Below are 86,769 nucleotides of genomic sequence, written 5' to 3'. Positions count from 1 at the left end.
ACCGCAACGACTCACTCGCAGCCCGACCCAACCCGATCTGCTCCCGCTCAAACGGACTCAACCTCGACGCCATAACCACCCCAACGAACATCACGGAAGGGTGTTGCAACCACCAGTTGAGCCCGCCCCGTTGACGGAAACTGTCCGAGATCTATTTGTGCGCCGGACGGCGCTGGGATTGGGTGGGGCTCCAGCCGGCTGCGACGAGGGCCCGCCGGACGGTGTCGGCGACCTCGTCGGGGCGGGCGCGGACCAGCCAGGCCGGAAAGCGCAGGATCCGGTCGCCGCTGGTCCAGACGTCGTTCTGCCGACGCATGTCGTCCGCCCACTGCCGGGCGTCCATGTGGTGCGCGCCGTCGATCTCGACCTGCACCCGCCACTGACGCCAGTACGCGTCCAGCCAGCGGTTGCGGCCCGCCGCGTCGACCCGATGTTCCTGAAGATCAGGGACGGGCAGCCGATGCCGGCGACAGAGGCGCAGGAAGTCGATCTCGGAGAGCGCCTGCGCGCCGCCAGCGATGTCATCGACGGTCTGTTGGATCAGGTGCCGGCGCGGTGCTCGGGGGAGGACGTCGAGCACCGCCTGCAACTCCTCGGGCAGCACCCGCCGCTGCTGACAACCGGCCGCCAGCACTCCCTGCGCCTCGTCCACACGGGCCGCCCATCCCGCCGCGTCGACGAGTGCTCTGGCCGTCGTGGTGCGTGGTGGACGGGCGAGTTGCCGATGCGAGTCCGGCAGCACTGACGTGCGATGCACCAGCACTGCGGGCATGTCGATCGGGAGGCGACGCAGCGAGGTCCGCGCAGCACGGCGGGCGGCCGGCACCAGCACGTGCAGTGGCTCGCGGCGCAGCCCTCGTACCCCGGCTTCGGTGGCGGCCGTCACCCCCGCCAGCATCGCACCCGGTCCAGCTGCCAGCACCGCGACCCAGAGCTGTTGGTCGCGGTTCAGGCGACCGTTACCGGTCAGCAGGACGCCGCGGCAGATCGACCGCCACCGGCCGGAGCGGATTCGCCCGCGCACCGTCCCCTCGCTGAGCAGGCCGGACACCTGCGCGGTGGTCAGCACGCCCGCCTGCTCGAAGGCGAGCCAGTCGAGTGCGTCAGCGTCGTCGGCCGGCAGCATCCGAACAGCTTTCACCGCCGGGAAGCCACCACACCACCAGATCATGGACAGTTTCCGTTACGCGCTAACGGAAAGTGTCCAAGATTTACGCGTCGGCGGGAGCTAGACGATGTCGGGTGGTGGGTCGAGGCACGAACGGCGGCTGGTCGGGCACACGGAACACCAGGTTGACGGCCTTGTGGTCGATAGCGACCATGAAGTCGCTACGCTGCTGACGCGCTGAGAGATGATCAGAAACAGCCGTCGCTGCCGCCGGTCGTCCGACGGCCTGAGCCGGGAGGTCCCTGGTGCCACAGCACGACCCGTCGGCTGGCGATCCGGACGCGACGCCCGATCCCCCGTCGACCGAAACCGCACCGGTCGACACACCACCGCCGGTGCCGGTCCCCGCTCCGGGAATCGACCCGGACGAACCGCCGGCCGTCCCGTCCGGAAAGTTCGGCACTCCGGGGCGCCCGCTGCGCCGCAGCAGCTTCCTGATCGGCTTCACCGGCGCGTTGGGCGTGCTCCTGGCGTACACCCTTTATCTGGGGATTCGCAATGCCGGCGGCATCCTGGTGCTGGTGGTGATCGCGCTCTTCCTGGCAGTCGGTCTCAACCCGGCGGTGGTCCGACTACGCCGCTGGGGCGTGCCGCACGGCCTGGCGGTGGCGGGGGTCGCGTTGACCGTGGTGCTGCTGCTCTGCGGCGGCGTGGTCGCGCTGGTCCCGCCGATCGTCACCCAGTCGGGGCAGTTCATCGACCAGATCCCGAGCCTGCTCGACGAGTTGCGCCGCAATCCGACGGTCAACGACCTGGTGGAGCGGTACGACGTGGTGGAGCGCGTGCAGGGCGCTGCCAACGCGCAGACCATCGGGCGGGCCCTCGGCGGGGTGCTCGGTGGTGCTCAACTGATCTTCGGCACGGCGTTCCGGACGCTGACCGTGCTGGTGTTGACGATCTACTTCCTGGCCTACTTCAACAAGCTGCGCTCGCTGGGCTACTCGCTGGTGCCCCGCACTCGGCGGGAGCGGGTGCAGCTGATCGGCGACGAGATCCTGGCCAAGGTCGGCGCCTACATGGTCGGGGCGCTGAGCATCGCGGTGCTGGCCGGCGCGACCACCTTCGTGTTCGCGTTGATCGTCGGCCTGCCGTACCCGTTCGCGCTGGCCGTGGTGGTCGCGGTGACCGACCTCATCCCGCAGATCGGCGCCACCCTGGGCGCGGTGATCGTGAGCCTGGTCGGCTTCGCGTCCGACCTGCCCACCGGCATCGCCTGTGCGGTCTTCTTCCTCATCTACCAGCAGGTGGAGAACTACCTGATCTACCCGAAGGTGATGCGGCGCTCGGTGGAGGTCAACGAGGTGGCCGCCCTGCTCGCCGCACTGCTCGGGGTGGCGCTGCTGGGCGTGGTGGGCGCGTTGATCGCCATCCCCACGGTGGCCGCGCTGCAACTGATCCTGCGCGAGGTGGTGCTGCCCCGCCAGGAGCGGCGCTGAGCCGTCAGTCGCCCGGCTGCGGCACGGGCGTGTCCGCGAACGAGGCCACCGTCCGGTCGGCGTACGCGCTGACGTCGCCGGCCTCCATCGGGCCGTCCCAGGTCGTCGGGAGCGGCACCTCGACGGCCGGGTTGACCCGCCGGACGATCTCGTCGAGCACCGTCTCCGCGTCGCCCACCCAGAGGTGCTTGGCACCCGGGACGCCCACCACCTCGGCCTGCGGCACGGCAGCGAACCGCTCCCGCGCCTCGGTCGGGCGCAGGTAGTCGTCGAACTCCGGCACCAGCGCCGTCAAGGGTCGACCCGAGGCGGCCCAGGTCGCCAGGTCCTCCGGGGCCGAGAAGCGCAGCGGCGGGGAGAGCAGGATCGCACCGGCGATCGCCGGGTCGCAGCCGTACTTCAACGCCAGGTCGGTGCCGAACGACCAGCCGACGAGCCAGATGTTGGGCAGCTCGGCGAACTCCGCGTACTCGATGGCGGCGGCAACGTCGTACCGCTCCCCCACCGCGCCGTCGAACGCACCCTCGCTGGTGCCGCGCATGCTGCTGGTGCCCCGGGTGTTGAACCGCAGCACGGCCAGGTCGGCCAGCGCGGGCAGCCGCCAGGCCGCCTTGCGGAACACGTGGCTGTCCATCATCCCGCCGTGCGTGGGCAGCGGGTGCAGGCAGACCAGGGTGGCCACCGGCGGCCGGTCGGCCGGTAGTGCCAACTCGCCGACCAGCCGCAGACCATCGGCGGTGTGCAGCTCGATGTCCTCCCGGCGGCCGGGCAGGATCGACGACGCGCGGATCGCTGTGCTCACCGCCCAAGTCTGGCGCGAAGTCGCCGCCACCGCCCGCCCAGGCGGCAACAGGGTGATCCAGGTCGCTCAGCCCTGGCGCCGGGGCGCCCCGGCCGGGTCGCTCAGCCGTGGCGCGAGGCGGCCCAAGGCAGTCGCTCAGTAGCGCGGGGCGCCCCGGCCGCGCTGCACCGCCGGGCCGCGTCGCTCCCTGGCACGCCAGCAACCGCTGTGCCAGTGCCGCCGGTCGGTCAGATCACCCAGACCGTCTGCCGGCCAGGCCACCAGGTGCGCCACCCCGGGTGGGATCTCCTGGTTACAGCCGGGGCAACGGTACGTCTTGACCGACGCGCCCGCCCCGATGCCGCGCACCTGCCAGGCGCCGTCGGTCCACTGCTGCACCGAGGCGACACCCTGCCGGACGCGGTCGGCGTCCAGGTTGGCGTTCTCGTCCCGGCGAGGGCGATTGCGACGGGGGCTCACGGTCACCAAGCGTACGGTCCGTCGGAGCGGACGGCCCGGGGCGGTCACCAGGTCGCGGGTCGGTCCAGGTGCTCGGCGACCCGCACCCCGAGCAGCACTGTCGTCGCGTCCGCCTCGCTGAGACTCAGCTCGTGGTTCAAGGCGGTGAACAGCTGGGCCCGAGGGATGTCCAGGAGTTCCAGCCGGGCGACGGCGGGGTCGTATGCGGTGTCGTGAGCGGGGTCGTAATAGGCGGGTCTACCGTCGATCATCCGGTTAGCCGGCGCCTTGGCCATCAGGGTGGTGCCCGCGTACTGGAACTCGACAGTCACCCCTCTGCCCTGGTCGTCGCTCACGCGCAGCATCACCGCGTACGCCGCCGGGAAGGTGCCCACGACCATCGAGCAGGTGGCGAACTGGACACCGGCCGGCAGGTCGGTCAACCGAACCGGACCGGCGCACCCGTACGCCCGATCGAGCCGCAACGCGGCGGCGGCTTCGTACAGGGGGCTCTCGTCCGGGCCGGACACGCTGGCTGCGGCGTACACGCCGGGAGTCGGCTGCCAGTAGCGTCGCCAGATCGGCACACCGTCCGGCCCGTCTGCGTGTGCCACCGTTCCGTCGTAAGGGTTGCCAGGGAGTCCCTCCACCGGCGGTGGGGTCCAAGCACCGATGGTTCGCAACAACTCGGCCGAGGTCAGCTCTACGGTGACCGTCCGGCCACCCACGTCGATCTTCGCGGTCTCCCTGCCGCCGCCGACGTTCCACTCCAGGAACCGGGAGCCACCCGGGGCGAGGCCGATGTGCAGCAGCGCGGGATCCTTGCCGATCTGGTCAGGCCGGGCCGCCGCACCCGGAGCGCCGGCCACCAGCGGCGGCAGGAAGGCAACAGTGGTCTCGGCCGAGCCGGGAGTGACAGTGGGACCGAGGCCGGGCAGGCCACCCAACGGCCCGGCGACCACGCCGGCACCGAGCAGCGCGATCACGCCCAGGGTGGCACCAGCGGAGACACGCCGCCGACGTACCCGGGTACGCCCCCGGCGCACCGCGCCGACCAGCAGCCGGTCGGTGTCCACGGTGCCCTCGGCACGGTCCCGCAGGGTTTGGACGATCCGCTCGTCGAGGTCGGTCACTGTCGGCTCCCGTTCGTGGCCGGGGCACCGCAGCGCTCCCGGAGGTTGGCGAGCGCCCGCATCGCGTGGGTGCGGACGGTGACCGGCGAGCAGTCCAGGATCTGGGCGATCGTCGCGTCGTCGAGGTCCTCGTAGAAGCGCAGCACCAGCACCGCCCGCTGGCGTTCGGGCAGGCCGAGGATCAGCCGCCACATCTCGTCCCGGTCGGCCGCCTCGCCGCCCAGGTCGCCACGCTGCGCCCGGTCGGCGAAGGTGTCGACGACCAGTTCGCGGCTCGACCGGCGTCGCCACCAGGAGTTGTTGGCGTTGACCAGCATCCGACGGACGTACACGTCGGGCCGGTCGGCCCGCGAGATCTTGCGCCAGTGCACGTACGCCCGGGACAGCACCTCCTGGGTGAGGTCCTCGGCCCGGTGCTCGTCACCGGTCAGCAGCCGCGCCAGCCGGATCAGGGCCGGGCCGCGGCTGCCGACGTACTCCTCGAAGGTCACATCCCTCAGACGCGGCCGGGCCCCTCCGGCGTTGACCCCGTCAGCGGTGCGAGTGGTCGCGGAAGCCGCGGCGGGTCTTGCGGCCCAGGTAGCCGGCGGTGACCAGGTGCTCCAGCAGCGGCGCGGGCGCGAAGCCCGGCTCGCGCAGCTCCAGGTACAGCTCGCGCTGGATCGCCAGCGACACGTCCAGCCCGACCACGTCGAGCAGCTCGAACGGGCCCATCGGGTAGCCGCAGCCCAGCTTCATGGCGTGGTCGATGTCGTCGGCCGTCGAGTAGCTGGCCTCCAGCATCTTCACCGCGTCGTTCAGGTAGGGGAAGAGCAGCGCGTTGACGATGAACCCGGACCGGTCGCCGCAGACCACGCCGGTCTTGCCGAGGGTGGCGCAGACCGCGCGGGCGGTGGCGGTGGCCTCCGGGGAGGTGCGGATGGTGCGGACCACCTCGACCAGCGGCATGACCGGTGCCGGGTTGAAGAAGTGCAGCCCCACGACGTCGGCCGGCCGATGGGTGGCCATCGCCACGTCGATCACTGGCAGCGAGGAGGTGGTGGTGGCCAGCACGACGCCCGGCTTGCAGATCTCGTCGAGGCTCGCGAAGAGGGCCTTCTTGACGCTCAGCTCCTCGACCACCGCCTCGACCACCAGGTCGACGTCGGCGAGGTGGTCGAGCGTGGCCGACCAGCTGATCCGGCCGAGCGCGGCGTCCCGGTCGGCCTCGGCGAGCTTGCCCCGCACCACGCCCTTGTTTAGCGAGGTCTTCACGGCCTCGCAGACCTTCGCGGACTTCTCCATGCCGCGGGTCACCGAGACGACCTCGTAGCCGGCCTTGGCGAAGACCTCGATGATCCCGGTGGCCATCGTCCCGGAGCCCACCACGCCGACCTTCGTGATGGCCCGCGCGCCGTCGGCGACCGCGGCCTCCGTGGCCAGCGGCGTCGCCTCGTCCGGTACGACCACCGGCGAACCGGGCCGCTCGTAGGTGTAGAAGCCCCGACCCGACTTCCGGCCGAGCAGCCCCGCCGTGACCATCTGCTTGAGCAGCGGCACCGGGGCGTGCCGGCGGTCCCGCCCGCCGCGCCGGTACATGGTGTCCAGGATCTCGTACGCGGTGTCCAGGCCGATCAGGTCCATCAGCGCCAGCGGGCCCATCGGCAGGCCGCAGCCGAGCTTCATCGCGGCGTCGATGTCCTCCCGGGTCGCGTAGTGCGCCTCGAACATGCCGACCGCGTGGTTGAGGTAGCCGAACAGCAGCGCGTTGGCGATGAAACCGGCCCGGTCGTTGATGGTGACGTCGACCTTGCCGAGCCGGGCGCACAGCGCCTCGACGTCGGCGACCACCTCGGGCGAGGTGACGACAGTGCGGACCACCTCGACCAGCTTCATCACCGGCGCGGGGTTGAAGAAGTGGATGCCGATCACCTGGTTGGGCCGGCTGGTGGCCACCGAGATCTCGGTGACGCTCAACGAGGAGGTGTTGGTGGCGAGGATCGTCTCCGGCCGGCAGACCCGGTCCAGCTCCGCGAAGATCCGCTGCTTGAGGTCCAGGTGCTCGGGCACCGCCTCGATGACCAGGTCGACGGAGTGCAGCGCGTCCAGCCCGACCGCGAAGTGCACCCGCTCGTGCAGGGCGTCGCGGTCGGCGGCGGCGAGCTTGCCCTTGGCGACGGCACGATCGGTGGAACCGGCGAGGGTGGCCCGGCCGCGCTCCAGCGCCGGCTCGGAGATCTCGACGGCCACCACGTCGATGCCGTTACGGGCGAAGACCTCGACGATGCCGGCACCCATGGTGCCCAGCCCCACCACGCCAACGGTGCTGAAATCGCGCGCCACGACCGGCCTCCCCAGAGACTCCGCACGGCCACTGAACGGCCGCTAAGGTTATGCGCGCGAGTCTGCCACGTGACGCTGGGTTGTCGAGACGCCGTGGGATATTTCACCCACACCGCCGCAGGGTGCAGGGACGCGGCGGACCTGGTGCTCAGACCGCCGTCAGGCGGTGGGCACGGTGGTCAGGGCCAGCAGCTCCGCGACAAACTCCGCCGGGCGCTCCAGGTGCGGGCTGTGACCACAGCCGGGAAGCACCACCTCGTGGTACGCGCCGCCGGCCGCCGCGTACCGCTCCAGCACCGCCCGGGTCTGGCCGACCATCGGCTGCGGTGGGCAGGCGTCCTCGCCCGGCCAGGCGGGCACGAGACCCAGCGAGCCCAGGTACGCCAGGTCGAACAGCGAGGTGTCCGAGACGATGACGTCGGCGTCGCCGCGTACCCAGGTGACCGGGGGCTTCTCGGCGACGGCCACCAGCTCGTCGGCGAGCCGGAAGAAGGTCGGCGCGAGCGCGTTGAGCACGCCTCGCTCCCCCGGTGCGGTGCCCGGCCAGTTCTCCGAGGGCACCGCCGTGCCCGGGTAGTTGTCGTCCCCGGTGGCGGTGGAGAGCACGGTGTCCAGCAGCAGATCCTCGTCCTCGACCAGCGAGGCGGGATCGGCCACGTAGGTGGCTCGCAGCACGGCACGCGGGCTGGCCGGGGCGTCCGCGCTGCGGTCACCGGCCGCGAGCCGGGCGACGAAGTCCGGGTTGGCCGTGCCGGCGCCGGTGCCGGCGAAGTCGGGGGTGGTCGGCGTGCCGGTCAGGTCACGGGTGCCGCCGAAGCCGTACGGGGAGACCGGTGCCGCGAGCAGCAACGCGCCCACCCGGTGCGGATGGTCGACCAGCAGTCGCATCGCCACCCCGCCACCGAGGGAGTGCCCGACCACCACCGGGCGGGCGTCGACACCGAAGAGCGTCGGGTCGTCCAGCAGGGCCGCCACGTCGTCGGCGAAGTCGCGCAGGCCCCGGGTGGCGTCCACCGGTGCCGTCTCGGAGTCGCCGTACCCCCGCAGGTCGGGGGCGACCACCCGCAGCGTCGGCGGCAGCCGCCGCACCAGCGGCTCCCAGAACAGCGCTGACGAGCAGTTGCCGTGGATCAGCAGCACCGGCGTGCCGTCCGGCGGGCCGGCCACCCGTACCGCCTGGGTGATGCCGTTAGCCGTCACGGTCCGCTGCTCGGTCTCCATCCGCGGCATGCTGCCATGCGGGCCCCCGCCGGTCCAGGTGTCCGGCAGACACCCGGGGCGCGCACCGGGTGTGGTCCGCACTCAGCCCCGGCGTGTGCCGAGTGGGAGGAAGGGGCCCTCCCGTCTCAGCGACGCCCGCTCGGCGGCGCGGCCAACGGCAGCGGCAGCGTCGGTCGGACGTCCCGCCGCGACGGCCCGAAGCTGAGCCCCACCGGGTCGGTGAGCGCCACACCGGGATCGAACAGGCGCAGCTCGGTCCGGCCGAGCCGGATCACGTCGCCGTCGGAGAGCAGCTCGACCTCGCTGATCCGTCGGTCGTTGAGCCAGGTGCCGTTGGTGGAGCCCAGGTCCCGCAGGGACGGCCCCTCCGGGGTCAGCCACACCTCGGCGTGCCGACGACTCAGATGCGGGTCGGCGATGACCACGTGGCCGGTCGGTGCCCGACCGATCACCTGCGGCTCGCCCCGCAGTCGAAAGCTCGCACCGCGCATCGGCCCACCCGCGACCGTCAACAGCGGCATCAGTTCCGGATGTTCCTCCATGGAAAGTCAGCCCTCCACCCCACACCGTCACTCCGCGCGTCAGCCTGCCATCAGACGGTAATCGTCAATACCGACCGGCCGGTCAGCCTCTCGTCACCTCCCGGCCACCTGCCGTTCGACGATTCGGGCGGACCGCACCGGCCACCGCTACCCTGACCTGCACTGATCAACGATCGGTCGGGGTGGAGCGACTCCCGTCCCGCCGCCCGGATCGGGGACCTACCAGCGAGTAGTTTTCGGGTCTAGACTTCCGTCATGACGGCTGTGCATGTCCCGGGGACCCCGGTCATCGAGGAGGGCCAGCTGGTTTCGACCAGCCCGGCCACCGGCATCGAGGCCGGTCGCCTCCCGATCGCCACCGACGACGAGGTGCGCCAGGCCGTCGACCGCGCCCGGGCCGCCGGCGAATGGTGGGCCGGGCTCGGCTTCACCGGCCGCCGCGACCGGCTGCTGCGGTGGCGCGCGCTGCTCGCCAAGCGGATCGAGCAGTTGGCCGAGCTGGTGCACGTCGAGGGCGGCAAGCCGGTCGCCGACGCGATCGTCGAGATCGTCACCGCGATCGAGCACATCGACTGGGCCGCCCGCAACGCCGGCCGCGTGCTCGGCCCACGCCGGGTGCGGTCCCGGCTCATCCTCGCCGAGTTCTCCGGTCACCTCGAATACCAGCCGCACGGTGTGGTCGGCGTGATCGGGCCGTGGAACTATCCCGTCTTCACTCCGATCGGCTCCGCCGCGTACGCGCTGGCCGCCGGCAACGCCGTGGTGCTCAAGCCCAGCGAATACACGCCCGCCGTCGGCCAGTGGCTGGTGGACAGCTTCGCCGAGGTGGTGCCCGAGCACCCGGTGTTCACCGCCGTGCACGGGCTGGGCGACGTGGGTGCCGCTCTCTGCCGCTCCGGGGTCAACAAGGTGGCCTTCACCGGCTCCACCGCGACCGCCCGCAAGGTGATGGCCGCGTGCGCCGAGACGCTGACCCCGGTGCTGATCGAGGGCGGCGGCAAGGACGCCATGATCGTCGACAGCGACGCCGACCTGGACGCCGCCGCGGAGGCCTGCGTCTGGGGTGGCATGACCAACGCGGGCCAGACCTGCATCGGCATCGAGCGGGTCTACGCCGTCGACTCGGTCTTCGACGCCTTCGTCGACAAGGTGGTGGCCCGCGCCGGTCAGCTGACCGTCGGGCCGGAGGGCACCGACATCGGCCCGATCACCATGCCCCGGCAGATCGACGTGATCCGCCGGCACATCGACGCCGCGATCGACTCCGGTGGGCGCGCCGTGCTCGGTGGCCCGAGCGCCGTGCAACCGCCGTACGTCCACCCGACCGTGCTCGTGGACGTGCCGGAGGAGTCGGCCGCCGTCCAGGAGGAGACCTTCGGCCCCACGTTGACCATCAGCCGGGTCCGCGACGCCGACGAGGCCGTCACCCGCGCCAACGCCCTGCCGTACGGCCTGGGCGGCTCGGTCTTCGGCCGACGGCGCGCGGTGGCCATCGCCCGGCGGCTGCGCTCCGGAATGGCCTCGGTCAACTCCACCCTGACCTTCGCCGGCATGTCCACCCTGCCGTTCGGCGGGGTGGGCGACTCCGGCTTCGGGCGGATCCACGGGGAGGACGGGCTGCGCGAGTTCGGTCGGGCCAAGGCGATCACCCGGCGTCGTGCCCGGTCACTGCTGCCGTCGATGACCTTCGAACGGACGCCGACCGACGTGGCCCGGCTCGTCAAGGCGATCAAGGTGATGTACGGAAGGTGAGTGTCAGATAGCCGATCTTCAAAGAAGATCGGCGAATCGACATGTGTGTACGGGTGGTTACGGCGGTACATTGCGTTAAATGGGCCCCAATCGATTGCGCTACCGCCTTGTCGACAGTGACCAGTCGTGGAGCGCCCGGCGACGTCGGCACCGTTCGGACTGGCTGGCGCGCACCTTCCCCGACATCGGCGACATGCACGTGGTCGATCTCGGCGGCCGGCTCGGCACCTGGCACCGCGCCACCGTCCGGCCGGCTCGGGTGACAGTCGTCAACCTGGAAAAACCCCCGGCCGTCGTGCCGGAGTGGGCCCACGTCGAGCAGGCTGACGCCTGCGACCTCCCTGCGCGCCTCGCCGGGCGCAGCTTCGACATGGTCTTCTCGAACTCGGTGCTGGAGCACGTGGGCGGGCACGAACGCCGGTTGCGCTTCGCCGCCGCCGTCCGCTCGCTGGCCGACCGGCACTGGGTGCAGACGCCCTACCGCTACTTCCCCATCGAGCCACACTGGATCGCGCCGGGCATGCAGTTCCTACCGGTGCGGCTGCGCACCGCGTTCGCCAGGCGGTGGCCGTTGGGGCACAAGCCGACCCGCAGCCACGACGCCGCCATCCACCAGGTGCTCTGGACCGAGCTGCTGGACCGCTCGCAGATGCGCCACTACTTCCCGGAGTCGGCCATGCTGGTCGAGCGGGTGTTCGGCCTGCCCAAGTCGCTGATCGCGGTGCGTACCGGGAGCTGAGCCGCTCAGACCTGCCGGGAGCTGAGCCGCTCAGAACAGCGTTAGCTCGTCCTTCTCGATGCCCCGCAGCTTGTCGTAGTTCACGACCACACACCGGATGCCCCGGTCGGTGGCGAGCACCCGGGCCTGCGGCTTGATCTCCTGCGCCGCGAAGACCCCGACAACCGGGCTGAGCAGCGGGTCACGGTTCATCAACTCGAGGTACCGGGTCAGCTGCTCCACCCCGTCGATGTCGCCACGACGCTTGACCTCGACGGCGACCGAACCGGAGTTGGCGTCCCGGCACAGCAGGTCGACCGGGCCGATCGCGGTCATGTACTCGCGGCGGACCAGCGTGAACCCCTCACCCAACGCGCTGGGGTTGGCGGCCAGCAACTCCTGGAGGTGCGCCTCCACCCCGTCCTTGCGCAGGCCGGGATCGACACCCAGCTCGTACGAGGTGTCCTGGAAGATCTCCTCCAGGGTGATCCGCAACTCCTCGCCAGCCTTGTTGACCACCCGCCACACACCGGGGGCCTCCTCCAGCCGACATGGCGGGCTCATCCAGTTCAACGGCTTGTACGCCCGGTCGTCGGCATGAATCGACACCGACCCGTCCGCCTTCACCATCAGCAACCGGGTGGCCAGCGGCAGGTGAGCCGAGAGCCGTCCGACGTAGTCCACCGAGCACTTCGCAATGACCAACCGCACCCGACGAGGGTAGCTGAGCACCCACCGGTCGCCAGCGAGCGGCACTGGCGCGTCGATGCGATGCTGAGAACGTGTTCGAAGTTCTCACCGGCACTGGCCTCGCCGCATCGGCGGGCCTGAACGCCTACATACCCCTGCTCATCCTCGGTCTCCTCGGCCGTTACACCGACCTGATCGACCTGCCCAGCGGCTGGACCTGGCTCGGCAACGGCTGGGTCATCCTCATCATGGCGGTGCTGCTCGCCGTCGAGATGGTGGCGGACAAGGTGCCCGTGGTCGACCACATCAACGACATGGTGCAGACCGTGGTCCGGCCCACCGCCGGCGGCCTGGCCTTCGGCGCCGGATCCTCGTCGGAGACCGTGACGGTCAGCGACCCGGGGAGCTTCTTCTCGTCCCACCAGTGGGTGCCGGTCGTCACCGGCGTGCTGCTGGCGTTGGGTGTGCACCTACTCAAGTCCGCGGCACGACCCGTCATCAACGCGACCACCGCCGGGTTCGGCGCCCCGGTCGCGAGCACCGCCGAGGACGCCACCAGCGTGGTGGTCTCCCTGGTGGCGATCATCCTGCCGGTGTTGGTGCTCGTCTTCCTGGTCGGTCTGGTCTTCTTCGTCTTCTGGTTCTTCCGCCGACGCTCCGAACGCCGCCGGGAACGCGACGCGGCCCGCGCCGCCGGCTTCCGCGTCTGACGCCTGATCGACGGGTCAGGGCAGGTCGTTGGCGCGGCGGATGACGGTGACCAGGTCGTCGATGATGCCGGTGAGGGCGAAGTCCTTCGGGGTGAAGACCCGGGCCACCCCGGCGGCCCGGAGCGTGTCCGCGTCGCCGGCGGGAATGATGCCGCCCACCACCACCGGCAGGTCCGCCCGGCCGGCGGCGCGCAGCCCGTCGAGCACCGCCGGCACGGCGGCCAGGTGTGACCCGGAGAGCACGGACAGCCCGACCAGGTCGACGTCCTCCTCGACGGCGGCGGCGACGATCTGCCCCGCCGTCAGCCGGATGCCCTGGTAGACGACCTCGAACCCGGCGTCGCGGGCGCGTACAGCGATCTGCTCGGCGCCGTTGGAGTGCCCGTCCAGGCCGGGTTTGCCGACCAGCAGCCGCAGCCGGCCGCTGCCCAGCTCGCGGGCGGTGGCGGCGACCCGCTCGCGGACGGCGGCCAGGCCGGGGTCGCCGCCGCTGCCGGTGGCGCCGGCCAGGCCGGTCGGTGCGCGGTACTCGCCGAAGACCTGGCGCAGCGCGCCGGACCACTCGCCGGTGGTCACCCCGGCCCGCACGCACTCCAGGGTGGCCGGCATCAGGTTGGTGGTGGTCGCGGCGTCCGCGCGGAGCCGGGCGAGGGCCGCGTCGACGGCGGCCGCGTCCCGGTCGGCCCGCCACCGGCGTACGCCCTCGGTGGCGGCCGCCTCGACCGCGGGGTCGACCTGCTCGACGGCTTCCGCGCCGGCGGCGGTCAGCGGGGAGGATTCGGTTTCGGTGTACCGGTTGACCCCGACCACCACGTCGGCACCGGACTCCATCCGCCTGCGGCGTTCGGCCAGCGACCCGACCAGCGCGCTCTTGAGGTAGCCGGTCTCCACGGCGGCGACCACGCCGCCCAGCTCCAGCACCTTGTCCAGCTCGACCCGCGCGCCGGTGACGACCTCGTCGACCAGCGCGGTCATCACGTGCGAGCCGGCGAAGAGGTCGGGATATTCGAGCAGATCCGACTCGTACGCCAGGACCTGCTGCATCCGCAACGACCACTGCTGGTCCCAGGGGCGGGGCAGGCCCAGCGCCTCGTTCCAGGCGGGCAGCTGCACCGCGCGGGCCCGGGCGTCGCGGGACATCGTCACGCCGAGCATCTCCAGCACGATGCGCTGGATGTTGTTCTCCGGCTGCGCCTCGGTGAGGCCCAGCGAGTTGACCTGCACCCCGTAGCGGAACCGGCGTTGTCTGGCCTCGGTGACGCCGTACCGGTCCCGGGTGATCTCGTCCCAGAGCACGCCGAACGCGCGCATCTTGGCGATCTCCTCGACGAAACGCACCCCGGCGTTGACGAAGAACGAGATCCGCTGGACCACGTCGCCCATCCGCTCGGCCGGCACCTGGCCGGAGTCACGGACCGCGTCGAGGACGGCGACCGCGGTGGCCAGCGCGAAGCCGACCTCCTGCACGGGCGTGGCCCCGGCCTCCTGGAGGTGGTACGAGCAGATGTTGACCGGGTTCCACCGGGGCATCTCCCGCAGCGTGTACGCCACCACGTCGGCGGTGAGCCGCAGGGACGCCGCTGGCGGGAAGATGTACGTGCCCCGGGACAGGTACTCCTTGATGATGTCGTTCTGGGTGGTGCCCGAGCAGCGGGCCAGCTCGGCGGCCTGCTCCGTCGCCACGGTGCCGTAGAGGGCGAGCAGCCACATCGCCGGGGCGTTGATGGTCATCGAGGTGTTCGTGTCGGCGAGCGGGATGCCGTCGAAGAGCGCCCGCATGTCGCCGAGGTGCGCCACCGGCACGCCCACCCGGCCGACCTCGCCGGAGGCCAGCTCGTGGTCCGGGTCGTACCCGGTCTGGGTGGGCAGGTCGAAGGCGACCGAGAGGCCGGTCTGCCCCTTCGCCAGGTTGCGGCGGAAGAGGGCGTTGCTCGCGGTCGCCGACGAGTGGCCGGCGTAGGTACGCATCACCCACGGGCGGTCCCGCTCGGGCAGCCGTCCCGGAAATGCCGTCTCGTCCATGGCCGGAGTTTAAGTTACCGCCCAGTAAAAGGGGCTGTGGAAAACCACACAGGTCCATGTCGGGGACATCCGGGTGCGAAGCACCCGCAGTGGCGCGCACCGCCACACCCCGGGCACCGGGCCAGCAGGGTCAGGACGCACACTGGACGGCATGGATGACGAGCTGGCCATCTCCGTCCGAGGGCTGCGCAAGGCGTACGGCGACAACGTGGCGGTGGCGGGCGTGGACCTCGACGTGCGCCGCGGTGAGGTGTTCGCGTTGCTCGGCCCGAACGGTGCCGGCAAGACCACCACGGTGGAGATCCTGGAGGGCTACCGGCACCGGGATGCCGGCGAGGTCTTCGTGCTCGGCGCGGACCCGGCCCACCCGGACGCCGACTGGCGCTCCCGTGTCGGCATCGTGCTCCAGGGCACCGGCGAGTTCGACGAGCTGACCGTGGCCGAGGTGATCCGGCACTTCTCCGGCTTCTACCCCGCCGCCGACGACCCGGACAAGGTGATCGAGCGGGTTGGGTTGGGCGCCAAGGCGAAGGCCCGTACGCACACCCTCTCCGGCGGGCAGAAGCGCCGCCTGGACGTGGCGCTGGGCATCATCGGTCGCCCCGAGTTGCTCTTCCTCGACGAGCCGACCACCGGCTTCGACCCGGAGGCCCGCCGCGAGTTCTGGGAGCTGATCCGCGACCTCGCCGCAGCCGGCACCACCATCGTGCTGACCACGCACTACCTGGACGAGGCGGAGGCGCTCGCCGACCGGGTCGGTGTGATCGCCGGTGGGCGACTGGTCGAGGTGGCCGCCCCGAACCGGCTGGGCAACCGGCAGGAGGCCCTGGCCACGGTCTCCTGGCGTAACCCCGACGGGTCACCGGGAAGCGCACAGAGCGCCACACCGACGACGCTGGTGGCGGACCTGGCTGCGTGGTTCGGCGGCGAGGTCCCCGGCCTCACGGTGACCCGGCCGACCCTGGAGGACGTCTACCTCACCATGATCGGACATGCGCGATGACCACCACGACAAGGCCGGCGACGCCGGCCACCGCGACCCGCAGCCGTCGGTCCGGTGCCGGCGCGCTCGCGCTGCGCCAGGGCCGGCTGGAGATCACCCAGTTCCTGCGCAGCCGGGAGTCAGTGGTCTTCACCATGGGCTTCCCGATCATCATGATCCTGATCTTCGCGTCGATCTTCAGCGGGGAGATCGGTGGCGGGGTCAAGTACACCCAGTACTTCATCACCGGCATGATCGCGACCGGCCTGATGACGGTGAGCTTCCAAAACCTGGGCATCTGGATCCCGATCGAGCGGGACCGGGGGGTGCTCAAGCGCTACCGGGGCACGCCGATGCCGAAGTGGGTCTGGTTCGCCGGCAAGGTGATCATGGTGGTGGCGATCGGCATCGCCGAGACCGCGCTGCTGCTGGCCGTCGCGGTGGCGCTGTTCGACCTCGACCTGCCCGGCACCGCCGCGAAGTGGCTGACCTTCGGCTGGGTCGCCGGGCTCGGGGTGACCGCCTGCACCCTGTGCGGCATCGCCATCTCGTCGCTGGCCCGCACGGCACGCAGCGGCTCGGCGGTGGTCACCCCGGTCGCCCTGGTGCTCCAGTTCATCTCCGGGGTGTTCTTCGTCTTCACCGACCTGCCCACCTGGATGCAGCAGGTGGCGGCGCTTTTCCCGCTCAAGTGGATGTGCCAGGGGCTGCGGTCGGTCTTCCTGCCCGACGGCTTCGGCGCCCAGGAACCGGGCGGCTCGTTCGAGCTGGGCCGGGTCGCGCTGGTGCTGGCACTGTGGTGCGTCATCGGCGTGGTGCTCTGCATGACCACCTTCCGCTGGACCACCAAGCGCGACGGCTGACGCGGAGAAAGGGGGCGGACGCTGTGCGTCCGCCCCCTTTCCATGTCCCGCTCAGTACGTGTAGAAGCCCTTGCCGGTCTTGCGGCCCAGGTCGCCCGCGGTGACCATGCGCTGGAGCAGCTCCGGCGGGAAGAACTTCTCGTCGGCCGTGTCGGTGTAGATGTTCTTCGAGGCGTGCAGCAGCACGTCCACACCGGTCAGGTCGGTGGTGGCCAGCGGACCCATCGCGTGCCCGAAGCCGAGGCGGCAGGCCGTGTCAAGGTCCTCGGCGGACACCACGCCGGACTCCACCAGCTTGACCGCCTCCATCACCAGGGCGGAGATCAGCCGGGTCGTGACGAAGCCGGCGATGTCCCGGTTGACCACCACCACCGTCTTGCCGATCTCCTCGGCGAAGGCCCGTGCGGTGTCCAGCGCGGCGTCGCTGGTCTTGTAACCGCGTACCAGCTCGCAGAGCTGCATCATCGGCACCGGGGAGAAGAAGTGGGTGCCGACGACCGACTCGGGTCGCTCGGTCACCGCGGCGATCTGGGTGACCGGGATGGCCGAGGTGTTGGTGGCGAGCACAGCGTCGGCCTTGCAGATCTTGTCCAGGGCACGGAACACCTCGTGCTTGATCTCCAGCCGCTCGAAGACCGCCTCGACCACGATGTCCGCGTCCGCCGCCGCCTCCAGGTCGGTGGTCGGGGTGATCCGGGCCAACGTCGCCTCGACCTCGGACGCCTCGATCTTGCCCTTCTCGGCGAACTTTTCCAGCGACTTCCGGATGCCGCCCAGCCCCCGGGTGGTGGCCGCGTCGTCCAGGTCGCGCAACGTCACCTGCCAGCCGGCCTGCGCCGCCACCTGAGCGATGCCGGAGCCCATCAGCCCGGCCCCGACGACCGCGAGTCGACCCGCCATCTACTTCTCCCTCGCTGCGATTGAGTGCCTGCAAACACCCTAGTCGGCGAGCCTGAACGATGGCTAAGGGGCGTCCGGGAGGTGCCTCCCGGCAAGGAGGCGGTCCGGCACCCGCCTCCCGGCATGGCGGCGGCCCGGCGGCACTGCCCGGGCCTGCCGTACGGCCTCCCGGCGGGTCAGATCTCCAGCGACGGTTCCTCCGGTGCGGTGCCCCGCTCGATCGCCACCCCGAGTGCGCGCAGGTCGGCCACGAAGTCCGGGTACCCCCGGTCGACGTGGTGCACGTGGGAGACCTCGGTGACACCCTGCGCGCAGAGCCCGGCGATGATCAGCCCCGCTCCGGCGCGGATGTCGGTGGCCCGCACCGGCGCACCGGACAGCCGACCCCGCCCACGGACGACCGCGTGATGCCCATCGGTCTTGATGTCCGCACCGAGCCGCATCATCTCGTTCGCGAACATGAACCGGCCGTCGAAGATGTTCTCGGTGATCAGAGAGGCGCCGTCGCTGACCGCGGCCAGCCCGATCGCCATCGGCAGCAGGTCGGTGGCGAAGCCGGGGTACGGCAGCGTCACCACGTCCACCGCCCGGGGCCGCTCGTCCATCCGTACGCGGAAGCCGTCCCCCCTGGTCTCCACCAGGCCACCGGCCGCCACCACCTTGTCCAGCGCGACCTCCAGGTACGCGGGGTCCAGCCCCGTCACCGTCACGTCTCCCCGGGTCATCGCCGCGCCGAACGCCCAGGTGCCGGCGACGATCCGGTCCCCCACCGTGGCGTGGCGCACCGGGCGCAGACCGGGGACCCCGGTGATCCGCAACGTGGACGTGCCCGCGCCGACGATCCGCGCGCCCATCTCGTTGAGCATCGTGCAGATGTCGACGATCTCCGGCTCGCGGGCCGCGTTGTCGATCATCGTGGTGCCCTGGGCGAGCACCGCCGCCATCACCAGGTTCTCGGTCGCGCCGACGCTGGGGAAGTCCAACACGATGTCCGCGCCGCGCAGCCCTTGCGGGGCGGAGGCGATGACGAACCCGTGCTCACCGGAGATCTCCGCGCCCATCCGGGTCAGCCCGGAGATGTGCATGTCCAGCCCCCGCGACCCGATGGCGTCGCCGCCGGGGTGGGCCACCCGCACGTACCCCCGGCGGGCCAGCAGCGGGCCGAGCACACAGATCGACGCGCGCAACCGCCGGACCAGGTCGTAGTCGGCCTCGGCACCAGGCTGCTCGGGCACGTCGATGGTCACCGAGCGGGACCGGGCCACCCCACCGCGGGCGACCATCGGGTCGACCGGGTCGTCCGCGTCGAACCGGACGTCGCAACCCAGCCGGCGCAGCACCTCCCCCATGATCGCGATGTCGGTGATCCGCGGGACGTTCGTGATCACGCTGCGGCCCGGCGCGAGCAGCGCGGCGGCCATCAGCTTCAGCGCCGAGTTCTTGGCACCGACCACGTGCACGGTGCCGGCCAGGCGGGCGTCACCGTGGACCCGGATGACGTCGACGTCGTTGACCGCCGTGTCGCCCGCGTCGCCGGGGCCCACCACCACAGGCCAACTGGCGGAGCTGTCCGGCCGCGCCGGGATCGTCAGGTCGGGAATCCGTAGGCTGTGCGTCATGGCCGTCCACCTCACGCGCATCTACACCAAGGCCGGCGATGCCGGCATGACCAGGCTGAGCAACAACGAGCAGGTGCCGAAGACCGATCCACGCATCGCCGCGTACGCGGATGTCGACGAGTGCAACGCGGCGATCGGCGTCGCGATCGCCATGGGCGAGCTCGACGAGGTGCTGCGGGGAGTGCTGGGGTCGGTGCAGAACGACCTGTTCGACGTCGGCGCCGACCTGTCCACCCCGGTCGAGCCGGAGCCGAAGTACCCGCCGCTGCGGGTGACCGAGGAGTACGTCGAGCGCCTGGAAGGCTGGTGCGACGAATACAACGCACGCCTGAGCAAGCTCGACTCCTTCATCCTCCCCGGCGGCACCGCAGGCGCGGCGCTGCTGCATGTGGCGCGAACCATCGCCCGGCGTGCCGAACGGGCGGCGTGGGCGCTGGTGGCCCACGATCCGGACCGAACCAGCACGCTCCCGGCAAAGTATCTCAACCGGCTCTCCGATCTGCTCTTTATCCTGTCAAGAACGGCAAATCCGGCGGGAGACGTGCTATGGGTGCCAGGCGGCAAGCGCTGACCTGAGGGCTCTGCACCACGTCGAGCAGTGACTTCCCGATCTGACCGCCCCCACGCCTACCTGAACCGAGTGGGCGACGTGATCGACTCGGGTTCAAGAAAAAGGGGCATCCAGACCAGCAGGACATCGAGTCGATCACCAGCGACGCAGAAGGCGGAACCCAGCCTCACCGGTAACGGCAGGTGACAAAAACCGCGCCAGAACGACGCAGGGTGCCCAAGAAGGGTTTCCGGGGAGCCCGCCCGGCGCAGGGATCAAGCCTGACCGCCCGGAGCCGGGCGGGCTCCCCGGAAACCCCACGGCGACCAGAGACGGCTCAGGCAGCCGGCCAGTCCTGGGAGGCCAGACGTGGCGAGACCGCCCCCGGAGGGGCGGCCTCGAGCCAGGACAGGAAACCGGTCACTGTCGATCGCGCCATGGCGATCTCCACCGGTGCGTGGTGACTGGTACAGCGGAGGATCACCCAGTCGGCCGGCATGGAGAGCCGTTCCTGACCTTCGGGCAATCGGCGGCGCTCCACCGCCAGCCCTTTGCGCGACAGCACCCGCTTGGGGCGGATCGCGAAGCTGAACATCCGGTACCACCGAAGCTCGTCATCGGCGAACCGACCGAAGCCGGGCGACCAGCCGCGGCCGTCGAGCATGGTGGAGACCCGGACGCTGAGCCGGATGATGCCACCGCTGCGGGTGACCAGAGCTCGCCGGACGAAGAGAATGAAAAGCGCGCCGAGGATGACGACTACGCCGATCCCGAATCCTTCGACGATCTCCATCCCCGGTGTGACTCAGCGGCTCGGCGCGGAAACCGGGGTTGCGCTCTCGGCCAGCACGGTGACACCGTTGGCGCTCACCGAGAGGAAGCCGCCGGCCACCTCGTAGGTGACCTGCTCACCACCGGCGAGCTTGATGCGCACCTGGCCGGGCTCGGCGAGCTGGCCGAGCAGCGGCGCGTGCCCCGGCAGAACACCCAGCTCGCCCTCGGTCGTGCGAGCGACGACCATCTCGGCGTCACCCGACCAGACCTTCTCCTCGACGGCGACGAGCTCGACGTGAAGCTGCTGTGCCACGCTGTCTCCTTGCTGCGGCTACGGATTGCCGAAAGTCTAGCCTGACGCCGGCGCGCGCCCCACGCGGGTGGGGAGAACCACGCCCCGGCTACTTGGTCTTGTTGACGAAATCGGGGTGCTCCAGCAGGAACGGGTCGAGTTGCTCGCTCTTCAGCGCGGCGAAGAAGTCCGGAACCCCCGGCTGGAACTGCTCACCCAGGTATCTCTTGCCGTCGTACACGCCGCCACCGGGCAGTTTGATCATCTGGATCGTATTGGGGCGGATGTCCTTCAGGGCGAGCCCGAAGTCGACGACGCTGTTGCCCCGCCCGTTGAAGATCAGCGACTGCCCGGCGGCGCGGAGCACCTTGTCCAGCTTGATCGGATTGGACACCACGTCGGCGCTGAACGCCTGGCCGACCATGGCCTTGACGAACTGCTGCTGGTGGCGCTGCCGGCCGTAGTCGGAGTCCGGAACGCCGTTCTTCGGGTAACGCTGCCGAACGTAGTCCAGCGCCTGCCACCCACTCAGGTGCTGGTTGCCCTTCTTGTAGACCGCCTGCGGCCCGACGTAGCCCTCGCCGCGAGTGTTGCCCGGCCGGGCCTTGCCGTCCGGCTGCTTGTGCTCGGACTTCACTTCCCGCTCGACGTACATGTTGACGCCACCCATGGCATCGACGATCTTCTGGAAGCCGGTGAAGTTGATGATCGCGCCGGCGTCGAACCGCTTGATGCCCGTCACGTTCTGCACGGTCGTGGCCAGCAGCTCGAAGCCCCGGGCGGCGTCGGGCTTCGCCCCCGGCACCTGGCTGCCGAACGACATGGCGGCGTTGATCTTCGTGGACTCGCCCGCGAAGTTGGCCTTCTTGAACGCCGGGATGTGCACGTAGAGGTCGCGCGGCAGTGAGAAGAGGTAGGCCCGGTCCATCGTCGCCGGCACGTGCAGCACCATGATCGAGTCGGCCAGCGGCGCCGCCGTCGCCGTACGCGGGTCGATGCCGACCAGCAGGATGTTGAGCGGGCCCTTGATCTCGCTCTTCTTCGCCTGGGCACCGGCCGCCTGGTCGCCGAACAGGTCCGCCTTGCCCACCGCACCCTCGTAGCGGGCCATGAGCACCTCAGTGCCGACCAGCACGGCACCGCTGAGCACGGTCAACACGGTGCCGAACACCGTGCAGATCCTGGCCCAGCGCGGCACACCCCGCCAGACCGACGACTTGCGGCCACTCTTGCCGGCCTTACCCACGAGTTCTCCGTTCGTTACGCCCCACGGGAGGAAGACGGGCGCACGTCGCCGAAAGGTTGCAAAGATCAAAGCTCTTTCACATAAGAGCGCGGAACGACCGTATCTCGGGTGGCTCGTCTGTGCCGACAACGAGTAACGGACCGCGACGACGATAGGACGCGAACATGAACAAAAGACTGCCCCGGCATTGCCGGGGCAGTCTCTTTGTTGCAGATCCGATCGAGCTGGTCAGTCCTTCATCAGCTCCGCAGCCTTGGCCTCGAGGTCCTCGAGACCGCCGCACATGAAGAACGCCTGCTCGGGGAAGTGATCGTACTCACCCTCGCTGATCTTGCGGAACGCCTCGATGGTCTCCTTGATCGGGACCGTCGAGCCCGCCACGCCGGTGAACTGCTCCGCGGCGTACGTGTTCTGCGAGAGGAAGCGCTCGATCCGCCGGGCCCGAGCCACGGTGATCTTGTCTTCCTCGGAGAGCTCCTCGATACCGAGGATGGCGATGATGTCCTGCAGGTCGCGGTAGCGCTGCAGGATCCGCTTCACCTCGGTGGCGACCTGGAAGTGCTCCTGGCCGACGAACTCCGGGGCGAGGATCCGGGACGAGGACGCCAGCGGGTCCACGGCCGGGTAGATGCCCTTGTCGGAGATCGACCGCTCCAGGTTGGTGGTCGCGTCCAGGTGGGCGAACGTGGTGGCCGGAGCGGGGTCGGTGTAGTCGTCCGCCGGCACGTAGATCGCCTGCATCGACGTGATGGCCTGGCCCCGGACGGAGGTGATCCGCTCCTGGAGCTCGCCCATCTCGTCGGCCAGGGTCGGCTGGTAACCCACGGCGCTCGGCATACGGCCGAGCAGGGTGGACACCTCCGAACCGGCCTGCGTGAAGCGGAAGATGTTGTCGATGAAGAGCAGCACCTCCTGCTTCTTCACGTCCCGGAAGTACTCCGCCATGGTCAGCGCGGAGAGGGCCACCCGCAGCCGGGTGCCCGGCGGCTCGTCCATCTGGCCGTAGACCAGCGCGGTCTTGTCGATGACGCCGGACTCGGTCATCTCGGCGATGAGGTCGTTGCCCTCACGGGTGCGCTCACCCACGCCGGCGAACACCGAGGTACCACCGAAGTTGCGGGCAACACGGGTGATCATCTCCTGGATGAGCACCGTCTTGCCCACGCCCGCGCCGCCGAACAGACCGATCTTGCCGCCCTTGACGTACGGGGCGAGCAGGTCGATCACCTTGATGCCGGTCTCCAGCATCTCGGTCTTCGGCTCCAGGTCCGCGAAGGCCGGGGCCTTGCGGTGGATGCCCCACCGGTCGTCGGCCTCGAACGTCTCGCCCTCTTTGAGGTTCAGCACCTCGCCGATCGCGTTGAACACCTTGCCCTTGACCGCGTCGCCCACCGGCACGGTGATCGGCTCGCCGCGGTCACGCACCTCAGCGCCGCGAACCAGGCCGTCCGTCGGCTGCATCGAGATGGCACGGATCAGGTTGTCACCCAGGTGCTGGGCGACCTCCAGGGTCAGCGTCTTCTCACCGCCGGACAGCTTCACGTCAACGTTGAGCGCGTTGAACAGGGCCGGCATGGCGTCGCGCGGGAACTCGGCGTCGACGACCGGGCCGATGACCCGGACCACGCGACCCGTGGCCGTCTTGGTCTCTACTGGTGCAGTCATCACACTTCACTTCCCGACGCGGCCAGCGCGTTGGCGCCGCCGACGATCTCGCTGATCTCCTGGGTGATCCCGGCCTGGCGAGCCGAGTTCATCTCGCGCGTGTACTTCTCGATCATCTCTTCGGCGTTGTCGGTGGCGCTCTTCATCGCCCGCCGACGTGCCGCCGACTCACTCGCCGCCGACTCGATCAACGCCGCGTAGATCCGCGTGTTGATGTACCTCGGCAGGAGCGCGTCGAGCAGCGCCTCCGCCTCCGGCTCGAACTCGTACGCCGGCAGCAGCCCCTCGGAGCGCGGCCGGTCCTCCACCTGCATCGGACCGATTACCTTGGTGACCGGGTTCTGCGTCATCAGCGAGTGGAACTCGGTGTAGACGATGTGCAACTCGTCGACGCCGAGCACGCCGTCCGCTCCGGCACCGCCGTCGACGTCGTCCGCACCAGCCGTGAACGCCTTGATCAGCGTCTCACCGACGGTGCGGGCGTCCTCGAACGACGGCTGCTCGCTGAACCCGGTCCAGTTGGCCTCCATCGGCCGTTCGCGGAACCGGTAGAACCCGACGCCCTTACGCCCGATGACGTAGAGCACCGGCTCCTTGCCGTCCGCCTTGAGGCGCGCGATCAGCGACTCCGCCATCCTGATCGCGTTGGAGCTGTAACCGCCGGCCAGGCCACGGTCGCTGGTGACCAACAGGACGCCGGCCCGCCGCACCCGCTCGCGCGGGGTGAGCAGCGGGTGGTCGATCCGCGCGTTGGACGCCAGCGCCGTGAGCACACCGGTGATGGCCTGGGCGTACGGCAGGGACGCCTGCACCCGGGCCTGAGCCTTGGCGATCCGGCTCGTCGCCACGAGCTCCATCGCCTTGGTGATCTTCTTCATCGACTTCGCCGAGCGGATCCGTTGACGAAGAACGCGTACCTGGGCCGCCACGGGATCAGCTCTCGGCCGGGCGGTCGGTCGCGCTGTCGCGGAAGCGGGTCACCGTCTCGCGGTTCTCGTCGCCCTCAAGCGGCGCGGCCGGCGCGTCGTTGACCCGACGCTCGTCCTCCTTGTTGAGGAAGACCTGCTTGAACTCGGCGATCGCGCTGTCCAGGGAGCCGATGATGTCATCGTTCCACTGGTTGTCGGCGATGCCGGCCAGCACACCCTCGTGCTTGTGCCGCAGGTACTGGAGGAACTCCGACTCGAAGCGCCGGACCTCACCCACCGGGATGTCGTCCAGCTTGCCCTCGGTGCCGGCCCAGACCGAGACGACCTGCTCCTGCACCGGGAACGGCGAGTAGTTCGGCTGCTTGAGCAGCTCGACCAGGCGCGAACCGCGGTCCAGCTGGGCGCGGGAGGCCCGGTCCAGGTCGGAGGCGAAGGCGGCGAACGCCTCCAGCTCGCGGTACTGCGCCAGGTTGAGCCGCAGCGAACCGGCGACCTTCTTCATCGGCTTCACCTGCGCGGCGCCACCGACCCGGGAGACCGAGGTGCCGACGTTGATCGCCGGACGAACGCCCTGGTTGAACAGGTCGGTCTCCAGGAAGATCTGGCCGTCGGTGATCGAGATGACGTTGGTCGGGATGAAGGCCGAGATGTCGTTGGCCTTCGTCTCGATGATCGGCAGACCGGTCATCGAGCCGCCACCCAGCTCGTCGGAGAGCTTCGCGCAGCGCTCCAGCAGGCGGGAGTGCAGGTAGAAGACGTCACCCGGGTACGCCTCACGGCCCGGCGGGCGACGCAGCAGCAGCGACACGGCCCGGTACGCCTCGGCCTGCTTGCTCAGGTCGTCGAAGACGATCAGAACGTGCTTGCCGCCGTACATCCAGTGCTGCCCGATGGACGAGCCGGTGTACGGGGCGAGGTACTTGAAGCCGGCCGGGTCGGACGCCGGGGAGGCCACGATCGTCGTGTACTCCATCGCGCCGGCCTCTTCCAGCTGCCCCTTGATCGAGGCGATGGTGGAGGCCTTCTGACCGATGGCGACGTAGATGCAGCGGACCTGCTTCTTCGGGTCGCCGGTGCGCCAGTTGTCCCGCTGGTTGAGGATGGCGTCCAGGGCGACAGTGGTCTTGCCGGTCTTGCGGTCACCGATGATCAGCTGCCGCTGACCCCGACCGATCGGGGTCATCGCGTCGATGGCCTTGATGCCGGTCTGCAGCGGCTCGTCGACGGACTGCCGGGACATCACGTTCGGAGCCTGAAGCTCCAGCTCGCGGAAGCCCTCGTTGGCGATGTCGCCGAGCGCGTCGATCGGATCGCCGAGCGCGTTGACCACGCGGCCGAGGAAGGCGTCGCCGACCGGAACGGAGAGAACCCGCTCGGTGCGCTTGACGCGCTGCCCCTCCTCCAGCTTGGCGGAGTCGCCGAGGACGACGACACCGATCTCCCGGACGTCGAGGTTCAACGCCACGCCGAGCGTGCCGTCCTCGAACTCGAGGAGCTCGTTGGTCATGGTCGAGGGCAGGCCCTCGACGTGGGCGATGCCGTCGCCGGTGTCGGCGACGGTGCCGACCTCCTCGCGGGAGACGTCGGACGAGTAGGAGGAGACGTAGCGCTCCAGGGCGCCGCGGATCTCCTCCGTCGAGATGGTCAGCTCGGCCATCCTCTGCTTCCTTAAAATTCAGGGGCCCGGGATACCTAGTACCAACCGGTCCGAATGGCGTCTGTCAATCCGGGCGCTGGGCGGCGGAGCCGCCGCCCCGATGCTGGGCGGCGAGGCCGCTCAGCCGCTGGACGGCGAGCCGTTCAGCGCTTCGCGAGCGCGTTGCGGGTCTCGTTGAGGCGGCGCAGGATGGTGCCGTCGTACAGGTCGGAGCCGACCCGGACGCTCACGCCACCGAGGACGGCTGGGTCGACCGTCTGCTTGACGGAGACCTCTCGACCGTATATCGCGGTGAGGCTCGCGCCCAGCCGACGCTCGTCCTCGTCACTCAACGGGGCCGCGACGGTCACGTACGCCACCTGCCGGTCACGCCGGTCGGCGGCGAGCTCGACCAGTCGGGTGAGCGCTCCGTTGAAGGAACGTCCCCCGAACCCGCCGAGCGCCGCCTCGACGAGGCGGACGGTGACCGGGCGGGCCTTGTCGGTGAGCAGCTCACGGGCCAGGGTGGCCCGCTGCTCGACCGGGGCGACCGGGTCGGCGAGCGCGTTGCTCAGCGCCGACTGACCGGCCACGACCTGACCGAAGCGGAACAGCTCGTCCTCGACCTCGCCCAGCTCGCCGGCCTTGTCGGCGCTGGCGAGCAGCGCCTCCACGCCCAGTCGCTCGGCGCCGCTGAGCAGCTCCGACGGTGCCGACCAACGGCCGGACACCAGGACCACGAGCAGGTCGAGCGCGTCCGCGCCGATCCGCCCACCCAGCATGTCGCCGAGCAGGGCGCCACGGTCCTCGCCGGACCGGGACGGCTCGGAGAGCGCCCGGCGCAGCCGCGGCTCACGCCGCAGCAGGGTCGCCACGGAGAGGATGGCGTCGGCGGTGGAGGCCACCGCCGACGGCTCCGCGCCGCGGACGTACGCGTCGAGGCGCTCGGCCGCGACCTTGTACGACTCCCGGCTGGCGGCCTGCATCAGCGGGCCCCAGTGCTCTCGAGGCCGCTCAGGAACCGGTCGACGGTGCCCTTGCGTCGCGCCTCGTCGGCCAACGACTCGCCAACGATCTTGCTGGCGAGGTCCACCGCGATCGTGCCGACCTCCGTGCGCAGCTCGCGCACGATGGTGGCCCGCTCGGCGGCGAGCGCGTCCTTGCCGGCCTGGATGACCCGGTCGGACTCCTCCCGCGCCTTGGCGAGGATGTCCTGCCGGATGCCCTCGGCGTCGGCCCGCGCGTCGTCACGGATCTTGGCGGCGTCGGTCCGAGCCTCAGCGAGCTGGGCACGGTATTGCTCGAGCAGCTGGTTCGCCTCGGCCTGGGCGGCCTCGGCGCGCTTGATGCCGCCCTCGATCGCGTCGACCCGAGCCTGGAACGTCTGCTCCATGCGGGGGAAGACGAACTTCATCAGCACGAAGCAGAGAACGATGAAGGCGATCCCACCGACCACGATCTCTTGCCAGATCGGAATGATCGGGTTGTGGGATTCACCACCCTCAGCGGCGAGGAAGTACATAGGTGACCTCCCGGTCGACGAGCGGGATTAGAGCTGGCCCTGCCAGATGAAGCCGAAGGCGATACCCAGCAGCGCGAGCGCCTCGATGACGGCGAAGCCGATCCAGACGTACGGCAGGGTCATCCGCGACGACTCCGGCTGACGGGCGGTCGACTGGATGTAGGCGGCGAAGACCAGGCCGACGCCGATACCCGGACCGATGGCCGCGAGGCCGTAGCCGATGGCGGCGGTGCTGCCAACGACACCTTCTGCGGCGGCGACGTAATCCATTAGTGGTTCCTCCTGGTTATCACGCGTGTCTCTCACGCGGGACGACAACGGTTGGTGCGGTGGATCAGTGCTCTTCGGCGAGCGCGCCCTGCACGTAACTGGCGGTGAGGACGGTGAAGACGTATGCCTGCAGGCAGATCACCAGGAACTCGAGGAAGGTGAGCGCGATGGTCATCACCCAGGAGAGCACCGAGACCGGAGCCAGCCAGGCGTTGGCGCTCAGCATGGCGAAGCCACCGAGCGTGAAGACCAGCAGGAGCATGTGGCCGGCGAACATGTTCGCGAAGAGACGAACCGCAAGGGAGAACGGCCGGACGATGAACGTCGAGAAGAGCTCGATCGGGATCAGCAGCGGCAGGATGAACCACGGCGCCGGCGGAACCAGAGAGTTCTTGAAGTATTTGACGAACCCGTGCTTCTTGATGCCGACGTAGTTGAACAGCACGTAGCTGATGATCGCGAGGAACGCCGGGAAGGCGATGTGCGAGTTCGGCGAGATCTGGAAGAACGGCACGATCGCGAAGAAGTTCGTCAGCAGCACGAAGCAGAAGAGCGTCGTGAAGTACGGAGCGAACCGCACCCCCGCGTGACCGATCATGTCGACCGCGATGTTGTTGCGCACGAAGCCGTAGATCGACTCGGCGAGCCACTGCTTCTTGGTCGGCACCAGCTGCGGCTTCCGGTAGGTCGCCAGGAAGAAGATGATCAGGACGCCGACCGCGACCCAGACCATTGCCGTGATCTTGGTGAACCAGTACGAGTCGTGCGCACCCCAGGGCAGGATGCTGGGCAGGTAAAAGTCCTCCACACTGGGTGGGAATGCCGCCTGGCCCGCTGCCAGAACGTTCGCCTGTCCGAACACCGCGTCCCTTCCTAAGTAGGCGTGCCGAGTCGGCGGACGACCAGGATGATGCCCCCGGCCATACCGAGCACGACGCCGATCCCGGTGGCAACGCCGCCGGTGTCGAGCCACTGGTCAATCAGCCAGCCGATGAAACCCCACACGAGCATGCCTCCGATGAGGTAGCTGAGCGCGGTCCAACCCTGACCGGCGCCGGACGGAATATCGTCCGGTTCACCGGCGGGACGGGGGGTTTGGTCACCAGCCATGACGGGGCGAACGATATCAGCCGGGAAGACGAGGCTGTGCCTCACCCCCCGCACAACCATCGTTGTGTGGGCTTCTCGTGGGCGCCGTCGTCTGTGGGCACGCTACTCCCCTTCCGCCCGTCGGAAAATGACCGGAGGCCGACACATTGCGGCGCGTCCGCTGGTTGGGACGACCTGCCAACGGCCAGGTCAGCCCTGCGGCCGGCGGGCGTGCACCGTGGTCAGCCACCAGATGTGCACCGCCGTCCACACTGCCACCCCGGAGACGATGCCGAGGCAGAGCGGGACCAACCCGGCCCAGCCGGTCGACGCCACCGCCACCATCACCACGCCCAGCAGGGTGAACTTCAGCACGTACAGGCCCAGCCCGAGCGGCAGCAACAACTGCGGGTTGACCTGGTCGGCCCGGGCCAGCACCACCGTGGTCAGGGTGTAGCTGAGCACCGTGACGCCCACGCCGGCCGCCGCGCCGAGCGCCGCCGTCGCGCCGCCGGTCACCGCACCCACCACCGCGGCGACCACCGCCAACGCCGCCGACGCGGCCAGCAGCACCGGCAGGTGCCGCAGCCGCCACCGCCGGTCGGCGTCGGGCTCGACCACCCCGGGCTCAGCCACGGGGGTACGCCGGAAACGCCGCGACCAGCTCGGCCACCTCGGCGCCGAGCCGAGTCAGCTCGTCGGCGCCTCCCGGTGCCCCGGGATCGGTGCGCACCGCACGGGCGATCAGGGTGGCCACCTGCCGCATCTCCCCCTCCCGCATGCCCTGGGTGGTGACGCTCGGCGTGCCCACCCGGATGCCGGAGGCCACCATCGGCGGCTGCGGGTCGTACGGGATGGCGTTCTTGTTCAGGGTGATCGACGCGGCGTCGCAGCGTCGCTCGGCCTCGGCGCCGGTCACCCCCAGCTCCCGCAGGTCGATCAGGGCCAGGTGGGTGTCGGTGCCACCGGACACCGGGCGCATGCCCTCGTCGGTCAGCCCGGCGGCGAGCGCCTGGGCGTTGGTGACGACCTGCCTGGCGTACGTCTGGAACTCCGGCTGGGCGGCCTCGCGCAGCGCGACCGCCTTGGCCGCGACGGCGTGCATCAGCGGGCCACCCTGGGTGAAGGGGAAGACCGCCTTGTCGATGCGCTGGGCCAGCGACTCGCGGCACAGGATCATGCCGCCGCGCGGACCGCGCAGCACCTTGTGGGTGGTGGCGCAGACGACGTCGGCGTACGGCACCGGGGACGGGATGGCCCGGCCGGCGACCAGGCCGATGAAGTGCGCGGCGTCCACCATCAGGTACGCGCCCACCTCGTCGGCGATCTCCCGGAAACGGGCGAAGTCGATCAGCCGGGGGTACGCGGTGGCACCACAGATGATCAGCTTGGGTCGGTGCGCCCGCGCCAGGTCCCGTACCTCGTCGTAGTCGATCTGCTCGGTGTCCGGCCGCACCGGGTAGCCGACCGGGCGGAACCACTTGCCGGAGAAGTTCACCCGGCTGCCGTGGGTGAGGTGCCCGCCGTGCGGCAGGTCCATCGCCAGCACCGTGTCACCCGGCTGCACCAGCGCGGCGTACGCGGCCAGGTTGGCGCTCGCACCGGAGTGCGGCTGGAGGTTGGCGTGCTCGGCCCCGAAGAGCTCCTTGGCCCGGGCGATGCCGATCTCCTCGGCCCGGTCCACCTCGGCACAGCCGCCGTAGTAGCGCCGGCCCGGGTAACCCTCGGCGTACTTGTTGGTCAGGGTCGAGCCGAGCGCGGCCAGCACCGCCGGCGAGGTCAGGTTTTCGCTGGCGATGAGCTGCAGGCCACCCCGCAACCGGTCCAGCTCGCCGAGGACCACCCCGGCGATCTCCGGGTCGGTGGCCCTGAGCTGCGCGAAATCCGGCCCCCAGAAGGTGCTCGTCTCGGTCTCCACAGCGAACGAGTCTAGGGGGCCGCACACTGGGACCTGTGAGATGCCTCGTCACGGGAGCCACCGGATACATCGGCGGGCGGCTGACACCGCTGCTGCTGGCCGACGGGCACACCGTCCGCTGCCTCGCCCGCAAGGCCGTCCGGCTGCGGGACGTGCCCTGGGCCTCGGCGGCCGAGATCGTCGAGGGGGACCTGAGCCGGCCGGAGACGCTGCCCGCCGCATTCGCCGACGTGGACGTCGCGTACTTCCTGGTGCACTCCCTGGGCCGGCCCGACTTCGAGGAGGCCGACCGCACGGCGGCGACCAACTTCGCGGCGGCGGCCCGCGCTGCCGGCGTACGCCGGATCGTCTACCTGGGCGGGCCGGAGCCGGCGTCCGACGCGGAGGTCCCGTCCCCCCACCTGCGGTCCCGGGCCGAGGTGGGCCGGATCCTGCTGGCCAGCGGGGTGCCGACGGCCGTGTTGCGGGCCGCGGTGATCATCGGCTCCGGCTCGGCGTCGTTCGAGATGCTGCGGTACCTGACCGAGCGGCTACCCGCCATGATCACCCCGCGCTGGGTCCACAACCGGATCCAACCGATCGCGGTCCGCGACGTGCTGCGCTACCTGGCCGGCTCCATCGCGCTTCCGCCGGACGTCAACCGGGGCTTCGACATCGGCGGGCCGGACGTGCTGACCTTCCTCGACATGATGCAGCGCTACGCCCGGGTGGCCGGGCTGCGCCGACGGATCATCGTGCCGGTCCGCGCGCTCACCCCGTCGCTCTCGTCGCACTGGGTCGGCCTGGTCACCCCCGTGCCGAATGCCATCGCCCGTCCCCTGGTGGAGAGCCTGATCCACGAGGCGGTCGCGCACGAGCACGACATCGCCCGGTACGTGCCGGACCCACCCGGTGGGCTGACCGGCTTCGACGACGCGGTGGCGCTGGCGCTCGCCAAGGTGCGTGACGCCCAGGTGGAGACCCGTTGGTCGAACGCGAGCGGCCCGGACGCGCCCGCCGAGCCGTTGCCCACCGACCCGAAGTGGTCCGGCGGCACCGCCTACACCGACGTCCGCGAGAGGGTGGTGGACGCCCCACCGGCGGCGCTCTGGCGGATCGTCGAGGGTGTCGGCGGGGAGCACGGCTGGTACTCGTTCCCGCTCGCCTGGTCGATCCGCGGCTGGCTGGACCGGCTGGTCGGCGGGGTCGGGCTGCGTCGGGGCCGACGCGACCCGCACCGCCTCCAGGTCGGTGAGGCGCTGGACTTCTGGCGGGTCGAGGAGATCGTCCCGGGCGAGTTGCTCCGGCTGCGCGCCGAGATGCGGCTGCCCGGCCGGGCCTGGCTGGAGATGCGGGTGCTGCCAACTGACGACGGCCGCAGCCGCTACCAGCAACGCGCGGTCTTCCTGCCACGCGGGCTGAGCGGCCACGCCTACTGGGGGTCGGTGGCGCCCTTCCACGCGGTGGTCTTCGGCGGGATGGCTCGCAACATTGCGCGCAACGCCGAACAGGCCCCCTGATCCCCGCAGGTCTCAGTTGCCGGTGCGGGCTCCGGTGACCTGGAGGGCGGTTCGTTCGCTCGGCGGGACGAAGTCGCGTACCGGTTGGTCGCGCAGGGCGACGGCGAGCACCTCGCCGACCGCGTCCACCATCCGGGCCTGTACCGCCTGACCGACCGCGTCCCGGGGATCGTCCGGGTTCGCCGCCATCGAGGCGACCGCCAACTGCGGCGTGAACGCCACCACGGTCTCCGTCTCGTACCGCTCCGAGCTGCCGGTCTTGCCCGCCACGGGACGGCCGAGCCGCGCGCGCAGCCCGGGTGCGGTGGCGCCGTCGCAGCGCCCGTACATCGACTGGTCGCCGACCGGGCAGCGTGCCGCGTCGGTGGCCGCCCGGGCCACGTCGGGGTCGAGCACCTGCCGGCAGTCCGGCTTGGCGGCGTCGACCGGCCGGCCACCCGAGTCGGTGATCGAGACCACCGGCAGCGGTGCGCACCAGGTCCCCTCGGCAGCCACGGTGGCGTACGCGGTGGCCAGGTCCAGCGGCGTCGTCGCGGCCACGCCCAGGGTGAACGGGCCCCAGTTCTTCGCGCCGTAGCGGGCCAGCTTGGCGTCGGAGTCGGCCCGCAGCACGATGCCGAGCCGCTCGGCCATCTCCACCACCCGGTCGGCGCCCACCTTCTCGGTGAGCCAGGCGAAGTACGTGTTCACCGAACGGCCGAACGCGCTCCACATGGTGCGCGGGCCGTCCATCGACGAGGGGCTGGCGTTCGTCGGGCACCAGTGACCGTCACAGCTCGCCGCCCCGGTGACCGGGAAGCGGGTGAGCAACTGGGTCGGCGCCACGAAGTCGGTCGACAGCGGCAGGCCGGACTCCAGCGCGGCCAGCATGGTGAAGAGCTTGAACGTCGAGCCACCCTGGTACCCCTCGATCGCCCCACCGCCGGCGACCAGCTGGTTGACGGTGTTGGGGCGGTTCTTCTGCCCGACCGGGTTGTCCTGCACGCTGTAGGCACGGTTCACCGACATCGCCAGCACCCGCCCGGTGCCCGGCTGCACCACGGCGGTCGGCACCGCCTCGGCGTCCGTCGGCCGGTAGATCTTCAGCACCTGCTCGGTGGTGGCCCGCTGCACCCCCGGGTCCAGCGACGACACGATCGAGAACCCGCCCCGGCGCAGCGCGCGCTGCCGCTCGTCGGCCGTCGCGCCGAACGCGGACTGGCTGCTCCACCAGCGGGTGAACCAGTCGCAGAAGAAGCCCCAGTCGTTGTGCGCCTCGGGCACCCCGGTGCAGTCGTTCGGGGTCTCATTCGGCTGAAGCTGCAACGGTTCGGCCCGGGCCGCCGCCGCCGCGTCCGCCGGCACCTGCCCCGACTCCACAAGCCGCTCCAACACGTACGACCGTCGGGCCAGCGCGGCGTCGGCGTCGCCGTTGATCGGGTCGTCGCTGTCCGGTGACCGGACCAGACCGGCCAGCAGCGCCGCCTGGGACAGGGTCAGGTCGGCCGGAGACCGGGAGAAGTAGCGCTTGCTGGCCGCCGCGATGCCGTACGCCCCTGCGCCGAAGTAGGCGATGTTGAGGTAGCGGGTGAGGATCTGCTCCTTGTCGAGCTCCCGTTCCAGCGCGAGCGCGTAGCGCATCTCCTGGAGCTTGCGCACTGTGGTGACCTCGGTGGCGGCCACCCGCTGCGCCTCGGTCAGCCGGGGGTCGCTGCTGAGCACGTTGCGGACGTACTGCATGGTCAGCGTGGAGGCGCCCTGCCGCGTCCGCCCGTCCCGCTTGTTGACGGTGAACGCGCGCAACACGCCGCGCAGGTCCACGCCGCTGTGCTGGTAGAACCGGACGTCCTCGGCGGCCACTATGGCCTGGCGCATCACCGGGGCCACCTCGTGCAGCGGCACGTCCACCCGGTCCTCCTGGTAGAAGGAGGTGATCACTGTGGTGCCGTCGTTGGCGTAGAGGTTGGAGCGCTGGGCGGTCGGCGGCGTACGGAGTGTGTTCGGCAGCTCTGAGTACGGCGTGGACAGGTTGCTGAACCCGATCCCGAAGGCCAGGGCCGCCGGCAGGGCGGCTGCGGCCAGCACCAACCCGGCCAGCACTCCGGCGATCACCACGGTCAGCAGTTTGTCGAGATGGGCCCGGATCATCAGCTCTCCCCGCAGGAGCCGGTCACGCTAGGACCCGTTCAGGATGACCCGAAACGCCCCTTTCGCCACTGGTTTTCCCCAAACCCGGAGGAAACTCGCACCAAGGCTCAGGGCAGCAGTGCGCCGGCCAGCGGGTGCACCGTCTCCTCGATCTCGTCGGCGACCCGGCTGAAGCACTGGTCACCGCGACCCCACGGGTCGTCCAGATCATCGGTCGGCAACGCCGAGGCGCCCAACCGGACGTCATGGGCCGCCGCCACCAGAGCCACACCCCGGGCGTACACGGCCTCCGGGGTCGCGTCACCCGGCGGCAACGCGGTGGCGTCCACCGCGGCCAACAGCCGGCCGAACTCCCCCAGCACGAACGTGCGGGCCGCCGCGTCCGGCCGCAGCGCCACCACGTACTCCTGCTGGTCCGCCGTAGCGGTCAGGACCAGGTCGGCGGCGTCGATGTGGTCCGAGCGCAACTTGCGGGCGGCGAACCCCTCGACGTCCCCACCCCGGCCGGTCACCTGCCGCGCCGCCGGCGGGTTCATCTCCTCGCCCGCGTGCCAACCACCCGTCCCGGCGCTGTGGCTGTGCACCAGCTCCTCGGCGCGGGCCGGGTCCTCCGCACGCCGCGTCAACCGCTCCCGCACCGCCAGGGCGAGCAGCCGCTCCGCCATCGGCGAGCGGCAGATGTTGCCCATGCACACGTGCAGCACCGTGAACGGGGGCACTCAGACCGCCCGACCGTCGATGAGGTCCGGTACGACGTCGCGCAGCTTCTCCAACGGGATCGCCCCCGCCCGCAGCAGTTGCGGCACCTCACCGGTCAGATCCACGATCGTGCTGGGCACCGGGTCCGGGCAGGGCCCGGCCTCCAGGTAGGCCCGCACCGAGTAACTGAGCTGGTCACGCGCCTCCTCGGCGGTCACCGCGGCGGGCTGGCCGGTCTTGTTGGCCGACGAGACCGCCATCGGACCGGTCTCGCGCAGCACCTCCAGCGCCACCGGGTGCAGCGGCATCCGCACCGCCACCGTGCCCGTCTTGTCGCCCAGATCCCACTGGAGGCTCGGCGAGTGCTCGACGACGATCGTCAGGGCACCCGGCCAGAACGCCTCCACGAGATCCCGTGCGGCGGTGGGCAGCGAGAAGACCAACCCGTCCAGGGTGTGCCGCGAGCCGATCAGCACCGGCGGCGGCATCTGCCGACCCCGGCCCTTGGCATCGAGCAGCGCCTTGACCGCGTACGGGGTGAACGCGTCCGCGCCGATCCCGTACACGGTGTCCGTCGGAAGGACGACCAGCTCGCCGTTCTTGACCGCCTCGATCGCCGCAGCGATGCCGCGGTCCCGATCGGCGGGCGACCGGCAGTCGTAGAGCATCACGGGGAGTCAGTCTGCCACGCCGCCCCGATCGGGGCGTGCTGGCCGTCCGCCCGTCGGGACGCGGTGGCGAAGCGGGGCCGTCCGGTGAGGTCCCGATGCTCCGTGACAGCGGTGAACCCGCCGTGCCCGGCGAGCAGCCCGGGCACCGCCGCGCCGTGCGTGTCGTCGTGCTCGACCCCGAACGCGCCACCGGGGCGCAGCAGCGCCGCCGCCCGGGTGACGACCGGCCGGATCACCGCCAGACCGTCCGCGCCGCCGAAGACCGCCTCCGCCGGGTCGTGCCCGGCCACCTCCGGGGGGACCACCACGTCGTCCGGCACGTACGGCGGGTTGCAGAGCAGCACGTCCACCCTGCCCACCAGGTCCGCCAGCAGATCCGGCGCGGTCACGTCGGCCTCGACCACCTCGATCGGCCGGTCCCCCGCCGCGGCCCGCTCCGCCGCGTTGCGCCGCAGCCAGGCCAACGCCGCCGGGGACCGCTCCACCGCGATCACCCGCGCCCCCGGCAGCTCCTGGGCGACCGCCAGCGCGATGGCGCCCGAGCCGCTGCACAGGTCGACCACCACCGGGTCGGGCCGGCCCTGGGCCTGCTCGACGCCCCACCCGGCCAGCAACTCGGTCTCCGGCCGGGGCACGAAGACACCCGGGCCGACCAGCAACTCAAGGTGCCGGAACCCGGCGCGACCGGTCAGATGCTGCAACGGCTCCCGCCCGGCGCGACGACGCGTCAGGTCGTCGAGCCGCGCCAACTGGTCGTCGCTGAGGTCGTCGGCGAGCGCCAGCCGACCCCGGGGCACCCCGAGCACGTACGCGGCCAGCAACTCGGCCTCCACCCGGGCCGAGCCGACCCCGGCGGCGGCGAGCACCCGGGCCGATCGGGCCACTGCGACGGACGGACGGGTGGGGCCTGTCCCTCCGGGGGGGTGTTGCGGCAGAGTACTCACGACATAATCATGAAGCGTCGCGGGCGGCGCGACGAACAGGTGCGCCCAGCGCGCACGGCAGGAGGTTGGCGGGTGGGCTGGCTCGACCGGGTCGATGACCAGGTTGATGTCCTCACGCACGCCCGCGCACTGCAGGAGGCCAGCCGTTCCGCTGAGTCGTACGTCCTGCTGGAGCGTGTGATCCGCACCACGGCCGACCCGGCCGCGCGAGCGGACGCGCTGGTGCAGCGCCTCTCCGCACTGATCAATCTCGGTCGGACCGCGGAGTTCACCCGGGCCATCGAGGAGGCGTCGGCGGCGGTTCGCGACCTCGCCGAGCCGTACCTGCACGGGCACCTCAACGCGCTGGCCGCGCTCGCCGCCCACCACCAGGGCGCACTGGACCGCTGCGTCATGCACCTCGTCCGAGCCGCCCGCGCCCTGGGTGCGGTGGAGGACCCGGACCGGGACACCGCGTGGGGCTGGCACGACCTGGCGATGGCCTACAGCTACCTCAGCTTCCACGGTTACGCCCTCGGCGCCATCGAGCGGGCCCGGCAGCTCGGGTTGACCGCCGGCATCCCCGAGGAGACGTTCGCCGCGCCGGGCATCCGGCTGCGCAACGCGGTGGCACTGGACCACAACGGCGACAGCGACGGGTGTCTGCGGGTGCTTCGGGACGTGGCCGCCGACCTGGCACGCTTCGTCCGCACCGGGCGGGCCGGCCAGCTCCGCCCGAGCAGCCTCGCCGCGTACGGCTACGCGGCGGCTCGGCAGGCCGCGCTCGGCGACCAGGTGGCGACCACCGGGGAGGCCGAGCCGGCCCGGTTGATCAGCCACGGCGGAGACAGCGCCCGCGCCCGCGACATGCGGCAGCTCGGGCAGGTGTGCCTCGCCGTGGCCGCCGGGCGGCCGATCGAGGCGGTCACCCGGTTGGACACCGTGCACGTGTCCACCGAGACGCTCGGAGCGGCCGAGCCGGCCCGACTGCGCAGCATCGCGCTGACCCGCGCCGGAGACCACCCGGCGGCGCACCGGGCCGACCGCCTGGCGTTCCGGCTCGCCGCCCAACGCAACGACCGGCTGCGGGACGTCTACATCGACGGCATCGCCGCCCGCATCGACCACGAGGAGATGCGCCGCGAGGCGGCGCGGTTCGAGGGCGAGGCGTTGACCGACCCGCTCACCGGGCTGCCCAACCGACGCCGGCTGGAGCGGTACATCACGGCAGTGGTCACCCGGGGCGAGCGGGTGGTGATCGGCGTCTGCGACCTGGACGGCTTCAAGGCGGTCAACACCCGGCACGGCCACCACTCCGGCGACCTGGTGCTGCAACGCATCGCCGGGGTGATCAACCGGGTGATGCGCCGGGGCGACTTCGTGGCCCGCTACGGCGGTGACGAGTTCGTCGTGGTGCTGCCGGACACCGGCATGACCGAGGCCGCCGAGGTGGCCCGCCGGATCGAGGCCGCCGTCCGACTTGAGGACTGGGAGTCGCTGGTGCCGGGCACGCCGGTCGGGGTGAGCATCGGCTTCGCGGAGGTCTCCGGCGGCAGTGGGCTGCGCGACGCGCTCAGCGTCGCCTTCGAGCTGGCCGACCGGGAGATGCTGCGCGCCAAGTCCCGTCCCCGCGCGAGCTGACCGCCAGGGCTCGCGTCGATCAAGGACTTGTGGTGCCTCACCAAAGGCCCACGACGCGACAAACCACCCACCACAATCCCATGATCGACGGCGACGGGTCGCGCGCGGCCGGGCTGCTCAGCGGCGGGTCAGCTCGGTGTCGCCGGCCAGCCGGGCGGCGCGGTCCGCCTCCGTGAGGGCGTCCAGCACCCCGTCCAGCTCGCCGGCGAGCGCCAGGTCGAGGTTGTACGCCGTGTAGCCGATCCGGTGGTCGGTGATCCGGTTCTGCGGATAGTTGTAGGTGCGGATCCGCTCCGAGCGGTCCACCGTGCGCACCTGGGCCTTCCGGGCGTCCGAGGCGGCGGCGTCGGCCTGCTCCTGGGCGGCGGCCAGCAGCCGGGCCCGCATGATCCGCATCGCCTGCTCCCGGTTCTGCAACTGGGACTTCTCGTTCTGGCAGGAGACGACGATGCCGGTCGGCAGGTGGGTGATCCGCACCGCCGAGTCGGTGGTGTTGACCGACTGGCCGCCCGGGCCGGACGAGCGGAACACGTCGATGCGCAGGTCGTTCGCGTCGATGGTGACGTCGACGTCCTCGGCCTCCGGCAGCACCAGCACCCCGGCGGCGGAGGTGTGGATCCGGCCCTGCGACTCGGTGACCGGGACACGCTGCACGCGGTGCACGCCACCCTCCCACTTGAGTCGGGACCAGACGCCGCTGCCGCCCTCCGGCACACCCTTGGTCTTGATGGCGAGCGAGACGTCCTTGACCCCGCCGAGGTCGGAATCCTGCGCGTCGATCACCTCGGTGATCCAGCCATGGCGCTCGGCATAGCGGGTGTACATCCGCAGCAGGTCGCCGGCGAACAGCGCCGACTCCTCGCCACCCTCGCCCGCCTTGATCTCGACGATCACGTCCTTGGCGTCGTGCGGGTCGCGCGGGATGAGCAGCTCGGCGAGGCGTTCCTCCAGCACGGGCAGGGTCGCGGCGAGCGACTCCGCCTCGCTCGCGAAGGACGGGTCCTCCGCGGCAAGCTCGCGGGCCGCCACCAGGTCGGCGCGGGCCTGTTCCAGCTCGTCGGCGGCCTTGTGCAGCGGCACCAGCTCGGCGTAGCGGCGGCCGACCCTGCGCGCGGTCGCCTGGTCGGCGTGGATGGCCGGATCGGCCAGCCGCTTCTCCAGCTCCGCGTACTCGTCGAGGAGGCCGGCCAGACGCTCGCTGCTCATGCTGCGGATGCTCCTTCGACGGTGCGAGCCGGGAGAGCCGGAAGGCCGGCGGCCGGGCGGAAACTGGGGGAAATGCGGACGGCGCCCGCGTCCGGCGAAAAACCGGACGCGGGCGCCGAACGTGGAACTACTTGGCCTTCTTGGCCTGAACCTTGGCGTACTTCTGCTGGAACTTCGCGACCCGGCCGGCGGTGTCGAGAACGCGCTGCTTACCGGTGTAGAACGGGTGGCAGGCGCTGCAGGTCTCGGCGTGGATCGCCCCGCCCTTGGCGGTGCTGCGGGTCGTGAACGTGTTGCCACAGGAGCAGCTGACCTCGGTGGTCACGTACTCCGGGTGGATGTTTGCCTTCATCGCCTCGGTCCTCTCGTTGGTGGTCGCCGGGTCGCCGTCATCGCTCGTCGCGCCGTACGCGACGGGCTCGGGCGTGAACCGGAACCGGTGGCCGATTGACCAGTGTGCCATGGGCCTGAGCCGACCCGGTAATCGGGCCGCACACCTCGTCCGGCATCGTCAACACGTGCCTCCCCGTCCGCATTCCCACCGCCAGGCGGGGCATTCGCCCACCCGGCGGACCGCCACCAGGTGCCCCGCAGGGGGTACGCACGCCGAGCCGGAGGTGCGACGTCGATGACCCGCCTGATCGCCACCCGGGGACTGCCCGCCTCGGGCAAGACGACGTTCGCCCGCACGCTCCAACCCTCCGTGGTCCGGGTCAACCGGGACGACCTGCGCCGGATGCTGCACGGCGAGCGGCTGTTCACCCAGTGGGCCGAGGCCCAGGTGACAGTCGTCCAGCGGGCCCAGGTCGAGGCGTTGCTGAGGGCCCGCGCGGACGTCTGCGTGGACGACACCAACCTGCGCTCACGAACGTTGCGGGACTGGGCTGAGCTGGCCGCCCGCCACGGCGCGGACTTCGAGGTGCACGACTTCACCGACGTGCCGCTGGCCGAGTGTCTGCGCCGCGACGCCGCGCGCCCGGTCGCCGAACAGGTCGGCGCCGAGGCGATCCGTCGGCTGCACGAGCGGTACCTGGAGGGGCGGACCCTGCCGCTGCCGGTGCCGCAGGCCCGCACCGGGCACCCCGCCGTCGTGCACCCGCCGTCGACCGAGCCACCCGAGATCGTGCTGGTGGACATCGACGGCACCGTCGCGCTGGCCGTGTCCCGCAGCCCGTACGACATGACCCGGGTGGGCCAGGACGAGCCGAACACGGCGGTGATCGCGGCGGTCCGGGCGATGCACGCGGCCGGATACGGGGTGGTCTTCTGCTCCGGGAGGGACGCCTCCGCCCGCGCGGCCACCGAGGCGTGGCTGGCCCGGCACGTCCGGGTCCCCTACCTCGGCCTGCACCTGCGTGCCGTCGGCGACTCCCGGAAGGACTCGATCGTGAAGCGGGAGATCTACGACCGGGAGATCAGGGACCGTTACCGGGTGGCCGGCGTCTTCGACGACCGTGTCCAGGTGGTCCAGATGTGGCGGGCCCTCGGCCTGACCGTCTTCCAGGTGGCCGACGGCGACTTCTGAGGTGTCCGGACGGGCCCCGCGCGTGGGGGCCCGTCCGGACAGTTCACCTGGTGACGGTGATGGTGGCCTCGGCACGGGCGCCGTTGACCTCGACCGTCAGGCGTACCGGCGCGGCGGGCCGCAGTGCCGTCAGGGTGCCGGTAGCCGGGTCGAATCGGGCGGTGTGCCATGGGCGCACCCCGGCCGCCGAGCCGATGTGCACTCCCGGTGAGGCCGACCAGTCGGCGCTGACCGGTGCGGCCACCGGGACCGTACGCCCGCCGGGCTGGGCCAGCGTGGCGGTGACCATCGCGGGGGTGCCGACCGCGACGCTGGCCGGGGCGGCCACCGTGAGCCGGTCGACGTGCGCGTGGAACTCCGCGTCCACCCAGCGTGGGCCCTCGGCGAGCGGGTCACGGCGGGCCCGGTCCGCCTCGGTCGAGGTCACCGGGTCCACGCCGAACTCCGTCCAGCCGGTGAAGCCTCCCTGGTCGGCAGGGGTGGACGGCGTCTTGCCCGCATTGCCGTTGATCACGTACGGCACACCGTCGACACGGTCGGCGTGGAAGGTGCCGACGTGCCCGCCCACGAACAGCGCTCCCTTGCCGGTGCGGTGCTGGAAGTCGGCCAGCCACTGCTCCAGCAGCGCCGCCTCCTTGCGGTCGCCAAGCTGGCTGGCCTGCGCCGGGCTGGGGTCGCGGGGCGGGTGGTGGTGCAGGACGACGACCGAACCCACACGTCGGTCGGTGGCCGCCGCGTCCAGCGTCTCGCGGAGCATCCGTACCTGGTCGAAGCCGCCGCCGCGCAGCGTCCCGGTGGACGAGTTCAGCGTGACAAACCGGGTGCCGTTGTGGTCGAACACCCGGGAGGTGGCACCGAACGCGGCAGCGAAGTTGCTGATCGGGGCGCCCATGATCTCGTGGTTGCCGGGCACGTAGTACCAGGGCAGCGCGTCGCCCAGCTCCTCGTCGAGGATCCGCCGGGCCAGCGCGAAGTCGGCCGGGTAGGCGGTGTCCACGAAGTCGCCGTTGATCAGGAGGAAGTCCGGCCGGGCCGCCCGCACCTCGCGCAACGTCCGCCGAGCCTGGGCGACCAGGTCGCTGTCCGGGTTGGCGGCGACGAACTGGGCGTCGGAGAGCACCGCGAACCGCCACGGCGCGCCGTCCACAGTGCCGTCGCGGACCACCACCCGATCGGTACGCGGGGCCACCTCCGGCACGTCGACAGTCGGGGGCACCTTTGCCACCAGGTCGTCGATGATCACCTCGCTGGTGTACTGCGCGGCGGCGTTCGTCTCGGCCACGTAGAAGCGGCGTATCCGCACCGGGTACTGCACCCCGGCCGGCACCGCGAACTCCACGTACCGCCAGCCGGTCCAGGTGATCAGTGGGCCACGCAGCACGTGCTGGGTGTCCTGGGCGTCGTGCAGGTGCAGGCTGGGCCACTCCCCGGTGCCGGTGCCGTGGATCCACATCCCGAAGGCCTGCGGCTGACCGGGCACCTCGATCCAGGCGGGCGGGTCGGCGTACGCGGCCCGCGTGCCGGTGGACTGGCCGAAGTCGTACGACATGCGCAGGCCGGTGCCGGTGTGCCCCGGCGCGGGCGCGACCGACCCGCTGGCGCGGGCCTGGCTGAAGCGCCAGGAAGCGGCGTCGTCGAACCCGGCGACCGGCACGTCGGTCAGGCCGACGGTGACCGGCAGGACCACGCTCGTGCGGCCGACGCGAACGGTCACCAGGCCGGAGCCGGTGTCCCCCAACGCGGCGACGGACAGGTTGCCGTCCCCGGTGGGGGTGATCCGCAGCAGATCCCGGTCGTAGTCGAGGGTGAGGTCGGCCGGCTCGATCGGCGCGGTGTTGCCTTCGGCGTCGTACCCGACCACGCCGACCAGGGCGTTGCCGTCCCGCCCGGTCAGCCCGACCCGCGGCGTGGTGGTGCCGATCCGGGCCAGCGGGCCGAGCACTGTGAGGTTCAGGGAGCCGGTGACCCGTCCCCGTGCGGCGGTGACCGTGCTGGCCCCCGGCGCGCCGGCGTGGAACACGCCGTCACGGTCGACCCGGCCGCGTACCGCCGGGGTCGCCCGCCAGGTGGGGGCACCGGCCGCCGGGCCGTACGTCTCGTCGTAGCCGGATGCGGTGAGGGTGCGGGTCAGCCCCGGGAAGACCCGGTCGGGCCGCCCACCTCGCACCGGTGAGACACCCGGGGCGGCGGTGGGGTCGCTGGCCGTCTCGACCCAGTAGCCGGTGAGTCGCCCGCTGCCCTTCGGCGCGTAGATGGCCAGGCCGTTGGGCACAGCCCGCTCGCTGCCGTCGGAGGGGCCGTTCTCCACCTGCACGGCGGGCGAGCCCGGCTCCCGGGCCAGCAGCGTGGACGATCCGCCGCCATCCAGGTTGAGCGCGTGGTGGGCGCCCAGCTCGGCCATCATCCGGCCCATCTCGGTCTGCGTCACGCCGCGGCTGTCGACCTGACGACCGTCGACCGTCAGCATGATCATCTTTCGACCATCGGCGCTGAACCCGACAGCGGTGCGGGGGGCGAGGGTCGGATCGGCGATGCTCTGCACGACGCCGTCGCGGACCAGGACGTTGCCGCCTCCGACCGCCGCGTGCAGGGTGCTGCCGTCGGAGGGCTTCGGCCGCCAGGCCACCGTCACCGGGTCACCGGCGCGCAGGCCGGCCAGCGCGTCCGCGCCGAGGTCGCGGCCGAGCAGCACGGTGCTGCCTGCGGCGATCGGGCCGCTGCCGGCCACGCTTCCCACCGATGCCACCCGACCGTTGGTCACGGTGACCTCGACCACCCGGGCCGCGCCCTCCACGGCACGCTGCCGGGTGTACGCCCCCCACAGCTCGGTGAACGCGCCGATGCCGTCGGCCTGGACCATGTTGTTGAACTGGGTCAGCGGGACCGGCCCGGTGGGCAGGGTGGCGCTGCCGTCGAAGTTCACCTCGATCACCCGGCCGAGGCCGTTCGTGGTGACCGCCACCGCGTTGCGGTGACCGCTGACCCCGGACTGGATCAGCTCCCCGTCCCGGACGCCCACGCCCTGGGCGGCACCCGAGTTGTTGATGTCGAAGAAGTCGCCGTTGACCGCGGCGACCGCGCGCGACTGGTCCACCGCCTGTCGCAGCGGCTCGGCCCGGCTGACCGCGCCGGAGTTGACGTAGTCGATCGTGGAGCCGCCGGCCAGATCGGTGGTGAGCGCGTCGGCGCGCAGCCAGCCCTCGGCGTCGTACCTGTCGAAGGACGTCAGCTGCACGCCCGGGGCGACCGGCCGGGTGGCCTTCGTGGTCTCCAGCCCGCCGGCCGGCTCCAGACCACCAGCGACGGCGGTCGGGGCGGTCGCGGCTGTCGGGGCGGCGGCCAGGCTGACCGAGCCGGCCGCTCGGGAGGACGCGGGCGGCGCGTCCTCAGCGATCGTGGGTGAGGCCAGGGACGGCGAGGCGACGGTGAATGGGGCGACGGTGGGTGCGGCAGTCGCCGGTGGCGACAGGGCCAGGGCGAGCAGCGGCGTCAGCAGCAGGACGCCGGTGCGGCGGGCGGTTCGTCTGCGGGTACGCATGGACGACAGTCAACCCGGCAATGAATAGAAGTTTCAATACCTATCGACTGAACCGAAGGAAAATTCCATCAGGTGCCGCCCGGAGACATGACGAAGGGGCACGACCGGAGTGGCCGTGCCCCTTCGTCTCACCCGGGGATGGTTACTCCCCCGGCGTCGACTTCGCGATCTGCATCAGGAACTCGATGTTGGTACGTGTCTTCTTGAGCTTGTCGAGCAGCAGGTCCATCGCCGCCTGCGAGTCCAGCGAGTGCAGGACCTTGCGCAGCTTGTGGAGGATGGCCAGCTCCTCCGGCGCGAGCAGAACCTCTTCCTTACGGGTACCGGACGGGTTGACGTCGATGGCCGGGAAGGTGCGCTTGTCGGCGATCTTCCGGTCCAGCTTCAGCTCCGCGTTGCCGGTGCCCTTGAACTCCTCGAAGATGACCGTGTCCGCCATGGATCCGGTCTCCACCAGCGCCGTGGCGATGATGGTCAGCGAGCCACCGTTCTCGATGTTGCGAGCCGCGCCGAGGAAGCGCTTCGGCGGGTAGAGAGCGGTGGAGTCGATACCACCCGACATGATCCGGCCGCTGGCCGGCGCCGCCAGGTTGTACGACCGACCGAGCCGGGTCACCGAGTCGAGCAGCACGACCACGTCGTGCCCCAGCTCAACCAGGCGCTTGGCCCGCTCGATGGCCAGCTCGGCCACCGTCGTGTGGTCCTGCGGCGGACGGTCGAACGTGGCCGCGACGACCTCGCCCTTGATCGACCGCTGCATGTCGGTGACCTCTTCGGGCCGCTCGTCCACCAGCACCACCATCAGGTGGCACTCAGGGTTGTTGTGCGTGATCGCGTTCGCGATCGCCTGCAGCACCATCGTCTTACCCGCCTTCGGCGGCGACTGGATGAGTGCCCGCTGGCCCTTGCCGATCGGCATGACCAGGTCGATGACCCGGGTGGTCAGGATGTGCGGCTCGGTCTCCAGGCGCAGGCGCTCCTGCGGGTAGAGCGGAGTGAGCTTGTAGAACTCCGGTCGACGCCGGGCCTCCTCCGGCTCCATCCCGTTGATCGTGTCCAGCCGCATCAGCGGGTTGTACTTGTCGCGCCGCTGGTCACCGCTGTTGCCGCCCTCGCGGGCCGCCCGCACCGCACCGGTGATCGCGTCACCGCGGCGCAGGCCGTACTTCTTGATCTGGGACATCGAGACGTAGACGTCGTTCGGGCCGGCCAGGTAGCCGGTGGTCCGCACGAACGCGTAGTTGTCGAGCACGTCGATGATGCCGGCCACGGGGACGAGAACGTCGTCCTCGCTGACCTGCGGCTCACGCCCACCGGTGTCGGCACCGGTCTCGGTGCGCTCGCCCCGCCCGCGACGACGGTCCCGGAAACGGCTGCGCCGGCCGCGCCGGCCGCCACCCTCGCCGTCGTCGTCGTCGCTGTCCCGCTCGACACGCTCGACACGCTGACCACGGTCGTTGCGGTCACCGCGGTCGTTGCGGTCGGCCCGCTCCGGACGGTCGTTGCGCTCGGCACGCTCGCCCCGGTCGGAACGCTCCGCGCGGTCGTTGCGCTCGCCCCGGTCGGCACGGTCGCCCCGGTCGTTGCGCTCGCCCCGCTCGGCACGCTCGCCCCGCTCGGCACGCTCGCCCCGCTCGGCACGCTCGCCCCGGTCAGCACGCTCGCCCCGCTCGGCACGGTCGCCCCGGTCGGCACGCTCCGCGCGGTCGCCCCGCTCGGCACGCTCGCCCCGGTCGGAGCGCTCGCCCCGGTCGGAGCGCTCGGCGCGCTCCGGACGCTCGGCCCGGTCCCGGCGATTCTCGCCGCGGTCGGTCCGCTCGCCAGCGCCAGCCTCTTCGGTACGCGCCTCCTCGGCGCGGACCTCGGTCGGACGCGCCTCAGCGGGACGCGCCTCGGTCGGACGGGTCTCGGTCGGACGGGTCTCCGCTGCTGCGGTCCGGCTCCGCCGGGTGCGAGTGCGACCTTCGGTCTCGGCGGCCGGCTCGGCGGGCGCCTGATCGGCACTGCGCCCCTCGGCTGCCGGCCGGTCGGCGGTTTCCCGCACCTCGGCGCGCACCCCCTCACGGGTCGGAGCGGCCGCGGCCGCGACCTCGGCCCGTGGTCGAGGGGTCCCGGCGGCGTTGCCGCCCTGCCGCTCGGAAATCGCGGCGATCAGCTCGCCCTTGCGCATGCGAGCCGTGCCGGAGATGCCGAGCGACGCAGCCAGGCTCTGCAGCTCTGGCAGCAGCATCGCCGACAGACCGGTGCCGCTACGCCGACGACGGGCGGGAGCGGCTGCGGTGGCATCGCCAGCGACGTTGGAAACATCCGACGTCACGTCGGTGGTGTCGCTCAATGGATTCCTTCCCTCGTAAGGCCGTGGCTGCCCGGAGTCGAAACTCAGGTGGCCGGGCGGCCTCGGTGCACCCGCCTCGCAAGGACGCGTCGCGGGAGTCTGTGACACAGCAGCCGGTCGGTATCCCGACTCACCAACGTCGGTGAGCAGGTCTCGCCGTCTGCGGCGACCTGTGGAAACTGCGGTGCGGCGTGGGCCTTGGCAGGGGTAGACGGGCTGACCGCCGAGAGCTTCGGGGGTGCGCCGCCCCGCAGGAGATCGCGTGCTTCGCGGCTGTGCTAGGTCTAGAGCGTAATCAACTCTTCCGACCTGCGGCAACAGGGTCCCGCTCGGCGTGTCCAAGTCTACCCCGGGCAACCCGTGCGCCGCTGACGTCTATCGGTAACTGCCAGATCTGCCAGTCTGTTCCCGCTGGGAAGCTCGCCGGAGGCTCGCTGAGCGCCAGCACAGTCGGCCCCGCACCACTGACCACAGCCGCCACACCGGCCGCTCGCAACGCCTTGACCAGGGAAGATGTCGCTGGCATCCCGGCTGAACGGTAATCCTGGTGGAGCCGGTCGACCGTGGCCGGCAGCAGCAGGCTCGGGTCGGCGGTGAGCGCGTGCACCAGCAGAGCGGCCCGCCCGGCGGTCAACGCAGCGTCGCCGTGCGGCACGGTGGCCGGCAACGCGGCCCGGGCGGCGGCGGTCAATCCGCGTTCGGCCGGTACGAAAACAATGGGCCGCACCCCGTCGGCGACCGGCAGGGACACCGCCCGGGCACCGGTCGGCTCGGACCAGGCCACCGTGAAGCCGCCGAGCAGGCAGGGCGCAACGTTGTCGGGATGACCCTCGATCTCGGCCGCCACACGGAGCACGCCCGCCTCGTCCAGCCGGTGCTCCCCATCGGTGACCAGGGCGCGGGCCAGCAACACCCCCGCGACGATCGCGGCGGACGAGGACCCGAGCCCCCGCGCCTGGGGGATCCGGTTGACACACTCCACGCTCAACCCCCCGGGGTGGGCGCCGAGCACGTCGAAGGCAGCGCGCATGGCCCGCACCACGAGGTGCCGGTCATCGTCGGGCAGCTCGCCGGCACCCTGCCCGGTCACCGTCACGCGGACCCCGGCCGACGTGACCTCGGCGGCCAGGTCGTCGTGGAGCCCCAGGGCGAGACCCAACGCGTCGAAGCCAGGGCCCAGGTTGGCGCTGGTGGCGGGGACCCGGACGCGAACCGGCCCGGCGGTGAAGTTCGTCGGCACGCGCTCATGGTAGGGCCTGTTTCATAAGGGCGGTCGAGCCGAGGCGGAGTCCGGGCGGCGACCCGGCAAGGCGCGGTTTCGTCCGGATACCGGTGTTGTATCGGAACGAAACCGCAACGCCGCCGGTCGTCGTCCGGGCCCGCCGCAGGCCGGCCAGTCCTTGTGAAACAGGCCCCAGGGCCAGGGACCGACGATCCGGTCCCCCGTCCGCAGCCTGGGACCGCCCGGTTCAGCCGACCGGCTCGGGGGTCGCGTCGGTGAGCGAGAGCCGACGGGTAGCGATCCGCCAGCCCACCGCGTACACGAGGGTGATCAGCCCGCAGCCGGCGAGCACGACCCGTTCGTCCACCACGTCCACCACCATGGCCACCGCCAGTTGGCTCACCGAGATGGCCAGCGTGGCGAGCATCATGTCGGTGGCGAAGACGCGCCCCCGCAGGTGGTCCGGGACCTCACCCTGGAGGGCGAAGTTCGATATCACCCAGTTGCTACCGCCCGCGAAGTGCGCCAGGAAGACCAGCAGCAGCACCAACGGAAACCAACGGACCACCGATGCGCCCAGGTAGGACAGGCCGTAGAGCGACATGGACAACGCGAGCGCGGGCAGCAGCCAGGCTCGGTTGGTCAGCACCCGACGCATCAGGATCGGCCCCACCAACGCCCCGGCGCCCCGCACCGCGAAGAGCAGGCCGGCACCGAGCGGGCCGACGCCGTACACGCCGGCCAGCAAGGGGAACACGGTCAGCACGCCGTTGCCCAGGCCGACCGCCGACTTGACAGTGACCAGCGCGAGCACCCGAGGCCGGTGCCCGATGTAGCCGAGCGCCTCACGGACCGCCGCCCAGGTCCGCTGGGCCGGTCGGGTGGTGTCCCGGGGCGCCTGCAGGGGCCGGCGGATCCGGGTCGCCAGGCCCGCAGCCAGCGCCAGGCCCACCGCCGCCACCCAGAAGCAGACGTACGGGCCGGCGACGGTGCTGAGGACGCCGCCGAGCGAGGCGCCGACCACGGTCATGGTGCCCCAGGCGGAGCCGGCCACGGCGTTGCCGGCGGCCAGCTCGTGGGGCTCCAGCACGTTGGGCAGCGCAGCCTGGGCGGCCGGTGAGTAGAACGCCTTGGCGACCGCCACCACGCCGATCGCGACCAGCGCCAACCACGCCGTACCCGCGCCCCGAACCCCGAGCAGCAGCAACACGCCCGCGAGCGCTGCCACGTTCGCGGCGATCATGATCTTTCGCCGGTCGAAACGGTCGGCGATCGTGCCCGTGTACGGCAGCAGCAGCGCCACGATGCCGGTGTCCACGGCCAACACCAGTGCGCCCCAGACTCCGCTGCCGGTCAGGTGGGGCAGCAGCACCAGCAGGGGCACCATGACGAACCAGTCGGCGCCGAAGACCACCAACTCAGCGAGGAAGAGGTTACGGAAGCTCCGATTGCCGGTCAGAACCGAGAGGGTGGACGCCACGGAGCGCGACCCTACCTGTTCGGAACGGGCGCTACACCTGCTGCCAGCAGCGCGGAGACAGTGACGAATGTGTAGCCGCGCGACCGAAGTCCGTTGATCATATCGGTCAGTCCGCGCAACGCGACCAGCCGCCGACGCGCTCCCACGTCGTGGCCGAGCACGATCGTTCCCGGTCGGACGTTGGCCACGATCCGTCGGGCGTGGCCGGCCGGGTCGCCGGGGAACTCACGCTCCACCATCTGCAACGACCAGAGCACGAGTCGGTAGTCCAGCCGGGCCGCCGCGTGCAGCACCGCCCCGCCCAGGTGGCCGTACGGTGGGCGAAGCAGCCGGGGCGGTACCCCCGTCACGTCGGCGATCGCGTCGTGGCTGCGACGAAGATCGTCGTACGCCTCGGTGGCGTCCAGTTCGGCAAGGTCCCGGTGTGCCCAGCTGTGGTTGCCCACCTCGTGCCCGGAGAGCCGGTCACGGATGACGTCGGCGTGCCGCCGGACCTGCGTCCCGACCAGGAAGAAGGTGGCCGGGACCCGATGCTCGGCCAGGGCCTCGAGCACCATCGGAGTCCACTGTGGCGCGGGGCCGTCGTCGAAGGTGAGGGCCACCAGTCGCTGCCCGGTCGGCACCGACCAGACGACCTCCAACGCCCCGCCGCCGACGCCCTGGTTCCCGTCGTCAAAGGTGGCGCCGGCGGGGCCGCCGGCGAGCGGCGTCCGGCGATGGGTGCCCCACCACAGCTCGGACGTCGCCGTACCGATGGCCACACCGCCGACGATCAGGACGCCGCGGCGCAGGAGTTCGCGCCGCGCCCACCCGCGCGCACCCTCGGCCATCCGCCCGTCCTGCGTCACCCCACCCCCAGTCACTTACCTGGAGTATGCAAGACGTGACGCGCAGTGCCGAGCGCGGCGGATCGGAGTGTCTCGACCGATCAACGTGGAAACGCCCCCGGCAGAACCCTGCCGGGGGCGTTCCTCGATGCGGTCCGACCTACTCGGTCGGCTCGGACGGAGGCAGCGGCGAGGTGCGGCTACGGGGCAACCGCAGCACCTCGAACTGGTCCGTGCCCTCCACCAACGCACCCGACGGGGCGGGACGCCCGGCCGGCTGCGCACCCCCGGCCGCCGCCGGGACAGGCGCGGCGCTCGGCACCGCTACCTGATTCGGGGCAGCCGCCTCGTCGGTGTCCGCCGTGGGCACCGCCGGGTCACCGGAGCGCCGCCGACTACGCCGAGCCCGCAGCGACTCCTTGGTGTTCTCCACCATCGTGTACAGCGTCGGCACCAGGATCAGCGTGAGCAGCGTCGAGCTGAGCAGGCCACCGATCACCACGACCGCCAGCGGCTGAGAGATGAAGCCGCCCTCACCGGTCAACCCGAGCGCCATCGGCAGCAGCGCGAAGATGGTCGCCACCGCGGTCATCAGGATCGGACGCAACCGGCGCCGGCCACCCTCGACCACCGCCTCCTGGACCCCCATGCCCTGCGCACGGTACTGGTTGATGAGATCGAGCAGCACGATGGCGTTGGTCACCACGATGCCGACCAGCATCAGCACGCCGATCAGCGCCGGCACGCCGAGCGGCGTCCCGGTGACCAGCAGCAGGCCGATCGCGCCGGTCGCCGCGAACGGGATGGAGATCAGCAGAATCAGCGCCTGGGTGAGGCTGCGGAACGTGGCCACCATGATCAGGAACACGATCGCGATCGCGGCCAGCACCGCCAGACCCAGATCACCGAACGCGTCTGCCTGGTCCGCGCTGACCCCACCGATGGTGAAGGTCGCTCCGGGTACGTTGATGCCGTCCAGCCGCTTCTGCAGCTCCTGGCTCGTCGCACCCAGGTTCGAGCCGGTCGCGGCGCCGGTCACCGACACACTGCGCTCACCGTCGATTCGGCTGACCTGTTGCGGCCCCTCGCCCTGCGTGACCTGCGCGATGTCACCCAGCTTGACCGGCCCGACCGGCAGTGCCCGCAACTGCTCCACCGACATCGGCGGCTGCGTACCCAACCGCAGCACCACGTTCTGCTGCTGGCCGTCGAGCGTGACCTGACCCAGCGGCGCTCCCCGGAACGCCTGCGACACGAGCTGCCCCACGGCGGCCTCGGTGAGCCCGGCCCGACCGGCCGCGACCCGGTCGACGGTCACGTCGACACGCGGCACCTGCGCGGCAAGGCTGGTGGTGACATCCTCGACGTCCGGCACGCCGGCCATCGCCGTACGGGCCTCCTCGGCGGCCCGGGTCAGCACCTCCGGGTCACTGGCCTGGACGATGACCTCCAGCTGGCTGGTCGACGCCTCCTGCCCGCCGCCGAAGCTGATCTCGCCCAGTCCGCTGCCGAGCTTGTCGAACTCCTCGCGCAGCACCTCACGCATCTGCTTCGCGTCGGTGTCGCCGTCGAGCGCCAGCGACCAGGTCGCGATGTTGTTGCCGCCGCCCCCGAACGGGTTGTCCCCGCCGCCGGCGGTCACCTGGTACGTCGTTACGCCCTCGGTACGGGACAGCACCGACTCGACCTGCTTGGCCGCCGCGTCGGTGGCCGCCAGGCCACTGCCGGCCGGCAGTTCCTGGCTCATGTTGAGGGTGTCCTGGCCGGAGTCGTCCAGGAAGTTGGTCTCCAGCTTCTGGGCGAGGCCGAAGGTGCCGAAGAGCACCAGCAGACCGAGCCCGACGGTGATCCAGCGGGTCGACCGCTTGCGGGTGGCGAACCCGATCACCGGCAGGTAGGCCCGCTGCAACGGGCTGCGCAGCTCCTTCTCCTCCGCGCCGCGCCGCACCGCCTCGTCGTCCGCGGTGCCGCCGCGCGGCTTGAGGAACCAGTACGCGAGGACCGGGATCACGGTCAGCGACACCAGCAGCGAGGCGAGCAGGGCCACCGTCACGGTGATCGCGAACGGCGCGAAGAGCTGGCCCACGAACCCGCCGACCAACGCGATCGGCGCGAACACCGCCACGGTGGTGAGGGTGGACGCGGTCACCGCGCCGGCCACCTCGCGGACGCCGGTGATGATGGCGTGCCGCTTCTCCTCGCCGTACTCCAGGTGTCGTTTGATGTTCTCCAACACGACAATCGAGTCGTCCACCACCCGGCCGACCGCGATTGTCAGCGCGCCGAGGGTGAGCAGGTTGAGCGAGTAGTCGCCGATCCACAGGGCGATCAACGCCACCAGCACGGAGAGCGGGATGGAGACGGCGGTGACCACCGTCGAGCGCACCGACAGCAGGAAGACCAGAATGACGATGACCGCCATCACCAGGCCCAGCAGGCCCTCGGTGGTCAGCGACTCGATCGACTTCTCGACGAACGGCGCCTGGTCGAAGACCACCGTCAACTCCGCGCCGGAGGCGTCCTTCAGGTCGTCGAGCCGGTCGCGGATATCGTGCGAGATCTGCACCGCGTTGCCGTCCGGCGCCGCGGTGACCGCGATGCCGAGGCTGTCCTTGCCGTTGGTCCGGGTGATCGCGGTGGCCGGAGCCAGTTGCTGCTCGACGCTCGCCACATCAGCGAGACGCACGGGCCTCGCGCCCGGGGAAACCACGATGCCGCGCAGGTCGTCCAGGGTGGCGATCGGCGTGCCGACCTGCACCGGAAGGGACAGGGCCCCGTCGGTCACCGCGCCGGCGGGAACCGCCACGCCGTTGGTCTTCAGCGCCGCGCCGATCGCCGTCGGCTGGACCTGCGCCGCGGCCAGCTTCGCCGGGTCCGGGGTGACCAGCACGACGTCGTCGCGGGCGCCGGTCACCTCGACCGTGCGAACCCCCTCGACGCCCTCCAGCTCCGGCACCACCGCCGTACGCAGCTTCTCGGCCAGCGCCCGCTCGTCCCCCGTGCCGGTCGCGGCCAGCACGACCGCCGGAAGATCGTCGGTGCTACCGGCGATGACCTGCGGGTCGACGCCCTCCGGCAGTTGGGAGTCGATCCGGCTCAGCGCGGTCTGCATCTTGTTGACCACGTCGTCCAGGTCGGTGCCGAACTCGTACATCACCTGGACGGTGGCCGAGCCCTCGCGGGACGTGGAGGTGACCTGGTCCAGCCCCGGAATGCCCTGGAGGGCGTTCTCGATCGGCTCGGTGACCTGCGACTCTACGATCTCGGGGCCGGCACCGGGGTAGGGGGCCACGATGAACGCGGCCGGGAACTCGAGCGACGGCAGCAGTTGCTGCTTCAGCGACGGCACGGCGAACGCTCCGAACGCCGTAATCACCACCGCGATGAGGGCGACAAGCCCTCGGTTGGCGAGGCTGAATCTGGCGAGCAGCGACATCGGCCTGGTTCACTCCTGAACGAGAATGCGGGCGGGGATACGTGAAAGTGTGCCCGACACGATCACCAGAACCCCCGCCGCCCCCACGCCCGCCCCGCAAACCGGCCGGCCTCCGCCGGTCACCGACCGGGCGGTGGCGCGTTCAGGCCAGGTCGAGGGCGCGGGCCGCGGCCATCGGGTCGTTCGCGATGGTCAACGGCGCCGGCGCGGTGGAGATCGCCCACTCCGGGTCCTTCAGACCGTGGCCGGTCACCGTGCAGACCACCGTCGATCCGGCCGGCACCGCGCCCGCCGCGGCCTGCTGGAGCAGACCGGCCACGCTGGCCGCGCTGCCCAACTCGACGAAGACCCCCACCTCGCGGGCGAGCAGCCGGTACGCGGAAAGGATCTCCCGGTCGGTCACCGCGGCGATCAGGCCACCGGAGGTGTCCCGGGCGTCCAACGCCTTGGTCCAGCTCGCCGGGTTGCCGATCCGGATCGCCGTGGCGATGGTCGACGGCTCCGGCACGACCTGGCCGGTCACGATCGGGGCCGCACCGGCGGCCTGGAAGCCGTACATCTTCGGCGTCCGGGTGGTGGTGCCGGCGTCCCGCTCCTCCGCGTAGCCCATCCAGTAGGCGGAGATGTTGCCGGCGTTGCCCACCGGCAGGCAGTGGATGTCGGGCGCGTCACCGAGCGCCTCGACGATCTCGAAGGCGGCGGTCTTCTGACCGTGCAGCCGATCGATGTTGACCGAGTTGACCAACGCGACCGGGTGGTCCTGGGCCAGCTTCGCGGCGAGCGACAGGCAGTCGTCGAAGTTGCCACTCACCTGGAGGAGCTTCGCGCCGTGCACCAACGCCTGGGCCAGCTTGCCCAGCGCGATCTTGCCCTGCGGCACCAGCACCGCGCAGGTCAACCCCGCCCGGGCCGCGTACGCCGCAGCGGAGGCGCTGGTGTTGCCGGTGGAGGCGCAGATGATGGCCTTGTTGCCGGCCTCGACCGCCTTGGACACCGCGAGGGTCATCCCCCGGTCCTTGAACGAGCCGGTCGGGTTGGCGCCCTCCACCTTGAGGTGCACGTCACAACCGGTCCGGGCGGACAGCACCGGCGCCGGCAACAGCGGGGTGTTCCCCTCGTGCAGCGTGACGACCGGCGTGGCCGCGGTGACCGGCAGCCGATCCCGGTACGCCTCGATCAGACCCCGCCACATGTCGTTCTCCTCGCCTCTACCGCCGCGCCGACCCGGCATCAGGGTCACCTTGGACCAGCCTGCCCGAGCCGTCTGTCGCACACCCCGGCTTACCCACCTGGCGGGACGCGCGAGCCGTCCCGTCGATGGTCCAACGACTCAGGCGCCGCCCTCGACCCGCAGCACGCTGGTCACCGAGCGGACGATGTCCAGACCACGCAGCTCACCGACGGTCGCGGCGAGCGCGGCGTCCGGCGCGACGTGCGTGACGATGACCAGCTCGGCGTCGCCGTCCCGGCCCGGGGACCCGCCCGCCGAGCCCTGCCGTACGGTCGCGATCGACACGTCGTGCCGGGCGAACACGCTCGCCACCGAGGCCAGCACACCCGGGCGGTCGGCCACGTCGAGGCTGACGTGGTAACGGGTCAACGCCTCGCCCATCGGCCGGACCGACAGGTCCGCGTATGCGCTCTCGCTGGCCGCGCGCACCCCGGCGAGCCGGTTGCGGGACACCGCGACCACGTCACCGAGCACGGCGCTCGCGGTCGGCGCACCCCCGGCGCCCCGGCCGTAGAACATCAGCTGCCCGGCCGCGTCGGCCTCCACGAAGACCGCGTTGAACGCGTCACCGACGCTGGCCAGCGGGTGGCTGCGCGGGATCATCGCCGGGTGCACCCGGACGCTGACGGTCTCCCGACCGCTGGCGTCGACGCCTCGGGCCGCGATGCAGAGCAACTTGATCGTGCAGCCCATCGCCTGGGCGCTGGCCATGTCCGCGGCGGTCACCTCGGTGATGCCCTCGCGGTGCACGTCGGCCGCGCCGACCCGGGTGTGGAACGCCAGCGAGGCGAGGATCGCCGCCTTCGCCGCCGCGTCGAAGCCCTCGACGTCGGCGGTCGGGTCGGCCTCCGCGTACCCCAGTGCGGTGGCCTCTTCGAGGGCCTCGGCGAAGCCGGCGCCGGTCGCGTCCATGGCGGAGAGGATGAAGTTGGTGGTGCCGTTGACGATGCCGGTGACCCGGTTGATCCGGTCACCGTGCAGCGACTCCCGCAACGGGCGCAGCAGCGGGATGGCCCCCGCCACGGACGCCTCGTAGTAGAGGTCGCCGCCGCCCTCGGCCGCTGCCTCGTGCAGAGCGACGCCGTCCTCGGCGAGCAGCGCCTTGTTGGCGGTGACCACGCTCTTGCCGGCGCGCAGCGCCTCGACCAGCCAGCCTCGGGCCGGCTCGATGCCGCCGACCACCTCGATCACCACGTCCACGTCGTCACGCTTGATCAGGCCGAGCGCGTCGGTGGTGAACAGGTCCTCGTCGACCGGCAGGTCACCCCGGTCACGGCCGAGCCGACGGACGGCGATGCCGGCGATCTCCAGCGGAGCGCCGATCCGCGCGGCCAGGTCGGCCGACTGCTCGTGCAGCAGACGGACCACCTCCTGGCCGACAGTGCCGCAGCCGAGCAGCGCCAAGCGCACAGGTGACGTCATCCAACATCCAATGCGAGCAGGTCCTCTTCGGTTTCCCGCCGGACGATCAGGCGCGCCTGGCCGTCGCGTACCGCGACCACCGGTGGCCGGGGTACGTGGTTGTAGTTGCTGGCCATGCTCCGGCAGTAGGCACCGGTGCCGGGCACCGCGACAAGATCTCCGGCCTGCACGTCGGCGGGCAGGAATTCATCCTTCACCACGATGTCCCCGGACTCACAGTGCTTTCCCACCACGCGGGCGAGCAACGGCTGCGCGGTCGAGGCCCGCGAGGCCAGCGTCGCCGAGTAGGACGCGTCGTACAGGGCGGTACGGATGTTGTCGCTCATCCCGCCGTCGACGCTGACGAACGTCCGGATGCCGTCGAGCTCCTTGACCGTGCCGACCTCGTAGAGGGTGAACACGGCCGGCCCGACGATGGCCCGCCCCGGCTCGATCGACAGGTGCGGCACGGCCAGGTTCTCCGCCGCGCACTCCGAGTCGACGATCTTACGAAGCCGCTTGGCCAGGTCCTGTGGTGTCGCCGGGTCATCCTGGGAGGTGTACGCGATGCCGAAGCCACCGCCGAGGTCCAGCTCGGGCAGCTCCACCCCGCGCGCGTCGCGGATCTGCGCCTGGAGGGCGAGCACCCGGCGGGCCGAGACCTCGAAGCCGCTGGCATCGAAGATCTGCGAGCCGATGTGCGAGTGCAGACCACGCAGCTCCAGCACACCCTCGTCGAGGATCTTGAACGCGGCGTTCGCGGCGGCACCGCCGGCCAGCGAGAAGCCGAACTTCTGGTCCTCGTGGGCGGTGGCGATGAACTCGTGGGTGTGCGCCTCCACGCCGACAGTGACCCGCACCAGCACCCGAGGCCGAACCCCCCGCTCGCGGGCCAGCGCGGTCAGGCGGTCGATCTCGGTGAACGAGTCGACGATGATCCGCCCCACCCCGGCGTCCAGCGCCCGGGACAGCTCGGAGGCCGACTTGTTGTTGCCGTGGAAACCGATCCGCTCCGGCGGCATCCCGGCCGACAACGCGGTGGCCAGCTCACCCCCGGTGCAGACGTCCAGGTGCAGGCCCTCCTCGGCGATCATCCGGACCACCGCCCGGCACAGGAACGCCTTGCCCGCGTAGAAGATGTCCTCGGTCGGGAAGGCCGCCCGGAAGTCGCGGCAGCGCGAGCGCAGGTCGGCCTCGTCCAGGACGTACACCGGGGTGCCGAACTCTGCCGCGATGTCGCGGACGCTCAGGCCCGCGACGGCGACCGCGCCGTCGGCCCCCCGCGTCACGCTGCGCGGCCACAGCGCCGGCATCAGGGCGTTGACGTCCTCGGGGGTACGCAGCCAGGCCGGCCCCTGCTTGCTGATGTCCGCGTGCAGCGCACCAGCCTCATGAGCCCGCATGTCACATCCTCTCGGGAGCGGAGACGCCGAGCAGGTGCAGGCCGTTGGCGATCACCGTGCGGGTGGCGTTGTTGAGCCACAGCCGGGCGCGGTGCAGGTCGGTGACCTCCTCGTCGCCCAGCGGCAGCACCCGGCAGTTGTCGTAGAACCGGTGGTAGGAGGCGGCGACGCTCTCCTCCAGGTAACGGGCCACCCGGTGCGGTTCCCGCAGCTCGGCGGCCGTGGCCACCACGGCGGGGAACTCGGCGAGCGCCTTGAGCAGCTCGTTCTCCTTCTCGTGGTCGAGCAGCTCGGGACGGAACGCGTCCCCGTCGCCCGGGACCAGCCCCACCTCGGCGGCGTTGCGCGCCACGCCCGCGGTCCGGGCCGCCACGTACTGCACGTAGTAGACCGGGTTGTCGCGGGTCGCCCGGGTCCACAGCTCGATGTCGATGTCGATTGGGGAGTCGCTGGAGTAGCGGGCCAACGCGTACCGGGAGGCGTCCACGCCGATGGCCTCGACCAGGTCCTCCAGGGTGATCACGGTGCCGGCCCGCTTGCTCATCCGCATCGGGGCGCCGTCGCGCAGCAGGTTGACCAGCTGCCCGATGAGGATCTCCAGGTTGCGCTCCGGGTCGTCGCCGAAGCAGGCGGCCATAGCCTTCATCCGGCCGATGTAGCCGTGGTGGTCGGCGCCCAGCATGATCACGACCCGCTCGAAGCCGCGCTCGCGCTTGTCCAGGTAGTAGGCGCAGTCCGCGGCGAAGTACGTCCACTCGCCGTTGGACTTGCGCAGCACCCGGTCCTTGTCGTCACCGAAGTCGGTGGTGCGCAGCCAGGTCGCGCCCTCGGACTCGTAGAGGTGCCCCTGCTGACGCAGCCGGTTCAGCGCGAGGTCCAGCTCACCGCGGTCGTGCAGGTCCTTCTCGTTGAAGTAGGTGTCGAACTCCACCCCGAAGTCACGCAGCGAGGAGCGGATCTCGTCGAACATCAGCGCGACGCCCTCGACCCGGAAGACCTCCTGGGCGGCGTCGTCGTCGAGGGTCCGCACCTCCGGCCGGCGGGCCTGCACCTCGGTGGCGATCTCGGCGATGTACGCCCCGCCGTAGCCGTCCTCCGGCGCCGGCTCACCCTTGGCGGCGGCGAGCAGCGACCTGGCGAACCGGTCGATCTGCGAACCCGCGTCGTTGAAGTAGTACTCCGTGCCGACGTCGGCGCCGGTGGCCCGCAGCAGCCGGCTCAGCGCGTCACCGACGGCCGCCCAGCGGACCCCGCCGATGTGCACCGGCCCGGTCGGGTTGGCCGAGACGAACTCCAGGTTGATCTTCTCGCCGGCCAGCCGGTCGCTGCGGCCGTACTCCGCGCCGGCCTCGACGATCACCCGGGCGAGCTGACCGGCCGCAGCCGCGTCGAGCCGGATGTTCAGGAAGCCCGGCCCGGCGATTTCGACCGATTTGACGCCCGATGCCCGGCCCAGCTCGTCGGCCAGGGCCGCTGCCAGCTCCCGAGGCGGGACGCCCACCTTCTTGCTCAACTGCAGCGCGAGCGTCGAGGCGTAATCGCCGTGCTCGGGGTTGCGCGGTCGCTCCACCACCGTGCTCGCCGGCAGCGCGGCGCGGTCGAGCCCACGCTGCTCGAAGACGGCGTGGGCGGCGGCGAGGACGACCGAGGCTAGTTCTGCAGGAGTCACCCAACCATGTTATCGGGGGTAGACTCGGGCACTCGGCGGCTCCCCTGCGCGTCTACCGGCCCGCCACTCCCCTGACCGACCGACTTGACGAGGCACGATGAGCATCAGCACCCCGGGTGGCCCTGAGCGCCGCCCGACCGTGGTCAGCACCGGCAAGAAGCCGGCCGCCGGCCGGCCCGCCGCCGGCGCCAAGGCCGGTTCCGGCAAGCCGACGGGCAAGCCGGCGGGCTCCCCCCGGGCAGGTGGCAAGGGCCCTCGTAAGCCGGTCACCCCGGTCAAGGTGAGCCAGGGCCGCGCCTGGGGCCCCATCGCACTCTTCGTCGCGGTGGGCGTCCTCGCGGCCGGCATCATCGGCTACGGCGCCTGGGCGTCGTTCCAGGGCTCCAAGCCGTGGGACAAGCGGGCCAACGCCATCGACGGCATCGCCAACATCCGCAAGTCCGACCCGGACAGCCTGAAGTACGAGTCGCACAAGTCGGGTCCGCTGACCTGGAACTACTCGCCGCCCGTGGGTGGGGTGCACAACGCCGCCTGGCAGAACTGCATGGGCGACGTCTACGACGCCCCGATCGCCAACGAGCACGCGGTGCACAGCCTGGAGCACGGCGCCGTGTGGATCACCTACCGCCCCGACCTTCCCAAGGACCAGGTCGACAAGCTCGCCGGCAAGGTGCGGGGCGTCGAGAAGACGCTGATGAGCCCGTACGAGGGCCTGGACAAGCCGATCTCGCTGCAGGCCTGGGGCTACCAGCTCAAGGTCGACAACGCCGACGACTCGCGGATCGACGAGTTCATCAAGGACCTGCGGGTCAACGCCTCCGTCGAGGGCCCGACGGCGCTCTGCAACACGGGAATCACCGCCACCGGCACCACGCCGCGTGAGCTCCAGCAGCAGCCCACTCAGTAAGGACGGCGATGACTGCCCCCGCCACCACCGACAACGAGTACGACGACACCCCGGCCGTCCCGGACGAGGACGGCCGGGCCCCGGCGTCGCGCTACGGCGTGCTGGCGCTCGCCGTCATGGTGGTGGTGGGGTTGCTCCTCGGGTACGCGGGCGGTCTGCTCACCCCACGCCTCACCCGACCCGGTGACGCGTCGGTCGAGGCGGGCTTCGCCCGGGACATGACGTCCCACCACGCGCAGGCGGTGGAGATGAGCCTGATCGCGTACCGGTCGGCCACCCTCCCCGAGGTGCGACAGATCGCCGTCGACATCGCCACCGGGCAGCAGGGCGAGATCGGCGCCATGCAGACCTGGCTGCGCGAATGGGACCTGAGCCCCACCGGGTCACAGCCACCCATGTCGTGGATGTCCGACGGAGCCACGGTCAAGAACGGGCTGATGCCGGGGATGGCCACCCCGCAGCAGATGGCCGCCCTGCGCGACGCCAAGGGCATCGAGGTCGACCGACAGTTCCTGGCCCTGATGTACGCCCACCACCTCGGCGGCATCCACATGATCGACGCGGCCCTCGGCGAAACCGACAACGACGAGGTGCTGCGGGTGGCTCGGACGATGAAGGCCACCCAGCAGACCGAGCTGAACAACCTCCGGCAGCTCCAGGCGCAGGCCAAGGGCTGACCGACCCACGGGCACACCGGGCCCGCGTCACCGCCACACGATGGTGGGACGCGGGCCCGCTCCATACGGCCCCCACCCATGCCCCCGGCCCACGTCCAGCCCTGCCCATGCCCCGGCCCGGCCCGGGCCGGGCCGGGCCGGGCCGGGCCCCCGGCCCACGCCCACGTCGAGCCCATGCCCGGCCAGCCCGCGCCCGGCACCGCCCATGATCGACTCGGGTTTCAGGAAGTCGGGGTGTCAAGGCGACCGGGACACCCCGACTTCCAGGAACCCGAGTCGATCAAGACGAAGCACATTGGCTTGCGCCCTGAAGATGGCATTTGTCCGTTGTGGGGCAATGGCGAGGCACGGGCGATTACGTTGCTTAGAGAGTTTTCTCCGCACATATCGTGACCAGTTGCGATTCGGGCTCGTTGCCCAAGACGTGGGGGTTGCACTCAGAGACGCACGGCGTTCGGTCACCAGTTGGTGCCGACGCCACACCATTGGCGGTGACGGGGCGGTGGCAGCCGTCCGTCGCGGACAGCGGCAGGGCGAGCCGGGAATGCTCAGCCGCGAACAGGAACTCGAACTGATCGACACACTGCGGGGCGTCCACCCCGACGAGTTCGGCTTGGACGAGGAGCTGTGGACGCGGCAGAGCCTCACCACGCTCATCCAACGGCGCTTCGACCTGCCGTTGGACCCTGGCGCGGTCGGGGCGTACCTGCGGGCCTGGGGGTTGGGTCCGCGCGAGCCGCGCGAGCGCGCCTGCGGGCTCTGCGTCAGCGCGGTCGAGCGCTGGGTCCGCAGTGAGTACCCGGCGATCACCCGGGCCGCCCAGGAGCACCTCGCGGAGGTCTACTGGATCGGCCGGGTCCGACTGCGCGGCACCATGCCGGCGGCGGACGTGATCTCTGCGGTCTCGTCCCGTGGTCGGGTGCGCTTCATGATCACCACGCCGACGGTGGACCCGCCGCTCCCCCGCGACTTCGTGCTGCGGCTCAGCGGCGAGGAGCAGCGCACCGTGCACCTGATCGTGGACGGCTCCTGGCCGCGCAACGAGTGGCCACGTCGGCTCCCCCGGCGAATCGTCCTGCACCCGCTGCCCAGTTGCGGGCGGGCGATCGCGGCGGCCTGAGCACCGGGTGGGCCGGTTACCGACACGATCGGCTCACCCGATACCGATTCGGCGTACGGGGGGAGGGTTTGCTAGTCTTCTCCAGTCGCTGAGCCCCCGTAGCTCAGGGGATAGAGCACCGCCCTCCGGAGGCGGGGGCGCAGGTTCGAATCCTGCCGGGGGCACCAAGAAAGATTTCACCCGACAGTGCCGGGCGCAGGAGCGAGTTTGGCTCCCGCGCCCGTTTTGCGTTTCCGGCGGCCCTTCCGCCGCCGCGACCCGGCCGTCATCCTGCTGCGTCGGCGTAGCGGCGGGCGAGCCCCGCGAAGGCGGCCTTGAGCTCGGCGGGCCCGATCACCTCGATGTCCGCGTCGAACCGGCCGAGCGCGGCTGCGAGGCCGACCCAGGACCAGGAGCCCTGCACGAGCTTGCAGCGGTCGGGGCCGAGTTCTTCGACAAGCCCGTCGCGGGTGTACGTGGCGACGACGGCGGCGGGAAGGCCGAGGATGACCTCCCCCACGCAGGGCCACGCCGAGGTGTCGGTGGAACCTCGGAAGCGGCCCGTGACGTACGTGGCCACGTCTCCCATGGGCAGTTGTCGTGGGGTGAAGCGTGGTCCGGTCGGGGTACGCGGGCTGACCCGGTCGCAGCGGAAGGTTCGCCAGTCGTCCCGGTCGAGGTCCCAGGCGACGAGATACCAGCGCCCCTTCCAGGTGACGAGGTGGTGGGGCTCCACGCGGCGGGGCGGTACGTCGGTGGCGGGGCTCGTCGAGGCGTAGTCGAAGCGCAGAACCTCGTGGGCGTGGACGGCCGCGCCGATGGCTGTCAGCACGGTGGTGTCGACCGGGGTGTCCGGCCCGGTGGCGGGTTGTCCGACGGCGGTGACCTGGAGGGCGTCGATGCGGTGCCGCAGTCGGCTGGGCATGACCTGCCGCATGGTGTTCAGCGCTCGCGCCGCGCCCTCCTGGATGTCCGCCCCGGAGAGGGCTGCCACCTGGAGTGCGACGGCGATGGCGACGGCCTGCTCGTCGTCGAACAGCAGGGGTGGCAGTTGGGCGCCGGCGTCGAGCCGGTAGCCGCCGTCCGGCCCCTTGAAAGCTCTGATCGGGTAGCCGAGCTCGCGCAGCCGGTCGACGTCGCGTCGCACCGTTCGCGGGCTCACGTCCAGCCTCTCGGCCAGGAGGCCGCCCGGCCAGTCACGCCGGGCCTGGAGGAGCGAGAGCAGCGACAGCAGTCTCGCGGAGGTCGTGGCCATACATCCGAGTCTGCCCCCAATAGCGGCCACAACCTGACCGCTACCCCTGCCATCGTCGGCGTTGCACCCGGGCACCAGCACGGGTCATGTCACACGAGGAGCAGCAATGAGCATCAAGACCGTCGCGCACATCAACCTTCGGGGCAACGCGCGGGCCGCCCTCGATTTCTACCGGGCCGTCTTCGGCGGGGACCTCGTCGCGGTGACCTACGCCGACGCCCGGAACGTGCAGAACCCGGACGAGGCCGACCAGGTCATGTGGGGTCAGGTCACGTCCGCCGAGGGCTTCCAGATCATGGCGTACGACGTGCCGTCGGCGCGGCCGTGGAGCCTGGGCGAGAGCCCGTTCTTCGTCTCGGTTCGGGGCAGCGACGCCGACGAGATCACCGGCTACTGGAAGAAGCTGAGCGAGGGCTCGACCGTCCTGGTCGACCTCGCGCCCGCCGGCTGGGCTCCCCTCTACGGCATGCTCACCGACCCGTTCGGCGTCACCTGGGTGCTCGACGTCGCCGTCGAGTACGACGCCGCCTGACGAGAAGGAGCAGCCCACCGCCGATCCCGAGGGATCGGCGGTGGGCTTCGGTGCCGCTCAGTGCGCTTCGGCCGGCACCAACCTCAGGTGTGCCTCGGGTGTCGTACCCGCGTCCGGGCCGCCGGAGTCCGAGCGGCGCTCGCGGCGTTTGAGCCACCGGTCGATCACGAGGTTTCCGACGAGCCCGACAGCGCCCCAGATGGCGATGACCAGCAGGTTGTGTCCGACGCCGACGCCGTCGAAGTATCGCAGCGATCGGGCGATGTCGACCGCCGCGGGCAGCGGCAGCACGTCCTGGAGAGGGCGGAACACCTCGGGGACCAGGTACACCGACATGCCACCGCCGGAGGCGGGTACGCCGGCCATCATGAGCACCACCATCATCGGGATGATTCCCGCCAGGCCGACGGTGCGGGTGAGCACTCCGGTGGCCAGGGAGACCGAGAAGATGGTCAGGGTGCCGTAGGCGATCGTCTCCAGGGCGTTGCCGCTGATCGCGCCGATGAGGACGTCGAAGAGGAACCACAGCCAGACGGACATGCCGATCGCCCAGCCGCCCAGCAGCGGCAGGAACTGGCGCAGGCGGCGCACGTGCGGGGCACCGCCACGCAGGACGGCCAGGAACAGGAAGCCGGCCATGATCCAGGACATGCCGACGTACATGCTGTTGCTGCCGCCGGTGTCGGTCTCGCTCAGGGGTTGCACGTCGGTGAGCGTGAGCGGGAGGCCCTGGGCCGCGGTGATCGGCTGGAAGATCGCGCGGATCGCGGACTGCTGGCTGGCGTTCGCGGCGGACGCCGAGTAGAGCGTCGCCGGGGTGTCCGGTGCCGACGGCAGGACGAAGGCGGCGACCACGTCGCGGGAGCGGATCTGCTCGGTGGCCTCATCCACGGTGCCGGCGACGGTGACGTCGAGGATGCCGTCGAGCTGTGCGTTGAGACCGGCAGCGGTCTGCTGAGCCTGCCCCGGGGCGGCGGCGACCACGACGACCGGGATGTCGTGCGGTTGCGGTTTGTGCATGGAGAACCCCATGGCGCCCACGACGACCACGAGGATGGCCAGCGGGAAGCCCGCCGCGGCCACGTACCGGAATCGCTTGGAGCGCGGCGGCCCGCCGGCCAGAGCGGGGGCCTTCGAGTCGGGGTCGGTGATCGGGGGGACGCCGGGGATCATCTTCCCGCTCGCGCTGCGCTCCTTGAGCAGGCAGAGCGCGAGGGCGGCCACGATCCACACGGCCAGGACGATCAGGTGGGTGCCCAGACCGTTGCCGTCGAAGTACAGGACCGAGCGCAGTGCCTCACCGGCCGCCGGGAGCGGCAGCACGCCATGCAGGAACTGGAAGAACCCGGGCATGTTGTGCACGGACAGGGCCAGGTTCGACGCGGGCATGCCGAACACGACCCAGAGCAGCATGCCGGGCAGCACCGCGAGGGGCCCGACCACCTTGGAGAGCAGCAGCTGGGCCAGGCCGACGGCCGCGGTGGCGAGCATGCCGACGCCGAGGAAGGTGAGGTAGTGGCCCTCGACAGCACCCACGATGGGCCCGAGGATGAGCCAGATGATCGAGCTGGTGAACGCGGACCAACCGGCCAGCACGGGCAGGAACCGTCGCAGCCGCAGCAGGTGGGGGACGCCCATCACCATGATGCTCAGTGGCACGTACCCGGCCAGCATCATGCCCATCGCGGCGAACAGGACCGCGATGCCGGCCGAGTCACCGGCGGGTAGCGGTGCGACGTCCTCGGTGGTGGTCTGCCAGCTGTTCTGGAAGGCCACCGGCGCGAGCAACTGCTGGACGGTGGCGTTCTGTGAGGCTCCGGCCGCCGAGGCGGTGAGGATGGTGGCGTTGGCGCCGCCCGCGGTGGGCAGGACGAGCGCGCCGGTGGCTTCCTGGTCGTGCAGCAGGTCGACCGCGTCGTCACGGGTGGCCACCAGGGTGGCCTCGGTGCTGTCAGCGGCGTTGAGCCCGTCGACGACGGCCTGCGCCGTGGCGCCGCTGCCGACGACCGCGACCGGCATGTCCCGGGGGTGCGGTGAGTGCATGGTCGACATGTAGGTCGCGAACATCATGGTGACCATGAGGAACGGCATCACGAACAGTGCGACCATTCGGATGATCTGTTCCTTGCGGTCCGCGCCGGGCGGGCGGCCGTCCACCACATCGGCAGCCTCGATCACGGCTTCGGTATCCATGCACGCTCCAGCTCATGTTTGTACGCCAGTTGACTTACAAACTGTAGGCGGCGGATGCCGGGACCGGGAATCCGGCTAGGTTGACCTGAGTCACATCCGGGCGAGAAACACGAGGGGGCCGTCATGAGGCGCTCCGAGGCGGCCCGCACCGCGCTGCTGGACGCGGCGGAGCGGCTGTTCGCCGAGGCGGGAGTCGCCGAGGTCTCCGACCGCAGGGTGGCCGAGGCGGCTGGCAACACCAACCACTCGGCGGTGCGCTACTACTTCGGCGGGCGCGAGGGCCTGCTGAAGGCACTCATGGCCCGCCACGTGCACGACGTGACGGAACAACGCGCCGGGATGCCCCCACCCGAGGACTCCGTCCTCGGCGACATCCGCGGTCTCGTGGAGCCGAGCATGCGGGTCCTCGACCAGCTACCGCGCCCGAGCTGGCGGGCCCGGTTCCTGGAACACATGCTGCACAACCCCGCCACCTTGCCGATCGTGCGCGAAGCCCAGGCCACCACGCCACAGGCACTGGAGCTGCGCGAATCGCTGGCCGCGCGGCTACGGCACCTCGACCCGGAGGTGGTCGCCGGCCGGGCGCTCCTGATCACCCGCATCGTCAGCACCACGACGGCCGAGGTCGAGGCACGCGCCGAACGCGACGGCGAAGACCCGCGATGGCCCGAGGTCGGCGACTTCCTCGTCGACGCCATCACCGGAATGCTCAGCGCCCCCATCAGCCGGCCACGCCGAGCGGAGAGCTGATCGCCGGCTCACCTGCCGACGTACGCCGCCAGGTGCTCGCCGGTGAGGGTGGAGCGACCAGCCACGAGGTCGGCCGGGGTGCCCTCGAAGACGATCCGGCCTCCGTCGTGACCGGCGCCGGGACCAAGATCGATGATCCAATCGGCGTGCGCCATGACCGCCTGGTGGTGCTCGATGACGATCACCGACTTGCCGGAGTCGACGAGGCGGTCGAGCAGGCCGAGCAACTGCTCGACGTCGGCCAGGTGCAGGCCGGTGGTCGGCTCGTCGAGGACGTAGACGCCGCCCTTCTCGGCCATGTGGGTGGCCAGCTTGAGCCGCTGCCGCTCGCCGCCGGACAGGGTCGTGAGCGGCTGCCCCAGGCTGAGGTAGCCGAGCCCGACCTCGGCGAGCCGGTCGAGGATGGCGTGCGCGGCGGGCGTACGCGCCTCGCCGGCGCCGAAGAACTTCTCGGCCTCGGTCACCGACATCGCCAGCACCTCGCTGATGTCACGACCGCCGAAACGGTATTCCAGCACCGACGCCTGGAACCGCTTGCCCTCGCAGTCCTCGCAGGGAGCGGCGACGCCGGCCATCATCCCCAGGTCCGTGTAGATGACACCGGCACCGTTGCAACTCGGGCAGGCACCCTCGGAGTTGGCGCTGAACAGCGCCGGCTTCACACCGTTGGCCTTCGCGAACGCCTTACGGATCGGGTCCAACAGCCCGGTGTACGTGGCCGGGTTGCTCCGCCGTGAGCCCCGGATCGCGCCCTGGTCGATCGACACCACGCCCGCTCCGGCGGGAATCGACGCGTGCACCAGGGAGCTCTTGCCGGAGCCGGCGACGCCGGTGACGACGACGAGCACGCCGAGCGGCACGTCGACGTCGACGTCGCGCAGGTTGTTGGCCGACGCGCCACGGATCTCCAGCTTGCCGGTGGGCGTGCGGACCGTCTCCTTGAGCGTCGCCCGGTCGTCCAGGTGGCGACCGGTGATGGTGCCGCTGGCGCGCAGACCCTCCAGGGTGCCCTCGTAGCAGACGGTCCCGCCGTCCGTGCCTGCGCCGGGACCGAGATCGACGACGTGGTCGGCGATGGCGATGGCCTCCGGCTTGTGCTCCACGACCAGCACGGTGTTGCCCTTGTCGCGCAGTTGGAGCAGCAGCTCGTTCATCCGCTGGATGTCGTGCGGGTGCAGCCCGATCGTCGGCTCGTCGAAGACGTAGGTGACGTCGGTGAGCGAGGAGCCCAGGTGGCGGATCATCTTGGTGCGCTGCGCCTCGCCACCGGAGAGGGTGCCCGACGGCCGGTCGAGGGACAGGTAACCCAGGCCGATCTCCTCGAACGAGTCGAGGAGGTGTTGCAGCCCCGCCAGCAACGGCGTCACCGACGGCTCCTTGATCCCGCGCACCCAGGCGGCCAGGTCACTGATCTGCATCGCGCAGGCGTCGGCGATGTTCTTTCCCTTGATCTTCGACGACAGGGCCTCCTTGCTGAGCCGGGTGCCGGCGCAGTCGGGACAGGTCGTGAAGGTCACCGCCCGCTCCACGAAGGCGCGGATGTGCGGCTGCAACGCGTCGATGTCCTTGGAGAGGAAGGACTTCTGGATCGACGGGATCAGGCCCGCGTACGTCAGGTTGATGCCGTCGATCTTGATCTTGGTCGGCTCTCGGTGGAGCAGGTCGTGCTGCTCCCGCTTGGTGAACTTGCCGATCGGCTTGTCCGGGTCGAAGTAGCCGCAGCCACGGAAGATCCGGCCGTACCAGCCCTCCATGCTGTAACCCGGGATCGTGATCGCGCCCTCGTTGAGCGAGAGGCTGTCGTCGTAGAGCGCCGACAGGTCGATGTCGGTGACCGCGCCCATGCCCTCGCACCGCGGACACATGCCGCCGAGACGGGTGAAGGTCGCCTTCTCGGTCTTAGTCCTGCCGGCGCCACGGTCGACGGTGATCGCACCGGTCGCCTTCACCGAGGGGACATTGAAGGAGTATGCGTTGGGCGAGCCGATCTGCGGTTGCCCGAGCCGACTGAACAGGATGCGCAGCATCGCGTTGGCGTCGGTGGCGGTGCCGACGGTGGACCGGGAGTTGGCGCCCATCCGCTCCTGGTCCACGATGATCGCCGTGGTCAGGCCGTCCAGCAGGTCGACCTCGGGCCGCGCCAACGTCGGCATGAAACCCTGCACGAACGCGCTGTACGTCTCGTTGATCATCCGCTGCGACTCGGCGGCGATGGTGCCGAACACCAGCGAACTCTTGCCGGAGCCGGAGACACCCGTGAACACCGTCAGCCGCCGCTTCGGGATCTCGACGCTGACGTCCCTGAGGTTGTTGACGCGCGCGCCCTGCACCCGGATCAGGTCGTGGCTGTCGGCAACGTGCGGAGCGGAGGGCTGGGTGGCCGTGCTCATCGTGTCTCCATCTGTCGGGCGGGACGACTCAGCGCACTTCCTGGATGCGGATCATATTGCCGGCGGGGTCCCGGAAGGCGCAGTCGCGTACGCCGTACGGCTGCTCGGTCGGCTCCTGGACGACCTCGGCGTCGCTGGCCTCCAGCTTCGCGAACGTGGCGTCCAGATCGGTGGTGGCGAGGTTGACACCGAAGTAACTGCCCTTGGCCATCAGCTCAAGGATGGTCTGCCGCTCGGCGTCGGTGATGCCCGGATTGGCGGTCGGAGGGTGCAGGACGATGGCTGTGCTGGGCTGGCCGACCGGCCCGACCGTGATCCAGCGCATCCCCTCGTACCCGACGTCGAGGCGGACCTCGAAGCCGAGGATGTCCCGGTAGAAGGCCAGGGAGGCGTCCGGATCGGTGTGCGGAAGGAAGCTGGAGTGAATGGTGATGTCCATGGCCGTCACGCTAGTTGCGGCTCCGCGACCCGCGCTTCTCGATTCCTGATCGGTCTGGTCACCTGCTTCGCCACGCACGACGGCATCCCCGCCGTCGCCTGCGCCGCCTGACGGCGGTAGACGCTGGGCGGCACGCCGACCAGCTCGGTGAAACGGGTGCTGAAGGTGCCCAGCGACGAACAGCCCACCGCGAAACAGACATCGGTGACGCTCAGGTCGCCACGACGCAGCAGCGCCATGGCCCGCTCGATCCGTCGTGTCATGAGGTAGCTGTAGGGGGACTCGCCATAGGCGAGCCGGAACTCGCGGCTGAGGTGCCCCGCCGACATGTGCGCGCCACGGGCGAGCGCCTCGACGTCCAGCGGAGACGCGTACTCCCGGTCGATCCGGTCGCGGACCCGGCGCAGCCGCGCCAGGTCGCCCAGTCGCTGTGTCGCGTCGGGTTTGCTGCTCACCTGGAAAATCGTGCCACAACCCACCGACATTCAGCCGGTCGCCGGGCGCGAGCGAGGGCCGACGAACCTGGTCAGCCGGCGTCGCGGCGGGCACGGGCCCGGCGCTTCCCCTCGTGCATGGCCTGCACCCGGGCCACCGGGATGGTCCGGCCCTCGGCCACCAGGTCAGCGGGGAGCGGCTGCGGGGCCGGCATCAGCGCGGCCCAGGGATCGCCGTCGGCGACCAGCGACGGCACCGTCCGGATGGTGAAGTCGGCGGGGGTCACCTCGGTCAGGTCGGCCCAGTCGACAGGGAAGGAGACCGGCATCCCGGGGCGCAGTCGAGGGCTGTACGCGGCGGCCACTGTGGCCCCGCCCGCGCGGGTGGCGTCCACGAAGACCCGGCCACCCCGGTCCTCCTTGATGTACGCCGTGGTCGCCAGCGCCGGGTCGAGCCGCTCGGCGCGGACGGCGAGCGCCCGGGTGGCGGCGGCCAACTCCTCCGCCGTGGGTTCGTCGGCCACCGGGACGAACACGTGCACGCCCTTGGCCCCGCTGGTCTTGACGGCGCCGGCGAGGCCGGAGTCGGCGAGCGCCTGGCGGACCAGCAGGGCGGCGGCGACCGCCGCGCGGAACCCGTCGCCCTCCGGCGGGTCCAGGTCGAGCACCAGGTGGGTCGGGCGGTGCGGGTCCGCCGCGGTGGCCAGCGTCGGGTGGTACTCCACCGCCCGCTGGTTGGCGAACCAGAGCAGGGTACGGCGGTCGTCGCAGAGGGCGTACGAGATCTCCCGGTGCGACGCCTCCGCCCAGACCGGCACCCGGCGGACCCAGTCCGGCGTGTAGCGGGGAAGGTTCTTCTGCATGAACGGTGGCTGGCCAGGGCGGACCCTGATCACCGACAGCGGACGGCCCCGCAGTTGCGCGAGGATCGGGTCGTGGACCGCGTCGAGGTAGTCGACCAGGTCGCGCTTTGTCGCGTCGTCGCGGTCGGACAACGGCTGGTCCAGGTTGGTCAGGGCCACGCCGTCCCGGGTCTCGTCAGCCTCGCTCACCCGACCACCCTCCCGGCCTGAGTGCCGTCGGTCAACCGGACGTGCCGATCGGTTCCGGGAACACGTCGAGGAGGTAGGCGCCGTCGGTGGGCAGCCAGCAAGAAATGCCCTTGCTCTGCCATTTCCATTTGTGATCATGTGCCCGATGAAATTCTTTCCCGCTACTGCGGACTCCACCGCCCTGGACCGTGCCGCCGCGTACCCGGCCGACGGTCCCATCACCGCCCTGACCGCTGAGAAGATCCGCGAGGAGCTCGGTGCCAACCAGTTCCGCCCGGAATGGGTCTGGCTTGCCGAGGACGAGAACGGGTACATCCTTGCCCGTGCACTCTGGTGGGGTCGCGCCGACAGCGAGCGCCCCATAGCGCTCGATTGCCTCCAGGTCCGTTCCACCGTTGCCGATCCGGTCGCCGTCGCCACCAGGCTCCTTGACGCCGCGCATGCCGCCTTCGGCGCGCGGCCGCTGTACAACCTCTCCCTCCCAACGGACTGGAGCAGCCGACCGGAACTGAGCGAGGCAGTGGCCTGGCGTCGCGAGGCGGGCCTGCGCACAGGGCTGAGCCGGGAGATTCAGCGCCTGCGCTACGAGTGGACTCCGGCGGCGGGACTGCCCGGGGCCGGCGGTCGGCTGACGTTCCGCGAGGGCAGCGACGAGGAGTTCCTGGAGGCCTTCGTGCGGGTGTCGGGCGACAGCCTCGACGAGGCCACCCGTGACGAGCTGCGCAGAAAGAGCGCCAGGCAGCTGGCCGAGGAGGACATGAAGTTCTACCTCGACTGCCCGGGTGAGCGCTCCTGGTGGAGGCTTGCGGAGCTGCCCGACGGCACTCTCGCCGGCCTGGCCGTCCCGTCAGCGACCCCGTACAACCGCAACGTCGGGTATCTCGGTGTCGTACCCGAGCAGCGCGGCAAGGGACTGATCGACGAGATCCTCGCCGAGATCACCCGCTTCCACGCGACCGAACGCGCCGAGCGCATCACCGCGACCACGGACACTACGAACATCCCGATGGCCGCCGCCTTCGACCGCGCCAACTACGAGGTGACGGAGATCCGTATGGTTCTGGAGGCTTCGGGGGCCGCATGACGTGCCGACGGGAACGGCGTTCCACCACCACGAGCCGCAATTCGTCATTAGCCCCGTCAGCGGCAGGACAAGGGATGACGCCGCCGGTGTCGTCCCCCTGCCTGGGTCGTCCCAGGCGGCAGCCGAGGCGTTGCTGGACGTGTTCAACTCGCGGCGGCGCCGTCGGTCAACCGGACGCGGCGCTCGGGTACGGATCGGTTTCGGCGCCCACCGTGGCCGGCCCCGACGGATCAGTGTCCGGCCCGGGGTGGACTGGGCGTCGGGGCAGTGCCGTCACGGCGACAAGTGACGCGGTGACCACCAGGGCGGCGGCCACGGCGAACGCGGTCCGGTAGCCGCCGGCGAGCGCTGCCGTCTCGGCCCAGCCGGAAGCCCGCAGAGCGTCGCTGCGAGCGGCGGCCAGGGTGGCCAGCACGGCCAGGCCGACCGCGCCGCCGACCTGCTGGGTGGTGTTGGCGAGGCCGGAGGCGAGCCCGGCGTCCGTGTCGGTCGCGCCGGCCATCGCGAGGGTGGTGACCGCCGGCAGCGTCAGGCCGCCGGCCACCCCGAAGACGAGCATGGCGGGGAGTACGTCCACGGCGTAGCCACCGTCTGCGGGCAGCCGGGCGAGCAGCAGGAACCCGACGGTCGCCAGGCCGAGCCCGGCCAGGAGCACGCTCCGGGCACCCCAGCGGGCGATCAGCCGACCGGCGAAGCCGAGCGACACCACCGCGATCACCACCGGGGTGGGCAGGAAAGCCCAGCCGGTGGCCGACGCGTCCAGCCCGAGCACCAGTTGCAGCTCCACGGCGAGCAGGAACTGGAAACCGAAGTACGCGGCGACCATGAGGAACTGCACGGTGTTCGCCGCGACCAGGCCCGGTACGCGCAGCACCCGGGCCGGCAGCAGCGGGACGACGGCCACCCGCTGACGTACGGCGAACCCGCCGAGCAGCAGCACCGCGAGCACCGCCGTACCGAGGGTGCGTGGGCTGGTCCAGCGGTGCTCGGCGGTGCCCACGATGCCCAGCACGGCGACCATGAGGCCGGCGGTGGCGAGCAGCGCGCCGGGTACGTCCAGGCCGGACCGCAGGCCGATGCCCCGTTCGGCGGGGAGTCGGCGGACGGCGGCGAGCAGGATGACCGCCCCGATCGGCAGGTTGACCAGGAAGATCGACCGCCAGCCGGCAGCCTCGGTGAGCACCCCACCGGCGACCGTGCCGATCGACGCGCCGGCCGCTCCGGTGAAGCTGAACACGGCGATCGCACGCGCCCGCTCGGCCGCCTCGGGGTAGAGCCGGACGATCATGCCGAGACTGACCGCCATGGCGAGCGCGCCGCCCACGCCCTGCCCGAAGCGCGCGGCGACCAGCAGCGCCGGCCCGGTGGCGACCGCGCAGGCCAGCGAGGCCACTGTGAACAGTGTGATGCCGGCCAGGAAGACCCGCCGTCGGCCGAGCAGGTCGCCGAGGCGGCCGGCGAGCAGCAGCAGCCCGCCGAACGCGACCAGGTAGGCGTTGACCACCCACGCCAGGCCCGCGGCGGTGAAGCCCAGGTCGCGTTGTACGGCGGGCAGTGCCACAGCGACCACGCTGCCGTCCAGGATGATCATCAGGCTGCCGGCGCAGAGCACCAGCAGCGCTGGCCAGCGGGACGCGACGACACGGTCCATGAAACCCCTCCTTGGTGCACGGTTTGTTACCGAGGTCATCGTCTGTGACCATGAGCCGGAGCGGAAGGAGGCACTGTTGTGTCCCAGAGGAACAGCGATGTGTCCGCGCAGGTGAAGGCCGAGTTGACCTGCGCGGCCGAGAACGTGCCGTTCACCCCGGGTCAGGCCCGGGCCTGCACCGTCCGCGAGGTGCTCGACCGGGTCGGCGGCAAATGGAGCATCAGCATCCTGGTGTCCGCCTCACACGGCCCGGTGCGCTTCACCGAGCTGGAGCGGAACGTCGAGGGGATCAGTCGGCGGATGCTCACGCTGACGCTGCGCAACCTGGAACGGGACGGCCTGCTGCACCGCACGGTCTACCCGACCGTCCCGCCCAAGGTCGAGTACACGGCGACCCCGATGGCATTGGAGCTCTACGAGTCGCTGGTGGCACTCACGAGCTGGGCCGAGCGGCACCGCCGGGCCATCGCCGAGGCGCGGACCAGGTACGACGCCGAGCACGCCGGCTAAACCGCGCACCGGTGTGGGGAACGCCACCACGCCAATCTGACCGATCGGTCAGGGTCTGACCGATCGGTCAGGCATGCTGGTCTGCGGAGGTGGACCAGTGATGGCCAGAGCAGTGTCCGAGACGCACGGCGAGATCCTCGCCGCGGCGGCGCGGCAGTTCGCGGTGACCGGTTACCGGGGCACCTCGCTCCAGGACATCGCCCGCGAGGTCGGCTGTTCCAAGGCGACCGTGCTCTACCACTTCGCCAGCAAGGAAGCCCTGCTCGCCGAGCTGATGGCCCCGGCGATCGCGGTGCTGCGAGACCTCGACGACCAGCTCACCGGGCTGACCGGAGCGGTCGCCCAGCAAGCCGCCGCCGTCGGCTTCGTCGACCTCGCGGTCCGGTTCCGGGGTGAGATCGCGCTGCTCCGCGGCGAGTTCGCAGAACTGCTCTGCCAGCCGGCCTTCGCACACATCCAGCAGATCTCGGAACGCCTTCGGGACGCGTTGGCCGGCCACTCGGACCGGCCGGTAGCCCGGGTCACGGCACTGGTGCTACTGGCCGGCATCCCCGAGGCGTGCGCCGAGTTCGTCGACATTCCCGACGACGACCTGCGCTCCGCCCTGCTCACCCTCGTCCGGCGGGCCGTCGAACCCGTCGACGCAGCCCTGCCCCAACAACCCACGACCGAGGACAAGGACTCCTGATGGCCACCCTGCTCTACCGGCTCGGCCGGGGCGCGTTGCGCCGGCGACGGCTAGTCGTCGCGCTCTGGCTCGTCGTACTCGTCGTCGCCGGCCTGGCCGCGGCGACCCTGCGCGGCCCGACGGCGAGCAACTTCACCATGCCCGGCACCGAGAGCCAGCGCGCGCTCGACCTGCTCAGCGAGCAGTTCCCCGCAGCCAGCGGCGCCACCGGCACCATCGCGATCAAGGCGCCGGCCGACGGTCAACTGGCCACCCCCGAGGGTCAGGCCGTGGTGCAGGAGCTGGTCCAGGAGGCCTCGACACTGCCCGGCGTGGTCGGCGCGGTCAACCCGTTCCAGGTCGGCGCGGTCTCGCCCAACGGCCGGTACGCGCTGGTCCAGGTCCAGTTCGCCACCGGCGGCGACGAGGTGACCGACGAGCAGCGCACCGCGTACGAGGAGGTCGGCGCCGCCGTCGAGGCGAAGGGTTGGCAGGTCGCCCCGGGCGGCGAGGTGCTGGGTGGTGAGCCGGAGATCGGCTCCACCGAGGCGCTCGGCGTACTGGTCGCCGCGATCGTCCTGATCATCACGTTCGGTTCACTGGTCGCCGCTGGAATGACCATGCTCAACGCGCTGATCGGCGTCGGCGTCGGCATGGCCGGTCTGTTCGCGCTGAGCGGCGTCATCGAGTTGACCAGCACCGCGCCGATCCTGGCGCTGATGCTCGGCCTCGCCGTCGGCATCGACTACTCGTTGTTCATCACCTCCCGGCACCGACAGAACCTGCTCGAAGGCCTGTCACCGGAGGAGGCGGTCGGCCGCGCGGTGGGCACCGCCGGTTCCGCCGTGGTCTTCGCGGGTGCCACGGTGGTCATCGCCCTCGCCGGCCTGGCCGTGGTGAACATTCCGTTCCTCACCGTGATGGGTCTCGCCGCCGCCGGCACTGTCACCATCGCCGTGCTCGTGGCGATCACCCTCCAGCCCGCACTGCTCGGCTTCGCCGGCAAGCGGGTGCTGCCGCGCCGACTGCGTTCCACGGTCGACGCCGCCGCGCCTGGTGAGCCGGTGGGCGAAGAGACGGTGCCGGCCGAGGACCGCTCTGGGTTCGGCTTCCGCTGGGCGCGGTTCGTCATCCGCTTCCGGGTGCCGGTCATCCTGGTCTCGCTGCTCGGCCTGGGCCTGCTCGCGCTGCCCACGCCGGACATGCGGCTGGCCCTGCCGGACGCCAGCACGGCGACGGTGGGCTCACCGGCCCGGGTGGCGAGCGACCTGACCACCGAGGGCTTCGGTCCGGGCTTCACCGGCCGACTCGCGGTGGTCGTGGCGGGCGACGACGCGCAGGCGACCGCGGCCGCAGTGCCGCAGGTGACCGCGATGATCCAGCGCACCGAGAACGTCCTCGCGGTGGCACCGCCGCAGCTGAGCCCGGACGGGCGGACCGCGCTGCTCGGGGTGGTGCCGAAGACCGGCCCGACCGACGAGGCCACCGAGACCCTGGTGCACAACGTCCGCGACGCGGTCGGCGGGGTCCAGGGCGTCGAGGTGCTGCTCACCGGCGCCACCGCGGTCGGGATCGACGTCTCGGAGAAGCTCTCCGATGCGCTGCCGATCTACCTGCTGCTGGTCGTCGGGCTCTCGGTGCTGCTGCTGATGCTGGTGTTCCGCTCGCTGCTGGTGCCGCTCAAGGCGGCGCTGGGTTTCCTGCTCACCGTGGCCGCCACGTTCGGCATCACGGTGGCGATCTTCCAGCAGGGCCACCTCGCCAACCTGGTCGGCCTGGACACCCCGGCCCCGCTGGTCAGCTTCCTGCCCATCCTGCTGATCGGCATCCTGTTCGGGCTGGCCATGGACTACGAGGTGTTCCTGGTCTCCCGGATGCGGGAGGACTTCGTGCACGGCGACACCGCGCGTGAGGCCACGATCAGCGGCATGGGCCACGGTGCCCGGGTGGTCACCGCCGCCGCGCTGATCATGATGTCCGTCTTCGGCGGCTTCGTTTTCCTCGAAGACCCGATCATCAAGTCGATGGGCTTCGCGCTCGCCATCGGCGTGGCCATCGACGCGTTCGTGGTCCGGATGACCATCGTGCCGGCGGTGATGTCCCTGCTCGGCGACCGTGCCTGGTGGCTCCCCCGCTGGCTCAACCGCGCCCTGCCCAACGTGGACATCGAGGGCGAGGGCCTGCGCGAGCACCTGGAGGACCGGACCCCCACGCGGGTCTGAACCCCACCTGGTCGATCATGGAGTTGTGGTGTCCGCCGTGCCCCGGTCCGGGGCGTTGGTCGGGCACCACAACTCCATGATCGGCGCGACCGGGCCGGTCAGACCCCGGCCGGGTACGTTTCCATCTCGCCGGGGGCGGCCGGGACCGGCAGCGGGTGCAGGGCCGTCGTCTCGTCACACCAGATGAAGGCGTCGTACCGGTCGCCGAGCCGCGTCGGCACGTAGTTGCCCCAGGACTCGAAGGACGGGTCGTAGACGACCCCGATCGCCCGGTGGTCCGCAGTCTCGGTGACCCAGCCCGGCTGGTCGTCGCCGCCGAAGATGAGGACCGCCCGCTCCGGCATCAGCTCGTGCAACCGCCGCTCGACCGACCCTTCCCGCGCCGGAGGCACCACCATCGCCTCCGCGGGCGAACCCCAGCGGGGAGCGGCGATCACCGTGCCCCGGTAACTACCGAAGCCGATCAGGGCCACCGCGTCGTCGCCGTGCCGTTCCCGGGCCAACTGACCGATGTTGACCATCCCGTCGGCGGCCATGTCGGTGGCCCGGGCATCCCCGACGTGCGTGTTGTGGGCCCAGACGATCCCCCGGGCGTCCGGCCCGTACCGGTCCAGCAGCCGGTCCAGAGTGTCCTGCATGTGGGTGTCGCGGATGTTCCACGAGTCCGGCCCGCCGGCCACCATCGCGCGGTAGTACCGCTCCGCGCCGGCCACCACCTCCGCGTTCTGCCAGGCCGAGAAGCGATCCGGACCGTCGGAGAGCGCGTGTTCGCGGGTGCGGGCGAGCAGCCGGACCACCTCCTCCTCGCAACGGGCGGAGACGAACCTGCTGGCCGCGCCGTACTCTTCGACCCTCTTGCCGTACGGCTCGAAGCAGCGGTAGGCGTCCTGCGCCGCCTCCAGCGACGTCGGGTCCTCCTCCCCCAGGTAGTCGAAGATCGCCTGCATCGACTCCCAGAGGCTGTACACGTCGAGCCCGTGGAACCCGGCCCGTTGATCCTCCGGCCGCTCCACGTTCCAGGCCCGCAGCCAACTGGCGAACCGGGCCACCTCGGCGTTGGCCCACATCCAGGTCGGCCACCGCTCGAACTGCTCCAGGGCGAACTGCGGTTCGAGTGCGCCACCCGGCGCGGCCGTCACCGAGCGGTGCACCCGGTCACAGTCCGGCCAGTCACCCTCCACGGCCACGAAGGAGAACCCGCACTCCGCGATCAACCGGCGGGTGAGCTGCTCACGCAACCGGTAGTAGTCGTAACTGCCGTGGGTGGACTCTCCGATCATCACCACCCGGGCGTCGCGAACGCGCTCCAGCAACGGGTCGAAGTCGCTCGGCGCGCCGAGCCGCTGAACCAGCATGCCAGCGGCTACCCGGCCGCCGCTGCGGCAAACCGTGGGCGCGCCGCGGCCCGACACGCCGGCCGCCGGGCCGCCGGGGGTGCCGACCGAGCCGGTGTACGGCCACCGCGAGCGGGTAGCCGGCCGACATGACCGTCACCGGCGTTCAGTTGCAGGAGTACCTGGCCGGGCTCGACTACCCGGTCTCCCGGGAGGATCTGGTCCGCTGGGGCCAGGAGAACGGGGCCAGCACGGCGATGTTGCAGATGTTGCAGGCGTTGCCGGCGGATCAGTTCGACTCACCGGACGAGCTGAGCGCCGCGCTGACCACCCTCTCCTGAGCTGTCCTCCGGCGCCTCGACCCTCGCGTTACGCGAGGGCGACGGTGCGGGATTCGGCGCGGGCGGTTTCGGCGGCGGCGAGGATGCCGACGACATCACGGCCGAAGCGGACGTCGCAACGGTGGTCGCGGGTGCCGGCCCGCACCTGCTCGACCAGCTGGTCGATCGCGACGCCGAACGCGGTGGCGGCATCGTTCTCGCCGAACGGGACGTTCTCGATGCCGTTCTCGCCGTAGAACACGAACTCCCGGGCCATCGACTCAGTCGGGGCATCCAGGGAGAGCGAGGCGCTGCTGGTGGCACCGCCCTCGTGGGTGAGCAGCAGGTGCACCATGCCGCTCGGCCCGTCCATCGCCGCCACCTGGGTCACCCGACCCAGCACGGGCAGGAGGATGGAGAGCGCGTGCGGGGCGATGTCCCAGAGCGCGCCGTGCTCCCGGCGCCACAACGAGCCGCCGTACGGGCTGCCGTCCTGGAAGATCGAGGCGAAGGCGGTGGTCCGGCCGTGCTGCCACCCCCCGGCGGCAGCGGTGGCGGCGAGGAACGCCGTCACGTTCGGCTGGAACCGCTGGGTGAAGAAGACGACCGAGGCGACCCCGGACTCCTCGGCGGCAACGACCACCCGGTCGGCGTCGGCCACGCTGAGCGCCAGCGGCTTGTCCAGCAGCAGGTGCCGTCCGGCGGAGGCGGCCCGGACCGCGATATCGGCCTGGACGTCCGGCGGCAGCGCGACGGCGACCGCCTCGCACTGCTCGATCAGGGCGTCGATGTCGGCGTAGGCCGGCACCCCGTACCGCTCGGCAAGCGCGGAGGCCCGCTCCGGGTTACGCCCCCACACTCCGACCAACTCCGCGTCCGGGTGTGCGTGCAACGCCTTCCCGTGCGTCTCGATCGCCCAGTGACCGGTGCCGAACAAACCGAACCGCAGCACGTGTACCTCCGCTGTTTCCCCACCCCGCGGCAACGCCACGGACGCGATCCACGCTAGTCGCCTCACCAGGGGCATCGGCGGCGGGTCGACCAACCGGAGCAGCTCACATGCTGTGCCACCGGGCGTGGCCGGAGTCCGGGCGTGGCCGGGATCCGGTCGACGCCGGGATCCGGTCGACGCCGGGACCCGGTCGGCGCCTGTCGAGCTGCCCCACCCGTGGGGCGGAGCTTGGGCTTGGGCTTGGGCTTGGGCCTGGGCCTGGGCTTGGGCTTGAGCCCGGGCGGGACGTCGGGACGGGCCGCCGGACGCGTGATCGACTCGCATTCCTTGATTCCGGGGCATCCGGAGGCTCGCGACACCCCGCTTTACAGAAAGCCGAGTCGATCATTGAGTCTCCCGCCGCACCCCACGCGCGGGGGTGACCCTCGACCACGACAGCCGACCCGCCGCGCCCCACTCACGGGGCAGCTCTACAGCGAGCGGCGGACACCCTGCCGTCCGCGCCCGCGCCCGCGGTCGGCGGCGGCGGCGAGGCGAAGGCGAGGCAGGGTCATCCCGTTACTACGACGGTTAGTAGGCTGTGCCGGTGACCGAGGCAACGACCGGGCGGGTCCGGTGACCAGCGTGAGCGCCGACTCACCGGTGAACGGGATCGTCGCGACCGTGTCGATCGTGCTGTCGCTGCTCGTCGCGGCGTGGGCGCTGGTGGGGGCGGTTCGCCAACGGCCGCCGGACCGGGCGCAGTTCGTCGGTCTGGCCGTACTCGAGGTGGCGTTGCTCGTCTTGGGCGTGCTGGCGCTCGTCGCGGTCGGCGGCGGGGATCGGCCCGGCGAGCCCGGCGCCTTCTTCGGTTACCTGGTCACGCTGGTCTGCCTGCCGCCGCTGGCGTGGGTGCTGGCCCGGATGGAGCCGACCCGATGGGGTTCGGCGATCGTGTGCGCGGTCTGCCTGGTGACCCCGGTGGTGGTGGTCCGGTTGCAGCAGACCTGGGAGGTGCTCGGTGGTTGAGACACAACCGGTCCGGCGTCGCACGAACACCGGGCCTGGTCGGCTGCTGATCGCGGTCTACCTGCTCTTCGCGATCGCGGCGACCAGTCGGGCCGGCCTCCAGATCGCCACCAAGTTCGACGAGGCGCCGGTGGCGTACCTGCTGTCCGCGCTGGCCGCGCTCATCTACATCGTGGCCGCGGTGGGGCTCGCCCGTGCCGGGCACACCGGGCGACGGGTCGCGCTGGCGTGCTGCTCCGTGGAGCTCGTCGGGGTGGTCGCGGTCGGCATCCTCAGCCTGGTCGACAAGGATCTCTTCCCGGACGAGACGGTCTGGTCGCAGTTCGGCAGCGGGTACGGCTACATCCCGCTGGTGCTGCCGGTGCTCGGCCTGATCTGGCTCTGGCGCACCCGCCGCGACCCCGCCTGACCCGGCGACGAGGGCGTCCCCTGCGCGAAGGAACGCCCTCGTCGGAAGAACCTGTCAGTCCCGTGGGCCGCCGGCGACGTAGATGACCTGGCCGGAGACGAAACCGGCACCCTCGCTCGCCAGGAACGAGATGGTGTGCGCGACGTCCTCCGGCCGCCCCGGCCGACGGACCGGGATCTCGGCCGCGGCGTGCTTCTGGAAGTCCTCGAAGTCGACCTTCATGCGGGCGGCGGTGGCAGCGGTCATGTCGGTGACGATGAAGCCGGGCGCGACCGCGTTGACGGTCACCCCGAACGGCCCCAGCTCGATGGCGAGCGTCTTGGTGAAGCCCTGGAGGCCGGCCTTGGCGGCGGCGTAGTTCGCCTGGCCCCGGTTGCCCAGCGCGGAGGTGCTGGAGAGGTTGACGATCCGCCCCCACTTGCGGTCCACCATGTGCTTCTGCGCGGCCTGGCTGAACAGGAACGCACCGCGCAGGTGCACGCCCATCACCGTGTCCCAGTCGGCGTTGGTCATCTTGAACAGCAGGTTGTCGCGCAGCACGCCGGCGTTGTTGACCAGGACGGTGGGCGCGCCCAGCTCGGCAGCGACACGGGCCACCGCCGCCTCAACCTGATCACGGTCGGAGACGTCGGCGCCCACACCGAGCGCCCGGCCGCCGTCGGCGGCGATGGCGTCCACCGTCTCCTTGGTGGCCGACTCCTCGATGTCGACCACGGCGACGGCCATCCCGTCGGCGGCCAGCCGCCGGGCGGTGGCCGCACCGATACCGCGTGCGGCTCCGGTGACGATGGCGACGCGGGGCTCCTCCGACATGATTACCTCCCAGTAACGTGCGGTCGATCGGAGGAGCTTAACGTCAACAGGCCGACCCTCGGCATAGGCGAATCCACCGGTATCCGTACCCGGAGACCTTCACCGCGCCGAGCTTGCCCAGCTCCCCGTAACCGCGGTCGGTGAGCACGTCGATCGGGAGGTCGGCCTCCGGCTCCAGGCTGCTCAGGTCCACCTCGACGTCGTCGGTGCCGAGGTTGTGCACGAAGACCATGGTCCCGGTCGGCCCGTCCGCCCGGTGCGCGAGCACTCCGGCCGGCATCGCCACGTCGATATGGGTGGTGGAGCCGGAGCCGATCTCCGGAGCCTCCCGCAGCGTACGGATCATGCGCTCGAACCAGGCGAGCAGCGACTTGGCGTCGCTCCGCTGGGCGGTGACGTTGATGTTCTGGTAGCCGAACTCACCCTTGTCGATCACCGGGCGGACCAGCTTCTCCGGGTCCGCCGTGGAGAAGCCGGCGTTCGGTTGGAACGACCACTGCATGGGGGTACGGATCGCCTCCCGGCCGGGCAGCGACAGGTTCTCGCCCATCCCGATCTCCTCGCCGTAGCGCAGCACCGGGGTGCCGCGCATGGAGAACTGGAGGGCGTACGCCAGTTCGAGGCGACGACGGTCGTTGCCGAGCATGGGGGCGAGCCGGCGACGGATGCCCCGGTCGTAGATGCGCATGTTCTCGTCCGGGCCGAACTGCTCGTACACCTGGTTGCGTTGTTCGGTGGTCAGCCGGGACAGGTCGATCTCGTCGTGGTTGCGCAGGAAGGTGGCCCACTGCCCGCCGACCGGCAGCTTCGGGGTGTCGTGCAACGCGTCGATCAGCGGCTCCGGGTCCTGCCGGGCCAGGGCGAGCATGAGCCGACCGTTGAGCATGAAGTCGAAGAGCATGTGGATCCGGTTGCCGGAGCCGCTGCCGTCGCCGAAGAAAGTCGGCAGCTCGTCGGGCTCGACGTTCGCCTCGGCCAGCAGCACGGCGTCGCCGCGGCGCCACTGCACGTGCTGGCGCATCTCGGTGAGGAACTCGAAGTCCTTCGGCGAGTTCGGGTTGCCCGGCTCGGTCAGCTCGATGATGAACGGCACCGCGTCCATCCGGAAGCCGGAGACGCCGAGCTGGAGCCAGAACGACATGATCTTCTTGACCTCGGCCCGGACTTCCGGGTTGGCGAAGTTGAGGTCCGGCTGGAACTTGTAGAACCGGTGGTAGAACCATGCCTTGGCGGTGCGGTCGTAGCTCCAGGTCTCCTTCTGCTCGCCGGGGAAGACCATGCCTTGGTGCCGGTCGTCCGGCTCGGTGTCGGACCAGACGAACCAGTCCCGGTACGGCGAGTCCGGCGAGGAGCGGGCGGACTGGAACCACGGGTGCTCGTCGGAGGTGTGGTTGACCACCAGGTCGATGATCACGCGGATGCCGCGGTTCTGTGCCTGGTGCAGCAGCTCGGCGAAGTCGCCCAGCGTGCCGAAGCGCGGGTCGACGTTGTAGAAGTCGGTGACGTCGTAGCCGTCGTCACGGTTGGGCGACGGGTGGATCGGGTGCAGCCACAGGCAGGTCACCCCGAGACGGGCCAGGTAGTCCAGCCTCCCGATCAGCCCACGAATGTCACCGACGCCGTCGCCGTCGGAGTCGGCGTACGTGTCGATGTCGAGGCAGTAGACGACGGCTTCGGAATACCAACGGTCACCCATGCCGGAGGAACATCTCCGTTCGATCACCGCGGCAAACCAGCCCGGCGGGCCGCACCTCGTGGTGGGCTACCGTGCCGGTCATGGAGATCGACCTCGTACCGCCGAGCGAACCGATGGACTGGTCCCGGGGCAGCTGGCTGCACCCGCCGGTACGCGTCGAGGAGGGCCCGGCCGGTGAGCTGGTCGTCGAGCCGGCCGCGGAGAGCGACTTCTGGCGGCGGACCAGCTACGGCTTCGTCCACGACGACGGCCCGGCCCTGCTGGCACCGCTGCCCGTCGGCGCGGCCATGGAGGTGAGCTTCCGGCTCGACTTCTCGGCGCAGTTCGACCAGGCCGGTGTGCTCGTCCGCGTCGACGAACGGACGTGGACCAAGGCCGGTGTCGAGATGAGCGACGGCGAGTCGCAGCTCGGCGCGGTGGTGACTCGGGAGTTCTCCGACTGGTCGGTGGCGCCGGTGCCGCAGTGGGCGGGCCGTGAGGTGACTGTGCGGGCCAGTCGGGCCGGCGACGCGCTGACCGTACGCGCCCGGGTCGACGAGGAGCCGTGGCGACTGGTCCGGCTCACCCCGCTGGACCCGGCGGCCGAGGCGCTGGCCGGGCCGTTCTGCTGCGCGCCGTCCCGCGCCGGCCTGACCGTGGTGTTCACCGGGTGGCGGCAGGGGCCGGCGGACACCGCGCTGCACCCGGAGCACTGAGCGCAGGTGTAGCGGGGGCCCTGCTGGGTATGACCCTCCGATCCCCCGAAGCCGACCGGAAGGACGACCATGGCGTACGCCCAGAGTGGCGACCCGTCCGAGTTCACCGGGCTGACCGGTTGGGTGGCCTCGGTGATCGAGGCGATGGGCCCGGTGGGCGTGGCGCTGCTGGTGGCGTTGGAGAGCATCGTCCCGCCGATTCCCAGCGAGATCGTGTTGGCGCTCGCCGGTTTCCTGGCCCACGAGGGCCAGTTCAACGTCTTCCTCGTGGTGCTGGCCGCGACGGTCGGCTCCCTGGTCGGCGCGTTGGTGCTCTACTGGCTCGGCGCGGCGCTCGGCGAGGAACGGCTGAAGCGTTGGCTGGACCGCATCCCGTTGGTGGACCGCGACGACTTGGAGAAGGCCGACCGCTGGTTCGAGCGGCACGGCCGGTGGGCGGTGCTGATCGGCCGGGTTGTGCCGGTGGTCCGCAGCCTGGTCTCCGTGCCGGCCGGGGCCAACCGGATGCCGCTGGGCGAGTTCATCCTGCTCACCACCATCGGCAGCGGGGTGTGGAACGGTCTCATCGTCGGGGCCGGGTACGCGCTCGGGAGCCGTTGGCAGAACGTCGAGCGCTACAGCGACTGGTTCAACTACGCGATCGTCGCGGTCTTCGTCGTCATGGTGGTGATGTGGGTGATCCGTAAGGTCCGCCGCCGCCGGGAGCGCGACGACCGGCGGTCGGTGACCGCCGGTCGTTGATCCGCGTTATCGCTTACCGCCGGCGTCCTGGCCGGACGCCGGCGAGCATGGTCAGGGCAGGGTGTCCAGGTGCGGCCCCACCGCGTTGGCGAAGCCGTTGCCGTTGCTGGCGTCCCAGTTCACCGACCAGGTCATCGCACCCCGGATGCCGGGGTAGGTGCGCGGCGGCCGGAAGCTGCCGCAGTTGGTGCCTCGGGCCAGGCAGTCCAGGGCGGCGTTGACCACGCTGGGCGCGACGATGCCGCCGCCGGCCGCCCCCGGCCCCGCCGGCAGACCGAGACCGACCTGGTCGGGGCGCAGCCCGGCTTCCAACTGGATGCAGGCCAGCGCGACGATGAAGTTCACTGTGCCCTGCCCGTAGGCGGCATTCTGGTCGCAGCCGAGCATCGCCCCCGAGTTGTAGAACTGGGTGTTGACGACGGTGAGGATGTCCTTGATGTCGAGCGCCAGCTTGAAGTAGCCGCCGGCCGGGTTCTGCATGTCGATGGTCTGCGGTGCCATCGCGATGATCAGGCTCGACCCGACCTTGGCCCGCAGCGCGCGCAGCGCCTGCGCCATGTACGTCGGGTTGAGCCCGTTCTCCAGGTCAATGTCGATCCCGTCGAAGCCGTAGCGGGCGATCAGCGCGGCGGCCGTGTCGGCGAACGCGGTGGCCGAGGCGGCGTTGTTGACGGTGACCCGGCCGGTCTCGCCGCCGACCGAGAGGATCACCCGCTTGCCCCGGCTGTGCAGGGTGCGCACGTCGGCGGTGAAGTCCGCGTCGGTGTAGCCGCCGAGCGTCGCGGCGAGCGCGGTGACCAGGGACAGGATTAGGGATCTGGCAGGCTTCATGCGACCCTCCGCGCCCGGGAACGGGCATCCATGGACGTCAACGTCACCGCTAATTATTAAGACAGT

Annotated in this window: 76 protein-coding genes, 1 tRNA gene and 1 pseudogene; 25 read left to right on the top strand and 53 right to left on the bottom strand. The window is 71.0% G+C overall.

Going from position 1 to position 86,769, the window contains the following annotated elements; translation table 11 throughout:
- Nucleotides 1-151: 151 nt before the first annotated feature.
- Nucleotides 152-1,126, bottom strand: a complete 975-nt coding sequence (locus KBX46_RS29775) for an endonuclease domain-containing protein (RefSeq protein ID WP_210795279.1) — start codon at nucleotides 1,124-1,126, stop codon at nucleotides 152-154.
- Nucleotides 1,127-1,524: 398 nt separating this feature from the next.
- On the opposite strand from KBX46_RS29775, the gene KBX46_RS29770 reads away from it, so the two are divergent.
- Entirely contained in the window at nucleotides 1,525-2,604 is a 1,080-nt protein-coding gene (locus KBX46_RS29770) for an AI-2E family transporter (protein ID WP_210795283.1), read from the top strand.
- A gap of 4 nt (nucleotides 2,605-2,608) precedes the next feature.
- On the opposite strand, the gene KBX46_RS29765 is transcribed toward KBX46_RS29770, so the two are convergent.
- The 7 genes from KBX46_RS29765 to KBX46_RS29735 all read right to left on the bottom strand — a co-directional run bounded on the left by KBX46_RS29765 (nucleotide 2,609) and on the right by KBX46_RS29735 (nucleotide 9,062).
- Entirely contained in the window at nucleotides 2,609-3,406 is a 798-nt protein-coding gene (locus tag KBX46_RS29765; protein WP_179780722.1) for an alpha/beta hydrolase, read from the bottom strand.
- A gap of 135 nt (nucleotides 3,407-3,541) precedes the next feature.
- Nucleotides 3,542-3,865, bottom strand: coding sequence for a hypothetical protein (locus tag KBX46_RS29760; RefSeq protein WP_307847214.1), 324 nt, complete (start codon nucleotides 3,863-3,865; stop codon nucleotides 3,542-3,544).
- Between the two features lie 44 nt (nucleotides 3,866-3,909).
- Nucleotides 3,910-4,977 (bottom strand): hypothetical protein, encoded by a 1,068-nt coding sequence (locus KBX46_RS29755; protein WP_210795277.1) that lies wholly within the window; start codon nucleotides 4,975-4,977, stop codon nucleotides 3,910-3,912.
- Nucleotides 4,974-5,468 (bottom strand): SigE family RNA polymerase sigma factor, encoded by a 495-nt coding sequence (locus tag KBX46_RS29750; RefSeq protein ID WP_210795275.1) that lies wholly within the window; start codon nucleotides 5,466-5,468, stop codon nucleotides 4,974-4,976. The genes KBX46_RS29755 and KBX46_RS29750 overlap by 4 nt, the downstream gene beginning before the upstream one ends.
- A 40-nt stretch (nucleotides 5,469-5,508) precedes the next feature.
- Nucleotides 5,509-7,299: a 3-hydroxyacyl-CoA dehydrogenase family protein gene (locus KBX46_RS29745; RefSeq protein WP_210795273.1), complete on the bottom strand. Its 1,791-nt coding sequence runs from the start codon at nucleotides 7,297-7,299 to the stop codon at nucleotides 5,509-5,511.
- A 159-nt stretch (nucleotides 7,300-7,458) separates the two neighbouring features.
- Nucleotides 7,459-8,529 carry an alpha/beta fold hydrolase gene (locus tag KBX46_RS29740; protein WP_374225037.1) on the bottom strand — a complete coding sequence of 357 codons (1,071 nt, stop codon included), beginning with the start codon at nucleotides 8,527-8,529 and terminating at the stop codon, nucleotides 7,459-7,461.
- A gap of 116 nt (nucleotides 8,530-8,645) precedes the next feature.
- On the bottom strand, nucleotides 8,646-9,062 hold the full coding sequence (locus tag KBX46_RS29735) for an FHA domain-containing protein (protein WP_088949895.1): 417 nt from the start codon (nucleotides 9,060-9,062) through the stop codon (nucleotides 8,646-8,648).
- Between the two features lie 255 nt (nucleotides 9,063-9,317).
- Between KBX46_RS29735 and KBX46_RS29730 the strand changes: the two genes are divergently transcribed.
- Together KBX46_RS29730 and KBX46_RS29725 are read left to right on the top strand one after the other, a co-directional pair.
- Nucleotides 9,318-10,814: an aldehyde dehydrogenase family protein gene (locus KBX46_RS29730; protein WP_088949896.1), complete on the top strand. Its 1,497-nt coding sequence runs from the start codon at nucleotides 9,318-9,320 to the stop codon at nucleotides 10,812-10,814.
- 79 nt (nucleotides 10,815-10,893) lie between these two features.
- Complete coding sequence (locus tag KBX46_RS29725; protein WP_210795270.1) at nucleotides 10,894-11,553, top strand: class I SAM-dependent methyltransferase; 660 nt, start codon at nucleotides 10,894-10,896, stop codon at nucleotides 11,551-11,553.
- A gap of 30 nt (nucleotides 11,554-11,583) precedes the next feature.
- Here the strand turns inward: KBX46_RS29725 and nucS are convergent, their stop codons facing one another.
- Nucleotides 11,584-12,243, bottom strand: a complete 660-nt coding sequence (gene nucS, locus KBX46_RS29720; protein ID WP_088951983.1) for an endonuclease NucS — start codon at nucleotides 12,241-12,243, stop codon at nucleotides 11,584-11,586.
- A gap of 71 nt (nucleotides 12,244-12,314) precedes the next feature.
- Between nucS and KBX46_RS29715 the strand changes: the two genes are divergently transcribed.
- On the top strand, nucleotides 12,315-12,932 hold the full coding sequence (locus KBX46_RS29715) for a DUF4126 domain-containing protein (RefSeq protein ID WP_210795268.1): 618 nt from the start codon (nucleotides 12,315-12,317) through the stop codon (nucleotides 12,930-12,932).
- Nucleotides 12,933-12,947: 15 nt separating this feature from the next.
- Here the strand turns inward: KBX46_RS29715 and KBX46_RS29710 are convergent, their stop codons facing one another.
- A complete protein-coding gene (locus KBX46_RS29710) occupies nucleotides 12,948-14,954 on the bottom strand; it encodes a protein meaA (protein WP_210795266.1) in 2,007 nt (668 codons plus the stop codon).
- A gap of 151 nt (nucleotides 14,955-15,105) precedes the next feature.
- On the opposite strand from KBX46_RS29710, the gene KBX46_RS29705 reads away from it, so the two are divergent.
- On the top strand, nucleotides 15,106-15,957 hold the full coding sequence (locus tag KBX46_RS29705) for an ABC transporter ATP-binding protein (protein ID WP_210795264.1): 852 nt from the start codon (nucleotides 15,106-15,108) through the stop codon (nucleotides 15,955-15,957).
- Entirely contained in the window at nucleotides 15,954-16,799 is an 846-nt protein-coding gene (locus KBX46_RS29700; RefSeq protein ID WP_210795262.1) for an ABC transporter permease, read from the top strand. Before KBX46_RS29705 ends, KBX46_RS29700 begins: the two co-directional genes overlap by 4 nt.
- Before the next feature lie 51 nt (nucleotides 16,800-16,850).
- Here the strand turns inward: KBX46_RS29700 and KBX46_RS29695 are convergent, their stop codons facing one another.
- Nucleotides 16,851-17,699, bottom strand: coding sequence for a 3-hydroxyacyl-CoA dehydrogenase family protein (locus KBX46_RS29695; RefSeq protein WP_088949905.1), 849 nt, complete (start codon nucleotides 17,697-17,699; stop codon nucleotides 16,851-16,853).
- A 176-nt stretch (nucleotides 17,700-17,875) separates the two neighbouring features.
- Nucleotides 17,876-19,318, bottom strand: coding sequence for a UDP-N-acetylglucosamine 1-carboxyvinyltransferase (gene murA / locus KBX46_RS29690; RefSeq protein ID WP_210795260.1), 1,443 nt, complete (start codon nucleotides 19,316-19,318; stop codon nucleotides 17,876-17,878).
- Between murA and KBX46_RS29685 the strand changes: the two genes are divergently transcribed.
- Nucleotides 19,317-19,889, top strand: coding sequence for a cob(I)yrinic acid a,c-diamide adenosyltransferase (locus KBX46_RS29685; RefSeq protein WP_088949907.1), 573 nt, complete (start codon nucleotides 19,317-19,319; stop codon nucleotides 19,887-19,889). The two genes, murA and KBX46_RS29685, sit on opposite strands and share 2 nt — an antisense overlap.
- 316 nt (nucleotides 19,890-20,205) lie before the next feature.
- Here KBX46_RS29685 and KBX46_RS29680 read toward each other — a convergent pair whose 3' ends face one another.
- The 13 genes from KBX46_RS29680 to glyA all read right to left on the bottom strand — a co-directional run bounded on the left by KBX46_RS29680 (nucleotide 20,206) and on the right by glyA (nucleotide 31,209).
- Nucleotides 20,206-20,661, bottom strand: coding sequence for a DUF2550 domain-containing protein (locus tag KBX46_RS29680; protein WP_088949908.1), 456 nt, complete (start codon nucleotides 20,659-20,661; stop codon nucleotides 20,206-20,208).
- Nucleotides 20,662-20,673: 12 nt separating this feature from the next.
- Nucleotides 20,674-20,955 carry a F0F1 ATP synthase subunit epsilon gene (locus KBX46_RS29675; protein ID WP_088949909.1) on the bottom strand — a complete coding sequence of 94 codons (282 nt, stop codon included), beginning with the start codon at nucleotides 20,953-20,955 and terminating at the stop codon, nucleotides 20,674-20,676.
- An 88-nt stretch (nucleotides 20,956-21,043) separates the two neighbouring features.
- Nucleotides 21,044-22,180, bottom strand: a complete 1,137-nt coding sequence (locus KBX46_RS29670) for an LCP family protein (RefSeq protein ID WP_210795258.1) — start codon at nucleotides 22,178-22,180, stop codon at nucleotides 21,044-21,046.
- 228 nt (nucleotides 22,181-22,408) lie between these two features.
- A complete protein-coding gene (gene atpD / locus KBX46_RS29665) occupies nucleotides 22,409-23,845 on the bottom strand; it encodes a F0F1 ATP synthase subunit beta (RefSeq protein ID WP_099848184.1) in 1,437 nt (478 codons plus the stop codon).
- The gene (locus KBX46_RS29660; protein WP_141910935.1) at nucleotides 23,845-24,774 is read right to left on the bottom strand and encodes a F0F1 ATP synthase subunit gamma; all 930 of its coding nucleotides are present in this window, start codon (nucleotides 24,772-24,774) and stop codon (nucleotides 23,845-23,847) included. Before KBX46_RS29660 ends, atpD begins: the two co-directional genes overlap by 1 nt.
- A 4-nt stretch (nucleotides 24,775-24,778) precedes the next feature.
- A complete protein-coding gene (gene atpA / locus KBX46_RS29655; protein ID WP_088949913.1) occupies nucleotides 24,779-26,431 on the bottom strand; it encodes a F0F1 ATP synthase subunit alpha in 1,653 nt (550 codons plus the stop codon).
- A 143-nt stretch (nucleotides 26,432-26,574) separates the two neighbouring features.
- Nucleotides 26,575-27,396 carry a F0F1 ATP synthase subunit delta gene (locus KBX46_RS29650; RefSeq protein ID WP_210795256.1) on the bottom strand — a complete coding sequence of 274 codons (822 nt, stop codon included), beginning with the start codon at nucleotides 27,394-27,396 and terminating at the stop codon, nucleotides 26,575-26,577.
- Nucleotides 27,396-27,932, bottom strand: a complete 537-nt coding sequence (locus KBX46_RS29645) for a F0F1 ATP synthase subunit B (RefSeq protein WP_210795254.1) — start codon at nucleotides 27,930-27,932, stop codon at nucleotides 27,396-27,398. Before KBX46_RS29645 ends, KBX46_RS29650 begins: the two co-directional genes overlap by 1 nt.
- 27 nt (nucleotides 27,933-27,959) lie before the next feature.
- Complete coding sequence (locus tag KBX46_RS29640; RefSeq protein ID WP_088949916.1) at nucleotides 27,960-28,202, bottom strand: hypothetical protein; 243 nt, start codon at nucleotides 28,200-28,202, stop codon at nucleotides 27,960-27,962.
- Nucleotides 28,203-28,266: 64 nt separating this feature from the next.
- The gene (gene atpB, locus KBX46_RS29635; protein WP_088949917.1) at nucleotides 28,267-29,064 is read right to left on the bottom strand and encodes a F0F1 ATP synthase subunit A; all 798 of its coding nucleotides are present in this window, start codon (nucleotides 29,062-29,064) and stop codon (nucleotides 28,267-28,269) included.
- An 11-nt stretch (nucleotides 29,065-29,075) separates the two neighbouring features.
- Complete coding sequence (locus KBX46_RS29630) at nucleotides 29,076-29,312, bottom strand: AtpZ/AtpI family protein (RefSeq protein ID WP_088951984.1); 237 nt, start codon at nucleotides 29,310-29,312, stop codon at nucleotides 29,076-29,078.
- A gap of 189 nt (nucleotides 29,313-29,501) precedes the next feature.
- A complete protein-coding gene (locus tag KBX46_RS29625; protein ID WP_088949918.1) occupies nucleotides 29,502-29,927 on the bottom strand; it encodes a hypothetical protein in 426 nt (141 codons plus the stop codon).
- Nucleotides 29,920-31,209: a serine hydroxymethyltransferase gene (gene glyA, locus KBX46_RS29620; RefSeq protein ID WP_210795252.1), complete on the bottom strand. Its 1,290-nt coding sequence runs from the start codon at nucleotides 31,207-31,209 to the stop codon at nucleotides 29,920-29,922. Before glyA ends, KBX46_RS29625 begins: the two co-directional genes overlap by 8 nt.
- A gap of 35 nt (nucleotides 31,210-31,244) precedes the next feature.
- Here glyA and KBX46_RS29615 point away from each other — a divergent pair, with 35 nt between their 5' ends.
- Entirely contained in the window at nucleotides 31,245-32,708 is a 1,464-nt protein-coding gene (locus KBX46_RS29615) for an SDR family oxidoreductase (RefSeq protein WP_210795250.1), read from the top strand.
- Nucleotides 32,709-32,720: 12 nt separating this feature from the next.
- Here the strand turns inward: KBX46_RS29615 and KBX46_RS29610 are convergent, their stop codons facing one another.
- The 4 genes from KBX46_RS29610 to prmC form a co-directional block, all read right to left on the bottom strand.
- The gene (locus KBX46_RS29610; protein WP_210795248.1) at nucleotides 32,721-34,835 is read right to left on the bottom strand and encodes a transglycosylase domain-containing protein; all 2,115 of its coding nucleotides are present in this window, start codon (nucleotides 34,833-34,835) and stop codon (nucleotides 32,721-32,723) included.
- A gap of 107 nt (nucleotides 34,836-34,942) precedes the next feature.
- Nucleotides 34,943-35,554, bottom strand: a complete 612-nt coding sequence (locus tag KBX46_RS29605; RefSeq protein ID WP_088949922.1) for a phosphotyrosine protein phosphatase — start codon at nucleotides 35,552-35,554, stop codon at nucleotides 34,943-34,945.
- On the bottom strand, nucleotides 35,555-36,202 hold the full coding sequence (locus KBX46_RS29600) for an L-threonylcarbamoyladenylate synthase (RefSeq protein WP_088949923.1): 648 nt from the start codon (nucleotides 36,200-36,202) through the stop codon (nucleotides 35,555-35,557). It abuts the gene before it with no gap.
- Complete coding sequence (gene prmC / locus KBX46_RS29595) at nucleotides 36,202-37,149, bottom strand: peptide chain release factor N(5)-glutamine methyltransferase (RefSeq protein WP_210795246.1); 948 nt, start codon at nucleotides 37,147-37,149, stop codon at nucleotides 36,202-36,204. Before prmC ends, KBX46_RS29600 begins: the two co-directional genes overlap by 1 nt.
- A gap of 72 nt (nucleotides 37,150-37,221) precedes the next feature.
- Between prmC and KBX46_RS29590 the strand changes: the two genes are divergently transcribed.
- Entirely contained in the window at nucleotides 37,222-38,769 is a 1,548-nt protein-coding gene (locus tag KBX46_RS29590; RefSeq protein ID WP_088949925.1) for a diguanylate cyclase, read from the top strand.
- A 117-nt stretch (nucleotides 38,770-38,886) separates the two neighbouring features.
- Here KBX46_RS29590 and prfA read toward each other — a convergent pair whose 3' ends face one another.
- Together prfA and rpmE are read right to left on the bottom strand one after the other, a co-directional pair.
- Nucleotides 38,887-39,975 carry a peptide chain release factor 1 gene (gene prfA, locus KBX46_RS29585; protein ID WP_210795244.1) on the bottom strand — a complete coding sequence of 363 codons (1,089 nt, stop codon included), beginning with the start codon at nucleotides 39,973-39,975 and terminating at the stop codon, nucleotides 38,887-38,889.
- 127 nt (nucleotides 39,976-40,102) lie between these two features.
- Nucleotides 40,103-40,327, bottom strand: coding sequence for a 50S ribosomal protein L31 (rpmE, locus tag KBX46_RS29580; RefSeq protein WP_030333150.1), 225 nt, complete (start codon nucleotides 40,325-40,327; stop codon nucleotides 40,103-40,105).
- Nucleotides 40,328-40,603: 276 nt separating this feature from the next.
- On the opposite strand from rpmE, the gene KBX46_RS29575 reads away from it, so the two are divergent.
- A complete protein-coding gene (locus KBX46_RS29575; protein WP_210795242.1) occupies nucleotides 40,604-41,500 on the top strand; it encodes an AAA family ATPase in 897 nt (298 codons plus the stop codon).
- A 43-nt stretch (nucleotides 41,501-41,543) separates the two neighbouring features.
- On the opposite strand, the gene KBX46_RS29570 is transcribed toward KBX46_RS29575, so the two are convergent.
- The 10 genes from KBX46_RS29570 to argS all read right to left on the bottom strand — a co-directional run bounded on the left by KBX46_RS29570 (nucleotide 41,544) and on the right by argS (nucleotide 60,042).
- Nucleotides 41,544-45,038, bottom strand: a complete 3,495-nt coding sequence (locus KBX46_RS29570) for a phosphodiester glycosidase family protein (protein WP_210795240.1) — start codon at nucleotides 45,036-45,038, stop codon at nucleotides 41,544-41,546.
- A gap of 142 nt (nucleotides 45,039-45,180) precedes the next feature.
- The gene (rho, locus tag KBX46_RS29565; RefSeq protein ID WP_210795238.1) at nucleotides 45,181-47,373 is read right to left on the bottom strand and encodes a transcription termination factor Rho; all 2,193 of its coding nucleotides are present in this window, start codon (nucleotides 47,371-47,373) and stop codon (nucleotides 45,181-45,183) included.
- 295 nt (nucleotides 47,374-47,668) lie between these two features.
- Nucleotides 47,669-48,613 carry a homoserine kinase gene (gene thrB / locus KBX46_RS29560; RefSeq protein ID WP_210795236.1) on the bottom strand — a complete coding sequence of 315 codons (945 nt, stop codon included), beginning with the start codon at nucleotides 48,611-48,613 and terminating at the stop codon, nucleotides 47,669-47,671.
- Nucleotides 48,614-48,842: 229 nt separating this feature from the next.
- Complete coding sequence (locus tag KBX46_RS29555; RefSeq protein ID WP_088949931.1) at nucleotides 48,843-50,075, bottom strand: MFS transporter; 1,233 nt, start codon at nucleotides 50,073-50,075, stop codon at nucleotides 48,843-48,845.
- 11 nt (nucleotides 50,076-50,086) lie between these two features.
- The gene (locus KBX46_RS29550) at nucleotides 50,087-50,905 is read right to left on the bottom strand and encodes a polysaccharide deacetylase family protein (protein ID WP_210795234.1); all 819 of its coding nucleotides are present in this window, start codon (nucleotides 50,903-50,905) and stop codon (nucleotides 50,087-50,089) included.
- Between the two features lie 157 nt (nucleotides 50,906-51,062).
- Entirely contained in the window at nucleotides 51,063-54,338 is a 3,276-nt protein-coding gene (locus tag KBX46_RS29545) for an efflux RND transporter permease subunit (RefSeq protein ID WP_210795232.1), read from the bottom strand.
- A 142-nt stretch (nucleotides 54,339-54,480) separates the two neighbouring features.
- Nucleotides 54,481-55,530 (bottom strand): threonine synthase, encoded by a 1,050-nt coding sequence (thrC, locus tag KBX46_RS29540; RefSeq protein ID WP_088949934.1) that lies wholly within the window; start codon nucleotides 55,528-55,530, stop codon nucleotides 54,481-54,483.
- 138 nt (nucleotides 55,531-55,668) lie between these two features.
- Entirely contained in the window at nucleotides 55,669-56,979 is a 1,311-nt protein-coding gene (locus tag KBX46_RS29535; protein ID WP_172862230.1) for a homoserine dehydrogenase, read from the bottom strand.
- Nucleotides 56,980-56,987: 8 nt separating this feature from the next.
- Nucleotides 56,988-58,373 carry a diaminopimelate decarboxylase gene (gene lysA, locus KBX46_RS29530; RefSeq protein ID WP_210795230.1) on the bottom strand — a complete coding sequence of 462 codons (1,386 nt, stop codon included), beginning with the start codon at nucleotides 58,371-58,373 and terminating at the stop codon, nucleotides 56,988-56,990.
- 1 nt (nucleotide 58,374) lies between these two features.
- Nucleotides 58,375-60,042 carry an arginine--tRNA ligase gene (argS, locus tag KBX46_RS29525; RefSeq protein WP_141910950.1) on the bottom strand — a complete coding sequence of 556 codons (1,668 nt, stop codon included), beginning with the start codon at nucleotides 60,040-60,042 and terminating at the stop codon, nucleotides 58,375-58,377.
- 97 nt (nucleotides 60,043-60,139) lie between these two features.
- Between argS and KBX46_RS29520 the strand changes: the two genes are divergently transcribed.
- The 4 genes from KBX46_RS29520 (at nucleotide 60,140) to KBX46_RS29505 (ending at nucleotide 62,913) form a co-directional block, all read left to right on the top strand.
- Nucleotides 60,140-60,949, top strand: coding sequence for a DUF3105 domain-containing protein (locus KBX46_RS29520; protein WP_141910951.1), 810 nt, complete (start codon nucleotides 60,140-60,142; stop codon nucleotides 60,947-60,949).
- Nucleotides 60,950-60,957: 8 nt separating this feature from the next.
- Nucleotides 60,958-61,626 (top strand): DUF305 domain-containing protein, encoded by a 669-nt coding sequence (locus KBX46_RS29515; protein ID WP_210795228.1) that lies wholly within the window; start codon nucleotides 60,958-60,960, stop codon nucleotides 61,624-61,626.
- A 424-nt stretch (nucleotides 61,627-62,050) separates the two neighbouring features.
- A complete protein-coding gene (locus tag KBX46_RS29510; RefSeq protein WP_088949940.1) occupies nucleotides 62,051-62,746 on the top strand; it encodes a winged helix-turn-helix domain-containing protein in 696 nt (231 codons plus the stop codon).
- 92 nt (nucleotides 62,747-62,838) lie between these two features.
- Nucleotides 62,839-62,913: transfer RNA gene (locus KBX46_RS29505), tRNA-Arg, on the top strand.
- Nucleotides 62,914-63,011: 98 nt separating this feature from the next.
- Here KBX46_RS29505 and KBX46_RS29500 read toward each other — a convergent pair.
- Complete coding sequence (locus KBX46_RS29500) at nucleotides 63,012-63,980, bottom strand: YafY family protein (RefSeq protein WP_210795226.1); 969 nt, start codon at nucleotides 63,978-63,980, stop codon at nucleotides 63,012-63,014.
- Between the two features lie 106 nt (nucleotides 63,981-64,086).
- Here KBX46_RS29500 and KBX46_RS29495 point away from each other — a divergent pair, with 106 nt between their 5' ends.
- On the top strand, nucleotides 64,087-64,512 hold the full coding sequence (locus KBX46_RS29495; protein WP_210795224.1) for a VOC family protein: 426 nt from the start codon (nucleotides 64,087-64,089) through the stop codon (nucleotides 64,510-64,512).
- Between the two features lie 57 nt (nucleotides 64,513-64,569).
- On the opposite strand, the gene KBX46_RS29490 is transcribed toward KBX46_RS29495, so the two are convergent.
- The gene (locus KBX46_RS29490; RefSeq protein ID WP_210795222.1) at nucleotides 64,570-66,705 is read right to left on the bottom strand and encodes an ABC transporter permease; all 2,136 of its coding nucleotides are present in this window, start codon (nucleotides 66,703-66,705) and stop codon (nucleotides 64,570-64,572) included.
- A gap of 123 nt (nucleotides 66,706-66,828) precedes the next feature.
- Between KBX46_RS29490 and KBX46_RS29485 the strand changes: the two genes are divergently transcribed.
- A complete protein-coding gene (locus KBX46_RS29485) occupies nucleotides 66,829-67,455 on the top strand; it encodes a TetR/AcrR family transcriptional regulator (protein WP_210795220.1) in 627 nt (208 codons plus the stop codon).
- 8 nt (nucleotides 67,456-67,463) lie between these two features.
- On the opposite strand, the gene KBX46_RS29480 is transcribed toward KBX46_RS29485, so the two are convergent.
- The 4 genes from KBX46_RS29480 to KBX46_RS29465 all read right to left on the bottom strand — a co-directional run bounded on the left by KBX46_RS29480 (nucleotide 67,464) and on the right by KBX46_RS29465 (nucleotide 71,770).
- The gene (locus KBX46_RS29480; RefSeq protein ID WP_088949944.1) at nucleotides 67,464-69,845 is read right to left on the bottom strand and encodes an excinuclease ABC subunit UvrA; all 2,382 of its coding nucleotides are present in this window, start codon (nucleotides 69,843-69,845) and stop codon (nucleotides 67,464-67,466) included.
- Between the two features lie 28 nt (nucleotides 69,846-69,873).
- Nucleotides 69,874-70,284 carry a VOC family protein gene (locus KBX46_RS29475; RefSeq protein WP_088951985.1) on the bottom strand — a complete coding sequence of 137 codons (411 nt, stop codon included), beginning with the start codon at nucleotides 70,282-70,284 and terminating at the stop codon, nucleotides 69,874-69,876.
- Between the two features lie 5 nt (nucleotides 70,285-70,289).
- A complete protein-coding gene (locus KBX46_RS29470) occupies nucleotides 70,290-70,739 on the bottom strand; it encodes a helix-turn-helix transcriptional regulator (RefSeq protein ID WP_307871394.1) in 450 nt (149 codons plus the stop codon).
- Between the two features lie 71 nt (nucleotides 70,740-70,810).
- A complete protein-coding gene (locus tag KBX46_RS29465) occupies nucleotides 70,811-71,770 on the bottom strand; it encodes a DNA polymerase domain-containing protein (RefSeq protein WP_210795216.1) in 960 nt (319 codons plus the stop codon).
- Nucleotides 71,771-71,915: 145 nt separating this feature from the next.
- Between KBX46_RS29465 and KBX46_RS29460 the strand changes: the two genes are divergently transcribed.
- Nucleotides 71,916-72,854 carry a GNAT family N-acetyltransferase gene (locus tag KBX46_RS29460; protein WP_247668386.1) on the top strand — a complete coding sequence of 313 codons (939 nt, stop codon included), beginning with the start codon at nucleotides 71,916-71,918 and terminating at the stop codon, nucleotides 72,852-72,854.
- 166 nt (nucleotides 72,855-73,020) lie between these two features.
- Here the strand turns inward: KBX46_RS29460 and KBX46_RS29455 are convergent, their stop codons facing one another.
- Nucleotides 73,021-74,505 (bottom strand): MFS transporter, encoded by a 1,485-nt coding sequence (locus KBX46_RS29455; RefSeq protein WP_210795214.1) that lies wholly within the window; start codon nucleotides 74,503-74,505, stop codon nucleotides 73,021-73,023.
- Between the two features lie 123 nt (nucleotides 74,506-74,628).
- On the opposite strand from KBX46_RS29455, the gene KBX46_RS29450 reads away from it, so the two are divergent.
- The 3 genes from KBX46_RS29450 (at nucleotide 74,629) to KBX46_RS29440 (ending at nucleotide 77,904) form a co-directional block, all read left to right on the top strand.
- Nucleotides 74,629-75,015, top strand: coding sequence for a helix-turn-helix domain-containing protein (locus tag KBX46_RS29450; RefSeq protein ID WP_088951986.1), 387 nt, complete (start codon nucleotides 74,629-74,631; stop codon nucleotides 75,013-75,015).
- 100 nt (nucleotides 75,016-75,115) lie between these two features.
- Complete coding sequence (locus KBX46_RS29445) at nucleotides 75,116-75,703, top strand: TetR/AcrR family transcriptional regulator (protein WP_088949949.1); 588 nt, start codon at nucleotides 75,116-75,118, stop codon at nucleotides 75,701-75,703.
- Complete coding sequence (locus KBX46_RS29440) at nucleotides 75,703-77,904, top strand: MMPL family transporter (RefSeq protein ID WP_210795212.1); 2,202 nt, start codon at nucleotides 75,703-75,705, stop codon at nucleotides 77,902-77,904. Before KBX46_RS29445 ends, KBX46_RS29440 begins: the two co-directional genes overlap by 1 nt.
- Before the next feature lie 98 nt (nucleotides 77,905-78,002).
- Here KBX46_RS29440 and KBX46_RS29435 read toward each other — a convergent pair whose 3' ends face one another.
- Nucleotides 78,003-79,259 (bottom strand): erythromycin esterase family protein, encoded by a 1,257-nt coding sequence (locus tag KBX46_RS29435; RefSeq protein WP_210795210.1) that lies wholly within the window; start codon nucleotides 79,257-79,259, stop codon nucleotides 78,003-78,005.
- A gap of 128 nt (nucleotides 79,260-79,387) precedes the next feature.
- Here KBX46_RS29435 and KBX46_RS29430 point away from each other — a divergent pair, with 128 nt between their 5' ends.
- Entirely contained in the window at nucleotides 79,388-79,579 is a 192-nt protein-coding gene (locus tag KBX46_RS29430) for a DUF2795 domain-containing protein (RefSeq protein WP_088949951.1), read from the top strand.
- Between the two features lie 28 nt (nucleotides 79,580-79,607).
- On the opposite strand, the gene KBX46_RS29425 is transcribed toward KBX46_RS29430, so the two are convergent.
- On the bottom strand, nucleotides 79,608-80,510 hold the full coding sequence (locus KBX46_RS29425; RefSeq protein ID WP_210795208.1) for a Gfo/Idh/MocA family protein: 903 nt from the start codon (nucleotides 80,508-80,510) through the stop codon (nucleotides 79,608-79,610).
- A 615-nt stretch (nucleotides 80,511-81,125) separates the two neighbouring features.
- Here KBX46_RS29425 and KBX46_RS29420 point away from each other — a divergent pair.
- Nucleotides 81,126-81,518: a hypothetical protein gene (locus tag KBX46_RS29420; protein WP_210795206.1), complete on the top strand. Its 393-nt coding sequence runs from the start codon at nucleotides 81,126-81,128 to the stop codon at nucleotides 81,516-81,518.
- On the top strand, nucleotides 81,511-81,927 hold the full coding sequence (locus KBX46_RS29415) for a hypothetical protein (RefSeq protein WP_099848256.1): 417 nt from the start codon (nucleotides 81,511-81,513) through the stop codon (nucleotides 81,925-81,927). The genes KBX46_RS29420 and KBX46_RS29415 overlap by 8 nt, the downstream gene beginning before the upstream one ends.
- A gap of 54 nt (nucleotides 81,928-81,981) precedes the next feature.
- On the opposite strand, the gene fabG is transcribed toward KBX46_RS29415, so the two are convergent.
- On the bottom strand, nucleotides 81,982-82,740 hold the full coding sequence (gene fabG, locus KBX46_RS29410) for a 3-oxoacyl-ACP reductase FabG (RefSeq protein WP_210795204.1): 759 nt from the start codon (nucleotides 82,738-82,740) through the stop codon (nucleotides 81,982-81,984).
- Between the two features lie 43 nt (nucleotides 82,741-82,783).
- Nucleotides 82,784-84,436 (bottom strand): alpha-amylase family protein, encoded by a 1,653-nt coding sequence (locus tag KBX46_RS29405; RefSeq protein WP_210795202.1) that lies wholly within the window; start codon nucleotides 84,434-84,436, stop codon nucleotides 82,784-82,786.
- An 80-nt stretch (nucleotides 84,437-84,516) separates the two neighbouring features.
- Between KBX46_RS29405 and KBX46_RS29400 the strand changes: the two genes are divergently transcribed.
- Both KBX46_RS29400 and KBX46_RS29395 read left to right on the top strand, forming a co-directional pair.
- Nucleotides 84,517-85,131 carry a DUF1349 domain-containing protein gene (locus KBX46_RS29400; protein WP_210795200.1) on the top strand — a complete coding sequence of 205 codons (615 nt, stop codon included), beginning with the start codon at nucleotides 84,517-84,519 and terminating at the stop codon, nucleotides 85,129-85,131.
- A 69-nt stretch (nucleotides 85,132-85,200) separates the two neighbouring features.
- Nucleotides 85,201-85,872: a DedA family protein gene (locus KBX46_RS29395; RefSeq protein WP_088949957.1), complete on the top strand. Its 672-nt coding sequence runs from the start codon at nucleotides 85,201-85,203 to the stop codon at nucleotides 85,870-85,872.
- 51 nt (nucleotides 85,873-85,923) lie between these two features.
- Here KBX46_RS29395 and KBX46_RS29390 read toward each other — a convergent pair.
- A pseudogene (locus tag KBX46_RS29390) lies at nucleotides 85,924-86,661 on the bottom strand (glycosyl hydrolase family 18 protein); the annotation flags it as partial.
- Nucleotides 86,662-86,769 lie beyond the last annotated feature (108 nt).

It is taken from the genome of Micromonospora sp. C81, assembly GCF_018070425.1.
Lineage (GTDB): Bacteria > Actinomycetota > Actinomycetes > Mycobacteriales > Micromonosporaceae > Micromonospora > Micromonospora zamorensis.
This window is presented reverse-complemented; position numbering and strand designations above follow the sequence as displayed.

What these genes read in the sequence shown, in the direction of transcription:
- KBX46_RS29775 (WP_210795279.1), bottom strand. Translation starts at nt 1,126, where the DNA reads ATGCTGCCGGCCGACGACGCTGACGCACTCGACTGGCTCGCCTTCGAG.
- KBX46_RS29740 (WP_374225037.1), bottom strand. Translation starts at nt 8,529, where the DNA reads ATGCCGCGGATGGAGACCGAGCAGCGGACCGTGACGGCTAACGGCATC.
- KBX46_RS29735 (WP_088949895.1), bottom strand. Translation starts at nt 9,062, where the DNA reads ATGGAGGAACATCCGGAACTGATGCCGCTGTTGACGGTCGCGGGTGGG.
- KBX46_RS29730 (WP_088949896.1), top strand. Translation starts at nt 9,318, where the DNA reads ATGACGGCTGTGCATGTCCCGGGGACCCCGGTCATCGAGGAGGGCCAG.
- KBX46_RS29725 (WP_210795270.1), top strand. Translation starts at nt 10,894, where the DNA reads ATGGGCCCCAATCGATTGCGCTACCGCCTTGTCGACAGTGACCAGTCG.
- KBX46_RS29710 (WP_210795266.1), bottom strand. Translation starts at nt 14,954, where the DNA reads ATGGACGAGACGGCATTTCCGGGACGGCTGCCCGAGCGGGACCGCCCG.
- KBX46_RS29705 (WP_210795264.1), top strand. Translation starts at nt 15,106, where the DNA reads ATGGATGACGAGCTGGCCATCTCCGTCCGAGGGCTGCGCAAGGCGTAC.
- KBX46_RS29700 (WP_210795262.1), top strand. Translation starts at nt 15,954, where the DNA reads ATGACCACCACGACAAGGCCGGCGACGCCGGCCACCGCGACCCGCAGC.
- KBX46_RS29695 (WP_088949905.1), bottom strand. Translation starts at nt 17,699, where the DNA reads ATGGCGGGTCGACTCGCGGTCGTCGGGGCCGGGCTGATGGGCTCCGGC.
- KBX46_RS29685 (WP_088949907.1), top strand. Translation starts at nt 19,317, where the DNA reads ATGGCCGTCCACCTCACGCGCATCTACACCAAGGCCGGCGATGCCGGC.
- murA (WP_210795260.1), bottom strand. Translation starts at nt 19,318, where the DNA reads ATGACGCACAGCCTACGGATTCCCGACCTGACGATCCCGGCGCGGCCG.
- KBX46_RS29680 (WP_088949908.1), bottom strand. Translation starts at nt 20,661, where the DNA reads ATGGAGATCGTCGAAGGATTCGGGATCGGCGTAGTCGTCATCCTCGGC.
- atpD (WP_099848184.1), bottom strand. Translation starts at nt 23,845, where the DNA reads ATGACTGCACCAGTAGAGACCAAGACGGCCACGGGTCGCGTGGTCCGG.
- atpA (WP_088949913.1), bottom strand. Translation starts at nt 26,431, where the DNA reads ATGGCCGAGCTGACCATCTCGACGGAGGAGATCCGCGGCGCCCTGGAG.
- KBX46_RS29650 (WP_210795256.1), bottom strand. Translation starts at nt 27,396, where the DNA reads ATGCAGGCCGCCAGCCGGGAGTCGTACAAGGTCGCGGCCGAGCGCCTC.
- KBX46_RS29645 (WP_210795254.1), bottom strand. Translation starts at nt 27,932, where the DNA reads ATGTACTTCCTCGCCGCTGAGGGTGGTGAATCCCACAACCCGATCATT.
- KBX46_RS29640 (WP_088949916.1), bottom strand. Translation starts at nt 28,202, where the DNA reads ATGGATTACGTCGCCGCCGCAGAAGGTGTCGTTGGCAGCACCGCCGCC.
- KBX46_RS29630 (WP_088951984.1), bottom strand. Translation starts at nt 29,312, where the DNA reads ATGGCTGGTGACCAAACCCCCCGTCCCGCCGGTGAACCGGACGATATT.
- KBX46_RS29610 (WP_210795248.1), bottom strand. Translation starts at nt 34,835, where the DNA reads ATGATCCGGGCCCATCTCGACAAACTGCTGACCGTGGTGATCGCCGGA.
- KBX46_RS29600 (WP_088949923.1), bottom strand. Translation starts at nt 36,202, where the DNA reads ATGCTCTACGACTGCCGGTCGCCCGCCGATCGGGACCGCGGCATCGCT.
- prfA (WP_210795244.1), bottom strand. Translation starts at nt 39,975, where the DNA reads ATGAGCAGCGAGCGTCTGGCCGGCCTCCTCGACGAGTACGCGGAGCTG.
- rpmE (WP_030333150.1), bottom strand. Translation starts at nt 40,327, where the DNA reads ATGAAGGCAAACATCCACCCGGAGTACGTGACCACCGAGGTCAGCTGC.
- KBX46_RS29575 (WP_210795242.1), top strand. Translation starts at nt 40,604, where the DNA reads ATGACCCGCCTGATCGCCACCCGGGGACTGCCCGCCTCGGGCAAGACG.
- KBX46_RS29570 (WP_210795240.1), bottom strand. Translation starts at nt 45,038, where the DNA reads ATGCGTACCCGCAGACGAACCGCCCGCCGCACCGGCGTCCTGCTGCTG.
- KBX46_RS29550 (WP_210795234.1), bottom strand. Translation starts at nt 50,905, where the DNA reads ATGGCCGAGGGTGCGCGCGGGTGGGCGCGGCGCGAACTCCTGCGCCGC.
- KBX46_RS29545 (WP_210795232.1), bottom strand. Translation starts at nt 54,338, where the DNA reads ATGTCGCTGCTCGCCAGATTCAGCCTCGCCAACCGAGGGCTTGTCGCC.
- thrC (WP_088949934.1), bottom strand. Translation starts at nt 55,530, where the DNA reads ATGTGGCGGGGTCTGATCGAGGCGTACCGGGATCGGCTGCCGGTCACC.
- lysA (WP_210795230.1), bottom strand. Translation starts at nt 58,373, where the DNA reads ATGCGGGCTCATGAGGCTGGTGCGCTGCACGCGGACATCAGCAAGCAG.
- KBX46_RS29520 (WP_141910951.1), top strand. Translation starts at nt 60,140, where the DNA reads ATGAGCATCAGCACCCCGGGTGGCCCTGAGCGCCGCCCGACCGTGGTC.
- KBX46_RS29515 (WP_210795228.1), top strand. Translation starts at nt 60,958, where the DNA reads ATGACTGCCCCCGCCACCACCGACAACGAGTACGACGACACCCCGGCC.
- KBX46_RS29500 (WP_210795226.1), bottom strand. Translation starts at nt 63,980, where the DNA reads ATGGCCACGACCTCCGCGAGACTGCTGTCGCTGCTCTCGCTCCTCCAG.
- KBX46_RS29495 (WP_210795224.1), top strand. Translation starts at nt 64,087, where the DNA reads ATGAGCATCAAGACCGTCGCGCACATCAACCTTCGGGGCAACGCGCGG.
- KBX46_RS29490 (WP_210795222.1), bottom strand. Translation starts at nt 66,705, where the DNA reads ATGGATACCGAAGCCGTGATCGAGGCTGCCGATGTGGTGGACGGCCGC.
- KBX46_RS29485 (WP_210795220.1), top strand. Translation starts at nt 66,829, where the DNA reads ATGAGGCGCTCCGAGGCGGCCCGCACCGCGCTGCTGGACGCGGCGGAG.
- KBX46_RS29480 (WP_088949944.1), bottom strand. Translation starts at nt 69,845, where the DNA reads ATGAGCACGGCCACCCAGCCCTCCGCTCCGCACGTTGCCGACAGCCAC.
- KBX46_RS29475 (WP_088951985.1), bottom strand. Translation starts at nt 70,284, where the DNA reads ATGGACATCACCATTCACTCCAGCTTCCTTCCGCACACCGATCCGGAC.
- KBX46_RS29460 (WP_247668386.1), top strand. Translation starts at nt 71,916, where the DNA reads ATGAAATTCTTTCCCGCTACTGCGGACTCCACCGCCCTGGACCGTGCC.
- KBX46_RS29455 (WP_210795214.1), bottom strand. Translation starts at nt 74,505, where the DNA reads ATGGACCGTGTCGTCGCGTCCCGCTGGCCAGCGCTGCTGGTGCTCTGC.
- KBX46_RS29445 (WP_088949949.1), top strand. Translation starts at nt 75,116, where the DNA reads ATGGCCAGAGCAGTGTCCGAGACGCACGGCGAGATCCTCGCCGCGGCG.
- KBX46_RS29440 (WP_210795212.1), top strand. Translation starts at nt 75,703, where the DNA reads ATGGCCACCCTGCTCTACCGGCTCGGCCGGGGCGCGTTGCGCCGGCGA.
- KBX46_RS29435 (WP_210795210.1), bottom strand. Translation starts at nt 79,259, where the DNA reads ATGCTGGTTCAGCGGCTCGGCGCGCCGAGCGACTTCGACCCGTTGCTG.
- KBX46_RS29430 (WP_088949951.1), top strand. Translation starts at nt 79,388, where the DNA reads ATGACCGTCACCGGCGTTCAGTTGCAGGAGTACCTGGCCGGGCTCGAC.
- fabG (WP_210795204.1), bottom strand. Translation starts at nt 82,740, where the DNA reads ATGTCGGAGGAGCCCCGCGTCGCCATCGTCACCGGAGCCGCACGCGGT.
- KBX46_RS29405 (WP_210795202.1), bottom strand. Translation starts at nt 84,436, where the DNA reads ATGGGTGACCGTTGGTATTCCGAAGCCGTCGTCTACTGCCTCGACATC.
- KBX46_RS29400 (WP_210795200.1), top strand. Translation starts at nt 84,517, where the DNA reads ATGGAGATCGACCTCGTACCGCCGAGCGAACCGATGGACTGGTCCCGG.
- KBX46_RS29395 (WP_088949957.1), top strand. Translation starts at nt 85,201, where the DNA reads ATGGCGTACGCCCAGAGTGGCGACCCGTCCGAGTTCACCGGGCTGACC.